The sequence below is a fragment of the Planosporangium mesophilum genome (genome assembly GCF_016863255.1).
GTDB classification, from domain to species: domain Bacteria; phylum Actinomycetota; class Actinomycetes; order Mycobacteriales; family Micromonosporaceae; genus Planosporangium; species Planosporangium mesophilum.
The window spans coordinates 1-113486 of the sequence record NZ_BOON01000027.1 but is presented as its reverse complement, the minus strand read 5'-3'; the positions used below and the strand labels follow the sequence as shown (position 1 = coordinate 113486).

113 protein-coding genes, 1 tRNA gene, 5 pseudogenes and 1 riboswitch (1 of these 120 running past the window's edge) are annotated in these 113486 nt (G+C 70.2%); of the genes and pseudogenes, 49 read left to right on the top strand and 70 right to left on the bottom strand.

The window, feature by feature from the left end; all coding sequences use genetic code 11:
• Positions 1 to 542, top strand: partial view of a hypothetical protein gene (locus tag Pme01_RS14185; protein WP_168116745.1) — the 3' portion only. Its footprint begins 166 nt before the window's first position; only the last 542 of its 708 coding nucleotides appear in the window; its start codon lies beyond the left edge, outside the window; the stop codon is at positions 540 to 542.
• A gap of 245 nt (positions 543 to 787) precedes the next feature.
• A complete protein-coding gene (locus tag Pme01_RS14180) occupies positions 788 to 1150 on the top strand; it encodes a hypothetical protein (RefSeq protein ID WP_168116746.1) in 363 nt (120 codons plus the stop codon).
• A gap of 172 nt (positions 1151 to 1322) precedes the next feature.
• Here the strand turns inward: Pme01_RS14180 and Pme01_RS14175 are convergent, their stop codons facing one another.
• The 8 genes from Pme01_RS14175 to Pme01_RS14140 all read right to left on the bottom strand — a co-directional run bounded on the left by Pme01_RS14175 (position 1323) and on the right by Pme01_RS14140 (position 7368).
• A complete protein-coding gene (locus tag Pme01_RS14175; RefSeq protein WP_168116747.1) occupies positions 1323 to 2285 on the bottom strand; it encodes a threonine ammonia-lyase in 963 nt (320 codons plus the stop codon).
• Between the two features lie 226 nt (positions 2286 to 2511).
• Positions 2512 to 2871: a hypothetical protein gene (locus Pme01_RS14170; protein ID WP_168116748.1), complete on the bottom strand. Its 360-nt coding sequence runs from the start codon at positions 2869 to 2871 to the stop codon at positions 2512 to 2514.
• An 84-nt stretch (positions 2872 to 2955) separates the two neighbouring features.
• A complete protein-coding gene (locus Pme01_RS14165; RefSeq protein ID WP_168116749.1) occupies positions 2956 to 3102 on the bottom strand; it encodes a hypothetical protein in 147 nt (48 codons plus the stop codon).
• A 554-nt stretch (positions 3103 to 3656) separates the two neighbouring features.
• The gene (locus tag Pme01_RS14160; RefSeq protein ID WP_203935618.1) at positions 3657 to 4397 is read right to left on the bottom strand and encodes a CbtA family protein; all 741 of its coding nucleotides are present in this window, start codon (positions 4395 to 4397) and stop codon (positions 3657 to 3659) included.
• A 17-nt stretch (positions 4398 to 4414) separates the two neighbouring features.
• On the bottom strand, positions 4415 to 4636 hold the full coding sequence (locus Pme01_RS14155; protein ID WP_168116751.1) for a CbtB domain-containing protein: 222 nt from the start codon (positions 4634 to 4636) through the stop codon (positions 4415 to 4417).
• A gap of 32 nt (positions 4637 to 4668) precedes the next feature.
• A riboswitch (cobalamin riboswitch) is annotated at positions 4669 to 4790 on the bottom strand.
• A gap of 76 nt (positions 4791 to 4866) precedes the next feature.
• The gene (locus Pme01_RS14150) at positions 4867 to 5919 is read right to left on the bottom strand and encodes a HupE/UreJ family protein (RefSeq protein WP_168116752.1); all 1053 of its coding nucleotides are present in this window, start codon (positions 5917 to 5919) and stop codon (positions 4867 to 4869) included.
• Between the two features lie 208 nt (positions 5920 to 6127).
• Positions 6128 to 6823, bottom strand: coding sequence for a DUF1775 domain-containing protein (locus Pme01_RS14145; protein ID WP_168116753.1), 696 nt, complete (start codon positions 6821 to 6823; stop codon positions 6128 to 6130).
• Between the two features lie 188 nt (positions 6824 to 7011).
• Positions 7012 to 7368: an ArsR/SmtB family transcription factor gene (locus Pme01_RS14140; RefSeq protein ID WP_168116754.1), complete on the bottom strand. Its 357-nt coding sequence runs from the start codon at positions 7366 to 7368 to the stop codon at positions 7012 to 7014.
• Positions 7369 to 7447: 79 nt separating this feature from the next.
• On the opposite strand from Pme01_RS14140, the gene Pme01_RS14135 reads away from it, so the two are divergent.
• The gene (locus Pme01_RS14135; protein WP_308441054.1) at positions 7448 to 8587 is read left to right on the top strand and encodes a cation diffusion facilitator family transporter; all 1140 of its coding nucleotides are present in this window, start codon (positions 7448 to 7450) and stop codon (positions 8585 to 8587) included.
• Here Pme01_RS14135 and Pme01_RS14130 read toward each other — a convergent pair.
• The 3 genes from Pme01_RS14130 to Pme01_RS14120 all read right to left on the bottom strand — a co-directional run bounded on the left by Pme01_RS14130 (position 8562) and on the right by Pme01_RS14120 (position 11643).
• Positions 8562 to 8852 (bottom strand): hypothetical protein, encoded by a 291-nt coding sequence (locus tag Pme01_RS14130; protein WP_203935617.1) that lies wholly within the window; start codon positions 8850 to 8852, stop codon positions 8562 to 8564. The genes Pme01_RS14135 and Pme01_RS14130 overlap by 26 nt on opposite strands.
• A gap of 428 nt (positions 8853 to 9280) precedes the next feature.
• Positions 9281 to 9667, bottom strand: a complete 387-nt coding sequence (locus Pme01_RS14125; protein WP_444544227.1) for a (2Fe-2S) ferredoxin domain-containing protein — start codon at positions 9665 to 9667, stop codon at positions 9281 to 9283.
• Positions 9664 to 11643 carry a heavy metal translocating P-type ATPase gene (locus Pme01_RS14120; protein WP_203935627.1) on the bottom strand — a complete coding sequence of 660 codons (1980 nt, stop codon included), beginning with the start codon at positions 11641 to 11643 and terminating at the stop codon, positions 9664 to 9666. The genes Pme01_RS14125 and Pme01_RS14120 overlap by 4 nt, the downstream gene beginning before the upstream one ends.
• Before the next feature lie 104 nt (positions 11644 to 11747).
• Here Pme01_RS14120 and Pme01_RS14115 point away from each other — a divergent pair, with 104 nt between their 5' ends.
• From Pme01_RS14115 to Pme01_RS14105, 3 genes are all read left to right on the top strand, one after another.
• A complete protein-coding gene (locus tag Pme01_RS14115) occupies positions 11748 to 12134 on the top strand; it encodes an ArsR/SmtB family transcription factor (protein ID WP_168116756.1) in 387 nt (128 codons plus the stop codon).
• A 407-nt stretch (positions 12135 to 12541) separates the two neighbouring features.
• On the top strand, positions 12542 to 13282 hold the full coding sequence (locus tag Pme01_RS14110; RefSeq protein ID WP_168116757.1) for an SDR family oxidoreductase: 741 nt from the start codon (positions 12542 to 12544) through the stop codon (positions 13280 to 13282).
• A 461-nt stretch (positions 13283 to 13743) separates the two neighbouring features.
• Positions 13744 to 13926 (top strand): hypothetical protein, encoded by a 183-nt coding sequence (locus Pme01_RS14105; RefSeq protein WP_168116758.1) that lies wholly within the window; start codon positions 13744 to 13746, stop codon positions 13924 to 13926.
• Positions 13927 to 13946: 20 nt separating this feature from the next.
• Here the strand turns inward: Pme01_RS14105 and Pme01_RS14100 are convergent, their stop codons facing one another.
• Positions 13947 to 14132 carry a hypothetical protein gene (locus Pme01_RS14100; protein WP_168116759.1) on the bottom strand — a complete coding sequence of 62 codons (186 nt, stop codon included), beginning with the start codon at positions 14130 to 14132 and terminating at the stop codon, positions 13947 to 13949.
• A 51-nt stretch (positions 14133 to 14183) separates the two neighbouring features.
• Here Pme01_RS14100 and Pme01_RS30960 point away from each other — a divergent pair.
• The 5 genes and pseudogenes from Pme01_RS30960 to Pme01_RS14080 form a co-directional block, all read left to right on the top strand.
• Positions 14184 to 14840 (top strand): annotated as a pseudogene (locus tag Pme01_RS30960) (FAD-dependent oxidoreductase); the annotation flags it as partial.
• Positions 14744 to 15607, top strand: a complete 864-nt coding sequence (locus Pme01_RS31780) for an oxidoreductase dimerization domain-containing protein (protein WP_338090172.1) — start codon at positions 14744 to 14746, stop codon at positions 15605 to 15607. The pseudogene Pme01_RS30960 and the gene Pme01_RS31780, both read left to right, overlap by 97 nt.
• Before the next feature lie 183 nt (positions 15608 to 15790).
• Positions 15791 to 15931 (top strand): hypothetical protein, encoded by a 141-nt coding sequence (locus Pme01_RS14090; RefSeq protein WP_203935616.1) that lies wholly within the window; start codon positions 15791 to 15793, stop codon positions 15929 to 15931.
• 194 nt (positions 15932 to 16125) lie between these two features.
• Positions 16126 to 16560: a tautomerase family protein gene (locus Pme01_RS14085; protein ID WP_168116760.1), complete on the top strand. Its 435-nt coding sequence runs from the start codon at positions 16126 to 16128 to the stop codon at positions 16558 to 16560.
• 146 nt (positions 16561 to 16706) lie between these two features.
• Positions 16707 to 17717: an NAD(P)H-dependent flavin oxidoreductase gene (locus Pme01_RS14080; protein ID WP_168116761.1), complete on the top strand. Its 1011-nt coding sequence runs from the start codon at positions 16707 to 16709 to the stop codon at positions 17715 to 17717.
• A gap of 235 nt (positions 17718 to 17952) precedes the next feature.
• Here Pme01_RS14080 and Pme01_RS14075 read toward each other — a convergent pair whose 3' ends face one another.
• Positions 17953 to 18648 (bottom strand): type 1 glutamine amidotransferase domain-containing protein, encoded by a 696-nt coding sequence (locus Pme01_RS14075; RefSeq protein ID WP_168116762.1) that lies wholly within the window; start codon positions 18646 to 18648, stop codon positions 17953 to 17955.
• Positions 18649 to 19192: 544 nt separating this feature from the next.
• Between Pme01_RS14075 and Pme01_RS14070 the strand changes: the two genes are divergently transcribed.
• The 4 genes from Pme01_RS14070 to Pme01_RS14055 all read left to right on the top strand — a co-directional run bounded on the left by Pme01_RS14070 (position 19193) and on the right by Pme01_RS14055 (position 22860).
• Positions 19193 to 20167, top strand: coding sequence for an ATP-binding protein (locus tag Pme01_RS14070; protein ID WP_168116763.1), 975 nt, complete (start codon positions 19193 to 19195; stop codon positions 20165 to 20167).
• Positions 20168 to 20195: 28 nt separating this feature from the next.
• Entirely contained in the window at positions 20196 to 20588 is a 393-nt protein-coding gene (locus Pme01_RS14065; RefSeq protein ID WP_168116764.1) for an SCO5389 family protein, read from the top strand.
• An 809-nt stretch (positions 20589 to 21397) separates the two neighbouring features.
• A complete protein-coding gene (locus Pme01_RS14060) occupies positions 21398 to 22336 on the top strand; it encodes an NAD(P)H-binding protein (RefSeq protein ID WP_168116765.1) in 939 nt (312 codons plus the stop codon).
• Positions 22333 to 22860 carry a DUF302 domain-containing protein gene (locus Pme01_RS14055; protein ID WP_168116766.1) on the top strand — a complete coding sequence of 176 codons (528 nt, stop codon included), beginning with the start codon at positions 22333 to 22335 and terminating at the stop codon, positions 22858 to 22860. The genes Pme01_RS14060 and Pme01_RS14055 overlap by 4 nt, the downstream gene beginning before the upstream one ends.
• An 85-nt stretch (positions 22861 to 22945) precedes the next feature.
• On the opposite strand, the gene Pme01_RS31480 is transcribed toward Pme01_RS14055, so the two are convergent.
• Positions 22946 to 23077: a hypothetical protein gene (locus Pme01_RS31480; RefSeq protein ID WP_275408525.1), complete on the bottom strand. Its 132-nt coding sequence runs from the start codon at positions 23075 to 23077 to the stop codon at positions 22946 to 22948.
• 311 nt (positions 23078 to 23388) lie between these two features.
• On the opposite strand from Pme01_RS31480, the gene Pme01_RS14050 reads away from it, so the two are divergent.
• Positions 23389 to 24357 (top strand): SLAC1 family transporter, encoded by a 969-nt coding sequence (locus Pme01_RS14050; protein WP_168116767.1) that lies wholly within the window; start codon positions 23389 to 23391, stop codon positions 24355 to 24357.
• 48 nt (positions 24358 to 24405) lie between these two features.
• Here Pme01_RS14050 and Pme01_RS14045 read toward each other — a convergent pair whose 3' ends face one another.
• Complete coding sequence (locus Pme01_RS14045; protein ID WP_168116768.1) at positions 24406 to 24747, bottom strand: hypothetical protein; 342 nt, start codon at positions 24745 to 24747, stop codon at positions 24406 to 24408.
• 353 nt (positions 24748 to 25100) lie between these two features.
• On the opposite strand from Pme01_RS14045, the gene Pme01_RS14040 reads away from it, so the two are divergent.
• Entirely contained in the window at positions 25101 to 25859 is a 759-nt protein-coding gene (locus tag Pme01_RS14040; RefSeq protein ID WP_168116769.1) for an SDR family NAD(P)-dependent oxidoreductase, read from the top strand.
• Positions 25860 to 26328: 469 nt separating this feature from the next.
• Here Pme01_RS14040 and Pme01_RS14035 read toward each other — a convergent pair whose 3' ends face one another.
• Positions 26329 to 27621, bottom strand: coding sequence for a cytochrome P450 (locus tag Pme01_RS14035; RefSeq protein WP_168116770.1), 1293 nt, complete (start codon positions 27619 to 27621; stop codon positions 26329 to 26331).
• 37 nt (positions 27622 to 27658) lie between these two features.
• Positions 27659 to 29356, bottom strand: coding sequence for an FAD-dependent oxidoreductase (locus tag Pme01_RS14030; protein WP_168116771.1), 1698 nt, complete (start codon positions 29354 to 29356; stop codon positions 27659 to 27661).
• Between the two features lie 310 nt (positions 29357 to 29666).
• Between Pme01_RS14030 and Pme01_RS14025 the strand changes: the two genes are divergently transcribed.
• Entirely contained in the window at positions 29667 to 30293 is a 627-nt protein-coding gene (locus Pme01_RS14025; protein ID WP_168116772.1) for an isochorismatase family protein, read from the top strand.
• A gap of 660 nt (positions 30294 to 30953) precedes the next feature.
• On the opposite strand, the gene Pme01_RS14020 is transcribed toward Pme01_RS14025, so the two are convergent.
• The 11 genes from Pme01_RS14020 to Pme01_RS13970 all read right to left on the bottom strand — a co-directional run bounded on the left by Pme01_RS14020 (position 30954) and on the right by Pme01_RS13970 (position 43811).
• The gene (locus Pme01_RS14020) at positions 30954 to 32585 is read right to left on the bottom strand and encodes a methyl-accepting chemotaxis protein (protein ID WP_239088223.1); all 1632 of its coding nucleotides are present in this window, start codon (positions 32583 to 32585) and stop codon (positions 30954 to 30956) included.
• 294 nt (positions 32586 to 32879) lie between these two features.
• Positions 32880 to 33860, bottom strand: a complete 981-nt coding sequence (locus Pme01_RS14015) for a threonine ammonia-lyase (protein WP_168116774.1) — start codon at positions 33858 to 33860, stop codon at positions 32880 to 32882.
• A 238-nt stretch (positions 33861 to 34098) separates the two neighbouring features.
• Positions 34099 to 35562, bottom strand: a complete 1464-nt coding sequence (locus tag Pme01_RS14010) for a benzaldehyde dehydrogenase (RefSeq protein WP_168116775.1) — start codon at positions 35560 to 35562, stop codon at positions 34099 to 34101.
• A gap of 26 nt (positions 35563 to 35588) precedes the next feature.
• Entirely contained in the window at positions 35589 to 36704 is a 1116-nt protein-coding gene (locus tag Pme01_RS14005) for an NAD(P)-dependent alcohol dehydrogenase (RefSeq protein ID WP_168116776.1), read from the bottom strand.
• Positions 36701 to 38086 (bottom strand): amidase, encoded by a 1386-nt coding sequence (locus Pme01_RS14000; protein WP_168116777.1) that lies wholly within the window; start codon positions 38084 to 38086, stop codon positions 36701 to 36703. The genes Pme01_RS14005 and Pme01_RS14000 overlap by 4 nt, the downstream gene beginning before the upstream one ends.
• On the bottom strand, positions 38070 to 39110 hold the full coding sequence (locus tag Pme01_RS13995) for a branched-chain amino acid ABC transporter permease (RefSeq protein ID WP_168116778.1): 1041 nt from the start codon (positions 39108 to 39110) through the stop codon (positions 38070 to 38072). Before Pme01_RS13995 ends, Pme01_RS14000 begins: the two co-directional genes overlap by 17 nt.
• A complete protein-coding gene (locus Pme01_RS13990; protein ID WP_168116779.1) occupies positions 39107 to 39973 on the bottom strand; it encodes a branched-chain amino acid ABC transporter permease in 867 nt (288 codons plus the stop codon). The genes Pme01_RS13995 and Pme01_RS13990 overlap by 4 nt, the downstream gene beginning before the upstream one ends.
• Before the next feature lies 1 nt (position 39974).
• Positions 39975 to 40715: an ABC transporter ATP-binding protein gene (locus Pme01_RS13985; protein ID WP_168116780.1), complete on the bottom strand. Its 741-nt coding sequence runs from the start codon at positions 40713 to 40715 to the stop codon at positions 39975 to 39977.
• Positions 40712 to 41464, bottom strand: a complete 753-nt coding sequence (locus Pme01_RS13980) for an ABC transporter ATP-binding protein (RefSeq protein WP_168116781.1) — start codon at positions 41462 to 41464, stop codon at positions 40712 to 40714. The genes Pme01_RS13985 and Pme01_RS13980 overlap by 4 nt, the downstream gene beginning before the upstream one ends.
• The gene (locus tag Pme01_RS13975; protein WP_168116782.1) at positions 41464 to 42771 is read right to left on the bottom strand and encodes an ABC transporter substrate-binding protein; all 1308 of its coding nucleotides are present in this window, start codon (positions 42769 to 42771) and stop codon (positions 41464 to 41466) included. The genes Pme01_RS13980 and Pme01_RS13975 overlap by 1 nt, the downstream gene beginning before the upstream one ends.
• A gap of 200 nt (positions 42772 to 42971) precedes the next feature.
• Positions 42972 to 43811 (bottom strand): IclR family transcriptional regulator, encoded by an 840-nt coding sequence (locus Pme01_RS13970; protein ID WP_168116783.1) that lies wholly within the window; start codon positions 43809 to 43811, stop codon positions 42972 to 42974.
• Positions 43812 to 43963: 152 nt separating this feature from the next.
• Between Pme01_RS13970 and Pme01_RS13965 the strand changes: the two genes are divergently transcribed.
• Positions 43964 to 45457 carry an aldehyde dehydrogenase family protein gene (locus tag Pme01_RS13965; RefSeq protein WP_168116784.1) on the top strand — a complete coding sequence of 498 codons (1494 nt, stop codon included), beginning with the start codon at positions 43964 to 43966 and terminating at the stop codon, positions 45455 to 45457.
• A gap of 86 nt (positions 45458 to 45543) precedes the next feature.
• Here the strand turns inward: Pme01_RS13965 and Pme01_RS31775 are convergent.
• From Pme01_RS31775 to Pme01_RS13920, 9 genes and pseudogenes are all read right to left on the bottom strand, one after another.
• Positions 45544 to 45831, bottom strand: a pseudogene (locus Pme01_RS31775) (histidine phosphatase family protein); the annotation flags it as partial.
• Positions 45832 to 45862: 31 nt separating this feature from the next.
• Positions 45863 to 46165, bottom strand: coding sequence for an RHS repeat domain-containing protein (locus tag Pme01_RS13955; protein ID WP_168116785.1), 303 nt, complete (start codon positions 46163 to 46165; stop codon positions 45863 to 45865).
• Positions 46166 to 47093: 928 nt separating this feature from the next.
• On the bottom strand, positions 47094 to 47372 hold the full coding sequence (locus tag Pme01_RS13950) for a hypothetical protein (protein ID WP_168116786.1): 279 nt from the start codon (positions 47370 to 47372) through the stop codon (positions 47094 to 47096).
• Positions 47369 to 47707, bottom strand: coding sequence for a nitroreductase family protein (locus Pme01_RS13945; protein ID WP_203935614.1), 339 nt, complete (start codon positions 47705 to 47707; stop codon positions 47369 to 47371). The genes Pme01_RS13950 and Pme01_RS13945 overlap by 4 nt, the downstream gene beginning before the upstream one ends.
• Positions 47701 to 47874, bottom strand: a complete 174-nt coding sequence (locus Pme01_RS13940) for a nitroreductase family protein (RefSeq protein WP_203935613.1) — start codon at positions 47872 to 47874, stop codon at positions 47701 to 47703. Before Pme01_RS13940 ends, Pme01_RS13945 begins: the two co-directional genes overlap by 7 nt.
• 13 nt (positions 47875 to 47887) lie before the next feature.
• Positions 47888 to 49036, bottom strand: coding sequence for an LLM class flavin-dependent oxidoreductase (locus Pme01_RS13935; protein WP_168116787.1), 1149 nt, complete (start codon positions 49034 to 49036; stop codon positions 47888 to 47890).
• A gap of 10 nt (positions 49037 to 49046) precedes the next feature.
• Positions 49047 to 50120, bottom strand: a complete 1074-nt coding sequence (locus Pme01_RS13930; RefSeq protein ID WP_168116788.1) for an LLM class flavin-dependent oxidoreductase — start codon at positions 50118 to 50120, stop codon at positions 49047 to 49049.
• Entirely contained in the window at positions 50117 to 51466 is a 1350-nt protein-coding gene (locus Pme01_RS13925; protein ID WP_168116789.1) for an NtaA/DmoA family FMN-dependent monooxygenase, read from the bottom strand. Before Pme01_RS13925 ends, Pme01_RS13930 begins: the two co-directional genes overlap by 4 nt.
• Positions 51463 to 52671, bottom strand: coding sequence for an LLM class flavin-dependent oxidoreductase (locus Pme01_RS13920; protein WP_168116790.1), 1209 nt, complete (start codon positions 52669 to 52671; stop codon positions 51463 to 51465). Before Pme01_RS13920 ends, Pme01_RS13925 begins: the two co-directional genes overlap by 4 nt.
• Positions 52672 to 52937: 266 nt before the next feature.
• Here Pme01_RS13920 and Pme01_RS31770 point away from each other — a divergent pair, with 266 nt between their 5' ends.
• From Pme01_RS31770 to Pme01_RS13880, 9 genes are all read left to right on the top strand, one after another.
• Positions 52938 to 53027, top strand: coding sequence for a putative leader peptide (locus Pme01_RS31770; protein WP_373315489.1), 90 nt, complete (start codon positions 52938 to 52940; stop codon positions 53025 to 53027).
• 102 nt (positions 53028 to 53129) lie between these two features.
• Positions 53130 to 54731 carry an ABC transporter substrate-binding protein gene (locus Pme01_RS13915; RefSeq protein ID WP_168116791.1) on the top strand — a complete coding sequence of 534 codons (1602 nt, stop codon included), beginning with the start codon at positions 53130 to 53132 and terminating at the stop codon, positions 54729 to 54731.
• A 28-nt stretch (positions 54732 to 54759) separates the two neighbouring features.
• Positions 54760 to 55713, top strand: coding sequence for an ABC transporter permease (locus Pme01_RS13910; RefSeq protein WP_168116792.1), 954 nt, complete (start codon positions 54760 to 54762; stop codon positions 55711 to 55713).
• Positions 55710 to 56621, top strand: coding sequence for an ABC transporter permease (locus tag Pme01_RS13905; protein WP_203935612.1), 912 nt, complete (start codon positions 55710 to 55712; stop codon positions 56619 to 56621). The genes Pme01_RS13910 and Pme01_RS13905 overlap by 4 nt, the downstream gene beginning before the upstream one ends.
• Entirely contained in the window at positions 56618 to 58234 is a 1617-nt protein-coding gene (locus Pme01_RS13900; RefSeq protein WP_239088222.1) for a dipeptide ABC transporter ATP-binding protein, read from the top strand. Before Pme01_RS13905 ends, Pme01_RS13900 begins: the two co-directional genes overlap by 4 nt.
• Positions 58235 to 58253: 19 nt before the next feature.
• A complete protein-coding gene (locus Pme01_RS13895) occupies positions 58254 to 59078 on the top strand; it encodes a DUF1684 domain-containing protein (protein WP_168116794.1) in 825 nt (274 codons plus the stop codon).
• A 90-nt stretch (positions 59079 to 59168) separates the two neighbouring features.
• The gene (locus Pme01_RS13890; protein WP_168116795.1) at positions 59169 to 60314 is read left to right on the top strand and encodes an NADH:flavin oxidoreductase; all 1146 of its coding nucleotides are present in this window, start codon (positions 59169 to 59171) and stop codon (positions 60312 to 60314) included.
• Between the two features lie 279 nt (positions 60315 to 60593).
• Positions 60594 to 61049: an RrF2 family transcriptional regulator gene (locus Pme01_RS13885; RefSeq protein WP_168116796.1), complete on the top strand. Its 456-nt coding sequence runs from the start codon at positions 60594 to 60596 to the stop codon at positions 61047 to 61049.
• Positions 61050 to 61053: 4 nt separating this feature from the next.
• Positions 61054 to 62073: an LLM class flavin-dependent oxidoreductase gene (locus Pme01_RS13880; RefSeq protein WP_168116797.1), complete on the top strand. Its 1020-nt coding sequence runs from the start codon at positions 61054 to 61056 to the stop codon at positions 62071 to 62073.
• Positions 62074 to 62101: 28 nt separating this feature from the next.
• Here the strand turns inward: Pme01_RS13880 and Pme01_RS13875 are convergent, their stop codons facing one another.
• Genes Pme01_RS13875 through metX form a run of 3 tightly spaced genes read right to left on the bottom strand, consistent with a single transcriptional unit; the run spans position 62102 to position 65157 of the window.
• Positions 62102 to 62584 (bottom strand): CoA-binding protein, encoded by a 483-nt coding sequence (locus Pme01_RS13875; RefSeq protein ID WP_168116798.1) that lies wholly within the window; start codon positions 62582 to 62584, stop codon positions 62102 to 62104.
• Positions 62585 to 62588: 4 nt separating this feature from the next.
• Positions 62589 to 63914 carry an O-acetylhomoserine aminocarboxypropyltransferase/cysteine synthase family protein gene (locus Pme01_RS13870; RefSeq protein ID WP_168116842.1) on the bottom strand — a complete coding sequence of 442 codons (1326 nt, stop codon included), beginning with the start codon at positions 63912 to 63914 and terminating at the stop codon, positions 62589 to 62591.
• Entirely contained in the window at positions 63907 to 65157 is a 1251-nt protein-coding gene (gene metX, locus Pme01_RS13865) for a homoserine O-acetyltransferase MetX (protein WP_168116799.1), read from the bottom strand. Before metX ends, Pme01_RS13870 begins: the two co-directional genes overlap by 8 nt.
• Before the next feature lie 81 nt (positions 65158 to 65238).
• Between metX and Pme01_RS13860 the strand changes: the two genes are divergently transcribed.
• Positions 65239 to 65787 (top strand): OsmC family protein, encoded by a 549-nt coding sequence (locus Pme01_RS13860; protein WP_168116800.1) that lies wholly within the window; start codon positions 65239 to 65241, stop codon positions 65785 to 65787.
• On the top strand, positions 65765 to 67045 hold the full coding sequence (locus tag Pme01_RS13855; RefSeq protein WP_168116801.1) for an NAD(P)-binding domain-containing protein: 1281 nt from the start codon (positions 65765 to 65767) through the stop codon (positions 67043 to 67045). The genes Pme01_RS13860 and Pme01_RS13855 overlap by 23 nt, the downstream gene beginning before the upstream one ends.
• Positions 67046 to 68016: 971 nt before the next feature.
• Here Pme01_RS13855 and Pme01_RS13845 read toward each other — a convergent pair.
• The gene (locus Pme01_RS13845; protein ID WP_203935610.1) at positions 68017 to 68328 is read right to left on the bottom strand and encodes a hypothetical protein; all 312 of its coding nucleotides are present in this window, start codon (positions 68326 to 68328) and stop codon (positions 68017 to 68019) included.
• 210 nt (positions 68329 to 68538) lie between these two features.
• Here Pme01_RS13845 and Pme01_RS13840 point away from each other — a divergent pair, with 210 nt between their 5' ends.
• Positions 68539 to 68709, top strand: coding sequence for a hypothetical protein (locus Pme01_RS13840; protein ID WP_168116803.1), 171 nt, complete (start codon positions 68539 to 68541; stop codon positions 68707 to 68709).
• 238 nt (positions 68710 to 68947) lie between these two features.
• Here Pme01_RS13840 and Pme01_RS13835 read toward each other — a convergent pair whose 3' ends face one another.
• Positions 68948 to 70069 carry a UDP-N-acetylmuramate dehydrogenase gene (locus Pme01_RS13835; RefSeq protein WP_168116843.1) on the bottom strand — a complete coding sequence of 374 codons (1122 nt, stop codon included), beginning with the start codon at positions 70067 to 70069 and terminating at the stop codon, positions 68948 to 68950.
• A 776-nt stretch (positions 70070 to 70845) separates the two neighbouring features.
• On the opposite strand from Pme01_RS13835, the gene Pme01_RS13830 reads away from it, so the two are divergent.
• Entirely contained in the window at positions 70846 to 71352 is a 507-nt protein-coding gene (locus tag Pme01_RS13830) for a GNAT family N-acetyltransferase (RefSeq protein ID WP_168116804.1), read from the top strand.
• Between the two features lie 190 nt (positions 71353 to 71542).
• Here the strand turns inward: Pme01_RS13830 and Pme01_RS13825 are convergent, their stop codons facing one another.
• Positions 71543 to 71896: a signal peptidase I gene (locus Pme01_RS13825; protein WP_168116805.1), complete on the bottom strand. Its 354-nt coding sequence runs from the start codon at positions 71894 to 71896 to the stop codon at positions 71543 to 71545.
• 12 nt (positions 71897 to 71908) lie between these two features.
• Complete coding sequence (locus Pme01_RS13820) at positions 71909 to 73357, bottom strand: hypothetical protein (protein WP_203935609.1); 1449 nt, start codon at positions 73355 to 73357, stop codon at positions 71909 to 71911.
• A 356-nt stretch (positions 73358 to 73713) separates the two neighbouring features.
• Here Pme01_RS13820 and Pme01_RS13815 point away from each other — a divergent pair, with 356 nt between their 5' ends.
• The 14 genes from Pme01_RS13815 (at position 73714) to Pme01_RS13750 (ending at position 82177) form a co-directional block, all read left to right on the top strand.
• Entirely contained in the window at positions 73714 to 74028 is a 315-nt protein-coding gene (locus Pme01_RS13815) for a hypothetical protein (RefSeq protein WP_168116807.1), read from the top strand.
• A gap of 51 nt (positions 74029 to 74079) precedes the next feature.
• Positions 74080 to 74328, top strand: coding sequence for a hypothetical protein (locus Pme01_RS13810; protein ID WP_168116808.1), 249 nt, complete (start codon positions 74080 to 74082; stop codon positions 74326 to 74328).
• Between the two features lie 159 nt (positions 74329 to 74487).
• A complete protein-coding gene (locus Pme01_RS13805) occupies positions 74488 to 75474 on the top strand; it encodes a hypothetical protein (protein ID WP_168116809.1) in 987 nt (328 codons plus the stop codon).
• A 74-nt stretch (positions 75475 to 75548) separates the two neighbouring features.
• Positions 75549 to 76421, top strand: a complete 873-nt coding sequence (locus tag Pme01_RS13800) for an FtsK/SpoIIIE domain-containing protein (RefSeq protein ID WP_168116810.1) — start codon at positions 75549 to 75551, stop codon at positions 76419 to 76421.
• 88 nt (positions 76422 to 76509) lie between these two features.
• On the top strand, positions 76510 to 76926 hold the full coding sequence (locus Pme01_RS13795) for a DUF6197 family protein (protein WP_203935608.1): 417 nt from the start codon (positions 76510 to 76512) through the stop codon (positions 76924 to 76926).
• Positions 76923 to 77219 carry a hypothetical protein gene (locus Pme01_RS13790; protein ID WP_168116812.1) on the top strand — a complete coding sequence of 99 codons (297 nt, stop codon included), beginning with the start codon at positions 76923 to 76925 and terminating at the stop codon, positions 77217 to 77219. The genes Pme01_RS13795 and Pme01_RS13790 overlap by 4 nt, the downstream gene beginning before the upstream one ends.
• Positions 77216 to 77434 (top strand): hypothetical protein, encoded by a 219-nt coding sequence (locus Pme01_RS13785; protein ID WP_168116813.1) that lies wholly within the window; start codon positions 77216 to 77218, stop codon positions 77432 to 77434. Before Pme01_RS13790 ends, Pme01_RS13785 begins: the two co-directional genes overlap by 4 nt.
• Positions 77434 to 77835: an RRQRL motif-containing zinc-binding protein gene (locus Pme01_RS13780; RefSeq protein WP_168116814.1), complete on the top strand. Its 402-nt coding sequence runs from the start codon at positions 77434 to 77436 to the stop codon at positions 77833 to 77835. The genes Pme01_RS13785 and Pme01_RS13780 overlap by 1 nt, the downstream gene beginning before the upstream one ends.
• The gene (locus Pme01_RS13775; protein WP_168116815.1) at positions 77832 to 78134 is read left to right on the top strand and encodes a hypothetical protein; all 303 of its coding nucleotides are present in this window, start codon (positions 77832 to 77834) and stop codon (positions 78132 to 78134) included. Before Pme01_RS13780 ends, Pme01_RS13775 begins: the two co-directional genes overlap by 4 nt.
• Positions 78131 to 78403, top strand: a complete 273-nt coding sequence (locus Pme01_RS13770) for a hypothetical protein (protein WP_168116816.1) — start codon at positions 78131 to 78133, stop codon at positions 78401 to 78403. Before Pme01_RS13775 ends, Pme01_RS13770 begins: the two co-directional genes overlap by 4 nt.
• Complete coding sequence (locus tag Pme01_RS13765; protein WP_168116817.1) at positions 78400 to 79128, top strand: DUF2637 domain-containing protein; 729 nt, start codon at positions 78400 to 78402, stop codon at positions 79126 to 79128. The genes Pme01_RS13770 and Pme01_RS13765 overlap by 4 nt, the downstream gene beginning before the upstream one ends.
• Positions 79125 to 80684 (top strand): replication initiator, encoded by a 1560-nt coding sequence (locus Pme01_RS13760; RefSeq protein ID WP_168116818.1) that lies wholly within the window; start codon positions 79125 to 79127, stop codon positions 80682 to 80684. Before Pme01_RS13765 ends, Pme01_RS13760 begins: the two co-directional genes overlap by 4 nt.
• A gap of 135 nt (positions 80685 to 80819) precedes the next feature.
• The gene (locus Pme01_RS13755; protein WP_168116819.1) at positions 80820 to 81035 is read left to right on the top strand and encodes a helix-turn-helix domain-containing protein; all 216 of its coding nucleotides are present in this window, start codon (positions 80820 to 80822) and stop codon (positions 81033 to 81035) included.
• Complete coding sequence (locus Pme01_RS13750) at positions 81035 to 82177, top strand: site-specific integrase (RefSeq protein WP_168116820.1); 1143 nt, start codon at positions 81035 to 81037, stop codon at positions 82175 to 82177. Before Pme01_RS13755 ends, Pme01_RS13750 begins: the two co-directional genes overlap by 1 nt.
• Before the next feature lie 69 nt (positions 82178 to 82246).
• On the opposite strand, the gene Pme01_RS13745 is transcribed toward Pme01_RS13750, so the two are convergent.
• Positions 82247 to 82320 (bottom strand) — tRNA-Pro (locus Pme01_RS13745).
• A 132-nt stretch (positions 82321 to 82452) separates the two neighbouring features.
• On the opposite strand from Pme01_RS13745, the gene Pme01_RS13740 reads away from it, so the two are divergent.
• The gene (locus Pme01_RS13740; protein ID WP_168116821.1) at positions 82453 to 83355 is read left to right on the top strand and encodes a hypothetical protein; all 903 of its coding nucleotides are present in this window, start codon (positions 82453 to 82455) and stop codon (positions 83353 to 83355) included.
• Here Pme01_RS13740 and Pme01_RS13735 read toward each other — a convergent pair.
• The 23 genes and pseudogenes from Pme01_RS13735 to Pme01_RS13630 form a co-directional block, all read right to left on the bottom strand.
• Entirely contained in the window at positions 83333 to 85159 is a 1827-nt protein-coding gene (locus Pme01_RS13735) for an anthranilate synthase family protein (protein ID WP_168116822.1), read from the bottom strand. The genes Pme01_RS13740 and Pme01_RS13735 overlap by 23 nt on opposite strands.
• Positions 85160 to 85347: 188 nt before the next feature.
• Positions 85348 to 86817: a ribosome biogenesis GTPase Der gene (gene der / locus Pme01_RS13730; RefSeq protein ID WP_239088220.1), complete on the bottom strand. Its 1470-nt coding sequence runs from the start codon at positions 86815 to 86817 to the stop codon at positions 85348 to 85350.
• Positions 86814 to 87482 carry a (d)CMP kinase gene (gene cmk, locus Pme01_RS13725; RefSeq protein WP_239088219.1) on the bottom strand — a complete coding sequence of 223 codons (669 nt, stop codon included), beginning with the start codon at positions 87480 to 87482 and terminating at the stop codon, positions 86814 to 86816. Before cmk ends, der begins: the two co-directional genes overlap by 4 nt.
• A gap of 71 nt (positions 87483 to 87553) precedes the next feature.
• On the bottom strand, positions 87554 to 88294 hold the full coding sequence (locus Pme01_RS13720; RefSeq protein ID WP_168116823.1) for a pseudouridine synthase: 741 nt from the start codon (positions 88292 to 88294) through the stop codon (positions 87554 to 87556).
• Positions 88281 to 89228, bottom strand: a complete 948-nt coding sequence (gene scpB, locus Pme01_RS13715; protein ID WP_168116824.1) for an SMC-Scp complex subunit ScpB — start codon at positions 89226 to 89228, stop codon at positions 88281 to 88283. The genes Pme01_RS13720 and scpB overlap by 14 nt, the downstream gene beginning before the upstream one ends.
• A complete protein-coding gene (locus Pme01_RS13710) occupies positions 89225 to 90163 on the bottom strand; it encodes a segregation and condensation protein A (RefSeq protein WP_168116825.1) in 939 nt (312 codons plus the stop codon). Before Pme01_RS13710 ends, scpB begins: the two co-directional genes overlap by 4 nt.
• A 67-nt stretch (positions 90164 to 90230) precedes the next feature.
• On the bottom strand, positions 90231 to 91169 hold the full coding sequence (locus Pme01_RS13705) for a ParA family protein (RefSeq protein ID WP_168116826.1): 939 nt from the start codon (positions 91167 to 91169) through the stop codon (positions 90231 to 90233).
• A gap of 230 nt (positions 91170 to 91399) precedes the next feature.
• Complete coding sequence (gene xerD, locus Pme01_RS13700) at positions 91400 to 92362, bottom strand: site-specific tyrosine recombinase XerD (RefSeq protein WP_168116846.1); 963 nt, start codon at positions 92360 to 92362, stop codon at positions 91400 to 91402.
• Positions 92359 to 93474, bottom strand: a complete 1116-nt coding sequence (gene ald, locus Pme01_RS13695) for an alanine dehydrogenase (RefSeq protein WP_168116827.1) — start codon at positions 93472 to 93474, stop codon at positions 92359 to 92361. Before ald ends, xerD begins: the two co-directional genes overlap by 4 nt.
• A 141-nt stretch (positions 93475 to 93615) precedes the next feature.
• Entirely contained in the window at positions 93616 to 94182 is a 567-nt protein-coding gene (locus Pme01_RS13690; protein ID WP_168116847.1) for an NUDIX domain-containing protein, read from the bottom strand.
• A gap of 134 nt (positions 94183 to 94316) precedes the next feature.
• Positions 94317 to 96050, bottom strand: a pseudogene (pyrG, locus tag Pme01_RS13685) (CTP synthase); the annotation flags it as partial.
• Positions 96051 to 96220: 170 nt separating this feature from the next.
• Positions 96221 to 98491 carry a hypothetical protein gene (locus Pme01_RS13680; RefSeq protein ID WP_168116829.1) on the bottom strand — a complete coding sequence of 757 codons (2271 nt, stop codon included), beginning with the start codon at positions 98489 to 98491 and terminating at the stop codon, positions 96221 to 96223.
• Complete coding sequence (locus Pme01_RS13675) at positions 98488 to 99618, bottom strand: glycosyltransferase family 4 protein (protein ID WP_168116830.1); 1131 nt, start codon at positions 99616 to 99618, stop codon at positions 98488 to 98490. The genes Pme01_RS13680 and Pme01_RS13675 overlap by 4 nt, the downstream gene beginning before the upstream one ends.
• The gene (gene murJ, locus Pme01_RS13670; protein ID WP_168116831.1) at positions 99615 to 101288 is read right to left on the bottom strand and encodes a murein biosynthesis integral membrane protein MurJ; all 1674 of its coding nucleotides are present in this window, start codon (positions 101286 to 101288) and stop codon (positions 99615 to 99617) included. Before murJ ends, Pme01_RS13675 begins: the two co-directional genes overlap by 4 nt.
• A gap of 28 nt (positions 101289 to 101316) precedes the next feature.
• Positions 101317 to 101724: pseudogene (locus Pme01_RS31765) on the bottom strand (hypothetical protein); the annotation flags it as partial.
• Positions 101725 to 101811: 87 nt separating this feature from the next.
• Positions 101812 to 102216, bottom strand: a pseudogene (locus tag Pme01_RS31760) (hypothetical protein); the annotation flags it as partial.
• A 7-nt stretch (positions 102217 to 102223) separates the two neighbouring features.
• Positions 102224 to 103177 carry a copper transporter gene (locus Pme01_RS13660; protein WP_168116832.1) on the bottom strand — a complete coding sequence of 318 codons (954 nt, stop codon included), beginning with the start codon at positions 103175 to 103177 and terminating at the stop codon, positions 102224 to 102226.
• Between the two features lie 18 nt (positions 103178 to 103195).
• The gene (steA, locus tag Pme01_RS13655; protein ID WP_168116833.1) at positions 103196 to 104368 is read right to left on the bottom strand and encodes a putative cytokinetic ring protein SteA; all 1173 of its coding nucleotides are present in this window, start codon (positions 104366 to 104368) and stop codon (positions 103196 to 103198) included.
• A 113-nt stretch (positions 104369 to 104481) separates the two neighbouring features.
• Positions 104482 to 106242: a DNA repair protein RecN gene (gene recN / locus Pme01_RS13650; RefSeq protein WP_168116834.1), complete on the bottom strand. Its 1761-nt coding sequence runs from the start codon at positions 106240 to 106242 to the stop codon at positions 104482 to 104484.
• A gap of 53 nt (positions 106243 to 106295) precedes the next feature.
• On the bottom strand, positions 106296 to 107207 hold the full coding sequence (locus Pme01_RS13645) for an NAD kinase (protein ID WP_168116835.1): 912 nt from the start codon (positions 107205 to 107207) through the stop codon (positions 106296 to 106298).
• Positions 107197 to 108012 carry a TlyA family RNA methyltransferase gene (locus tag Pme01_RS13640; protein ID WP_168116836.1) on the bottom strand — a complete coding sequence of 272 codons (816 nt, stop codon included), beginning with the start codon at positions 108010 to 108012 and terminating at the stop codon, positions 107197 to 107199. Before Pme01_RS13640 ends, Pme01_RS13645 begins: the two co-directional genes overlap by 11 nt.
• 17 nt (positions 108013 to 108029) lie before the next feature.
• Positions 108030 to 108323 carry a hypothetical protein gene (locus tag Pme01_RS13635; RefSeq protein WP_203935631.1) on the bottom strand — a complete coding sequence of 98 codons (294 nt, stop codon included), beginning with the start codon at positions 108321 to 108323 and terminating at the stop codon, positions 108030 to 108032.
• The gene (locus Pme01_RS13630; RefSeq protein WP_203935607.1) at positions 108320 to 109285 is read right to left on the bottom strand and encodes a hypothetical protein; all 966 of its coding nucleotides are present in this window, start codon (positions 109283 to 109285) and stop codon (positions 108320 to 108322) included. The genes Pme01_RS13635 and Pme01_RS13630 overlap by 4 nt, the downstream gene beginning before the upstream one ends.
• Positions 109286 to 109428: 143 nt before the next feature.
• Here Pme01_RS13630 and Pme01_RS13625 point away from each other — a divergent pair, with 143 nt between their 5' ends.
• Both Pme01_RS13625 and Pme01_RS13620 read left to right on the top strand, forming a co-directional pair.
• Positions 109429 to 109767 (top strand): SCP2 sterol-binding domain-containing protein, encoded by a 339-nt coding sequence (locus Pme01_RS13625; protein ID WP_168116837.1) that lies wholly within the window; start codon positions 109429 to 109431, stop codon positions 109765 to 109767.
• A 108-nt stretch (positions 109768 to 109875) separates the two neighbouring features.
• Entirely contained in the window at positions 109876 to 110874 is a 999-nt protein-coding gene (locus Pme01_RS13620) for a zinc-binding alcohol dehydrogenase family protein (RefSeq protein ID WP_168116838.1), read from the top strand.
• On the opposite strand, the gene Pme01_RS13615 is transcribed toward Pme01_RS13620, so the two are convergent.
• Both Pme01_RS13615 and Pme01_RS31645 read right to left on the bottom strand, forming a co-directional pair.
• Positions 110864 to 111844: an HAD-IIA family hydrolase gene (locus tag Pme01_RS13615; RefSeq protein WP_168116839.1), complete on the bottom strand. Its 981-nt coding sequence runs from the start codon at positions 111842 to 111844 to the stop codon at positions 110864 to 110866. The two genes, Pme01_RS13620 and Pme01_RS13615, sit on opposite strands and share 11 nt — an antisense overlap.
• Positions 111841 to 113486 (bottom strand): tetratricopeptide repeat protein (locus Pme01_RS31645; protein ID WP_308441053.1); only part of this gene is annotated, 1646 nt, incomplete at its 5' end. The genes Pme01_RS31645 and Pme01_RS13615, both read right to left, overlap by 4 nt.

The following is a 113486-nucleotide window of genomic DNA, read 5'->3' as shown; positions in this document are numbered from 1 at the left end:
CCGCTGTCGACTGGGGTGCCCGGCTCCCCGGCGGCGCGCGCCGGGGAGTCAGCGTCACGGTCTCCGGCGTCGTGCGCGGGAGGCGAGTCAGCATCGGGGAATACACCGTGACGGACACCCAGGTCACCACGGTCCCCGACGGGGCGGGCGGCACGAGTACCTCGACGACGTCCAACACGCACCACTACACCGTGGCCGTGGCCCTGCTCACCCGGCCCATGCCGGACACCGCAGTCGAGCAGCGGGGCGGCCTATCCCGGCTGACCCGGGCCGTCATGGGCCCGGGTGACTGCGCCACCGGCAACCCCGCCTTCGACCGGGCGTTCCGCATCCGCACAGAGAGCCCGCCGTCCATCCGGACGTGGTGCTCACCAGGGATACTCGACGCCCACCTGCGCGGTCACGTCCCGACGTGGAGCGTCCATGGGATCGAGCTTCTCACCTACCGCCCAGGGCGCCTCGACCCGGCTGCCATCGTCCCGCAAGCCGAGCAGGTGACCTACCTGGCCGCGCTCCTCGACCCTCTTCCGCGTCCTTCGTAGCGGATCCCTGGTAGCCGCCCGAGCGCTGCTGCACCTGGTTGCTGCACCGATCCCTGTCCGACCGGCGGACAGGGCCTTTGACCTGCGTCGGGACGGCCGGATTTGAACCGACGACCCCTTGATCCCCAGCAGCCAGCACGCCTCTTTGACCTGCACATGTACGGGCGTTGACCTGCTAGAACAGTCCTCCAACGTCCGTGGATGTCCGCCGCTGTCCGTGCCCGTCGTCACTCAGTTTGTCACTCATGCCGGACGACACCACTACGCCGGCGCATGACCGCCTCGGCCTGGTCGCCCAGGTAGCAGCTGACCTCGTGTGCGAGTACGGCTACGCCGAGATCCATCATGTCCCCGGCGACCAGCAAGCAGCCTTGCGGAAGGCCATCCGTGCGCTCGTTCGCAAGCAGAGCGGTCACGGCAGCACGACGACGATTCACAACGCCTCAGTTCACGTTTCTTGCGACGCCATGTATGAGCAACGGCGTGACGAGGATGTCCGTGCCGCTGCGGAGATAGTCAGCCAAGTGCTCCTCGGCGACGGTGAGCCCCAACCGGCCCCGAAGCCCGAGTGGCGCATCTCTTGGGACATCTGGGCGTCGGGACAGTAAGGCACGACCGACACGCCACGGGCACATCGGCATCTTCCGTGTCAAAGAATGATCGTGGGCGGGCTGCCAGGGCGGTCATGGCCGGTTAGCACGAGAAACAGTACGCCACTGTCCGCCAATGTCCGTACCGGTTGTCACTCAGTTCGTCACCCGCTACTTCAGTTGCCAGGACTCACCAGCCGACCCAACGGCGGTAGGCGTCCAGGTCTACGTTGCCACCACAGATGATCGTGACCACGTGGCGACCGGCAAAGCGATCAGGGTCTTCGAGAATGGCGGCGATACCCAAAGCTGCCGAGGGTTCGACGACCAAACCCGCGTGCTCCAGGAGCAACCGCATCCCGGTGACGATCGACGCCTCACGCACGAGAACCGCGTCGTCGATCACCTGGAGGAGATCGTCCAGGACCACAGGGATCGGATACCGGCCGGCCACACCGTCGGCAATGGTGTGGGTCGAGTCGGTGGTGACGACCCTGCGCTCCCGCCAGGACAGCGTCATGGCAGGTGCGCCAACCGGCTGCACGCAGACCACCTCGACCCCTGGCGCAAGCGCTTTGAGGACATGGCCGACGCCGGTGGCCATGGCACCGCCACCAAGGGCGACCAGGACGGCGTCGCCGGCGGACACCCCGCTGACCAACTCCAGGCCGATGGTCGCCGCACCCTCGCAGGTCTCAATGTCCAAGCTGTCCTCGACCAGCCGAACGCCGCGCTGTTGCGCGATGGTCACCGCCCGCTCGCGGGCCATCTCGAAGTCGCCATCCACCAGCTCCAGGTGCGCCCCGACGGAACGGATCCGGTCGAGCTTGACCGTCGGCGCAAAGCACGACGCCGCTACGGTCACGTCCAGGCCTCGGCGCCGACCCGACCAACCCAGTGCCTGACCGAGGTTACCGGCGCTGGCGCACACCACCGCCGCCACGCCCTGGTCGGCCAGGCGGCTCGTGGCCAGTTCAGTACCCCGCGCCTTGAAGCTGCGCACCGGGTTCGCTGTTTCCAGCTTGATGCTCACCGTGCAGCCAAGCTGGCCTCCCAGGGCATCACACCGGTACAGCGGCGTGGCCAGAAAGACCGGGTCGATCGCATCGCGGGACGCGCGGATTCGGTCGAGATCGAGACGGGTCTGGAGCACGGTCAGTCAATGTACCCGGCAGCCCGGTCACCTGAACCGCTTCGCCGATCGCCGGTCGACCTCTTGGGTGTGAACTACGGGCAACCCGGTCTCGTGCGGTCCGATAGGAGGTCAGCCGGGTTGTTGCGGTCCTTCGTGGTCTGGTTCAGTGCGATCGGTTGCTGTACTTCGCTGCTGTACGGCCGGTGCGAGCCGACTTTCTTCAGTTCGGCTGGGTCGCTGCTGGTCATACATTCCGGGCACCGGCACGGAAGAGCGTTGCAGCCATCCAGACAGCGCCAGCGGTGATGAGCACCGCGGTCAGAGACAGGAGGATAGTGCGGGACAACCAGGTCAAGAGCAGGAAGGGTTGCAGCCCCAGAATCAATGCTCCGGTACCGAAGAGAACCTGTGCCAGGCCGAGGCGCCGAGCGCTGCCCTGCCCGGTCTGCTTGGCGAGTGAACTCCCGTTGCTTAACGGTCGGCCACGTATCGCACTGAACGTCCCCAGCAGCAGTACGCCCAACGCGGCGCAGACCACCACCGCCGCCAGGGCGTCGATGATCCCCCCGTGGGCGAACTTGTCAGGCCCCGCGATACCGATCACCGTTTGTCCTCCATGCCTCCCTGAGCGGCCACGAAGCAGTCAATCAACCGCAGTGGGCGACTACTGTCGTCCGAGCGGCTGTCATCACGGTTCAATCAGCTTGGGAATCGCATTGATCTGCACGTTGGGTAGCCAGAATCGAGGATGAAGGAGGATGAAGGTAGACGGAACGTAGCCGTACATGCCGCCGAAGGCGTGGTGTTCCCCCTTGTTGACCGCCACGTCGGGCACGCCACGGGCACGACCTTTTCTAGGACTGTTGGCCCTTCACAAGGAACGGTGCCGAGACTCCGAATGACACCTGGACGACCTCGATCACAACCAGGTCCAGAAGGTGACTCGGTGCCATCCCGCCCCCAGTCGCAGCGCAACAGACGAATGGCGCGACGATCATGGCGAGGGCCAGGCACAGGCGAAACACGGCCTTGCCAGCACGTCTTTGCAGGTGGAGAAGGGAAATCCGCGTGCCCCGGGTGGGGCGGCAGTCGAGTGGGCATCCGGTTGCGGTTCGTCGGCGGTGGTGCCGGTGATCACCTCGGTCAGCATCTCGACGGCCTCGGCTGGTTGACCGGCACGACCGGCACCTGACCATCACCAGCCGCAGCCACCTCGCCGACGGCGCCCACGTCGTCACCGTCGACCCGGCCACCCACCGCAGCTACTACCCAGTCCCCCACGGCGTTCATGGCGGACCGGCCCTGCTCAGCTACCAGTCCAGCCGCTGATCGTCACGACCGCCGCTGGCGCCCGCGCTCGCAGGTGGCGGCGTCGGTCGGCGGCCGGGTTCACCCCACCGCGGCGGCCTGCGGGGTCTTGTCGGCCTGACGGCGCAGGCTACGCTCGGTCAACGCGCCAAACAGCAGCCCGAACGTGGTCCACAGCACCAGCTGGGTACCCAGCGAGGCCAGCCGGAAGCGCCACAGCAGGGTTGCCGAGAAGTCGCCGGGCACCTCGTCGACCGCCGGGAGCACGAGCCCGGCGAGAGCGACGACCGCCACGAACACGGCTACCGCGACCAGGCTCGCGGTCCAGGTGTCGAGCCGCCTGTTCAGTGACCTGCCGACCAGTGTCGCCACGATCGCGACCGCCACCGAGACGACGATCATCAGGAAGTACAGGGCGGTGCGTCGGCCGATGGTGTCCGGGTTGCCGACCGCGGGCGGGCTGGCCGGGTACTTGACGAACGGCGCCGCGTAGACCGCGACGAACCCGACCGCGGCGACCAGCAACGCGGTGGGCCGGGCGCCGAGCCGGCCGAGGCGGCCGTAGGCGAACGCGAACGCCAGCCCGAAGACCCCGCCCAGGGCGGCGCCGTAGACGAGTACCGCGACGGCCAGCCCGACGGTGGCCTGCAGGGTACGGCTGACCAGTTCGTGCTCGTGGTCGCCGGGCGGGGTGTGTGCGGCCTCGTAGGCGATGGCGTTGTTGATCTGCGGTTCGCCGAACAGCGACGAGAAAGCGACGGCGAGCAGCCCGGCGACCACGCCGACGAGCATGCCGCGCACCAGCAGGGTGCGTGCGGTCATCATGGGGCCTGCCGCGCTCAGTGGCAGGGGAAGCCGAGGATGTGCCGGCCGTCGTGGGTGACCTCGTGCACCCAGTGGCCGGACACCAGCGAGGTGGCGCCCTGTTCGGCGCCAACGAAGTAGACGGCCACGAGCACCAGCAGCAGGCCGAAAACGGCCCAGGGCAACAGGTCTCGCAGCGGAATCGCGACCGGCGCCGGGGCGGAGTGCGGGGTGGACAGAGCCGACACCTGTGCCATGGCGGACCTCCTCGGGATCACGCGTCCCGCTCGGTGGTGCATTGACGACGGCGTGAGGTCTGGCTCCCGGGCCGCCCATGCAGGCGACCGGTCACAGTGGCGCGACCGCGCCGGATTCCAACCGGCTTCCCACACCGTCCTTACAGACGACAGTGACGCCAGGGGCCCCGGGCCGGCAGTGCCGTCAACGCAGACCTTGTCACACCGCCGCCATGACCACCACCGGTCGGCTACTCCGTCGGACGCGACGAACGCGGGTCGGTCAACCAGTCATCGGCGAAGTGCTTGATCCCGTCGAGGTCGAGCTCGCCGCACACCAGCGTGTTGTCGGCGTTGACGGCCTTGACGACGTCGGCCTGTCCCCGCGCCGGAGCGCCAATCACCCTTCCGGCATTGGGGCCGGTGACGTATGCGCGCAGCTCGCCGACCTGCTCGGTGGACAGGCTCGCCTGGTAGTGCACCATCACGTACCCGTCGCCCAACAGGTGACCGAAGCCCTTGTCCGGCACCGCGTCGGCCGGCTCGAAGAAGGACTTGCTCGGGTGGCCGCCACCGGCGGGGTAGGTCTCGGTGCGCTTGCGGACCTCGCAGCCGCCGAACGCCGACGCGCTGGCACCGGTGTCGGTCGGCCACACCACCGTCAGTGCGGCCCGCCGCGCGTGCGACCAGGTGATGTAGTGGCCCAGCACGTCGCCGAGCACGAACATCCCCACCACGGCCATCAGCTGCCCGAACTCGACGCCGACGTTGAAGGCGATCACCCGGGCCAGCACACCGTCTTCGGGGCGGAGCAGGTCCTGCAGCCGCGTCGACAGCCCGAGCCCGTGCACCAGCCCGAAGCCCAACACCGCCGTGGCGAACCACCGCCAGTCCTTCGGCCGGCCGAACCAGCCCACCACACCAACGAACACCAGGCTGAGCACGATCACGATGTCGACCAGGGTCGCGTTCACCCGCCAGTGAGCCAGGGTGGCCACGATCAGCGTGATGCTGTGGCCCAGAGCGAACAGCGAGATCAGCTTCGCCGCCCGCTTCGCCTTGCCCGCCAGCAGCACCACGCCCGCGACGAACAGCAGATGGTCCCAGCCAGCCAGCATGTGCTTGAACCCCAGCCACACGAACCCCGACGCGGTCTCACTCGTGCCCCCGATGCCGTGGGCGAACGCCGCGCCGGGCAGGCCGAGCAGCACCGCCGCGGCGATCGCGCCGATCACGGCGCACCGGCGTAGCACCGCCGGCCGGGCGCAGGGGCCCGCCGGTGTCATGGTCGGTCCGTCTGTCACGTCATGCTCGTTTCGTCAGGCACCCCTGCCGGGCATCGCTGGCGATCAGGAGTCGGTTGGGTAGTCGCTGATGGCGCCCGGCCGGTTCCCGGCACGGCCGCCGCCGTCAGCGGCGCGGAGATCTTCTACTGAGGCCCCGGCGTATTCGATGCCGGTCACTGCAGCGGCGGTCGTCGCTGCGGGACGGTCAGCGTCGCACTCTGACGAATCATGCTTGTGGAGTGGCCGGGCCGCGCCGGCGGCGCAGTGCGGCCACCGTGACGATGACCGCTACCGCGAGCAGGAGACCGGCGATGCCGATGACCGGCCAGGATGGCCCGGACTGCTTGGCTGCCGGGTCGGCCGCTGCCGGTGTGTTGGGCCCAGCCGCAGTGGCGGTCGGTGTCGCCGGCAGGGTCGTCGGAGCGGCCGAGGTTACCGACGCAGGTTGCAGGGTCAGGACCGGGGCGGGCGCGTCCGGCTCGGCCTGACCGGGGGTGGGAATCTCGATCCACCGGTCGATGTGGCCGTCGCTGTAGGTCTGCAACGTCCGAAACGGCAGGCTGGTCGCGCCGGCGGGCAGTTGGGCGATCTTCACCGCGTACTTGGCGTCCTCGCCGGCAGGAAGCGCCGGCCCGGCCACCGTGTAGCCGTCCGCGCCCGGGGTCAGCGTCCAGCCGGTCGGTCCGGACACCCACGCCACCTGGTCGGGGCGGATCCCATCGGGCAGCACCACCCTCAGGCTCGCGATCCCCGCGGTCTTGGATTCCGACTCGGCGGAGAAGCTGACGGTGACGTTCGCAGCGCCAGCCTGCGCCTGGTCGGCCGTGACCTCCACGTGCGCGAAGCCCGGCGTGGGCAGCGCCAGCACGGCGGCGCTCACCGCCGCCAGCACGGCGGCCCGACGTATCCAGCGACCAACCATCCGCTTCCTCCAGCCGTCCAACCTGGTTCGGGTACCGCCGGGATACCGGTCGGCGTCGGGCGGCCCACCATCGCGGGCCGCCCATCTAACAGTCGTCACGCCGGGCCGGATAGTTCCCGCGTGCCATGTACGCGTTGCGACGCCCACCCCGCCACCCGGCCAGTCATCCGCACGTACCGGCGTCGGTGCTAGTCGTGCTCGGGTACGCCGCTGACCTGGTGGTCGGCGGCGTGCAGCGCCTCGGCGACCAGCCTGCGCACATGTCCGCCGCGCGCGGTGTACAGCGCCCGGCGTCCCTGTCGTCGCGTCGTGACCAGCCCGGCCAGTCGGAGCTTGCCCAGGTGCTGCGACACCGCCGGCCGGGCCACCTGCAGCGCTGCGGCCAGTGACCCCACGTCGTACTCCCCCGTGCTTAGCAGCCACATCAGCCGCAGCCGGGTCGGGTCGGCGAGCATCCGCAACGCTGTCACCGCCACCTCGACCTGCTCGCCAGAAGGCAGTTGTTGCAGGTCGCCGGCAGTTGCCGCGTTGTCGCGTGCGTACATGAGCACATATCTTGGCACGAGGACCGGCGCAGCGGCCACACCGTCCGGTCCCGACCACGACGATCCGACGGGAGTACCGGTGAGCGGCGACCACTCGCACGACCACGGCCGTCACTACGGCACGAGTGGTCACAGCCACGAGCGTGACCACCACGGCCACGGACATGACCACGCGCAAGGCGACCGGCACGCCGGTGCGGGTGGCTGGTGGCATCGGCTGCGCCCCCGGCTGACTCCGCACACCCACGACAGCGCCGACAAGGTCGACGCCGCTCTGGAAACGAGCCGCGCCGGCATCCGCGCGCTGTGGATCTCCTTGGCCGTGCTGGGTGTCACCGCCGCCGTCCAGTCCGTCATCGTGGCCTGGTCGGGGTCGGTGGCCCTGCTCGGCGACACCCTGCACAACATCGCCGACGCACTTACCGCCGTGCCGCTCGGCATCGCCTTCGTACTCGGCCGCCGCGCCGCCACCCGCCGCTACACCTACGGCTTCGGCCGCGCCGAAGACCTCGCTGGCGTCCTCATCGTCGTGGTGATCGCCGCCTCCTCAGCCGCCGCCGGCTACGAGGCCATCCGCCGACTACTGCACCCGGCCGGCGTGTCACACCTGTGGGCGGTGGCCGCCGCCGGCCTGGTCGGCTTCGTCGGCAACGAACTCGTCGCCCGCTACCGCATCACCGTCGGCCGCCGGATCGGATCAGCCGCCCTGATCGCCGATGGACTGCACGCCCGCACCGACGGCTTCACCTCCCTGGCGGTGCTGCTGGGCGCCGGCGGGGTGGCGCTGGGCTGGCAGTGGGCCGACCCGGCCGTCGGCCTGCTGATCACCGTCGCCATCCTGCTTGTTCTCAAAGACGCCGCCCGCGAGGTCTACCGCCGGCTCATGGACGCCGTCGACCCCGCCCTCGTCGACACCGTCGAACAGACCCTGCGTGACACCCCCGGCGTCCTCGGCGTCGGCGCCGTGCGCCTGCGCTGGATCGGCCACCAGCTACGTGCCGAATGCGAGATCAGCGTCGACCCGACCGCCCCCGTCGTGGCGGCCCACGCGATCGCCGTCGACGCCGAACACCGCCTCATCCACGCCGTACCCCGCCTGACCGCCGCGCACGTGCACGCCGACCCGCACGCACCCGACGGCACCGACCACCACCACGGCCTCGACCACCACCGCGCCGCCACTATTACTGTCGCTACGGCGGGTCGCGTCGCGTCGTAGACCTACGGCCCGGCATCAACAAGGAACGCGCCTGCGACGGCCAGCTCCGCAGGTGCCGGCCGGCCGGCACCTGCGTCGACACCCTGCCGGCCAGCACCGCCCGGTCGGCCCAGTCCACCCGCGGCCGAGCGACCTGACGCCGCAGCACCGCCACCTCGTGACGCAGCACCAGAAGCTCGACGTCTTTGGCCGCCGAGTCTCGGGTCAACAACACCGCCCACTGCATCAGCCGCGAGAACATCAGGTAGACCAGTCGCAGTGCCACACACTGATCATCCCGGCAAGTACCAGCCCACGAAACCCCAGCTCAGCTGCGACGGACGACTTTCTGGCACCCGCACCCTCTGCGGCACCTGCGGCGCTGGCGCATTTGAACCGCCCCAAAGTTTGTTTGCCGCCCCGCGAGCAACGGCTGCAAGACAAGAAGCGACGCCTGTGGCGACGTGTCCGAAGCGTTAGTCGTCGTCCGACTCGGCGGCGCCTCGTAGGGGACTCCCGCTGTGGCTGGCAGATCATTTGCTCCCACTTGCAGACCGGGCTTCGCCGTCGATGAACAACGCCAGACCCGGCTGGGCCACGGTTCAGAGCTGTCATCGCATCTCGCGAGTGATCGTGACGCCCTCTGCCAGGGGCCTCGCTGTGCCCCGCCACGAGGGCCGGGCGCGGCCTGCAGCATACGCGGGCAACGGTGGATCAGCGTTCGGCGGCCCGGGCTGCCCGGCGGGGTGGTGTGAACGCATACAGGTCGACGGTGACGGGCGGGTCGGCGAGGCCCGGTCCGCCGGAGCCCACCCAGGCGGCGATGTCGTCGACGGCGCCGTCGTCGAGAACGAAGCCCAGCCACACCGGTCGCGCCCCGGCCTTCCGGCCGGCCGGCGATGGACTGACGACCACCACGTTGGAGTGCTCGCAGACGTCCAGGCAGTCACTGACCCGGACCTGCGCGACGCCTACGAGAGCACCGCGCAACCGGGCCAGCTGTCCGGCGTGGTCGACGTCGGGGTGTTTGGCGGTGGTGCCGCAGCAGCAGCCGCGGCAGACCGTCACCGTGCATCCGGCCCCGGCGCGTGTGCGTTTCACCGGTTGACCGTAGCGGGGCGCCAGGCCCGGGCGCGCAGCAGACGCAGGCCGTTGAGGCCGACGATGACGGTGGAGCCTTCGTGGCCGGCCACGCCGAGCGGCAGGGGCAGGTGGCCGAAGAGGTCCCAGGCGACTAGCACGGTGATGAACGTCGCCGCGATGGCCAGGTTGGCCACGACCAGCCGGCGCGCTCGCCGCGCCAGTGCGATCACGGCCGGCAGGGTGGATAGCTCGTCGCGGACGATGACCGCGTCGGCGGTCTGCAACGCCAGGTCCGAGCCGTGGCTGCCCATCGCGACGCCGAGGTCGGCGGCGGCCAGCGCGGGGGCATCGTTGACACCGTCGCCGACGAGCAGCACCCGCCGACCGTCGCCTTGCAGAGCATGGACGCGGGCAACCTTGTCGGTAGGCAGCAGCCCGGCGTGTACCTCGGTGATGCCGACCTCGTCGGCCAGCCGCCGGGCGGCGCCGGGGTTGTCGCCGGTGACCAGGACCGGCGCGGTGCCGGTGAGCGCGGTCAGCGCGGTGACGGTCGACGCGGCGTAGGGGCGCAACTGATCCGCGAGGGCCAGGACTCCTGCGGGAATGTTGTCGACGATGACCACGACGGCGGTGCGGCCGCCGGCCTCGGCGGTGTCGACCGCGGCGGTCATCTGCGCCGGCGCGCCGGTGTCGGTCAGCGTCGGCGTGAGGTCGGCCAGCAGCGCCGGGCTGCCCACCCACACCAGCCGTCCTTGCACGGTGGCGGACACGCCCCGGCCGGGGGTGGAGGCGAAGGTGTCCGCCGCCGGGATGGCCAGACCCCGCTGGCGGGCGGCGGCCAGCACCGCCGCGGCCAGGGGATGTTCGCTGGGGTGCTCGGCGCCGGCAGCTAAGCGCAGCAGTTCGCCGTCGCTGAACCCGCCGCCAAGGGTGGGGTGGATTTCGGCGATGCGGGGGGTTCCTTCGGTCAGGGTGCCGGTCTTGTCGAACGCCACCACCTGCGTGTCGCCGAGCCGTTCCATGACCACGGCGGATTTGACCAGTACGCCGTGGCGGCCGGCGTTGGCGATCGCCGACAGCAGCGGCGGCATCGTCGCCAACACCACCGCGCACGGCGAGGCGACGATCATGAACGTCATCGCACGCAGCAGGGTCGGCTGCAGCGCCGCGCCGAACGCCAGTGGAATCGCGAACAGCGCCAGGGTGGCTACCACGACGCCGATCGAGTACCGCTGTTCGACCTTCTCGATGAACAGCTGCGTCTTGGCCTTGGTCGCCGACGCCTCCTCGACCAACGCGACGATGCGCGCGATCACCGACTCGCCCGCCGCTCGGTGCACCCGGGCGGTGAATGAACCGGTGCCGTTGAGGGTTCCGGCGAACACCTCATCGCCGGGGTACTTGGCCACCGGCAACGGCTCGCCGGTGATCGATGCCTGGTCGACCTCGCTGACCCCGTCCACCACAACGGCGTCCGCGCCGATGCGCTCGCCCGGACGCACCCGCACCACGTCCCCCACCTCGAGGGTGGCGGCGTCGACGAACTCCTCACCACCGTCGGGGCGCACCCGGGTGGCCTTCTCCGGGGTCAGGTCAAGCAGGGCGCGTACCGAGTCGGCGGTGCGGGCGGTGGCGAACGCCTCCAGCGCGCCGGAGGTGGCGAAGATGACGATCAGCAACGCGCCGTCGAACACCTGCCCGATGGCGGCGGCGCCCAGGGCGGCGACGATCATCAGCAGGTCCACGTCGAGAGTCTTGTCGCGCAGCGCCCGCAGGCCAGCGAGGGCTGGTTCCCAGCCGCCGGTGGCGTAGCAGGCCAGGTACAGCGCCCACCACACCGGCTTCGGCGCCCCAGCCAGCTGCGCGGTGCCACCGAGGGCGAAAAGCAGGGTGGCGATGGCCGCCCAGCGCACCTCGGGCAGGGCCCACAGCCGGCCGCCCAGCCTGCGGGGTGCCGGCTGCCGGGCGGCCAGTTCGGCAGTGGGCGTGGAGATGCCTTGAAGGGTGGCTGTCACGTCGAGCCACAGTACATGCGTACTCACGCAGGTAGCCAAGCAGCTAGGCAGACGGATAGAGAGGTCCGCGTTAGGCTGGGCGCGTGCACACGTCGCTGCCGGACTTCCGGATGCCCAATGACGAGCAGGTTCACCTCGCTGCCGAAGGCTTCCGGCTGCTCGCCGACCCGACCCGCATCAAGATCCTGTGGGCGCTGTTGCAGGGCGAGTCGTCGGTGGCGTGCCTGGCCGACCTGGTCGGTGCCGCCCCCACCGCGGTCAGCCAACACCTGGCCAAGCTGCGCCTGGCCGGCCTGGTCCGGGGTCGCCGCGAGGGCACGTTCGTGTACTACTCCGCCGCCGACGTCCACGTCCGTGCACTCCTGGCCGAGGCGCTGTTCCACGCCGATCACACTGACCGGGACCTGCCCGACCACGCCAGCGGTGACCTCGCCACCCACACCGGCACCCCGGCCCCGGTCGCCGGCTGAGCGCCAGATTCCGGCGCCCGTAATCGCCGCCTGTCAGCTGGCTAGCGCCCGGGGTCTCCAGCCGCTCGAGTAGAGCGGCGGCGAGGTCGAGCTCGGACTCACTGAAGACCGGAATGCCGCTGCGTTGCAGCAACTCGGCCGCCAAGCCACGGCCGGGAATCCGCCGGCCGGTGAACGAGCCGTCATAGATGTTGCTGGTTCCACATGGGAGGCTGCCGTCGACGAGACGGCCATCGCGACGCCGCTACCCGGGCGCGGTTCACGGCTTGTTGTGCGGCCATTCTGATGGAAGTGAATACGCAGTGCCGTCTTCCCCTCGTATGACGGGACAACCGAGCTTGTGACGCCCCACTTGGCGTGATTGCACGCCCCGGATTGAGTCACTGGCTACTGGGAAGGTGTGAACCGTGAAGCTCACCGTCATCGGCGGTACCGGCCTGATCGGCTCGCAGGTGGTCCGGAAGCTGACCACAGCCGGGCACGAGGCCGTCCCGGCGGCACTGTCCACCGGCGTCGACCTGATCACAGGCAAGGGCCTGGACCAGGCGCTGGAGGGCGCCGAGGTCGTCGTCAACGTGGCGAACTCGCCGACATTCGACGAGGCGTCCCTTGACTTCTTCGGCACCTCCATGGACAACCTGCTGGCCGCCGGGGAACGCGCCGGTGTCCGGCACCAGGTGATCCTGTCGATCGTCGGCGTGGACCAGGTACCCCAGCTGGCCTACTACCGGGCCAAAACCCTGCAGGAACACCTGCTCCGCCAAGGGCCCGCGCCGTACTCCATCGTGCGCGCCACCCAGTTCTTCGAGTTCATGCACGCTGTCTTGTCCTGGACCTCCGACGACACCACCGTCCGCCTGCCCGCCACCCGCATTCAGCCGATAGCCGCCGCGGACGTCGCCGATGCGGTCGCCGGCGTCGCCACCGGAGCTCCATTGCTGGGCATCCGGAACGTTGCCGGCCCGGATGTCTTCCCCCTCGACGAACTCGGCAGGGTCACTCTGGCGGCACAGCACGACGGCCGGACCGTCATCACCGACGACACGGCCGGCATGTTCGCGGGCATCACCGGTGATGTGCTCATCGCCGGCCCGGACGCACACCTGGCACCCACGCGCTACCAGGACTGGCTCCAGACCGTCCGGTAACTATGGGCCGACGGAATGCCGCGTTTCATGAGCGGCTGGACGGGTCCCGCTGAGCGCCGGGCACATACTCGACACCGCCCGTAGTAGGCAATCTCGGCTGGGTGCCGACCAGGCCGGCTGGCTAGCCGACGAATGACGGAAGGGAGCACCCTACGCCTTCATGGCCCTCGGCCTTACCCACCTGGCGCAGAACCGGTTCGACGAGGCCCAGGGGCGTCTGGAGCAGGCCGGGCTGAACGCTCGCGCCGGCTCCCCGCAGGAGATCGACGAACTCCGCTGGCTTGCTGAGGCCAGCCCCCGCCGGGGCGACCACCAGCACGCCGCTGCACCAGTGCCTGGAACGTCACTAGCGCAAGGGCGACACCCCGGGCGAGATACCCATCAGGTGGAGCCTCGGCTAGCTCTACCGGGTCGCCGGCGACCTCGACCAGGCAGCCCGCTGTTTCCAGCACCCCTCGCCCATGGACGACACCGTAGCCAGCCAGATTGTCCATAGCCGGGCGCTGCGCAGCCTGGGCGCGGTCTGCCACGGCCGCGGCGAGGCCGGTGCGGCGCGCGCCGCGTGGGACCGCGCACGGACCCTGTTCGAGCAGATGGACGCCGAACGGGAACTACGCGCACTCCAGGAGTTGCAGGACGGCTGATCACGGCGTAGCCCCCGTCGCTACCGCGTCACCGTCACCGTCACCGTCACCGTCACCGTCACCGTCACCGTCACCGTCACCGGATGACGATGCGCGCTCGCCGGCCGGGCATGCGGACCGTCCGACTCGCCGCCGGCACGGCCCTTGAGGACCAACGCCCGGAAAAATCCCCTCTGTAGGTTGGAGATCACCCGTTCAATCGCCACCCTGGCGGGGAGGTCACCTGGTGACGTGACCTTCAGTGCCGGAGGGCTGTCATGGCGGACAAGGACGACGCCTTCGACGTGATCGTGATCGGTGCGGGACCGGTCGGGATGACCGTGGCCGGGCGCGCCGTACGGGGTGGCCTGACCACGGCCGTCGTCGAGAAGCGCCTGGCCGGCGGCGAGTGCGAGTACTACGCGTGCATCCCGAGCAAGGCGCTGCTGTGGCCGATGGAGCTGGCCGCCGAAGTGAGCCGGATGCCGGGCCTGGAGCTGCGCGGACCGATCGACGCCGCGGCGGTGCTGGCCCGCCGCGACGAAACCGTGTCCCGCCTCGACGACCGCCACCAGGTGACCTGGGTCGACAACCTCCCGGCGACATTCGTGCGTGGCCACGGACGCCTCGCCGGGCCCTTGCGGGTCGAGGTGAGCACACCGGACGGTGGGCCACGGCCGCTGCAGGCCCGGCACGCCGTCGTCGTCGCCACCGGCAGCGACCCCGCGATTCCCGGCGTGCCCGGCCTGCGGGAGGCACAGCCGTGGACCAACCGGGAGGCCACCGAGGTCCAGCAGGTGCCCAAGCGCCTGGCCGTGATCGGCGCCGGGCCGGTGGCCTGCGAGATGGCCCAGGCGCTGCACTCCCTCGGCGCTCAGGAGACGACGGTGCTCGTGCGCCGCGACCGCCTGCTCGAGCGGGCCGAGCCGTTCGCCGGCGAGATGGTGGCGGCGTCGTTCCAGAAGTCGGGTATCGACGTGCGCTTCGGCGCACGGCGACCAGCGTTGAGCGGGCGGTTCCGGGTGGCCCGGTCACCGTTCACACCGACGATGGCGCGCAGGTCGACGCCGACGAACTCCTCCTCGGCACCGGCCGCCGACCGGCGATCGACGACCTCGGCCTGGAGACCATCGGCCTGCAAACACACGACCCGATCGAGGTCGACAGCAGCATGCGGGCCACCGCGATGCCCGACGGCTGGCTCTACGCCGTCGGCGACGTCAACGGCCGCAACCTGCTCACCCACGTGGGCAAGTACCAGGCCCGCATCTGCGGCGACGTGATCGCGGCCCGAGCCCAGGGTCTGCCCGACGACACGCCGGGACTGCGCGACACCGCCGACGACCGGGGCGCACCCCAGATCGTGTTCACCGAGCCGCAGGTCTGCATGGTCGGCAAAACCGAGTCCCAGGCGCGCGCCGACGGCTACCCCGTTCGGACCGTGGAGTACGACATCGGCGCGGTTGCCGGCGCCGAAGTCCGCGGCGTCGGCTACACCGGCCGGGCGAAGCTCGTCGTCGATGAGGACCGGCGGGTACTCCTCGATGCCAGCTTCGTCGCCCCGGACATCGACGACCTACTGCACTCGGCCACCGTCGCGGTCAACGCCGAGGTCCCCCTCGACCAGCTGTGGCACGCCGTCCCGCCGTTCCCGACCGTCACCGAGATCTGGCTGCGCCTGCTCGAGCAGTACGGACCGTGACGCTTGCGGGCCGTTCACGGCAGCACGCCGACCAGCCAGTCCACGTCCCCGCCGATCCTCGTCCACGACAGGGGCTGCGGGGCGGTCACCCCCGGCAGCCATGCCGCGTTTGTGGTGCGCTCGGTTCGGGCAGCGCGGCCCGTGTCGATGGTGTTCGGATCCCCGCACGACCTGTGGTGAGTCGTGGCCAAGACCCTGCTGCTTTACGCCACCGCCGTGATCTGCTTCCGCGTCGGTGAACGCCGCACCCTGGCCGAGATGTCGGCGTTCGACTTCGTCGCGGCCGTAGCCGTCGGAGCCATTGTCGGCCGGTTTCCCAGATGATTGAGTTCTAAATCTTTGCTGGTCGTCCCATACGCGTTCAAGCAGCTCACAGCAGCCTGTCGGGGCCCGCGACTGCGGAGGACACCGCCGCGACAACGGAGACTCAGCCATGGCATCAATGCGCTTTACCCAGCGTCGCCTTGAGCAAATGACTCCGCCGTTGACGCGTGAAACAGTCAGGGAAAGGAGTCATCATGCCGATGTGGCACGTTTATCATCCGGAGGGAACGTACACCGCCAAGGAAAGACAGGAATTTGCCGCACAGGTTACGGCGCTCTACGCTGACCTTGTCGAAATACCGAGGTTCTATGTGAGCGTGGCGTTCCATGAATTCTCGGCCGAGGAGTTCTTCGTGGGCGGCGAGCCTAACGACAGGTACGTGAGGATTTGGATCGATCACATCGCTCGCCGCACACCTGATCCAAGCAGGCGCCGATGGTGGATGGACACCATAAACCAAACGCTAGCGCCCTTCCTCAAGGACCGAAGGCTCCACTGGGAGATCCACATCGACGAGACACCGTTCGAGTTCTGGACTATCGACGGATATTTCCCTCCGGCCCCTGGATCGGCGGACGAGCGGCGATGGGCCGCGCAGAACAGGCCATCTCCACTGATCGGCGATTGATGGCGCCGGCAAGCGCGTCGCCACGTGTCCAGTCGCGCTCCAGATGTCGAAAGACTGACGTCTGCGTCGTCATGACAGTTCAGGTTCGACGGTCATGCCGGCCTGGGCGAGGAAGCCGGCGATGAGGTCGGAGATTGGGAAGTGAAATGCCGATTTCAACGAGACTGACCAGGGAGTACGGGATACGTCACCCACTGGTCAGCGCGGGCATGGGATTCGTCTCGTACGAAGGTCTCGCGGCCGCGGTGTCGAGCGCGGGTGGCCTGGGTGTGCTGGGCGCATCGCCCGATCCGGTGCCGAGCTTGCAGTCCATGGTCGGCCGGATCCGCGATCTCACCGACAAGCCGTGGGGCGTTGGCCTTATCTGCGCGGAGACCGCATTCGGCCCGGCCAGCACGCCGGAGCACGTCGCCGCCTGCGTGGAGCTTCGAGTCCCGTTGGTCGTATTCCACCACGACGTTCCGCCTGCAGAGTGGATCTCGCGGCTTCGCTCTGCCGGGATCAAGGTGTGGATGCAGGTGTCCTCCGTCGACCTCGCCGCCCAGGCAATGGCGGCCGGCGTCGACGGCCTGATTGCGCAGGGGCGCGAGGCGGGTGGGCACGTGCGGGCGGTTTCGTCTCGCGCGCAGTTGCTGAGCGCGATCCGGCAACGTTTTCCGGAAGCGTTGCTGCTCGGGGCGGGCGGCATCAGTACCGGCGAGAACGTGGCCGCCACCCTTAACGAGGGAGCCGACGGCGTCTGGGTCGGCACCCGCTTCGTCGCGTCCGTCGAGGCGTACGCGAACGAGGAGTACAAGCAGCGGCTCGTCCGGTCGGACGGTGCGACGATCGTCACGAAGGTGTTCGGACCGGAATGGCCGGACCAGTCGTACCGTGTGCTGGCCACCCCGTTCGCCGTCGAGGCGGATGCGAACCCGCCGGCTGAGTTCACCCAGGGCGCCCCAATCGGGCATACCACGCTGTTTCCGCATTCGGCGAAGTTGCCGTACGACATGCCACGGTATTCCAACCTGCCGCCAAGCGTCGACACCACCGGGGATTGGGACCTGATGGTTTACCCGGCCGGCACCGGGGTCGGCGCCATCACCTCAATCGATCCTGCAGCGAGAATCGTCGATGAGATGATGGGGCAGGCGGAGAACCTGCTGGACTCTTGACAGCCAGGCCAGCAGGCGCGCACCGAACCTTTTGGGAACAGCCGGCCCGTACCAGGTACACGATCGCGGCCAGCGCCGCCCGGTCGTCGGCCCACCGCTTGCCACCGCCCTGGGAACCCTGGCCGGTACCGGGATCAGCGGCTGTGCCATCTCCCAGAACTCGTCCGGCGTCCAGGTTCGGATCATGCCCCCGATCACGGGACAGAGATCCTGCCTCAGCCCAGCGTTGCTGTGGTTAGGTGAGGACCTTCAAAGGTTCCTTGGCCAGCGGTCCGGCGGACGCGGGGTTCTGTCCGGTGTACAGGTTGCGATCCACTACGATGTACGGCTGCCAGATCGGGCCGCGGGAGAACTCCACGCCGAGCTTCTTGACCTCGTCCTCCATCAGCCACTTCGCCTTGGACGCCAAGCCCACTGCCTCCTCCTCGTCATTGGTGAAGCCGGTTATCCGATAGCCGGCGAACGGCGACGTGCCGTCCGCGTCCCGGGTGGCCAGCAGCGCCGCCGGCGCGTGGCACACCACGGCCAGCGGCTTGCCCGACGCCAGCGCGTCCACCAGCAGCTTTCCCGAGTCGGCGTCGAACGCCAGGTCTTCCATCGGCCCGTGGCCGCCGGGGTAGTACACCGCGTCATAGTCGTCCAGACGGGCATCCTTCAGCGCGATCGGCCACCGCAGCTCGTCGGCACGCTCGATGACGTCCTCCTCCTCCCGCACCGTCTGCGCACCGCCGGCCATGTCCGGCCGCAGGCTCATCATGTCCACGGTGGGCACCACCGCACCCGGCGTAGCCACGGTGACCTCATGGCCGGCCTCGACGAAAGCGCTGTACGGGGCCACGAACTCCTCGGCCCAGTAGCCAGTGGGATGCCGGTGACCATCCTTCAGCGTCCAGTAACTCGCCCCGGTCAGAACGAACAGGATCTTGCCCACCGACAATCGCCCCCTCGATCCGGTCCGGCGGTCGCCAAGCGCCACCGGCGCTCTGACATCCCCCGCACTACCCCTACGGGTGCCCACTACTCAGCCATCCCCTATGTGACCTGGGCGGACTTGTGCAGGAAGCCATCGATCTGGTCTCGGGGCATGACCTTGGTGCCGCATCGGCCGGGTCCGGAAGCACGCGGAGCGGGTCAAGGGACGCCCTGGACTCTCGGTCCGTCAGAACGGCTCTAGTCCCCGGCGTTGCTGCATGAGCCACTGCCCGGCCAGGCAGGGCTTGATCGATGAAGGTCTCGATTCGGCGGCCGCCAGCGGTCATGGTGACGGCAAGGACTCCGGCTGCGCCTGCCAGCCAGGCGATTCGGTACCGAAAGCGCAGGAATCGGCAACGCAGCGACACGTCGAGGGCTCCGAGGTGAGATCCAGCAGTCACCGGGACGCTAATTGAAAATCATATTCATTATCAAATTCGCTCGTGTGCATAGTGAGGCCCACAGCTTGCGAACCTTGTTGAAAACGGATATCAGTACCAGTTGTGAAGATAGCCTTCGTCGGGAAGGGCGGTAGCGGCAAGACCACGCTGGCCGCCCTGTTCGCCCGCCATCTCGCCGCGTCGACGCCCGCCGCACCACTACTGGCCTTCGACGCCGACATCAACCAGCACCTGGCGGCGGCCCTGGGCATGCCGGAAGACGAGGCGGTGCTACTGCCCGCGCTCGGCGAACACCTCACCGAGATCAAGGAGTACCTGCGTGGGAGCAACCCGCGGATCTCCTCTGCCGCGGCCATGGTCAAGACGACCCCGCCGGGCCGGGGCTCGCGACTGTTGCGGGTCGCCGAGTCGAACCCTCTCTACGACCGACTGGTGCGCGACGTCGGCGGGGTCCGACTAGCGGTCACCGGCGCATTCGCCGTCGAGGATCTCGGAGTGGCCTGCTACCACTCCAAGGTCGGCACGGTCGAACTGCTGCTGAACCATTTCGTCGACGAGCCGGGCGAGTACGTGGTCGTCGACATGACCGCCGGCGCGGACGCGTTCGCCTCCGGCCTTTTCACCCGCTTCGACCTCACCGTGCTGGTCTGCGAGCCGACCCTTCGCAGCACCAGGGTGTACCGGCAGTACGTGGACTACGCCCGCGACTTCGACGTCCGGCTGGCGGTGGTCGGCAACAAGGTCGACGACGACGCCGACGTGACGTTCCTGCGCGAGCAGGTCGGCGATGACCTGCTGACCTGGATCGGCCGGTCGGCCTTCATCAAAGCCGCCGAACGCGGCCGGATCCTGCCCATCACGGACCTGGAGCCCGCCAACGCCGCCGCATTGTGCGCCGTCCGGACCGCCCTGGACGCCTCCGTCAAAAACTGGGGACGCTACACCGCACAGGCCGTGGAGTTCCACCTACGCAACGCGATCGCGTGGGCCAATGACCGCGCCGGCGAAGACCTCGCCGACCAGATCGATCCTGAGTTCGTGCTCGGCCCGGCGACGCCAACCCTGTCCGTCCGCTGAGGAAACCCCGCCGACCCAAGGAGAAACGATGTCTCTCGACGTACCCACCGCCCTGCAGGAACGCGCCGAAGCCGGACCCGTCGACGATGCGGAATTCGTCGCCTGCGTACGCGACTCGCTACCCTACGCCTGGGCGGTCATCAACGAGGTCGCCGCCGACCTGCACCGCGACGGCGGCGAGTTCGCCGACCACACGGTTCCCCCACCCAGCGAGACCCAACGCGGCCAGCTCCTGCGGGCCCTGGCCAGCGACGCCATCCGCGGCGGATTGGAACGCCACTTCGGCGTGAAGCTGGCGTTCCAGAACTGCCACCGCGTCGCCGCGTTCGCAACCACCGCCGTGAACGGGGCGGCCTATCGCGACTTCGTATCGCCACGCGGACAGCTACTCAACCAGTCACCGGAGCTTCGTGACTGCTGACCGCACAATCACCCGCCCGGCGGGTCCGGTCCACCCCGTGGACCGGACCGCGCCGGGCGGCATGACCGCGCCCCGCACACTCGGGTCGACCTGTTCCTGCTCGCCGGGCGGTTCCCCGACTCCGACCCCGCGTAGACCCTGCGCGACGCCGCGACACGAACTCGCCATCGATGCCCCGCCGGTTACGCGGCGGGGTGGCATTCGCCGAATCACCCGAACGATCTGACCCGAGACTGGACGCGGGTTCCAACACGTCCGTCGATTCAACAATGCAACGGCGCCCTCGGTAATCCCCTCCGCCGCTGCCGGACGCGCCGCCCGACTGATCTCCAACTAAGGCATCACACACCCAGACCGAACCCGACCCTCCGGGTCCACCCAGCCAGACGATATCGATCGACGCGAGTTGCTGTGTGGTGGCCGCCCTGCGGGAATATCCGGCGTCGGCGCACAGGCCATTCGGTACAGGTAGACATCGACGAGGAGTGCGGCGAGCCCGGCCGGCAGAACACGCGTGTTACCCGGCGCGGCGGGCTCGCCTGCGAGCGGCCTCGCCCGAGGGTGATGGCGGCTACCGCGATGGCGAACACCCGGAGCCGAGCCGGCGCATGACCCCGCCTGGTCACGTCCCATGGTCGATTTGGAGCGAGCGGCGTGGTTTGCGGTGGTCGCGGCCCGGCTACTTTCGCCGTACCCGCGTCGGCTCGTTGACGTGGTGCGACGCGGGGTTGACCTGCCTAAGAGCCGGGTAGCACCCGCCTGATCGGGCAGGCAACACACCAGCGCAAAACCAGCGGAGGGACGTGCCGATGCCGAATGGGTCACCCGTTCTCGTAACCGGTGCAGCCGGAGGTGTGGGAGCGGTCGGCCGGACCACCGTGGAACTCCTGCGCAACCGGGACGTACCGGTCCGCGCGTTCGTGCACCGCGAGGACGAACGTGCCGAGGCCCTGCGCGCGACCGGTGCCGAGGTCGTGGTCGGGGATCTCACCGACGCGCGCGACGTCATTGACGCGATGGCCGGGTGCCGTCGCATGTACTTCGGCATGAGCGTGTCGTCCCGGTACCTGGAGGCGACGGTGACGGTGGCGGCCGCCGCGCGTGAGTACGGAAACCTGGCAGCGCTGGTCAATATCTCGCAGCTGACCGTGTCCCAGATGACGCTCACGAGCACGACGGAGTCGGCGCAACAGCGCCAGCATTGGCTTGGCGAGCAGGTGCTCAACTGGTCCGGCCTTCCGGTCGTAGACATACGGCCGACCGTGTTCCTCGAAAACCCCATCTTCATGACGATCGCCGCCTCGTCGATCGCCGGCAACGACACAATACGGTTGCCGTTCGGCTCCGCACGCACCTCACCGATCGCAGCCGGAGACGTCGCCGAGGTGATCGCCACCGTGCTCGTCGACCCGACGTCGCACATCGGCAAGACCTACGAGCTCACCGGGCCACGATCGCAAGACATGACCGCGATGGCGGCCGAGTACTTCGCGGCGCTGGGCCGGCCCATCACCTACGTCGACGTTCCGCTCCAGCAGTGGATCGACCAGGAACTGAACCCACTCGGCCTGCCCGAGCACCTGCGCGAGCACCTGGCCACCATGGCGCGCCTGCACCGCGAGAACCGCTACGACCGGCTGACCCACGACGTCGAGGCCGTCACCGGACGGCAACCCACCAGCGTCCGCGACTGGGTCACCGATCACGTCACGCTCTTCGCACGGCCAACCGTCGGGAAGACGCCATGACCCAACCGCAGATCACCGCGGTGGACTGGGCAGCCCGCCGCTTGGCAATCGAGGTCGACGGCTCGTTCGACGACGCCGTCGCACGATATGAGGCCGCCGTGCCCACGTACCCGGCCGCGCGCTTCGACCAACTCGTAGCCGACACCGTCGGCTGGCAAACCGTGCTCGATCTGACCGACGAACTCGCCGAGCACGGATTTCTGATCTACTGGAGACTGGCCGCCGATCCCCTGATGGGCCTCGCCGGAAACACGGCGCGCTGCACCGCCTATCTCATGGGCAACCACACGATCGCCGAGCGGATGTTCCGCCACGACCCGGCCGCCATGCTGTACGCCCCGCTGCGCACCGTCATCTCGCAACCTCCCGGCGGCCCGACACTGTTTGCGACCGAACAACCCAGCCGGCAGTTCTCGTCGCTGGGAAACCCGGACATCACCGCGGTCGGCACCGAACTCGACCACAAGCTCGCCGGCCTGCTCGACGCGCTGCACTGGCCGGTTCCCCCGTGTCTCACCACGTGAGCAACGACTGCTGGCCAGCCAGGCGGGCGACCGCTTCTACCCGGGCGGGCAGGAACGCGTCGGCTGCAGGACCGTGGGAACGGGCTCAGCGGTCTGCGGGGAAGACGTCACCGAACACGGGCAGTCCGCGAGCGGCGTTCTCGCGCGTGACCTCGTCTTCGACGATGTCGCAGTGCTCGCGGAGCTGGCCGTCCTCCATGCGTACGAAGTCGGCCACGATCCACGTCGCGGCTGCCCGTAGCCGGTGTAACGTCCCCGGACCATAACCATGCCGCACTCCGACATGGCGAGGCCGACTCCGTGGGCCGGCTCGTCCGGCAGCGACCTGACGAGGTTGAACAAGCCTTCACGCCCGGATGGGATGTGTGCGCTGTGCTGGACGGGCGAATGCATGCGCGGCGAATAACGCCCCGGATTGCCGGGTAGGCGTCCGTCCGGCGGCCGGGGCCACAATATCGCCGATCCGCCACCGGTCGGCGAATCCGTGGGAGGGCACCTTGACCGCCGGTATTCGCTTGGGGGACGCGGATGACCACGCGGACGGCCCGGCCTCAGGTCGGGATCACGCCGAACATGTTCGGGATCGCCTACGGAATGGCCGGCCTGGCCGTCTGCTGGGGGTACGCGGCCATGCTGGGGCTGGCGCCCGCGGTCGTGGCCGACGTCCTGTTCATCCTCACCGCCGTGGTCTGGCTGGCCCTCGTGGTCGGCTACCTCTCGCAGGTACCGCGCCGGCGCGGCGGCTGGCGCGCCGAACTGACCGATCCGGTGCTGGGACCGTTCGTGTCGCTGATCCCGATCGTCGGCATGCTCCTGGCGATCGGCCTGCTGCCACATGCCTCCGCCGCCGGCCGGTGGCTGTTCGCGATCTTCGCCGCCGCCACCACCGTTCTGGCGGGATGGATGACCGGCCAGTGGATCGTCGAAGACCTCGACCTGGACACGCTGCACTCCGGCTACGTCCTGCCCGCCGTGGCCGGCGGGCTCATCGCCTCCATCGGCGCGGCGCTGGCCGGCTGGACCGGCCTCGCCCACGCGTTCATGGGCCTCGGCGTCCTGTCGTGGCTGCTCATCGGGTCGGTCATCATGGCCCGGCTAATGTTCCGCGCACCACTGCCACGACCACTGAAGCCAACCCTGGCCATCGAGGTCGCACCACCCGCCCTCGCCGGCCTCGCGTACCTGGCCATCACCCACGGCAGGGTCGACCTCGTCGCCCTGGCGCTCGGCGGCTTCACCGCCCTCGCCGTCATCGTCCAACTCCGGCTCATCCCGGTCTATCGCCGGCTGGCCTTCGGCCCCGCGTTCTGGTCGTTCGCGTTCCCGTACGCCGCCGTCGCCACCTTCGCCCTGCACTGGATCAACTACGGAAGACCCGTCGGGTACAAGATCTGGGCCTGGGTCGTCCTCCTCGCGATCACCGCCTTCATCGCCGCCCTCGCCGCCGAGACCACGGCCGCCCTCGCCCGCCGCAGGTTCCTGCCCCAACTCCGGTAACCGCAAGCACCGCCGTCACGGCATACCCGCCGGTTCGTGGATCGCAAGTCATTCGCGTACCGGCGCCTCGGCGCCCTGCACCACCCCGCTGGTGTTCTCCCTGCACGTGATGAGCAACCTCGATGACCACGACCTGGCGCTGACCGACGAGTTCGCCCGAGACGGCGAGGTCGTGCTGTTCAGCAGCCCCGGCCTCACCTCTACCGGTTGCACCCCGACACCACCGAGGCGGCCGCCCACGATGCCGCGTCCTTCCTCGACGCGGTGCCCGACCATCATCGACTCGCTCGTTGACTTCGTCAGCGGCCGATTGCCCAGCACGGGGAGCCGGACCGGCTGGATCTGGTGCGACGCCTGATCGTCGTAGGCGGCGGGCCGCGCGGTGGGCATCGCATCGGAAACTTGTCCCCGAGACCACAGCCCTGCAACCCCAGGTTCCGCGCACCAGACAGCGGAAACGGCAACGGAGGCGGGGGTATGCACCACCAACCGAAGCGACCAACCGGCCAGTCACCCACACCGGCTTGTATCACCGTTGGCACGGAAGCGACCGCGTCACGGCGCTGGGCAACCGTGCTCTGATCAGGGGATTACGCGGGTTCGCGCTGGCCGCTGTGGGTAGTTGTCGGATGCGGTTGGTCAACCTGGGCTTGCTGATCGTTCATCGTCGGGTCGAGCACGTTGTGGACCGCCCCGTGTGCAGCTCGGCCCGACACGAGATCCAGCGGTGGAAGGTCAATGAGATGACGAGAGCTGAGCAGGGCAAGGGCGCGGTGATCGTCACCGGCGCCAGCCGGGGTATCGGCGCCGCGATCGCCGAGAAGCTGGCCGAGGACGGGTACGGCGTGGTCGTCAACTACGCCGCGGACGCCGACGGCGCCGAGTCGGTGGTCTCCACCATCCGCGCCCGGGGCGGCCGGGCGGTGGCCGTGCGCGCGGACGTGACGGCATCAGACGACGTCGCGGACCTGTTCGACCGGGCGCAGCGCGAGCTGGGGCCGCTGGCCGCGCTGGTCAACAACGCCGGAACGACCGGCGCGCGTGCCCGCATCGACGAGCAGGACACGGACAAGCTCGCCCGCCTGATGCAGATCAACGTCGTGGGGCCCATGGTCTGCGCCAAGCACGCCGTGCAGGCGATGTCCACCGCGCACGGCGGCTCCGGTGGCTCGATCGTCAACATCGCCTCGATCGGCGCCCAGGCGCCCCCCGGCATAGCAGGATTCGTGCCGTACGAGGCCACCAAGGGCGCCGTGGTGACGTTCAGCCGTGGCCTGTCCAACGAGGTCGCCCCCGAAGGGATCCGCGTCAACAGCGTCTCGCCGGGCGTCATCGACACGGAGATGGCAGCGGCGACCCCAGGAGCGAAGGAGGCCGCCACGAGCAGCCCGATCGGTCGCGTGGGCCGGCCCAACGAGATCGCCGACGCCGTGTCGTGGCTGATCTCCCCGGCGGCGTCGTACGTCACCGGCAGCGACATCACCGTCTCCGGCGGCCTCTGACCGGGCGCACACCGACCACGGCAAACGACGCCCGCGTTGCCGTTTCGCGGCCCTGGCCGGGGGCTGCTCGGTCGCCTGGCTCGGTATACCCCGCTGCCCGACGGCGGCCGGCGGTCGCGCCGGTACCCGGCTGGGGCAGGCGCCGATCCCGGACATCGCTGGGTGCATCCAGGCCGCGGTGCCACCACGAGTGAAGGGATGCGGTCATGGCATCAGCCTCCGTCGCCCGGTACAGGCCGATCGGCGTCAGAATCGTCGGCCTGAGCGCTGGCGGCGGCTGGGCAGCAACCGCCCACGTGCCCGCCCTGGCCGGACTGGACGGCTATGAACTGCGGGCACTCTTCGGCAACCCCGAGGACCTGGCGCGTTGTGACGATGTCGACCTCGTGGCCGTGACCGTTAAGGTGCCCCCACCATGGCGAGCTCATCCGTCCGGCTCCGTTGTTCGCGGGACTGGGCGGGCGGCGTTCTATCCGTGTGCCGGTCGCAGCACGCGTTCGCGTGGCTGTACCCCGACCGCTGCCTCGGCCACCGGGGCGACGGCGTCGTAGTCGACCAGGAGGTGGCGGGGACCGCGCAGGGTCGGGTTGGGCCGGTACGGCGGCGGGTCGGCCACCAGCCGGGGGTTCACCAGCCGGCTGGCGAGCACAGCCAGCGCGACCTGCGCCTCGACCCGCGCGAGCGGGGCGCCGAAGCAGTAGTGGATGCCGCTGCCGAAGCCGAGGTGGACGTTGTCCGTGCGGTCGGGGTCGAAGCGGTCCGGGTCGGGGAAGCGGTCGGGGTCGCGGTCACCGGCGGCGAGCACCAGCGCGATCGGCGAGCCCTGAGGGATGGTGGTGCCGGCGATGTCGATGTCGGCCAGCGCGCTGCGGCTGGTCAGGAGATGTACTGGTGGTTCGTAGCGCAGCAGCTCCTCGACCAGCGGGATGATCAGGTCGGGTTCGTGGCGCAGCCGGTCGAGGACGTCGGGGTGGCGCAGCAGGGTGAGCATGCCGCCCGCGATGAGGTTGACGGTGGTCTCGTGGCCGGCGACCAGCAGCAGCGCGGCGGTGCTCAGCAGGTCGCCCAGGGACATCGGTGCGTGCGGGCCGGTGTCGGTGAGTAGCCCGGAGATCAGGTCGTCGCCGGGCCGGCGGGCGTGGGCGTCGGCGAGCCCGTTGAGGTACGCGCCGAGTTCAGCCGTGATCTGGTTTCGTCTGCGCTGGCGCTCGGCGAACGTGCCGGTGGTCGGGTCGGCGGTCTCGACTTGCGCGTCGGCCCAGTGGTGAAAACGCGGCTGGTCCTCGCGGGGGACGCCGAGCAGCCGGCAGATCGCGGTCACCGGCAGCGGGTAGGCGAAGTCGTCGACGAGGTCGACACGGTGCTTGCCGGCGAAGTCGTCGATCAGGCCGTTCGCGAGTTCGGTCAGCCAGGGCCGCATGCCATCGACGCGGCCGGGGGTGCAGGGCGGCCCGAACGGCCGGGTGGCCAGCTCCCGCAGCCGGTCATGGGTGGGCGGGTCGAGGTTGATGAAGGCCAGTGGCAAGTCAGCCGGTCCCCCCTCCGCTCCGGGCGGGGCGCCGGCCAGTTCGGGGTGGTTGCGGGGGTCCGAGCTGACCCGTGGGTCGTGCAGCAGCGCGGCGATCTCACGGTAGGTGCTGACCACGTAGGTGCCGTCGGCCTCACGGGCCACCGGGGTCTGGCGCAGCTCGGCGTAGAGCGGATACGGGTTGGCCCGGTTGGCGGGGTCGAGGATCTGCTCGTAGATGCTGGGCTGTGTCATGACAATGCCTTCTCCTGGATGCCCCCGGCACGCGCGGTCAGTGGTGGTAGATCAGCTCCGCGCGGCGCTCGCTCGGGTCGTGGCCGGTCATCACCACGGTGGCGTGCCGGTCGCGGATCTTCCGGTCGGGTAGCTGGGCCGGTACGGGCTGCCCGTCGACGGGTTGGTCGACGTGGCGGAAGTCGGGCGGGAACGGCGCGGCCGCCTCGATCAGGCCTTGGTAGAACTCCAGCCACTTGCCCTGGTTGAATCCGAGCGCGGCGGTGATGCGCCCCTGGTAGCCGTAGGCGGCCATGAACCGGCGCTCGGCCACCGAACCCTGGACGATGGTGACCTGGTCGGCGTAGGTCGGCACCCCGACCGACTTGATGTTCGTGCCGAACTGCGCCGACCAGAACACCGGACTGGCCAGGTGCGGCCACCGGTCGGCCGGGGCGCTGATCATGTTGTGGGCGGCGATCTGGGCCTGGGTCACGGCGTTGCCCCAGTGTTCGAGGGCAAGGAACTGGTAGTCGTACAGCGGGTGCGGAAAGCGCGCCACGTCCCCGGCGACGAAGACGTCGTCGGAGACCACGCCGTTGACGTCGAACGCCCGGCAGCCGGCGTCGCAGCCCACACCCCAGTCGCCGACGGCCAACCCGGAGCCGTACAGCCATTCGGTGTTGCGGATCGCGCCCAGCGCCACCACGGCAACCTCAGCGTCGACGGTGCTGCCGTCGGACAGGTGGGCGCGACGCAGCCGGCCGGCACCGTCGCCTTCCAGAGCGGCGACGGTGACGCCACACCGCAGGTCGACGCCGTGCTCGCGCTGCAGGTCGGCGGCGACCGCGCCGATCACCCCGCCCAGCGCACCGACCAGCGGCGCCGGGCCCCGCTCGACCACCGTCACCGCCAGACCCCGCTCCCGGCAGGTGGAGGCGACCTCGGAGCCGGTGAACCCGCCGCCGATGACCAGTACCCGGCGGGGCCGCTCGGCCAGCCGCCGGTACAGGCCGGTGGCGTCGTCGCGGCTGCGCAGTCCGAACACCCCGTCGAGGGCGGCCTCGCCCGCGTTGAACCAGGGCCGGGCCCGGGTACCGGTGGCGATGAGTACCCGGTCGTAGCCGACCGTGCCGCCGTCGGCGAGGATTACCCGCTTGCCGGCCAGGTCCAGCCCGGTCGCGGGCACGCCGAGCAGCCACCGCGCGTTGACCTCATCGCGCAGCGGCAGCCCGGTGTGATCCGCGGGTACCCATCCGTCGAGGACCTGTTTTGACAGGGGCGGTCGGTCGTAGGGCCGGTACGGCTCGTCCCCGATGATGGTCAGCGAGCCGGTGAAGCCCTCCCGGCGCAGGGTCGCCGCCGCGGCCAGACCGGCCAGCGACGCGCCCGCGATCACGACCCGCCCGCTCCGGCGCAACGCCTCGACCGCGGCGTCGCGCAACCCCGACGCCGGCGCGGATACCTGGTTCGGCGCGGCCCGCCCGGCTGCCCGCTGCATCGGAACCGACCGGGAGGCCACCGCGGACGCCGCCGTCCGCGCCGCCGCGGTGGCTTCCCGGTCAGTGACGTGATCGACCAGGATGGCCTGCACCGGGCAGGCCGCCGCGGCCCGCAGCACCTGCTCACGCTGCGCGCCGTCGGGCTGCGGGTCGTACAGCAGCGCCTCGTTGCCGCGCATGCGGAACACGTCGGGGGCGAGAAAGGCGCACTGCGCGTACGCCTGGCAGCGCGTGAGGTTCACGACAACCCTCATGATCCGCACCTTCCCGGCTCAGGCGGCACTTATGCATTCCCGGTTGGACGTCGGCGAACCTTCGGGCGATCGGGCGGCCCACGCGGCCGAACAAGTAGCCAAGGCACTGGACATCGACGCACAGCGGCGATCAACAACGCCACGGCCAGCCAGCGTTCACGCTGCGAGCCGCGAGGTGAACTCCCTGCCGGCTACTCGACCTAAACTGGCAGTTGACGACGATTTGTCAGTAACAGCGACTGTGCGCTGATGCTCTGCCGGAGCGCCGTGCTACCGGATTCCCGGCCCTGGCGAACCGGGGAGGACCCCGATGCCCGCGAACAAGTTCACCGAGCGGTTGACCCGCGACAACGCCGCCGTGGTGATCATCGACCACCAGATCGGCCTGTACAGCGGCGTGCGCGACATCCCCACCGGGGAGCTGAAGCACAACGTGGTGGCCCTAACCAAGGCCGCCCAGGTGCTGAGCCTGCCGTTGGTGATCACCACCACCGCGGCGGACAGCATGTGGGGACCGGTCATCCCGGAGTTGGCCGCGGTGCTGCCCGACGACCTCGACATCATCGACCGCTCGACCGTGAACGCCTGGGACGACCACCGCGTCAACGCCGCGATCCGGGCGACCGGCCGGAACAAGCTGATCATCACTGGCATCTCCACCGAGGTGTGCCTCGCGTTCCCCGCCATCAGCGCGACGGCAGAGGGTTTCGACGCGTACGCCGTGATCGACGCCTCTGGCACCTTCTGGCAGACCAAGCGCGAAGCGGGACTGCTGCGCATGCAGCAGGCCGGCGTGGTGCCGATCGACTACTCCAGCGCCATGGTCGAGATCCTCGCCGACAACGCCGACCCCCTCGCCAACGCCGTCTACGCCGCGCTCGACATGCCGTTCGCGGTGCTCGTCGGCCAGATCGCCTCGGCACTCACGAAGAACTGACCCACACCAAGCCAGACCGCAAGGAACGCGACCGCGCGGCAGCCACGAGCCGCGAAGATCACGGCCGCCCAAGCGGTAACGCCCTTCCCACCGCTCCCCGCACCACCGCCGTGGCGCACGCCAACGACCCATACGTCATGAGCCGGCGCAACACCGACACCTCCTGCCGCAACACCAACAGCTCGACGTCCTTCGCGGCCGCATCCCGGGCCAGCAACACCAACCACTGCATCAACTGCGAGAACACCAGGTAGAGCAGTCGCAATACCACTCGCCGAGCCTCCCCAGCAGGCACCGGCCCACGAAACCCCAGTTCAACCGCAACGGACGACTTTCTGGCACCCACCGGCAGCCCAGGGAACGACCGGACCGATCGCTACCAACCGGATCCCCAGGGCTTCATTGCATCGAGCGCCGACAAGATCGAGGAAGCCTGACCGGTGAAGTCATCAACCCGGCCTCGCTCCTGGCTTCCTTCGGAATGCCCGTACGGCGGTTGCGCCGTCGCGGAGCAACCGGCACCTACGACCGATTGCTCCGCGACGGCGCCGTCTTCGCTGTCGCCGCCGGTGGAATCCGACACCGGCGGTCGGACAGCCGGAAAACTCGGCTAGCCCACTCCGCCCGTTCCGCTGCCGGCTCCGTGCCGCGCGAGCGGGTTCAGATGGTGAAGCGCCGGACGAGTTGCTGAAGCTCGCCGCTCATGCGGGCCAGTTCGTCGGCCGTACGGCGGGCGTCGTTGACACCCTCACTGGTCGTATGCGCCGCACTGGCCACGCCGGTGATGTTCGAGGCGATGTCGGTCGCGCCGGTCGCCGCCTCGGCGACGCTGCGGCTCATCTCGTTGGTGGTGACGGTCTGCTCCTCGACCGCCGAGGCGATCGTGGCCTGGAAACCGTTGATCTCCCTGATGACCTCGGCGATGTGGGCGATCGCCTCCACCGCGGCGGTCGAGTCCGCCTGGATCGCCTGGACGCGCCGCGAGATGTCCTCGGTCGCCTTCGCCGTCTCCTCTGCCAGATCCTTGACCTCGGTGGCCACCACCGCGAACCCCTTACCCGCTTCGCCCGCCCGAGCGGCCTCGATCGTGGCGTTGAGCGCCAGCAGGTTCGTCTGCTCGGCGATCGACGTGATCACCTTGACCACGTTGCCGATCTCCACCGACGACTCGCCCAGGCGCGCCACCGTCGCGGTCGCGGTCTCCGCGCCGCTCACGGCGCCCGCGGCCACCCGAGCCGCCTCGGTCGCGTTGTGGGCGATCTCGCGGATCGACGCCCCCATCTCCTCGGCGCTGGTCGCCACCGTACTCACGTTGCCCGAGACCTGCCCGGCCGCGGCCGACACCAGTCCTGCCTGCGTGCTGCTCTCCTCCGCCGACGCCGCGATCCGCGCCGAGACACCCGACATGTCCTCACTCGAGGAGGCCAGCCGCTGGGAGTTGGCCGCGACAGTACCGATCGCCTCGCGCAGGTTGTTCGTCGCCGCGTCCAACGACCGGGCCATCTGGCCGAGCTCGTCACGGTCATCGACATCGGACGACCGGGTCAGGTCACCGGCGGCAAGGCCCTCGGCAACATAGGACACCTTGCGCACCGTACCCACGATGAGCCGGGCCACGTACAACGCCAGGGCGAAGCACAGCCCCAGACCCAACACGAGCACCGTTGCCAGCGTGGTGAGGGCACTGGTGTAGGCTGCCTTCGCCTCTGCGTGCCGCACGCCGGCCAGATTCTTCTCGATGGCGCCCAGTGCGTCCAGATCGTCCGCGATCGCCTTGTTAGCCGCGGCGAACGTCGTGCTCCACACGTCCCTCGCCTTCCCGGCGTCGCCGGCGCGGAGGCTGGGAATGACCTGCTGATCGCGGATCTGGCGGTACGAGACCAGGTCAGCCTTGAACTTCGCGACGGCCTGTTCGCGGCCGGTCGTGACACCCGAGGTGTACTTGGCCAGTGCCTGGTCGACGGCGGCGTCGCCGGCCTGCAGCCCAGCGACCGTGGCGTCGAACTCCTTGCTGCCGGGCGCCGGCGTCCAGATGTTGGTCACGTCCGCGCCGAGCTGCGAATACGATTGGCGAATCTCGCCGACCCGAGCGGTCTGTGCCACGCCCGTGTTGTAGAGGTCGGAGGCCGCCCCGCTCAAATTCGCCATAGACGTGACGATGACGCCGCACGACGGGAGAGCCACGACCGCCAGCGTCACGAAGAGAGAAATGATCTTCGTTCGTACCGTCCGGTCGGCGAACCACCTGGAAACCACGTTGCGCCTGCCGGCGCCATCACCCGTACCCGACATCGTCATCCTCCCCAGTTCGAAGTCGCCTCGCCCACGCGACAGCCACTCGATGCCCTACTGCCTGCGCATTCCACAGGCCGGTCCCGGTCACCCGAGTCATCAGGACCGAGATCGGTCGAGCACGGTCAGTTCGTAGAAAACCGAGGGGCCTGGTGTTGCAGGTCTCTCAACGACGCCGAGAGCCCGCTCGCGCCGGCACTCGGCTGTCGACAGCCGGGCCGAATGCCCAAGATCGGCTAGGTTGTCGGCGCGCGTCTCCTCGTCGACTGCCAGCGCTCGACCTTGGAGCAATTGTCAAGACTTGTGGATGGGAGCCGCACCGACCCAGCGGCGATAGGCGTCTACGTCGACGTTGCTGCCGCACACGATGGTGACTACGTGTCGGCTGGCGAAGCGGTCACGGTCTTCGAGGATCGCCGCGATGCCGAGCGCGGCTGACGGTTCGACGACGAGGCCAGCGTGGTCGAGGAGCATCCGCATACCGGCGATGATCGACGCCTCCTGGACCAGGACGGCGTCGTCAGCGACCAGGAGGAGGTCGTCCAGGACGGCCGGGATGGGATGCCGGCCGGCGACGCCGTCAGCGATGGTGTCGGTCGAGTCGGTGGTGACGACGCGCCGTCGGCGCCACGAGTGTGTCATCGCCGGTGCGCCCAGCGGCTGGATGCAGATCATTTCGACTTCGGGCGCCCAGGCCTTCACCACGTGACCCACCCCGGTGGCCAGCGCCCCGCCGCCGAGAGCAATCAGGACGGCGTCGAACGACGGCACGGTGTCCACCAGTTCCAGGCCGATGGTCGCCGCGCCCTCGCAGGTCTCGATGTCCAGGCTGTCTTCGACCAACCGGTTGCCGTCGTACCGCGCGACGGCAACCGCCCGTTCGCGAGCCATGTCGAAGTCGCCGTCCACCAGCTCAAACCTGGCGTCCAATGCGCGGATGCGGTCAAGCTTGGCCGCAGGCGCAAACCGGGATGCCACGACGGTGACGTCGAGCCCCCGGCCGCGACCGGACCAAGCGAGGGCTTGGCCAAGGTTGCCCGCGCTGGCACACACCACGGCTCGCGAGCCATTGTCGGCGAGCAGGCTCGCGACTACCTCGGTGCCGCGGGCCTTGAAGCTGCGGACCGGGTTCGCCGTTTCGAGCTTGATGCTCACCGTGCACCCGAGGGCGGGCTCCAGCGCCTCGCAGCGGTACAGCGGAGTGTCGAGAAAAACCGGGTCGATTACCCGGCGAGCCGCCCGGATCCGCGCCGTGTCGAGACGCGTCTCCTGCACGAAGCAGCAGCGTAGCACCGCCGGCGGCCCCGCCCGAGAGTCTGGAGGGGATCAGCCGCATCCATGATCTGATCGCTATGCGCAAGCCGCGTCCCGACCGACGCGCCAACGACTGCCTTCAGTCGAGACCTCACCGATCACCGGGAAGGTCCGCCCTTCCCGACCCGATCCACAGATTTCAAGCACTTCTCGTTCTGCCTGCCCGGCGGATGGTGCCGGGCAGGCAGAACGAGGCGCTTTAGAAGGGATACCTGGCGGGCTCACCTCGCATGGTGATCCATCGGGTCTCGGTGAAGGCCTCGATGTTGGCCGGGGCGCCGCCGAACCGTGACCCGGTGCCGGAGGCTCGCACGCCACCGAACGGCGCGTTGGCCTCGTCGTTGACGGTCTGGTCGTTGATGTGCACGATCCCGGTGGGAATCTGCTCGGCGACGGCGAGTCCGCGCATCACGTCACGGGTGACGATGCCCAGAGAGAGTCCGTACTCGCTGGCTGCGGCCAACGCTACCGCCTCCTCCACAGAGGACACCCGGGTGACCGGCGCGACCGGGCCGAACACCTCATCGGCGAACACCGGGGCGGTGAGCGGTACGTCGGCCAGCACCGTGGGCCGGTAGAACAGCTCCTCGTACGAGCCGCCGGCCGTGAGCGTGGCGCCCTGGTCGACGCTGGCCGTGACCATGCGGTGGATCTTGTCGCGCTGCCCGGCGTCGATGATCGGGCCGAGCGCGACCTCCTCGGTGGCCGGGTTGCCGACGGGAAGCTTGCCCGCCTTGTCCGCGAGCCGCTCCACGAACTCGTCGTACACCCGGTCGGAGACGAGGTGGCGGCCGGTGGTCATGCAGATCTGGCCCTGGTGGAAGAACGAGCCCCACGCGGCCAGGTTGACCGCCGCGTCCACGTCCGCGTCGTCGAGTACCAGCAGCGCGGAGTTGCCGCCGAGCTCGAGGTGTGCCCGCTTCAGATGCTTGCCGGCGAGCTCGCCGATTCGGCGGCCGACCGGGGTGGAGCCGGTGAACGAGATGACCCGGATGCTCGGGTCGGTGACCACCGCCTCGCCGACGTCAGCGCCGCCGGGCAGCATCTGCAGCACGCCCGGGGGCAGCCCGGCCTCCTCGAAGATGCGCGCCATGAGCGTGCCACCGGTGACCGCGGTGCGCGGGTCCGGCTTGAGAATCACCGCGTTGCCAAGCGCGAGCGCGGGAGCCACGGACCGGATGCCCAGGATGATCGGCACGTTGAACGGCGAGATCACGCTGACCACGCCGGCCGGCATGCGGCGCGCCATCGACAGCCGGGGCTGCTCGGACGGCAGCACCTCCCCGAGCGCCCGACCGGGCAGCGAGGACGCCTCGTAGCACTCCTCCGCAGCGACGTGCAGGGCGAACCCGGCCATCCCGGGGACCGCGCCCACCTCGCGGATGTTCCAGCCGCTGATCTCCGCGGCGTGCTGCTGCCACAGGTCGCCTGCCTTGCGCAGCACCGCGGCCCGAGCGGTGTGGGGCAGGGCCGCCCACTCCTTCTGGGCCTCGGCCGCGCGGACGCCGGCCTCGGCGACATCCTCCGGTGTCGCCAGACCCATCCGGCCGAGCTCGGCGCCGGTGGCGGGTTCGACGACCGGGTAGTCGCCTCCCCTGCCGGCGGTCCACTCGCCGTTCTTGAAGATATTTCCCTGCCAATCGACGCCGGCGAGCAGTCCCACAGCGTGCTTCCTTCCTCGTGTCCTTGTCAGTGGTTCATCCGCAGAACGGGCTTGAGCACGCTGCCCCGGTGGCTGTCCTCGAGCGCCTTGTCGATGTCTGCGAGGTCGTAGAACCGCACCAGCCGGTCGAACGGGAACCGGCCCTGCCGGTGCAGCTCGACCAGGGTGCCGATCAGTGTCTCGCTGCGGCCGCTGCCGCCCAGGGTGCCGACGATGCGCTTGCCCCACAGCGTGGTCAGGTGGTCGACGCTGAACTCCGCGCCGGCGGGTGCGCCGCCGATCAGCACGCAGGTGCCGAGCATGCCGACGCTGTCGACGGCCTGACGCACGACGGAGATCACGCCGGTGCATTCCAGGGAGAAGTGCGCCGGACCGCCACAGATGCGGTGTACCTCGGCCACCGGGTCGACCTCGGCGGCGTTCACGGTGTCAGTGGCACCGAGCTCTTCGGCCAGCCTCAGGCGCTCGGGGTGCCGGTCCACGGCGATGATCCGGGTGGCAGGAGAGAGCCCGGCCGCCATCACCGCGGCCAGACCCACCGCGCCGACGCCGTACACCACCAGGCTGGTGCCGGGCCCGGGTCGCAGCGTGTTCATGACGGCTCCCGCCCCCGTGGAGATCCCGCAGGCCAGCGGGCCGAGGATCTCCAACGGAGCGTCATCGGGTACGACGACGAGGGCGTCAGCCCAGGTCAGGGCGTACGTGGAGAAGGACGACTGCCCGAAGAAGTGACTGTGCACGGTTGACCCGTCCGGGCGGCGCAGCGCGCTCTCGCCGGTGCGCGGACCGAGCAGACGACCGCCACCGCAGAGCGCCTCGCCGAGGCGGGCACAGTAACGCGGCTCGCCGTCACGGCAGTTGCGGCACTGTCCGCAGTACGGCCACCCGATCACCACGTGGTCGCCCGGTCGTACCGCCGTAACGCCCTCGCCGACGGCGACCACCTCGCCGGCGCCCTCGTGGCCGAGCACGCTGGGGAACGGCATCGGGAGGTCACCGTGCCTGGTGATCGAGTCGGTGTGGCAGATACCGGACGCGACGATCTTCACCAGGGCTTCGCCCGGGCCGGGCTCGTCGAGGTCGAGTTCCTCCACCCGGAATGGGCCGTCGAGCTCGTTGACGACGGCGGCGGTCACCTTCACCGGGATCCTCCCTGGCTGATGGGTTCGGCACCGGCGGGCCGGGGCAGCGGGGGACACACCTGCTCCACCACCCGGGCCGCCTCGAGTACGACCGCGTCGCCGAGCGCCGGGCCGGCCACCTGCAACCCGACCGGCAGCCCCCCGGACAGCGCCACCGGCAGGGACAGCGCGGGCAGCCCGGCGGCGTTGAACGGTGAGGTCAGCCGCGTCAGGACGAACTCGATCGGCCAGTCCCGACCCGCCACGGACAGCGTGTGCGCGCCGATCGGGGGTGCGGTCACCGGTACGGTGGCGCTGGCCAGCACGTCGTACGAGCGCAGCGCCTCCAGCAGGGCGGCGACCAGCCGGCTCAGGGCCGCCTCGTTCCGGTCGACCTGCTCCGCACGGGGCGCCGGCAGCCGCATGAGCTCCGCGATGTCCGCCCCGAACAGAGTCGGGTCCTGTTCGAAAGCGGCACGGTGGAAGGCGCCGGCCTCGCCGACGATCCGGGCGAGCAGCGCCTCCGGCATCAGCGGCTCGTCGGGAATCGTGACGTCGTCGACGTGCAGGCCCTCGTTCTCGAGGAGGGCCCGGGTCGTGGCAAGGGCGGCCCGCACCTCGGGGGCGAGGACCGCGTCGTACCAGCCGCCGAGCCAGCCGATCCGCAGCGGCCTTCCCGGCTCTCGCCGCGCCGCTGGGGATGTAGGGGTGGCGAGCCCATCCATGAGCAGGGCGGCGTCGTCGACCGTTCGCGCCAGTACACCGAGGTGGTCCAGCGACGGCGCCAGCGGCAACACCCCGTCGAGCGGGATCCTGCCCCGGCTGGGTTTGAAGCCGACGCAGCCGCTCAGCGCGGCGGGGATCCGCACACTGCCGGCGGTGTCGGAGCCGAGCGCCCCGAGGGAACTGCCGGCGACGACGGAGGCCGCCGAGCCGCCGGAGGAACCGCCGGGGATGTGGCCGTGCCGGTACGGGTTGTGGGTCGGCCCGAAGAAGGCGCTGTCCGTGCGGCCGCCCCACGCGAGTTCGTGGGTGGTGTGCTTGCCCAGGATCACCACGCCCGCCTCGCGTAGCCGCGAGACGGCAGCGGCGTCGGAATCCGGAATGTGCCCGGTGAAGCGGGGCGAGCCGTAGCTCGTCGCGATGCCGGCGGTGTCGATCAGGTCCTTGATCCCCACCGGGATGCCGTGCAGCCGGCTGCGGGTGCGGCCCTGCGACAGCTCCTCGGTGAGCTGTTCTGCCTGCTTGCGGGCCATGTCGGCGGTGACGGTGGCGTACGCGTGCAGCGACGGCTCGGTGGCCGCGACGCGTTCGAGCAGGAGCTCGGTCAACTCGACCGGTGTCAGCTCACCACTCGCGATCGCCGCCGCGGCCGCCGTCGCGGTGTCAGTGGGAGTCGACATCGGCGGCCCGGGTCCGGACGAAGTACCCGACGGGGAACAGGCTCAGGCCGGTGCGGTCGCGTACCACGCCCCACAGGCCGCGTGGGAGCCAGAGCGCGGCCGCCATGCCGACGGCGCCCAGCAGCACCAGGTACCACGACCCGTAGTCGGAAAGGAGCTGCTGCAGTGCGAAGAAGACCACCGCACCCAGCAGCGGGCCCTCGATGAAGCCGATGCCGCCGATGACGACGATGAAGATCATGTACGCCGACCACTGGACACTGAAGATGGCGTCGGGGTTCACGCTGAGCGAGCTCACGGTGATCACGCCGCCGGCCGCGCCGCAGCCGGCCGCGGAGACCAGGTACACCAGTCGCTTGGCCCGGCGCACGTCGATCCCGACGGAGCTGGCCGCGGTCTCCTCGTCACGGACGGCCATCAGCGACAGGCCGAGCCGACCCCGCAGCAGCAGGTAACCGGCCGCGACCGAGGCAAGGGCGAGCCCGAGCGCGATCCAGTACGTCAACGCACCGCGCAGCGTCTGGTCGATGCCGGACAGGCCGGAGAGGCTCTTGCCGCTGGCGCCGCCGAGGCTGTCGACGCGTACCACGAGCAGCCGGTAGACCTCCGCGATCACCCAGGTGCCCACGGCGAAGTAGTCGCCACGCAGGCGGAAGGCCAGCCACGACGTGGGAACCGCGAAGACCGCGCAGGTCACCGCGGCGAGGAGCACCGCGAGGTAGGGCTGGACGCCCTGATCGGCGAACGCGATCACGCTGTAGGCGCCGATCCCGATGTAGGCCTGCTGACCGACCGAGACCAGGCCGCCGAAGCCGGCGAGCAGGTTCCACATGCTCGCCAGCGCGATCAGCACGAACAGGTTCACCAGCGTGTCGGTCACCTTGGCGAACACCAGGAACGGCAGCGCGCCCAGGGTCACGGCAGCGGCCAGCATCACCAACGCCGACAACTTCGACGACCGCGCGGCTCGGCTCACGTCGACCGCGGCGGCGGCCCGTGAGGTCAGCGTCTCGGAGAGGGTCATGCTTTCCGTCCTGCGATGAGGCCCTGCGGCCGGAAGGCCAGCACAGCGAGGAAGATCAGGTGGCCCGCGAGCAGCGTCAGCGCCGGATCGATCTGGGCACCGACCGACTGGGTGACGCCGAGGACTATGCCGCCCAGCAGGGTGCCCCACAGCGACCCGAGGCCGCCGATGACGACCGCCTCGAACGCGAAGATCAGCCGGGACGGGCCGATCGAGGGATCGAACGACGAACGCATCGCGAACATCAGGCCGGCGATCGCGACGGTCGCGAACGCGATGGCCGTGGCGATGCCGTAGATGTGCCGGCTGTCACCGCCGACCAGGTTGGCGGTCTCGCGGTCGTCGGAGGACGCCCGGAGCATCCGGCCCAGACCCGTGCGGGACAGGAACAGTTGGATCCCGGTCAGCACTCCGACGGCGAGCACGAACGTGGCCAGCGACAGGTACCCGATGGAGATGGAGTCGGTGAGCTTGAACGAGCCGGTCGCGAACGAGCCGCCGTCTAGGGTACGGGTGTCGGCGGAGAAGACCTCCAGCAGTACGTTCTGCAGCACGATCGACAAGCCGAAGGTGACCAGCAGCGTGGCCAGCGGGCCGGACTTGAGACTCTTCTGCAGCAGCACCCGCTGGGTCAGGTAGCCCAGCAGCGCGAACAGCGGGACCGTCACCACCAGCACGAACCACAGGGGTAGGCCGGTGCCGCTGATCAGCGCCAGAGCCAGGAACGAGGCGACCACGGCGAGGTCGCCGTGGGCCAGGTTGACGATCCGCATGACGCCGAACATCAACGACAGACCGGTGGCGAACAGCGCGTAGAGACCGCCAATGAGCAGTCCCTGGACGAGGGCGTTGAGAAAGTCCATGTCAGTGTTGTCCCTCTCGTGCGCCCCCGGCGGGGAGCGCCTGTCCAATGCCGAAGTAGGCGTGCTCCACCTGCTCAGGGGTCAGATCCTGCGGCCGTCCCTCGAGCACCGACCGACCTTCCAGGAGGCAGTGCACCCGGTCCGCGACGCGCATCGCCTGGGAGACGTCCTGCTCCACGATCAACGCCGTCGTCCCGCTGCCCACGATGCCGGGCAGCACCTCGTAGATGCGGCGCACGATCACCGGTGCGAGGCCCAGGGACAACTCGTCGATCAGCAGCAGGTCGGGGTTCGACAGCAGGGCGCGGCCGATCGCCACGGACTGCTGCTCGCCACCGGATAGCTGAGAGGCGTTCTGCTTGCGTCGCTCGGCCATCCAGGGGAACAGCTCATAGACGCGCGCGAGCGTCCACGGGCCCGGACGCTGACGGTAGGCGCCGGTCAGCAGGTTCTCTTCGACCGTCAACGAGCGGAAGAGCCGCCGTCCCTCCGGTACGAGCGCGACACCGGCGGACACCCGCTTGTGGGCCGGCAGCCTGGTGATGTCACGGTCGCCGAGGCGGATGCTCCCCGACGTGGGCGGGTTGAGCCCGGCCAGGGCACGCAGCAGTGTCGACTTGCCGGCCCCGTTCGCCCCGATGACGGCCAGCACCTCGCCCTTTTCGAGCTCCAGGCTGAGTCCGTCCACGGCGCACAGTTGCCCGTGGTGGACGGTGAGGTCGCGGATCGAGAGCAGGGTCATGACGCCGCCTCCTCGGGCAGGTCGGTTTCCGGCCCCCCACCGAGATACAGCTCGCGTACCTTGGGGTCGGCGAGCACCTGGGTCGGATCGCCGTTGGCGACCACGTCTCCACCGGCGAGACAGACCATCCGGCCGACGGTCTTCACCAGCGCGTGCACGACATGCTCGATCCAGACGATGCCCAGACCTTCGGCGTGCAACTGCTTGACCATCGTCACCAACTCGAGCACTTCGGGCTCGGTCAGACCACCGGCCACCTCGTCGAGCAGCAGCAGCCGCGGATTGGTTCCCACGGCCCGCGCCACCTCGAGGCGCTTGCGCTGCAGCAGTCCGAGCCGGCCTGCCGGGGTGTTGGCGAGGTCGGCCAGGCCGGTGCGTTCGAGCACACCCATGGTGTGCTGCCAGGCCTCCTTGCCTTTCAGCGCGGCGCCCTGGTAGCCGCACACCAGCACGTTCTCGAACACCGTGAGGTGCTCGAACGGGCGGGGCACCTGGTAGGTGCGGCCGATGCCGGCGCGGGTGCGGGCGTGGGGCGGGACGTCGGTGACGTCCCGCCCCTCGAACCACACCGCGCCGCTGTCCGGGCGAAGGTCACCGGAGATCATCGCGAACAGGCTGGATTTGCCGGCTCCGTTCGGGCCCACGATGCCGAGCGCCTCGCCCGGGGAGACGGAGAGCGTCAGGTCCTTCGCGACGGTCACCCGGCCGAAGCTCTTGGTGACGTCTTCGAGGTGCAGCAGCTGGTTCATCAGGCGTTGGTCGGGAGGAGGTCGCCGCCGATCGGGACGGCCTTGTTCGGTGTGTTGTCGACGATGACGACGTCCCACGGGAACTTGCTGCCCTTGCGCCACTGGCCGCCCACCGGGTGCTGGATGGCGATGCCCGGCTCCGGTCCAGCGGTGAAGTCCAGGTCACCGCTCATGCAGTTGATCTTCATGTTGCGCAGCTTGGACGCGACCTCCTCGCGGTCCTTCGGGTCGCCGGCGTCCTTGAACGCCTGGATCGCGATCTCGAACAGCGAGTACACCGAACCGAGCGCCTGGGTCCACTGCTTGCCCGTCGACGTGGCGAAGTCGTCGGCTAGCTGCTTGGCGCTGCGCCCGTCGAGGGTGGACTTGTACGGGTGCGCCGGGCTCCACCAGAAATCGGTGGCGATGTTGTTGGCGAGCGGGCCGAGCGCCTCGGCCTCCGACGGGAACAGCATCACCTTGGCGACGGTGGCGAGCTTCGGCCGGAACCCCTGCTGCTGGGCCTGCTTCCAGAAGGTCTGGAAGTCCGGCGGGATCGGCGTGCAGGTGAACAGTTCGGCGCCGGAATTCTTGAACTTCGCGATCTGCGACGTGAAGTCGGTCGCCACGTCCTGGTACGCGCCGCCGTCGACCGGGGTGTAGCCCGCCTTGCTCATCATCGGAGCCAGTCCCTGCCGGAACGCGTTGGCGTCGGTGTCGTTCGGCCACAGCGCCGCCACGTTCTTGTTGGAGACGCCGATCCGGTTCCACATGGGGAAGAAACAGTCGGCGAACTCCTGCATACCGAAGAAGAACAGCGTCGTGTACTTGAATCCCTGGCCGGACTTTCCGTTGCGTCCGTGGAACCAGGCCTCCCAGGGCGCGATCGTGGTGACGTTCGGGATGCCGTTGGCCTCGCACTGGTCAGCTACCGGGTTGGTGGTGTCCGGCGTGGACGAGCCGACGATCAGGTCCACCTTGTCGCTGTTGATCAGCTGCCGGGTGACCTCGGTGGCACGGTTCGGGTTGGACTGGGTGTCCTTGACGACGATCTCGATCTTGCGCTTCTTGCCGCCCGCGGTGAAGCCGTTCTTGACGGCCTCCTGGATCTGCTTCACCACGAAGTTGTCAGCGGTCGCGAATCCCGCGAGGGGGCCCGTCTGCGGGCTGACGTAACCGATCTTGAGTACGTCGGACGAGGAACTGCCCGCACCCTTGAGCCCGCCGCAGGCACTCAACAGGGGGGTGCTGCCGACGGCGGCGGCACCCAGGCCCACCGCCTTGAGGAGGGAACGACGGTTGATGCCGCCCATGGAGGTGTCGCTCACGCCCGACTCCTTTTATCGACCCGGGCAGGCCAGGTCTGTCGCATGACCTGCCCGGGGTGTGGATGAAGTGGTCCGAGACCGCGCGTCGCCCTTCGCAGCGAGCAACTGGGCGCTGGCGCGCGAGGAATGTAAAAGGCTCAGTGTGACGCGGGCAACAGAGCGTTCGGCTTGCCGGAACGGAAGTTCAACAGTCCGAACGATCACTCCGTGCTTCGGTATCCGAGCCTGCGCGAGATCTCCCGTGCGGTCCGCCTGAGGTGGGGCTCTATCCGGGCGGCGAGCGACTCGATCGAGCTCGGCGCCGCGCTCAGGTGAACCGCCACATTCAGGGCGGCGACCACCTCACCGGTCCTGTCCCACACCGGTGCGGCGAACGAGCGCAAACCGGGGGCGAGTTCCTCATCATTGACCGCCACACCGCTCTGCCGGACCTTGGCCAGCACTGTCATGAGCTGTTCGCGGTTCGTGATGGTATTCGGACCGCGGCGGGCCAGGTCCGAACGCTCGAGGATCTGCCGGAGGGTCTGGGGGTCCTTGTGGGCGAGGATCGCCTTGCCCATCGCCGTGCAGTAGGCCGGCAGTCGTGACCCGACCTGCAGATTGAGGTCCATGGCGAGGGCGTTTCGGCGCCCACTGCGCCGCCGGTCGACGTACACCACGTCCGGTCCATCGCAGATGGCCATGCTCACGGTGAAGCCGGTCTGGTCGGCGAGGCTCTGCAGCAGCGGAGCCGAGACCCGTGTGAGGTCCATGGACTCGATGGCGGAGAAACCCAGGTCAACCACCCGTGGACCGAGGAAGTACTTCTTCGTCTCGGTGTCCTGCTGCAGGTAGCCCAGTTTCGTCATAGTAGTGACATATCGGTGCGTAGTGCTCTTCGTGAGGTCAACCGCCCGAGCGAGCTCGGCGATGCCCAGCACAGACCGGCTGCCGTTGAACACGGACAGGATCTTCAGGCCGCGCTCCAGCGAGACCGAGAAGTCCCCGGACTTCGCCGCTTCCCCTCCCGGCTCACGTACGGGGTTGCTCTGGTCAACCATCGGTCCAGAATAGAGGGACGCGTTCGAATAGATGGAACGACACGTTGACCATGCGGAGGATAGCGGGAACTCTTCTTTCGCTCCTGGCAGTCTGTCGCAGGGCGGCGGCCCACTGCGGTCGACGCACCGGTACCGATCAGAAAGCGAGTGTCATGGCGGAGGAGAAGGCGGTCCACGCGTTCGCCGGAGTACGGCGACCCGTGCGTCACTTCATCGGCGGGTCCTGGGTCGAGGCCGTCTCGGGGCGTACCTATGACAACCGCTCGCCGTGGTCCGGAGATGTGCTGAGCCAGGTGGCAGCGGGCGACGGGGAAGACGCCCGCCGTGCGATCGAGGAAGCGCAGTCCGCGTTTGCCGGGTGGGCACAGACCGGACCGGCACGGCGCCAGGCGGTTTTCCTGAGGGCTGCCGACGTCCTGGAGGCCGAGCGAGGGCGTGTCGTGGAGGCACTCGCGCTGGAAACCGGCTGCGCGACACACTTCGCACACGTCCAAATCGACTTCGCCGCTAACTTGCTTCGCCAGGCAGCTCAGCTCGCCTATCGGCCGACCGGCGAACTCCTGCCTTCAGACATGACGGGGACTCACGCAATGGCGGTCCGTCGTCCCGTCGGGGTCGTCGGTGCCATCGCCCCGTGGAACGCCTCCCTCACGTTGAGCGGTCGTGCGATCGTCGGGCCGCTGGCGCTCGGCAACACCGTGGTCCTGAAGCCCTCGGAGGAGTCCCCCTACACGGGCGGTGCACTGTGGGCCGAGATCCTTCAGGAGGCGGGCCTGCCCGCGGGTGCGCTGAACGTGGTGACCCACGCCCCCGGTGAGGCCGGTCTGATCGCCGACGCGATGCTCGCCAGCCGCCTGGTCAAGCGCCTCAACTTCACCGGTTCAACCCCCACCGGCAGGCGTCTCGCCGAGAAGGCCGGCACACACCTGAAACGTGTCGTGCTGCAATTGAGCGGTCAGAACCCACTGATCGTCGCCGAGGACGCCGATCTGAACTACGCCGTCGACGCCGCCGCCTATGGCGCCTTCCTGCACCAGGGTCAGATCTGTATGTGCGCCCGGCGCATCTACGTGGCCCGGTCCATCGCCGAGCCGTTCCTCGAAAAGTTCGCCGCCAAGGTGGCAGCTCTGCCCATCGGAGACCCGGCTGACCCGAAAACGGTGGTGGGCCCAGTGATCAACGAATGGGCGCTGGCGCTGCTCGAGCGCCGCGTCAAGGAAGCGGTTGACGCTGGAGCCAAGATCCTCGCGGGCGGACAAGCCACGCCGCCGTGCTATCCCGCGACCGTGCTCATTGACGTGCCGGCCGACGCGGAGATCGTGCAGGGGGAGACCTTCGGCCCCGTTGTCACCGTCGAAGTTGTCGAGTCTGCCGAGGCGGCGGTTGATCGCGCGAACCGATCGGATCTGGGGCTGGCCGCGTCCATCATCTCCCGGGATGTTCGGCAGGCCCTGCATCTGGCAGCACGTCTCGAGGTGGGCATCGTCCACGTCAACGACCAACCGGTCAACGACGAGCCGCACATGCCGTTCGGAGGCGTGAAAGACACCGGCTGGGGACGGTTCGGTGTGGGCTTCGCCGCGGAGGAGTTCTGCGAGCTCCAGTGGATCTCTGTTCGTGAGCAGAGCCGGAGCTTCCATTTCTGACGGCATGTAGCCGAATTGTCGGCCACATCGGCTCCCCTTGATGGGATGAACGAGCGGGGCCTCGCTCCCCGCCCGCGCCCCTCGGCGGAACCGGGGTCAGGTACCCGAAGTCCCGGCCGCTCCTGCGGGTCGACGCCGAGGGCCTTGCCGACGATCTGCGCGGTTTCCCATGCCCGCAGCGTGGTACTGGCATAGATGGTCGTAATCCTGCCTTGCTCGGCGAGTCTTTGCGCTAGCGCGGCGACTTGCGCCCTGCCTAGCTCAGTCAGTCCGGTGCACGACGGTCCGGCGATGATGCGGGCAACGTTGGCGTGCGCCTGGCCGTGGCGGGCAATCAGCACTTCCCGTACCGGCTCCGCTGGCCGCTCCCCCATCATGCCAACGCTTCCGATTGCAGCGCTTAGGTCAGCATGGCGACACGGACCGGCGTAGCGGGTAGTGCGTCGATGCGAGCTTGCGTGCGGTCAATGGTCCACTGGAACGCGTGGCCGGCTCGATCCGGGATTCGGGCAGGTTCCAACTGTTGTACGTGCTGAGGAACGGGTTGCCGCGGCCGTCGGTGAAGCGGGTGCGGTTACCGGCGGCGTCGTAGCCGAACGACGTGGTGATCGACGACGTGGTGGTGACCGGCTGGACCTCGCCGGTGAGCAGACCGGTGGCGTCGTAGGTGAACGTGGTGGTGGCGCCCCGGGCGTCGGTCGACCTCACGTGTAGGTCGATATTGGGCGAATTGAGCCATTACTTCGTGTGAGCGATCTTCACATGCAGGTACGCGCTGACACCAACACCATTCACGCGCCGCCCCCTGAAGACGCTCTACTGGCCGCTACCCCGCGCCCGCACCCAATGCCTGATGGCCCCGCCCACCGGAACGACACACCCAGCGACCACACTCGCCGGCAGGTCAGAACGTCCTTCAACAAGGCCACACCGGTGCCCCATGGGCGGGCGACGTCGTCCATGCGCCGCATCGTCCGCACCCGACGTTGAGTCCTTGACGCGAAGTCAAGGGCGTCTCGTGTCAGTCTGTCCAGACAGCCGAACAAAGCCGCAGCTCAGAGCCTTGCCAGCTGGCGATACCGAGCCTGCGATCTGCGGGATTCGACTCATACAATGGATCTCTGTGACCACGCCGTGACCACGAATCAGACAAAAAAACCAGCAAAGATATCTATCTTTGCTGGTCATAGCGTCGGGACGGCCGGATTTGAACCGACGACCCCTTGACCCCCAGCTATATAACGATTCTGTTATGCCATGTTGGACAGTGCTAATAGGTACGCAGAAGCGGACAGAACGACGGCGTTCAACTCTTCAATCCCGCCACATGCCATCGCGTCCGCCACTTGTAGATCTTCACTGTTGCCACGCCTGTGACCACGATCGGTCAAGTGCGGTGCCTGTCAACGTGTCTGGATCGCTTCTCGAGCAACCCCTGCGCCCATCCGGGATCGCCGCTATCACTCGGCCAGGACTACTCGACACCGGATACCAAGTCCAGCCCAACTACCAGATGGACACCTACGCCTGCCGAAAATGCCATCCGTACAGGTGGCGGGCCTGCCTGGCTCCTCATGGCCAAGGCGTGGCCGCGCTGTCAAAGCGGCAGCAGAGCATGGCAGGATGATCTCTGGTGCTACTGCGGCTGGCCTATCTGACTGTCACGAATGCGTTGCTGCGGCTGTTGCCGGCGGGAGACCGGGACAAGGACGCAGAGATTCTGGCTCTGCGGCATCAGATCACCGTCCTGGAGCGGCAACTCGGCGCTGACCGGGTGAAGTTCGCACCCGAGGACCGGGGCTTCCTCGCCGCCGTGCTCGCGCCTCTGCCCCGCCAGGTGCTGCGCCGGCTGCGGTTGTTGGTGCGACCGGACACCGTCCTGCACTGGCACCGTGACCTGATGAATCAGCGTCACGCGCGCACCTCGCGCTCGTACCGCAGGTGCAGTGTCGTCCAGGACGTGCCCAGGCCACGGGCGCGCAGGGCGAGGGCGAAGCTCCACGCGGCGGCCAGCAAGGAGCCCCACAGGCCGGCCTGGTTACCCGGCGCGAAGTCCTCCTCGCCCGTGTCGATGGCGCCGATGACGAGCACCGGGACGCGTCCCATCACCTCGCGCAGGTAGTCCGAACTCGACGCGATACGTTCCTGGGCTGCGTCGAGCGGCGCAGCGCCGGCCCCCGGTACGCCCGATGGGACCTGGCGTAGTGGGCGGTCGGTGACCTGAGCCTTCAGTTCGGGATCGGTCAGCACGATCCAGTGCCAGTGCTGGCGGTTGCCGCCCGACGGGCCTGCAGCGCGACCTCCAGCGCCTCGCGGATGACGTCCAGCGGCACCGGGCGGTCCAGGTAGAGCCGCTTGCGTACGGCCCGCGTCGTGGTCAGCAGTTCGTCCGGCGTCAAGGGCAGCAGCGTACTCATCTCGTGCCTCTTGTCAGCGGCGTTGCCATTCGCGGGCCAGCAGCTCATACGAGCGGACCCGGTCGGCGTGGTCGTGGGTGATCGTGGTGATGATCAGCTCGTCGGCGCCCGTCGCGTCGCGCAGCAGCTCCAACTGGTCGGCGACCTGGCCGGGCGTACCCACGAACTGCGTCTCGACGCGGTCGGCGACCAGCTCGCGGTCGGCGTCGGTCCACGCGTGGCGGCGCGCCTCTTCCGGTGTGGGGAACGGGATCGCGCCCTCGGCGGTGCGGATGCTGCGCACCCACGGGGCGTACCCGGCCGCCAGTTCCCGGGCCGTCGCCTCCTCGGGCGCCACGACCACGTCGGCCGAGACGCTCACGTACGGCCGGTCCAGCCCGGCCGACGGCGTGAAAGCCGCCCGGTATCCCTCCACCGCCTCCAGTACCGTTGCCGGGCTGACGTGGTAGTTGGCCGCGAACCGCAGCCCGCGGGAGCCTGCGACCTGCGCGCTCTCCCCCGCGCTGCTGCCGAGGATCCACACCTGCACGTCGGCGCCCTCCCCGGGCACCACGCGCGCCGGTTCGCCGTCGGCCGACCGGTACGTGCCGGCGAGCAGGGCAAGGATGTCGCCGACCTGCTCGTCGTAATCGGGCGGCTGGGCACCGGGCAGCGACAGCAGCGACTTCTGCAGCGCGAAGCGCGGCGACGAGAGCAGGTGCGCGACCGAGAACGGGCGCGGAATGCGCAGCCCATTGGACGCCCGGCCGTCGACCACCGCGGCGGCGCCACCGACGAGCGCGGCCGACCGGTCCTCGGCGGCGCGGTCGCCCGCCGGCGGGCGGCCACCCGAGCGCCCAAGACCAAGATCGAGCCGCCCCGGGTGCAGGGCGTCGATGAGGCCGAATTCCTCCACTGTGGACAGCGCGGTACGGTGGCCGAGGAGCACCGCGCCGGAACCGATCCGGATTGTCGAGGTCGCCTGCGCGGTCAGGGCGAGCAGCACGGCGGGCGAGGTGCCCGCCACCCCCGGGTTGAGGTGGTGCTCGGCGAACCAGTACCGGGCGTAGCCGAACCGTTCGGTCTGGCGGGCCAGGTCGATGCTGTTGCGCAGCGCCTGGGTCGCGGTCGAGCCCGACGGGATCGGCACGAGGTCGAGCACGGTGAGTGGGGTGTTGGCCATCGACGTCTCCTCAGGCGGCCAGCGGTACGGCGGTCACCGGGGCCCACGGCCACGGCGGGTCGGGAATATCGCGGCGCAGCACCGGCGCGATCTCCGACTGGAACAGCTCCAGCGCAGCACGGTGCTGCGCCGGCGTGAGGCCGCCCGCGTCGGCGTGCAGGTGCAGCACGCTGTGCCCGAACTGCTCGTGGTAGCGGTGCACCTTGTCGATGATCTGCTGCGGGCTGCCGATGAGCGCCGAGCTGCGCTCGATGAAGTCCTCCAGCGTGCGAAACACCGGCGTGAGGCCGAGCTGCTTCTGGAACGCCAGCTGCCCCTCGAACACTGGCCGGTACGCCTCGACGGCGTCCTGCGAGCGGCGGGCCGCGAAGTACCCGGCGGTGCCGGCGCCGACGGTTGCCAGCGCCGGGTCGTGCCCGTACGCCGCCCAGCGTTCGCGGTAATAGCGGATCAGCTCCGCGTACGGCTCGATGGGGTTGGTGACGTTGGTGGAGAACAGCGGGTCGCCGTAGCGGGCGGCGAGGTCCACCGACGCCTGACTGGTGGCGCTGCCGTGCCAGACGCGGATCGGCTCCTGCAGCGGGCGTGGCCACACCTCGGCGTCGCTCAGCGCGGGCCGGAAGCGCGGCTGGGCGCTCACCCTGTCGTGGCGCCAGATCTCGCGGAACAGCTCGTAGCTTTCGGCGTTGCGGTCCCACTGGTCGTCGGGGGTGACGTGGAACAGTTCGCGCTGGGCGGCCCCGTTGCCTTTGCCGATGATGAGCTCCAGCCGCCCGTTGGACAGGTGGTCCAGCGTCGCATAGTCCTCGTACGCCCGGACCGGGTCGAGCAGACTCAGCGTCGTCACGGCCGTGAAGAGCCGGATGCGGGAGGTCAGGGCGGCGACGTGGCTGAGCACCACGGGTGGCGAGGAGGAGATGAACGGCCGCTCGTGCCGCTCCCCCACGCCGAACCCGTCGAAGCCCAGCTCCTCGGCGAGCACCGCGTTACCCAGTACCTCCTGGAACCGCTCGTGGGTGGACGGCTTCACGCCGGTCACGGGATGCGGCGCGTGCACGATCAGGGTGATGAGCAGGAACTTCATGACGCGGCCCGGGGCTGGCTGAGGCCGAGATGATCGCGCAGCGTCGTGCCGGCGTAGTCGGCGCGGAACACGCCGCGCTCCTGCAGCAGCGGCACCACCCGGTCCACGAAGGGATCCAGCCCGCCCGGCGTGATGTGCGGAACGAGGATGAAGCCGTCGCTCGCGTCGGCCTGCACCAGATCGTTGATCGACTCCGCGACCGTGGCCGGGGAGCCGACGAACGTCTGTCGCCCGGTCACCTCGATGATCAGCTCCCGGAGTGAGAGCTTCTTCTGCGCCGCCCGCTCGCGCCACTCGCGCGCGGTCGCGAGCGGGTCGCGGTACATGCGGACGCTGGCCCGCCCCCGGGCTATCGTGTTCTCGCCGACCAGCGGATCGATCTCGGGCAGCGGGCCGTCCGGGTCATAGCCCGACAGGTCGCGGTTCCACAGCTGCTCGGCGAACTTGATCGCGGTCTGCCCGCTGACCTGCTGCCGACGCACGTGGTGCGCCAGCTCGGCGGCCTCGGCGTCGGTGTCGGCGAGGACGAACGTCGCGGCGGGCAGGATGAGCAGCTCGTCGCGCGTACGGCCGTAACGGGCCAGCCGCCCCTTCACGTCGGCGTAGAACGCCCGCCCCTCGGCGAGGGTGGCGTACCGGCTGAAGATGGCGTCGGCCGACGAGGCCGCGAACTCGCGTCCCTCCTCCGAGTCGCCGGCCTGGAAGATCACGGGTCGCCCCTGCGGCGGACGCGGCACGTTGAACCGGCCGGCGATGTCGAAGTGCTCGTCCTGGCGGGCGAACGTACCGGCGTGCGGGTCGCGCAGGAAGACGCCGGTCTCCTTGTCCGCCACGATCTCGTCGCCGCGCCACGAGTCGAACAGCTCCCACGTCGCCTCGAGGAAGTTGCGCGCCCGCAGATACCGCTCGTCCTGCGGCAGGTAACCACCCCGCCGGAAGTTCTCACCCGTGAACGCGTCCCAGGAGGTCACCACGTTCCAGGCGGACCGTCCGTCGGAGAGGTGGTCGAGGCTCGCGAACTGCCGGGCCACCTCGTACGGCTCGTTGAACGTGGAATTGATCGTGCCGGTCAGGCCGAGCCGCTCGGTGACCGCCGCGAGGGCGGCGAGCACCGTGAACGTGTCCGGCCGACCCACGACGTCGAGGTCGTAGATGAGTCCGTTCTGTTCGCGTAGCCGCAGGCCCTCGGCCAGGAAGAGGAAGTCGAACTTGCCGCGCTCGGCCGTACGCGCGAAGTGCGCGAACGAGCTGAACTCGATGTGGCTGCCGGCCGCGGGGTCGCTCCACACTGTCGTATTGTTCACGCCCGGGAAGTGCGCGGCCAGGTGGATCTGCTTGCGGCTCATGACGAAACCTCCGCGTAGCGGTTGGCCGGCCGCGGCAGGCCGAGCAGGCCGCGCAGCGTGCTGGACTCGTAGGCGGCGCGAAACAGCCCGCGGCGGCGCAGTTCGGGCACGAGACCGTGGGTGATCTGCCGAAGGTCGTGTGGCAGCGCGGCCGGACGCAGCCGGAAGCCGGCCAACCCGGCGGCGCGCCAGGATTCCAGCAGATCGGCGAGCTCGGTCGGCGTACCCACGAAGACGTGGGCGTCGCTGGTGAAGGCCGCTCCCGCCCTCTCGTCGAGGCGGTTCTTGCGGGCCTGAGCGGCGGCGGCCGTGTCGTCGAGGAACACCACGAGGTCGGCGAACACACCGACGTACCCGTCGCCGCGACCGGCGCCCGCCTGCTCCGCGCGGACCGCCGCGACGATGTCCGCGGCCTCGCGCTCGTCGAACGGCGTTACGAAGCCGAGGTCGGCGGCGCGCCCGACGAGCCGGAACGGGATCGGCGCGTGGGCCAGCGCGGCGACGACGGGCTGTCCCTGTGGCGGGCGCGGGGTGATCGACGGACCCTTGACGCTGAACCAGCGGCCGGCGAAATCGATGTAGTGCAACTTGTCGCGATCGACGAAACGACCGGTGGCGGCGTCGCGGATCTCGGCGTCGTCCTCCCAGCTGTCCCACAGCCGCCGCACGACTTCGACGTAGTCGCCGGCCTCGTCAAACAGGTCCTCGTAGAGCTGGCGCAGCGGGCCGTCGAGATCCTCAATCCGCAGCGGGGGGAAGCTGCGCCGCCCGAAGTGGGCCGCCTCATCGGGGCGGGCCGCGACCCGCACCTGCACGCCGGCCCGGCCGACCGACGCGTAGTCGAGCGTGGCGATGGCCTTGGCGATGTGGAACGGCTCGGTGTGCGTGGCGATGACGACCGGCACGAGACCGATGTGCCTGGTGAGGGGCGCGATCCGGGCGGCGGTGAGCACCGCGTCGAGCCGGCCGCGCACCTGGTCGGTGCGTTCGTCCGGCCCGCCGGGGAGGCTGGACTGGGGGCCCAGGGAGTCCTCGAGCGTGACGAAGTCCAGCAGGCCGCGCTCGGCCTCGGCGACCTGATCGTGCCAGTAGCGGGCGGTCAGTAGTTCGGCGGGCCTGGCGTCCGGCTCGCGCCAGGCCGCCGGGTGCCAGCCGGCGCCGTCGAGGGCGACCGCCAGATGCAGTGATGACGAGGGGTCGGGCATGACGGGGTTCCCCTTCGTGTCGCGGAGGTGCCTCCCGACCGGGACCGTACCTCGCCCCCCGTGAACTGTCTAATCTCTATGGGAAAAGTGGACTTTCCATCGCCATGAGCAGGATGCCATGGCGATGGAAAAATACCTACCTGAACCATAGGGATTGACCGATCAGCCTGACGTGGCTAGCCTGAGGGCCTGAGATCGTTATTACCGATCCCGCAGGTCGGCCCTTACCGACGCGGGACGCCGCGATCCCGTCGGAGGGAGGCGACATGTCGCACACGCGCCGTCGCCACCCCGCACTGTTCTCCCGGCGCCACATCGATCTGCAGCGCGTGACCAGCGCGGTCTGTCCTCGGTAGACAGTTTCTCCCGCATACCACCGGGGAGCCCGCCACGGCGGGCGGTCCGACGCTGCGCCGCGCCTTGCTCGCGATACCCCTGCCGACAGGAGAAGTCCCTCTATGCGTCCACGATGGAGTCCCGGCGCCGCTGCCGCAGCGCTCGCCACCGCCGCCCTGGCGCTGTCCGCCTGCGGCTCGAGCGGCGACACCGGCGCGACCGGCGGCCCGAGGTCGGGCGGCACACTCACCTTCGCGGTCGGCTCCGACGCCGGTTGCCTGGACCCGCAACAGGTGGGCAGCAACGACACCATCTACTCGCTACGCCAGGTCGTCGACTCGCTCACCGACCAGGACCCCGCGACCGGCACGATCGTGCCCTGGCTCGCGGAGAAATGGGAGATCAGCGCCGACGCCAGGACGTTCACGTTCCACCTGCGCTCCGGCGCCACATTCTCCGACGGCACGCCGGTCAACGCACAGGCCGTCAAGGACACCTTCGACGCCGCGACGAAGCTCGGCCCGAAGGCCGCCCTCGCCGTCGGATACCTGAGCGGGTACGCCGGCACGAAGGTGGTCGACGACTCGACGGCCGAGGTGTCCTTCATCCAGTCCAACGCGCAGTTCCTGCAGGCCAGCTCCACGTTCTCGCTGGGCCTGGTGTCCAGCGCGAGCGCTAACAAGGCACCCGACCAGCGCTGCACCGAGGGCATCGTCGGCTCGGGACCGTTCATGCTCGACAAGTACGTGCCGAACCAGTCGATCACGCTGAGCCGGCGGTCGGGGTACCGCTGGGGTTCGTCGTTGTGGAAGAAGAGCGGCGAAGCGTACCTGGACAAGCTGGTCTTCACCGTCATCGCCGAGGCCGGCGTGCGCAGCGGCAGCCTGCAGTCCGGTCAGGTCGACGCGATCGGCGCGGTCGGGCTCGCCGACGAGAGCGCGCTCAAGGCCGGCGGCATGCGCCTGCAGACGCGCGCGAACCCGGGCGTGGTGTTCAACCTCGGCCTCAACAACTCGCGCCCGCTGTTCAAGGACGCCGCGGTACGCCGGGCCCTGCAGGTGGCCATCGACCGCCAGCAGATCGTGGAGACCATATTCCCGACGGGCAGCAAGCCGGCCACCAGCGTGCTCGCGCACACCACGCCCTCCTACTCCGACCTGTACGCGACGCTCGCGTTCGACGCCGCCAAGGCGAAGTCGCTGCTGGACGCCGCCGGGTGGGTGCCGGGCGCCGACGGCATCCGAGCCAAGGGCGGTACGCGGCTGTCGTTCGCGATCACCTGGTTCGCCAACGCCGCCACCAACCAACCCACGCTGGAACTCATCCAGCAGCAGCTCAAGGCCGTCGGTGTCGAGGTCACCCTCAAGCAGCTGCAGATCGCGCAGATCACCCAGGTACAACAGTCCGGCGACTTCGACGCCCTCTGGGGCAACCTGACCCGCGCCGATCCGGACATCCTGCGCACCCTGTACTCCACCCAGCTGGCCAACCCGTACCGGCTCGCGCCCAGCGACCTGGACCGCGTGCTCACCGACCAGGCGGCCACGACCGACGCCACCAAGCGCCAGGAGCTGGTCAAGCAGGCGCAGGACCTCATCGTCAGCAACGCGTACGTCGTCCCGGTCGTCGAGCTCACCACCGAACTCGGCGTCAGGCGCAACGTGCACGACCTCACCTTCGAGGCGTCGAGCCGCATCCAGCTGCACGACACCTGGAAGAGCTGACCGGGTACCGGGCAGGAAGGAGAGCACCATGCGTCGCTATGTCCTCCGGCGACTCGCCCAGGCGGTGGCGGTCCTGTGGGCCGCGTACACCGTGTCGTTCCTGGTGCTCGATCTCCTGCCCGGCGACCCCGTCTCCGCCATGGCCGGCGGGGGGCTGGACCAGGCACCGCTCGACCCGGCCGTGCTGGCCCGGATGCGCCACGAGTACGGGTTCGACCAGCCGGTCTGGCTGCAGTACCTGGAGTACCTCGGCCGGGCCGCGCGCGGGGACTTCGGCCACTCGGTCGCCACCGGACGGCCGGTCACCACGGTGATCGCCGAGGCCCTGCCGCCGACATTGGCGCTCACGGCCGCCGCTCTTCTGCTGGCCGTCGTGTTCGGTGCCGGCCTGGCGAGCTACGCCACGTACACGCCGCGGCGGTGGCTGCGCCAGGCGCTGCTGTCGCTGCCCGGCCTCGGCGTCTCCCTGCCGACGTTCTGGGTCGGCCTCATCCTCGTGCAGCTGCTGTCGTTCCGGCTGCGGCTGCTGCCCGCGTTCGGCAACGACGGGCTTCGCGGGCTGGTCCTGCCCGCGCTGACCCTCGCCGTCCCGACCAGCGCGCTGATCGCGCAGGTGCTGGCGAAGAGCCTGCTCACCGCCCTGGACGAGCCGTACGTCGAGACGGCGCGGGCCAAGGGCGCCGGTCCGGCGCGCATCCACCTGCGTCACGCGTTGCGCAATGCCGCGCTGCCCGCGCTCACCGTCGTCGGCCTGGTCGTGGGCAACCTGCTGGCCGGGTCCGTGGTCGTCGAGTCGGTGTTCTCCCGCAACGGCCTGGGCCGCGCGACCGTGAACGCGGTGACGGTGCAGGACATCCCCCTCGTGCAGGGCGTCGTCGTGTTCGGCGCCGCCGCGTTCGTCCTGGTGAACCTGGCCGTTGACCTGATCTATCCGCTGCTGGACCCACGGATCGTGGCGGCCGGCCGGAGGAGTCCCGCATGACGCAGCTGATCGCCGGCCCGCTGGAGCGTGACCCGGCCGCGGAGCACCTCTCCCGGCCCGACGGCCACGCGGACCGTGCCCCACGGGCGCGCCTGATCCGCTTCCTGGTCCGCCGGCCCGGACTCGTCCTGTCCGTACTCGTGGTGGTTCTGGTTTTTTTGGCGGCGTTCTGGCCGCACCTGTTCACGGGGCGCGACCCGCTGCTCGGGGTGCCGGCCGAGCGCTTCCGCGCGCCGGGCGGCGCACACCCGTTCGGCACCGACGAGCTGGGTCGTGACGTGCTCGCCCGCGTCGTGCACGGCGCGGCGCTGTCGCTGAAGGCGACGCTGATCGCGGTGGCCGTGGCGTTCGCCGTCGGCGGCGCGGTCGGCCTGGTCGCCGGTTTCGTGGGACGCTGGGTCGAGGACGCACTCATGCGCCTGGTCGACGTGCTGCTGGCGATCCCGGCCCTGTTCCTGTCGTTGGCGCTGGTCACCGCGCTCGGTTACGGCACGGTGAAGGTGGCCGTGGCGGTCGGCATCGCGAGCGTGGCGAGCTTCGCCCGCGTCATGCGCGCCGAGGTGCTGCGGGTACGGCAGGCCGTCTACGTGGAGGCGGCGCGCTTGTCGGGCGCCCGCTGGTACGCGGTCCTGCTGCGGCACGTGCTGCCCAACGCGATCGGCCCGGTGGCGGTGCTCGCCGCGCTGGACGTCGGCACAGCCGTGCTGGCGGTGTCGTCGCTGAGCTTCCTGGGCTACGGCGCAGCGCCGCCCGCCCCCGAATGGGGGACACTGATCTCCAGCGGCCGCAACTACCTCGCCAACGCGTGGTGGCTGTCCACGCTGCCGGGCCTCACGGTGGCCGCCACGGTGCTGGCCACCAACCGGATCGCCCGGGCGCTGGACGGCGAGTGGGCGAGGCACCGGTGAGCGAACTCCTGGACATCCGCGGCCTGCGCGTCAGTTACGGCACGCGGGGCGGCGCCATCACGGCGGTCGACAACCTAGATCTTGCGGTACGTCCCGGCGAGGTCGTCGCCGTGGTCGGCGAGTCGGGGTCGGGCAAGAGTACGACCGCCCACGCCGTCATCGGCCTGCTGCCGCCCAACGCCCGAGTGGACGGCGGGTCGATCCGGTTCGAGGGACGTGAACTGGCCGGCGCCTCCGACCGGGAGCTGCGCGCGGTACGCGGCGCCCGCATCGGATTGGTGCCGCAGGACCCAACGGTGTCGCTGAACCCGGTCACACGCATCGGCGACCAGGTGGCCGAGGCGCTGCGCGTGCACGGGCTGGCCGACCGGCGCTCCGCCACGGTCGAGGCGGTGGAGTTGCTGGAGCGGGCCGGGCTGCCCGACCCCGCCGTGCGGGCCCGGCAGTACCCGTACGAGCTGTCGGGCGGTATGCGCCAGCGGGCGCTCATCGCGGTGGCGATCGCCGCGCGGCCCCGGCTGATCATCGCGGACGAGCCGACGAGCGCGCTGGACGTGACCGTGCAGCGGCGCATCCTCGACCACCTCGACGCCCTGGTACGCGAGTCCGGCGCCGCCATGCTGCTCATCACGCACGACCTCGGCATCGCCGCCGATCGCGCGCACCGGGTGGTCGTCATGTCCCAGGGCCGCGCCGTCGAGGCCGGACCGACCCGCACGGTGCTCGACGTGCCCCGCCACCCGTACACGCGCGGGCTGCTCGCGGCGGCGCCCAGCCTGTCCGTCACGGACCGGGTCGCGCCGAAGCACCTACCCGACGGCGCGGCGTTGGTGACCGTCGAGGGCGTGTCGAAGGAGTTCCCGCTGCCCCGCGTCAACGGCGGGTCCCGCACCGTACGCGCTGTGGACGAGGTGAGCTTCGACATCCGCCGCGGCGAGACGTTCGCGCTGGTCGGCGAGTCCGGCTCCGGCAAGTCGACGACCGCGAGGCTCGTGCTGCGGCTCACGGAGCCGACCGCCGGACGCATCACCTTCGCCGGCGCGGACGTGACCCATGCGCGCGGCCCGGCCCTGCGGGCGCTGCGTCGGCGGGCGCAGCTCATCTATCAGAACCCGTACGCCTCGCTGGACCCGCGGTTCACCGTCGCGAAGATCGTCACCGAGCCGCTGCGCGCGTTCGGCGTCGGGGACCGGGCGTCGCGGCTCGCCCGCGCACGCGACCTCGTCGACCGGGTGGCGCTGCCGTCGTCGGCGCTCGACCGGCGCCCGGCGCAGCTGTCGGGCGGGCAGCGCCAACGGGTGGCGATCGCGCGTTCCCTGGCGCTGAGCCCCGACCTCGTCGTGTGCGACGAGCCGGTGTCCGCGCTGGACGTGTCGGTGCAGGACCAGGTGCTGCGGCTGCTCGCGCAACTGCAGGCGGACACCGGCGTGGCGTACCTGTTCATCTCTCACGACCTCGCCGTGGTGCGCCAGATCGCCGACCGGGTCGCCGTCATGAAGGACGGCCGGATCGTCGAGACCGCCACCGCCGCACAGCTGTTCGACAGCCCGCGCCACGAGTACACCCGAGAGCTGCTCGACGCCATTCCGGGGCGTCGGGCCACACCGCTGTGACGTCGCGAAGGAGACGGTCATGACCATCCAGGAGACCACCATTAACCAGGACACGTTCCGGGCCGACTGGGACGCCTGGCACGAGGCACACGAGAAGGCCCGCGCCGACAGGCACGGCTTCCTCGCGATCAGCGGCCTGCACTGGCTGACCGGGGAGCCGCAGCGCTTCCCCGACGCCCCCGGCGCCTGGTCGACCGGCCCCGACGGCGTCGTCGTGGACCTTGACGAGGGCGAGGAGCTGACGATCGACGGCCACACCGTACGTGGCCGGCACTCGTTCGGCCCGCTGGCCGAGCGTACCGACGTGAAGGCGGGCTGGGGCGACGCGGTCATCGAGGTCGCCAAGCGCGGCGGCTTCGACATCGTGCGACCCCGCCACCCCGACCACCCCGTGCGGGTCAACTACGCGGGCACCCCCGCGTATCCGGCCGACCCCCACTGGGCGGTCACGGGTCGGTACGTGCCGTTCGACAAGCCCGTACCCACCACCGTCGGCGCCGTCGCCGAGGGCATTGAGCATGTGTACGACGCACCCGGCCGGATCGAGTTCGAGGTGGACGGCACCGCGCTGAGCCTGACCGCGTTCAACGGGCACACGCCGGGCACCCTGAACGTCCTGTTCACGGACGCCACGTCGGGCGTGACGACCTACCCGGCCAACCGGTCGCTCCAGGTCTCCGCGCCCGCCCCGGACGGTACCGTGACGCTGGACTTCAACCGGGCGGTGAACCTGCCGTGCGCGTACACCGAGTTCGCCACCTGCCCGCTCCCGCCGGCCGAGAACCGGCTGCCCGTGGCGATCGAGGCCGGCGAACAAACGCCTGTCGCGCGCCCTGAGCACTGACGAACGCGATGCGCGCGGGGCGAGCTGGGCGGCGACCGCCCCGCACGCGCCGAACCCGGACAGCGCGTCCCCAGATCGGATAGGACAGGAATGCCGACCAGGACAAACGACACCCCCGTGGATGGCGCCAGCCTCAGCGCGGACACGGATCCGGCACCACTGTTCAGCCCGTACCCGCTGGGTGGCGGCGAGCTGTCCAACCGCTTCGTGATGGCGCCGATGACCCGCCAGTTCTCGCCCGGCGGGGTGCCCAGCGCGGACGTCGCCGCCTACTACGCGCGGAGGGCCGCACACGTCGGGCTCATCATTACCGAGGGGACCTACATCGACCACCCGTCGGCCGGGTCCAGCGACCGGGTCCCGCGCTTCTTCGGTGCGGACGCGCTCGCCGGCTGGAGCGCCGTCGCTCGGGCGGTACACGCCGCGGGCGGACATATCGTGCCGCAGTTGTGGCACCTCGGCGCCACCCGTACCGCCGGTACGCCGCCGTACCCGCACGCGCCGGTGCTCAGCCCGTCGGGAGTACGCGCCGACGGCACGAGCGTGGGCGAGCCCGCGTCGGCAGCCGACCTCGACGCGGTCGTGGCGTCGTTCGTCCGCGCCGCCCGTGACGCGCGGCTCGCCGGCTTCGACGGCGTGGAACTGCACGGGGCCCATGGGTACCTGTTGGACCAGTTCTTCTGGCCGCGCACGAACCGCCGTACCGACGATTACGGCGGCAGCCCGGCCAGCCGGGCCCGCCTGGGCGCCGAGGTGGTGGCCGCGATCCGCGCGGAGGTGGGAGCCGAGTTCCCCGTGCTCTACCGGTACTCACAGTGGAAGGGCGGCCAGTTCGACGCCCGCGTCGCGGACACGCCCGGCGGACTGGAGCAACTACTCACCCCGCTGGTCGACGCCGGCGTCTCGGTCGTCCACGTCTCGACCCGCCGGTACTGGCTGCCGGCCTTCGACGGCTCGCCACTGACCCTGGCCGGCTGGACGAAGAAGCTCACCGGGCTGCCGGTCATCGCGATCGGCTCCGTCGGCGTCGCGCAGGCCTTCCGCGGGGAAGGTGAGCAACCGGCGCCGACGCCCAGCCTCGCGCCCTTGCTGGAACTGTTCGACCGGGGCGAGTTCGACCTCGTCGGCCTGGGCCGCGCCCTGCTCTCCGAACCAGCCTGGCCCACCAAAGTGCGCGACGGACGGCTGACCGAGATCCGGCCGTACGACAAGGCCGACGAAACCCGCCTCACCTAGCGCCTGTCTCGAAGTCGGTTACAGCCATTCGTTGACAGCGGTGATGTGGAGGCTGCCTCGTATCGGACGGCGAGCTTGTCGTACCTGGTGGCCTTGATCCCGCGGCGACGCAGGTAGGCCTGGTTGGCCTTGGACGTGTACGCCTTGCCGGCGATGACCCGGTCGGGCGTGGCGACCCGATCGACGATACCCTGCTTGACATATAGGTTTAATGGGTAGATCCTCCTGAGGTCGCCTCGCCGAGGCCGTTCCCATGACAACGCTGTCAGGAGGATGCCGATGCACGTAACAGCACGGGGCGACTACGCGCTACGCGCCGCCGTCGCGCTCACCGCCACCTACCCGAACACCACGTCCGCGCAGGCCCTGGCGGACCAGCAGGAGCTGCCGCGGAAGTTCCTCGAGACCATCCTGGCCGAACTGCGCCGGGCCGGCCTGATACAGGCGGTACGCGGCCGCGACGGCGGGTACCGACTGGCGCGTGACCCGGCGCAGATGTCGGTCGCCGCGGTCCTGCGTGCCGTGGACGGTCCCCTCGCCGAGGTGCGCGGCAAGCGCCCGGAAGAGGTCAGCTACGGCGGCAACGCCGCGCACCTGCAACAACTGTGGATCGCGGTGCGCTCCGCGATGCGTGACCTGCTCGACGAGGTCACCATCGCCCAGGTCGCCACCGGCCAACTCCCCGTCCGGGTGCGGCATCTGGCCTCCGCCCCCGGCGCCTGGCAACCCCGCTGACGCCGTGCCGTCACCCGGGCGACCCCTGCGGAAGTTGGGCTTCCTCACCATCGGCCTGTTCGACCCGGCCGCGCCGCTCGAGGGGCACAAGTCCACCCTCGACATCATCCAATTCGGCGAGCAACTCGGCTTCGACAGCGCCTGGGTTCGGCACCGCCACCTGCAGTACGGCATCTCCTCACCGGTCGCCGTCCTGGCGGCCGCGTCGCAGCGCACCAGCCGCATCGAGCTGGGCACCGCGGTCATCCCACTGGGCTGGGAGAACCCGCTGCGGCTGGCCGAAGACCTGGCCACTGTGGACATCCTGTCCGGCGGCCGGCTCAATCCCGGGGTCAGCGTCGGGCCGCCGATGCGGTACGAGCAGGTCAAACAGGCTCTGTATCCGGACACCGCGGACCGCGAGGACTTTAGCTACGACCGGGTACGGCGGCTGCTCGAGTTCGTCCGCGGCATCCCCGCCACGGAGTTCCAGGGCACGGAAGGCTTCGAGGAGTTTTCGCGCCGGGTCGAGCCGCACTCCCCCGGCCTGGCGCAGCGGATGTGGTACGGCGGCGCAAGCCTCGCCTCCGCCCGCTGGGCCGGTGCGCACGGCATGAACTTCCTGACCAGCAGCGTGGTCAAGGCCGAGGAGTCGCAAGACTTCGAGCAGATCCAGCTGTCGCATGTCCGGGCTTTCCGCGCGCACCACCCGGACGGCGACCGCGCCCGGGTCTCCCAAGGGCTCGTGGTGATCCCCACCGACAGCGCCACCGCCGCGCAGCACACGAAGTACGCCGATTACGCGCGCATGCGCACACCGCGGACCGCCACGCCGCAGGGACCCGCCCGGATGATGTTCTCACCGGACCTCGTCGGCCCCGCCGAGGAGATCGCCGAGCGACTTCACGCGCACGCCGCGTTCCGCGAGATCGACGAGGTCGCGTTCGCGCTGCCGTTCACATTCGCGCGCGAGGACTACGTCCAGATCCTCACCGACATCGCGACGAAGCTCGGGCCGGCCCTCGGCTGGCATCCAGCGAATTAGTAGGTTGCGTCACCACGCCGTTGGTCAGCTACTGGAGCCCGGAACGGACCGACGTAATGCGCTGGGTGTTGAAGCCGAGCCAGTGCATTCGGCCCACGTATCGGGCATGTTCGATCTTGAGGCACCGGTCCATGACCACTGTCAGGCCGCCGACCTCAGCGATCCGTGCGCCCTCTTCGTTGATCACACCGAACTGGCACCAGAGGGTGCCGGCGTGGATCTCCACCGCTTCCCGCGCGATGCCCGGCAGCGCGTCCGGCGCACGGAACACGTTCACAACGTCCACCGGTACCGGCACGTCCAGAAGGCTCCGGTAGGACCTCTCGCCGAGGATGTCGGTCTCGCGTGGATTGACCGGGATCACCTGGTAGCCGTGCCGCTTCAGGTAGTACCCGACGAAGTAGCTCGCTCGCAGCGGGTTGTTCGAAAGGCCGACGATCGCGATTGTCTTCGCGGTGTGGAGCACGCGCTGGATCGTCGATGGGTCCTGGTACTGCCCGACATCGGTCATGCGGTCACGACCTCTTTCCCGCGGTCGACGCTACGTTTGCGAAAGCCCGCTCCAGATCCCAGATCAGATCCTCGACCGACTCGGTGCCGACCGACAACCGCACGGTCCCGGGCGCGACGCCGGCCGCGCGGAGTTCGCCGTCGCTGAGCTGGCGGTGTGTCGTGCTGGCCGGGTGGATGATCAGACTCTTCGCGTCGCCGACGTTGGCCAGGTGGGACCAGAGGGTCACGGCACGGATCAGGTCCTGCCCGCCGGCCCGGCCACCCGCGCAGTCGAACGAGAACACCGCCCCTGCCCCACGGGGCAGGTACTTGTCCACCAGCGGCCGGTACCTGCTGCTCGGCAGGCTGGCGTAGGTCACGTTCGATGCCAGCGGGTGCGACTCGAGGAACGCCGCGACCGCAAGCGCATTGGCGACGTGGCGTTCCATCCGCAGCGACAGCGTTTCGAGCCCCTGCAGAAACAGGAACGCGTTGAGTGGGGCCAGCGCGCCGCCCAGATCGCGCAGGGTCTCGGCGCGCAGCTTCATCAGGTAGCCGTAGGTCCCGAACGTCTCGTGGAACTGCAGGCCGTGGTAGGCCGGTGAGGGATCGGCGACCACGGGAAAGCGCCCGTTGGACCAGTTGAACGTGCCGGCCTCGACGACAACACCGCCGATGCTGGTGCCGTGACCACCGATGAACTTGGTCGCCGAGTGGATCACGATGTCGGCGCCCCACTCGATCGGGCGGCACAGGTACGGCGTGGCGAACGTGTTGTCCACGATGAGCGGCAGCTCATGTTCGTGCGCGATGGCCGCCACGGTCTCGATGTCCAGCACGTTGCCGGCAGGGTTGCCGATCGTCTCGGCGAAGAACGCCTTCGTGTCGGCGCGGACCGCCTTCCGCCACGCGCCCGGATCATCTGGATCGACCCAGGTCAGCTCGACGTTCAGCTTGCGCAGCAGGTGCTTGAGCTGGTTGACCGTCCCGCCGTAGAGCGCCGCGGACGCGACGACGTGGTCACCCGGCTGCAGCAGGGTGAAGAGCGCGGCCGCTTGCGCCGCGATCCCGCTGGCGAAGGCCACCGCGCCGCAGCCGCCTTCGAGGTTGGCCACGCGCTCCTCGAACACGGCGACTGTCGGGTTCATGATGCGCGAGTACGTGTTGCCGTACTCCTGCAGGTTGAAGTACGCCGCGGCCGATTCGGGATCTTCGAACACGTAGCTCGTCGTCTGGAAGATCGGCACCGCACGCGCCCCCGTGTTCGGATCGGGTCGTTGCCCGGCGTGGAGCTGGCGTGTCTCGAACCCGAACGCGCGGGGTTCCTCGGCGCGCGGCTTGTCAGTCACAAAGGCCTCTCTGTTCGAGGTCGCTCGCCGCACTACCGTCGGCAAGGAATCGGCGGACGATGGGGATCTGCTGCGCTTCCTCCAGCAGGAAGCAGTCGTGGCCGTACGGCGCATCGATGAGGTGGAACTCGACCGGTTTGCTGAGCGCGCGAAGCGCGTCGGTGATCTCCTGCGATGCGGACGCGGGGTACAGCCAGTCAGAACTGAACGCGATCAGCAGTGTCCGCGCTGAAACGCCTTCCAGCGCCCGTACGAGCGACCCGCTGCCGTGCTGCCGCGCGAGGTCGAAGTACGTCAGTGCGCGCGACAGGTACAGGTACGTGTTGGCGTCGAAGCGCCTGACGAACGAGCCGGCCTGGTGGCGCAGGTAACTTTCGACCTCGAACTCCGGTTCGCCGATCGTGTACCGGATATCGCGGGCGTTCTGCAGCCGCCGGCCGAACTTCTCCGTCAACGCGGGCGCGGACAGGTAGGTGATGTGGCCAACCATCCTTGCCACACCCACGCCGGCATCCGGCGCCCGGCCCGTGTCGTAGTAGTGGCCGCCTTGCCAGGCAGGATCGCGGGTGATCGCCTCCCGCGCGATCGCGTTCCAGGCGACGCCCTGCGGATGGAGAGCGTGCGTGGTGGCGATCGCAACAACAGCATCAACCTGGTCAGGAAACAGGACCGCCCACTCCAGCGCCTGCATCCCACCGAGCGAGCCACCAGCCACGGCCGCGAGCCGCTCGATGCCGAGCACGTCCAGGAACGCCCGCTGGCAGCGCACCATGTCCGCCACGGTGACGACGGGAAAGTTCGACCCGTACGGCTTGCCGGTGGCCGGGTCGATCGAGGACGGCCCGGTCGTCCCGCGACAGCCGCCGAGCACGTTCGTGGATATGACGAAGAAGCGGTCGGTGTCGAAGGCCTTGCCGGGCCCGATCATCCCGTCCCACCAGCCGAGCCCCTTGCCGGCCGAGCCGTCTCGGCGCTCGGCCGCGAACCCGTCGCGAGTGCTCGCCTCCGGCGACGTCGGCGACACGCCCGCCGCGTGGGCGTCGCCGCTGAGCGCATGGCAGACCAGGACGACGTTGTCGCGCTCGGGCGAGAGAGTGCCATAGGTCTCGTACGCCACGCGGACCGACGGCAACTCGCGTCCGCAGTCGAGCCTCACCGGCGCCGGCAGGTCGACGTACTGCGTCTCGACACTGCCGACCGAGCCGGCCGGCAGTGTCGAAGTTGGCGGTATGGGCGCGAGCATAGCTAGTCCTGGATCCCCCGTCACGGTATTGTCGATCTATCCGGTAGGATATACAGAAATTCGCACGAAGGGAACCGTGGCATGTCCACCATCAACAACGGCGTCAACGTCCAGGCACTGCTGGACGCTCGCGAGGTACTCAAGGGCGCGCCCGAGGCCGCCCAGTTCACCTGGCGGGCATCCTCCACGTGGCAGAACGGCGTCCACAGCACGGTCACCATCCAGAAGTTCTTCGGCCTCGGCCAGGAGCAGGCCCACAAGACCGAGACCGTGTTCTCCGCCGACCACCCCGAGGTCTTCGCGGCAGAGGACAACGGCGTCACGCCGATCGAGTACCTCCTCGTCGGTCTGGCCAGCTGCCTCACGGCAGGTGTGGCGTCGGTGGCGCAGAATCGCGGCATCCAGTTGCGGTCGGTCGAGTCGACGGTCGAGGGCAACCACGACATCCGCGGCATCCTCGGCGTCGACAGCGACGTCCGTAACGGCTACAACGACGTCAAGGTGACCTTCAACATCGACGCGGACGCGTCGAAGGAGGAGATCGAAGCGCTGGTGGCTCAGTCGCAGAAGCGTTCCGCCGTGTACGACGCTCTCACGAATCCCACGAATGTCACGGTCGAGGTCGCCTGAGGGGGGCCGAGCCATCGAGCACACCACCACGGTTGTCGTCGGTGGGGGGCACGCGGGCATAGCCGCAAGTCATTTCCTCAGCAACCGGTCGATCGACCATATCGTGCTCGAGCGCGGCGAGGTGGCCAACTCCTGGCGCCACGAACGCTGGGACTCCCTGCGGCTGCTGACGCCCAACTGGCTGAGCCGGCTGCCGGGCCATCGCTACGATGGCCCGGACCCGGACGGGTACATGACGAGGGGCGAAGTGGTCGAGTTCATCGAGCGCTTCGCCGCCGTCTCGGATGCCCCCGTACGGACCGACACGGCCGTCACGTCGGTGCGGCCGACCGACGGCGGGTACCACGTGACGACCAGCCAGGGCGACATTCGTTGCCGGGCGGTCGTCCTCGCCAGCGGAGCCTGCAACCTGCCGACGGTGCCGCAGTTCGCCGACGCCGTGCCGGCGTCCGTCGAGCAACTGACGCCGTTCGACTACCGCTCGCCCGACCAGCTTCCCGCCGGTGGGGTGCTGGTCGTCGGCGCGTCGGCGACCGGGGTGCAGTTGGCGGCCGAGCTGAGGCGGTCAGGCCGGCACGTGATCCTCTCGGTAGGAGAGCACGTGCGGTTGCCGCGCAGGTACCGCGGGCGTGACGTGCTGTGGTGGATGTACGCCTCAGGCGTGTGGGACCAGCGGCACGACGAGGTCGACGATCTCACGCGGGCCCGGCGGCTACCGTCGCCGCAGCTCGTTGGGACTTCCGAGCGCACAACGCTCGATCTCAACGCGCTCACCGCGATGGACGTCGAGCTGGTGGGCCGTTTTGCGGCTGTCCGCGACGGCTGCGCGTTGTTCTCCGGCGGGCTGCGCAACGTCTGCTCGCTCGCGGACCTCAAGATGAAACGCCTGCTGGCCACGTTCGACGAGTGGGCGCGGACGTACGGTCGCGATGCCGAGGTCGATCCTGCCGAGCAATTCGCACCGACGCGGGTGCCCGATTCGACGCGGCTGCAGCTCGACCTGCGAAGCGGCGAGATCCGCACGATCGTGTGGGCGACCGGTTTCCGCCCGGACTACCGGTGGCTCGACGTGCCGGTGGTCGACGAGAAAGGCCGCCTGCGCCACGAGGGCGGCGTCGTCGACAGCCCCGGACTGTACGCGCTGGGGCTGCCGCTGCTACGGCGGCGCAAGTCGACCTTCATCCACGGCATCGAGGACGACGCCCGCGAAGTGGTCGATCACCTGGCGCGGCACCTGGCCGTGGGTCGGTCATCCTGACCCGACGCCGGGCGAGACGGCCGGGGGTCGGCAGTGACCCCCGGCCGCCGCTCGTACTCAGCTGCGCAGGCTCCATTGCTGGTTGCTCTGGCCGTGGCAGCTCGACAGAATGATCTTCGTTCCGTTGGCCTGTGGGGCTCGAATACTCGGTTCGGCCGTCCTGAAGTGCAGTTCTGTGCGAGCTCGAGCCCTGCGCAGCCGTCATGCTCGTGGCCATGAGCGCATCCTCAGCGAGTACACCCGCCACTACAACGGCCACCGTCCACATCGCTCACTGGGACAACGGCCACCGGACCCACCAACGAGAGTCGTAGGCCTGAACGCCGCCCGCGTTCAACGGCGGCCGATCCTGAGGGGGCTGATCAACGAGTACTCGCAGGCCGCGTAGCCCGAACCGGCTTTGCGAGCCCCACACGTTCCCGCGCCGCCCCCTGAAGACGCTCTACTGGCCGCTACCCCGCACCCGCACCCAATGCCTGGTGGCCCCGCCCACCGGAACGACCCGACCCACCCAGCGACCACACTCGCCGGCAGGTCAGAGCGTCCTTCAACAAGGCCACACCGGTGTCCCATGGGCGGGCGACGTCATCCATGCCCGGCATCGTCAACACCGGATGGCGAGTCCTTGACGCGAAGTCAAGGGCGTCTCGTGTCAGTCTGTCCGGACAGCCGAACAAAGCCGCAGCTCAGAGCCTTGCCAGCTGGCGATACCCAGCCTGCGATCTGCGGAATTCGACTCGTACAACGGATCTCTGTGACCACGCCGTGACCACGAATCAGACAAAAGACCAGCAAAGATATCTATCTTTGCTGGTCACAGCGTCGGGACGGCCGGATTTGAACCGACGACCCCTTGACCCCCAGGCAACCTACATCTGGTTCTGACCTCGCACTTTGTTGCAGGTGAGCTGCTGCAAGCGTCCCCTGGCGTCCGTGCTTGTCCGCCAGCGTGCGCTCCGATCGTCACTCAGTTAGTCACTCAGCCAGATTTTCGTCGGCGCCTGGTCGTTGTCCTTGGAGGCGGTCCTGCTCGCTACGAACTCTTCTCCCAGTTCGCTGCACAGCCGGCCGCGTGCCTCGTCAAGCCCCTGGCCGTAGTCGCGGGCGAAGATGAACGGCTCTTTGCCGAGGGTTCCGCTGATGCGGTGAAGCGCGGACCAGACAGCGGGGTCTTCGTCGACGATGCTGTCGAACGACCTCGTGCCCATAACCGTGTCAAGCCAGTGCGAGAGCACAAGGGCCTGGTCTCGACTGAGCGTGATCGTCACTTGATCGTCCGACATGCCGGCCAGGCTAGCTGGTGTCGCTGGTGTCGCTGGTCTACGCCGACCGCTTCGGTGTGAACTACGGGCAACCTGGTCGCTTACGGTCCTGTAGGAGGTCAGCCGGGCTGCTGTGGTCTCGCGTGGTCCGATTCGGTGCGGTCGGTTGCTGTACTTCGCTGCCGTACCTAACCTCACGTCATGCTTGCATGGCTCGTTGATCTCTTACCTATGACGCTGTGGCGGCCTGGCAACCTCTACGCCGGTGGCCACCTGCACTTCTGCGTGGGGTGGAGCGACGAGCGAACCGTCGAGTGGCAGGGCCACCAGATCATCGCAGGTAAGCCGGGAGGTGCTGCACGGATCAACGAGCGCTACTTCGAGTCCGGGGAAGGTCACTAGCGTCGCGGTGCCCGTAGGGAACGTGCACCCTCAGCTTGGGAATCAGATTGATCTGCACGCAGTGTGACGGATTCTCGGCGGGTATCTCTACGAAACGTAGAGCCCTCAGTTGCAATGCATCCGTTGCTTACCGCCGTTAACCGCCACATCGGGCACGGATCGGGCACGCTTCTCCGACAGCGATGCGATCTCTACGTTCTCGGGTGGTCTGGGCCAGAAACCCTGGCCCAGACGCTGTTCAGATCGCGCAGTTCGCCAACACTGGCTCGGCATGCAGCACAACTCCGAACCGCTCCGCGACGCCGTCACGGATCTTGCGAGCCAGCGCGAGCAGCTCGCTGGTAGAGCCAGTGCCGCGGTTGGTCAGGGCCAGCGTGTGCTTGGTGGAGATCGCCACGCCGGTGCCGGGGCAGGTGTACCCCTTGGGAAAGCCGGCACGCTCGATCAGCCAGGCCGCGCTGACTTTGGTCCGACCGTCGGCGCCCGGCCAGGCGGCCGGCTCGCCCACGTTCGCGCCGATGGCAATTTTGCGTAGCCGGGCATATGCGACCGGGTCGATTACCGGGTTGATGAAAAACGAACCCGCCGAATAGGTGTCCGGATCGGAAGCATCAAGCACCATTCCCTTGCCCGTCCGCAGGGACAGCACCGCTGCCCGGACGGCCTCCAGCGGAGCGCGTGCGCCGAGCTGGACCCCAAGGGCACGCGCGAGCTCGGCGTAGCGGATCGGACTCGACAACGGGGAGAGCGGCAATGAGAAGTCCACGGTGAGCACCGCGAACCGGTCGTTCTGCCGAAAGACGCTGGTGCGGTAGCCGAAGCCGCACTGCTGTGGGGTGAGTGACACGATGCGGTCGGTTGTGCGGTCGTACGCTCGCACCTCCACGATCGTCTCGGCCACTCCGTGGCCGTAGGCGTCGACGTTCTGGATGGGCGTCGCGCCGGCCGAGCCCGGAATGCCGGACAGGCTCTCGACCCCGGACCAGCCCGCTTCCACTGCAGCCTGCACGACCTGGTCCCACGGCTCACCTGCCGCCACCCGCAACCGGACCCGGTCGCCGTCGCAACGGACCGCTATGCCCCGGGAACGTAGCAGGACGACCCGACCGGGGAAGCCGTCGTCACTGACCACCACATTGCTGCCGCCGGCCAATAGCAGCACCGGTTCGTCGGTGCGCAACGCCGCGATGATCTCCTGCTCATCGCTGGCCACCATCAAGCCGGCTGCTGGACCCCCCAGACGTAGCGTGGTGTAGCTCGCAAGCCGTTCAATGAGCGGGGGCCGCTCGGACGGCTGCTCAACCTTCGTTGATCTAGGACTGGCCACTCCGGCAACGCTACATCCCGACACCGATTTCATCGCCACGGGTCGCTGCCGCGCCGGCCGGCGCGAGCCTCGCCACCCCGATCATCGTCTGCACATCGACCGACCACCGCGAGTCGGGTACGGACCTCGCCCACCCGGCTCGCCGCTCCGCCCCCGTCCCCCGGATAGGTGCCACGATCCTCGACGCCCGGCCGGGGTCCAGGGTGGCCGTAGGCCATCGGCGTAGCCGACGCGCAGCGCCCTGGACGCCGGACGGGCGGCGTGGACAATCAGGCACCGGGGGACGCCCACACCGACCACCGCCGTCCGCGGACCGTGGCCCGCGCTACGGCGCGACGTGGCCGCCACGCCGCGCGCCAGCTCACCTTCGGCCGACTGCCGCCTCACCCGGATCAGGTTCCCTCGGTGCTGTCCGTGCTTCGGCGGCCCCGAGGGCTTCTCGCTGTCCGCGCCAGCCGATGGGCGTGGGCCTGGTCGCCGCCGAGCGACAGCGGCAGGGGCGGCCAGGCGCCCGATCGGGGGCGCGTGCGGCCCGTTTCGGGCCGCCTTGAAGACGTATAGAAAGTTCTCACGGGGATGATGTTGATGGTGGCTGTCCTCCGTCGGCTGATGTGCGACAGTCCTCCGCCAACTGATCTGCGACGCCCGCGTGGATGGCGGCAGAAGAGTGCGTTGGGAGTATTTCGCATAAACAGGTGGCCGCTTTGGAACAGCGACCGGCAGCATGAGGGGATGCAGTCCACATCCGCATACCGCGCTCGTCGCCGTCGGGACTTCTGGCAGCGGTGCGTCCTGCGGCGTCGTCCGTCATGATCCGTGAAGCCCGCGAAGCCGACTGGCCGCAGATCTGGCCCATCATCTGTGACGTCGTCACAGAACAGCAGACCTTTGCCTATGACCCCGCCATGAGCGAGCACGACGCCAAGGGGATCTGGCTGTTGGGCGCACCGGCCCGAGTGGTTGTCGCTGTCGACGACGACCGGGTTCTCGGTACCGCGAACATGTATCCCAACCGGCCCGGGCCAGGAAGCCACGTCGCCTCCGGCAGCCTGATGGTCGCCAGGCAGGCACGGGGCAAATGCGTGGGCCGAGCCCTCACCACCGACATGATCACGTGGGCGCGGCGAAACGGATTCGCGGCGATCCAGTTCAACGCCGTCGTCGACACGAACACGGCTGCGGTCCGTCTCTACGAGAGCCTCGGGTTCGTCACCCTCGGCACAGCCCCTGGAGCATTCCGCCACCCCACGCTGGGGACCGTCGGCCTCCGCATCATGTGGTTGGACCTGCAAAATCCGACCGACACCGCGAGCTGACGCGCCACACCACTCCACCGCAATGCGCCCGCAGCGCGCCCTGTCATCGGCAGATCCGTGCGTTCAGTCTCCGCCGACCTGCCTCAAGTTCTAGGCCACCTGTCGCACATATCTGGCGGAGATGTGTCGCGGATCAGTTGGCGGATCACATGATGTTGATGGTGGCCCCGGCGGCGGGTTCTGACCCGAGCTAGCTGAGGATCGACGGCCAGCGGACCGTCACGACCACTGAGTCCTCTTCTGCCTGCCATGAGTGGTCAATGCCCGGTCCCCAGACGACGTAGTCGCCCTGGCGTTCGAGCACGACGCTTCCGACGGAGAGGTCAAGACGGAACCGACCACTGATCAGCAGGAGCATCGTGGTCCTCTGCTCGTCGGTGTACCACGCGTCGCGTTGCTGTCCAGCGGGATGGGTGCCCCACTTGACTTCAACCGCAGACGTTGCACGTACGCCGTCGGCCGGCTCAATGAAGTGCCCCAGGATCCAGCCCCGATGGGCCTGGCCGTCATCGGCGGCGTTCCCGGTGTACCAGTTGTCGGCCATCGTGTCTCCGTCTCACTCCAGCGGTGAGCGTACACGATCTTCGTTGATCTCGGAGAGACGGCGAATACCCTGGGCGAAGGCGAACAGACCTTCGTTACTCCAAGATGGATCATGGATCAAACTGTCGAGCCCGTCCCGGTCGAGGCTTGAGTAGCGTCTTAGACCTTCGGATTCCCAGTTAGCTTCTACTCGGCCCCCAAATCTGGCCCACCAGTCCTCGTCGTCTATGACGATGAGGGAAGCAAACTCGAAATTTCCGCTGACGAGGTTGAATCCGAAACTCGTGCACTCCATACGCCACTGGTCCGTGTTGGCGTTGTCCATCAGCCAACGCATCGGTCCTGACAGCCGGTTGAGATTAAGGGGGTCTGCGTTTCGCCGTTTGCCCTCAGTGGAGTCGACGTCGGTTCGTCCGAAGAGTTCTTCTTCTAGCTCACGTTCGAGCGTGGCGGATATCTGGGCATCGTCACTGAAATCCACCAGCGGCTCGTGGAACGACTTTGGAATTACTGCTAAGCGTCGAGTGGCGTTCAAGACTCGGCCTGATCGCTCCTGAACCAGCAGCACGTAATCTGGGGTGCTACGTCGTCTATCCCTGGGTCGCGCGGCGGCAAACAGCGCTAGCGGTCCGCCGGCGCAGAGTCGATTGCTGACGTCGATTACAGCGTCGATCGAGGCTAGGTACCGTTCACGCAGCGGTAACGAGTCCGATGTTATTGGTGCGCCACTGGCGATGGCGTCGAGCAGCTCGCGTTCAAGCAGGTCCATGGTCAATGCGTAGCTACTGAAGTGAGTAAGGCCGAGACTGCCCTTTATGCACTGAGGACCGATCTCTACTTCTAGAAGCTGGTACAGGGGTCGATTGACAAGACGGGTATCCGTGGCGAGGACCTCTGCGATGCGGACGGCGGCCGCCTGGGCCGCCTTGGCGTCGAGCGAGCCAATGCTTGGGCCTGTGTTGGACCGGAGCGAAAGGTCATCGCGACCTTGCCCCATCACGAGCCGAAGATCGAGCCACTCCGGGCGGGTGAGGATGCTCGTCTCAATTCGACTTCCCGCCCAATAGAGCTCGTAGTCAGACGAATCAAGGCTGTAGAAGCCGGCGAGGGCTTCCGCGATCGCGCTTCGGCTTACTCGACTGCGTCGACGTGAGGCATCCTTGACGGCTCGAATGTCGATCTTTTTCGTCAGGTCCGACACTTGTTTGCGCGCTTCGCCATTTGACCACTCTGCATGCTCGTCGAGCCAGTCAAGCACATCGTTCACGTCGGGATCGTGATCCAGGCGTAGCTCAATGCTGGCCGCAAATGGGTTGCGGGAAACCTGCGTGCCTTCGACGTCGAGCGCGTCAGACGCCTGAGTCGCCCGCTGATCCGGTGCCAACAAAAGTGAGAACCGCTTCTTCTCATCAGGCGAAGCCCGCATCAGCGCAGTGTCCAAAGCGCGTTGCATCTCAGACACCGGAACAAGATCAGGCTCTGCGTTCCATTTTGCGACCGCCCGCACGGAGGTGCCTAGCGCTTCGGCGAAACCCTCGTTGGTAAGACGGAGAGCACTCCGCAACGCGCACGCGTGACGTCCAGTCCAAATGTCGACGACCTCCACCGTGAACGGCCTCCGTCTCGAGTGACACCGAGCAACTCGTTCAAGAGTATCAATGGGATGCGACAGGAGTGCACTGCCGATGCACTGCCAGTACATCCCCGTTTCGCACTTGTGCGACTTCCATTGAAGTCACATCGGCGGCCCCATCGAAGTGGGCCATACGCCGAGAGCGACAGTCCATAGGGGACGCGCTCAGTGACAGGAGGTATGTCGTGAAGCTGTTGATCGACACGAGCAAGGTGCAGTTCTCGGTGACCCGTAACCCCGAGGCTCGCAACGACCAGAACGGCAAGCAGCGGTTCAGCAAGGACGGGGCGCCCATGTGGCAGACCCAGCTCCAGGCCCTCGACGAGACCGGAGGCGAGATTCTGATGGTGACCGTGGCTGGTGAGAAGCCGAACGTCACTGTTCAGCAGCTCGTGTCTCCGGTCGGTCTGGAGGCGATCCCGTGGAACACCAACGGTAAGCACGGTGTGGCCTACCGCGCCGAGCAGCTCAAGCCGGTTGCCGTTACGGCCGGCAAGTAGCCGACAAGGGTCGTACCGCATTCGGTGACCGCACCCGGATCGAGGTGTGTCATGACCAAGCAGCAGACCAACGGCCGCACGCCCGCGCAGTTGTGGGTGGACTACGAACAACTGGTGGTTGCCACCGACGCCGCGTGGCACGCCTACGAGAAAGCGTCGGCTACTGCCGACGTCAAGTACACCGAGTACCAGGCCGCCGCCATCCAGCGTGGTGAGGCGTATCTGGCCTGGGACAAGGCGAACCAGACCCGCAACGAGGTCTATGACGCCTACTGGGCGACCTACGACCAGGTCGTCTGACGGTAGATCGGTCGGGGGCGGTTCGACTCCTAACGTCCCCGACCACCGCCGCCTGACACGTACGTGTCCAAAGACGGCGCAGGGCCGGCATCGACTCCTACATCACTACCGGCCCCGCACTTTCCGAACTCATCCAGCCCTGAAAAGGGAGGACTCGTCATGCCCAAGTCTAGGTCCAACCTGCCCGACCGCATCACCCGCCGCGGCCGGGCGGGAAACGTTCCCATCATCGAAATCGCCGAGCAGCGGCACAACGTGCGCATCGCCAAGCTCACCTTCTGGGTCGTCGGCCTGGTCGGCTGGCCCACCATCGCCGTCATCACCTACGGGGTGCTCGGTCCGCACGGCATCGCCCACGCGCTGCTGGCCGCGTCCGTCGGCTTCCTTGCCGCGCTCGCCCTCGCCGTGACGGCCAGCCTGGTCGTGCTGGCCTGGCCTGTGGTCCGGGTGCTGTGGCACTGGGCCGCCGAGATCACCCTCGGCGCCGTTCTGCTCGCCGGCTACCTGGCCCTGGTCCAGGTCGTGTCGTTCTGGCTGGCCCTGGCCATCCTGGCCGCCTGCACGGTGGCGCCAATGGTGCTGCCGTTCACCCGCCACGCCGTCACGCCGGTCGTGTGGTGCGCCGTCTGGCGCCACCGGCTGCGGCTGTCGTTCGACGCCTTCATCAAGTCCAACCGCTACGGCTCCGTGCCGTTCATCCTGACCGCCCGCCCGACCCCCGCCGGGGGCCGCATCTGGGTGTGGCTGCGCCCCGGGCTGTCGCTGGCCGACCTGGAAGCCCGTCTGGACAAACTCGCCGTCGCCTGCTGGGCCAAAGAGATCAAGATCGCCCCGGCCTCCAACCGGCACGCCGCCCTGATCCGGGTGGACGTCACTGCCCGCGACCCGCTCACGGCCAAGGTGCTCTCGCCGCTGACGCGGCTCATCCCGTTGCACCGCAACGCATCCGACGACGCGCCGGTCTCCCCGGCCCTCGCCCCGACCGCCCTCGACCTGACCGACGTGCCCGAGGACGACTTCAGTGCCCCGGCCGACGCTCCGGCCACCGAGCGCAAACCGCTCAAGCCCGTGCGCACCACCACGCCGGCCACCGCGCCGGCCCCCGCCGCCACGTCCAGCGGCGACGACCTCTCCGACTGGATCTGACCTGTCCGCACCCGGCGCGGGCCCTGCCCTGCGGGGCATCCCGCGCCACCCAATCCCTTGTGAAGGAGAACGCCATGCCCGCCACCCGCGCGGCACCCGCCACCGGACCGGACACCGTGCCGGTCGGCCCCGTCCTGTCCGCCTTCGACCCCGTTTACCTGGGCATCGACGAATTCGGCGCGCCCGTGTCCGTGCCGCTGATCTACCGCAACATGCTCATGGGCGGCGAACCCGGCGCCGGGAAATCCTCCCTGCTCAACACCGCTCTCGGCCACGTCGCCCTGTGCACCGACACCCGGCTGTGCCTGCTGGACGGCAAGCAGGTCGAACTCGGCCTGTGGCGTGAGGCCGCCGACGTGTTCGTCGGCCCTGACCTGACCCGCGCCAACCGCACTCTGATGCGCCTGCAGCGCGTGATGGACAACCGCTACGCCTACCTGCTGTTCCACAAACGACGCAAGATCAGCCGCGCCGACGGGATGAACGTCATCGTCTGCGCCATCGACGAGATCGCCTACTTCTCCGCCACCGCCGGCGACAAACCCGACCGGGAACTGTTCTCCGCCCTGCTACGCGACATCGTCGCCCGGGGCCGCGCCGTCGGCATCATCGTCATCGCCGCCACCCAACGTCCCTCGGCCGACATCATCCCCCCGTCGCTGCGCGACCTGTTTGCCTGGCGGTTTGCCGGCCGCACCACCAACGACGTGTCCTCCGACATCATCCTCGGCCACGGCTGGGCCGCCCGCGGCTTCACCGCCAACACCATCGCCACCGACAACCCCGGCGCCGGCCTGCTCATCGCCGAAGGCGGCATCCCTTACCTGATCAAAGGCGCCTACCTGTCGGACGCCGACATCATCGCCCTGGCCGACTACGCCGCCTGGATCCGCCGCCCCGGCCACCTCGCCACCGTGCCTACCTCGCACCTCGTGGCGGCCGCCTGACCTACGAAAAGCGCTCGGGACCCGCACTCAGCTTGCCGGCAGACGCGGGCCCCGAACCATCCACCACCCAGGAAAGGACGTGGACATCATGCACCCTACCGACCATCAGCCCGCCGTGACCGGCGTCGAGCAGACGCCGGCCCAGACGCTGCGCGGCGCCGCGCTCTATCTGGAGCGCCATGGCTGGATCCAGGGCGACTACTACCGCCCCGACGCCACCGGCCCGTTCCCGCCCGCCTGCGCCGTGGGCGCGATCCGCATGGCCGCCTTCGGCAGCCGGATCACCGACGACGACTGCATCGCCGCCGAGATGCGCGACCACGCCCGCGCGATCGACGTCCTGGTCGACTTCCTCGACCTGACCGACCCGCCGCCGTGGGACACATACGGCGATCCATCTCCCTTCACCTGGAACGACGTTCCCGGCCGCACCGCCGACGAGGTCACCGCCACCATGCGGGGCGCCGCCGACGACTGGGACCGCATGCACCGAGGTGCCGAATGAGCGCCCCGGCCGTCAAGACAGCCTTGACACCCGACCGCCCCCGGCGCGTCGTCGAGAACGACGCCTACGCCGCGTTCATCCGCCGGGCCTTGCGCGCCTACGGCCGCCGCGTCGCCACCGGCGACGTCGAAGCCCTCCGCGACCTCGTCGCCCTGTCCACGGAGGTCGACCACGCCATGTCGACTGCCGTCGTCGGCCTCCGGGCCTTCGGCTACTCCTGGGCCGAAATCGCCAACCGCCTCGGCATCAGCCGCCAGGCCGCCCACGAACGCTGGGGCGGCGACCGGCCATGACCAGCTTCGACCGCGAACAATCCGACTACTGGTTCAACGACGCCTGCCGCAAAGGCGAACTGCTCGGCCGCATCGATTTCTGGGTTGATGCCCCGCTGGATACGCCCGACTACGCGACCCCGGTCAGCGCCGATCAGGCGCTTGCCCAGATCCGCCGCCTGCTCGCGGAGTACAGCGCCGAACGCGCCGGCCAGACCACCGGCGGGGGTGCCTGATGCCGCCCAACGCCTACCTGGACACCCTGGTCGCGCTCGGCCGCTACATCGAGTTTTACGACCCTGACGGCACCCGCTTCGGGCTGCCGACCTTCCCCTACCGGCACGCCCCCGACGGGTACGCCACCCGCCGCCAACTACGCGCCCGTGGGCTACGCCCCGCCGGCCAACCGATCGCCGGCCAGATCCTGTGGCGGCACAAGAAGCAATGCCGGGTGGCCTACCTCTACCCGCTTGCCGGGGCCAAACCCAAGCGCACCGCCACGGCCGCCCAGCTCGCCGCCGTCGCCAAGGCGCTGAGCGCCCGACGGACCTGCCCGACCTGCGGCCAGGTCAAGGGCTACTACATCCCCCGCCGTTACGGCGAATGCCTCGACTGCCACCCCGGAGGTCCGCGATGACCACCAGCACCCCGCCCCGTCACGAACGCCTCTACAACCGGCTCGCCGTGGAAGCGGCGTGTGCCCGGATGAACCCCGATCCCGACAAGCTCGCCGCTGCCATCGACGCCTTCACCAAGCGGGCCGCCACCGCCGGCTACTGGCCCCTGGTGGTCGACACCACCGCCACGGCCATCAACACCATCCACCTCGTGCACGCCACCGAATGCCGTACTCCCGGCTGCGGCACCTGCGCCGCGATCTCCCTGGCGGTCACCGCCACCGCCGCGCACTACACCGTCACCCGGAGCCGGTCATGACCACCAAACCGCTCGGTGACTGCCCAATCTGCCTGGGCGTCATGGCCCCGGCCGGCATCCACCCCGTCCTCGGCCCGGTCTACCGCATCTGCCCGGCCTGCTACGCGCCCTGCCGCACCTGCAACGGCGACGCCGTCTGGCCCGCCCAACTCGGCGCCTTCGAATACCTCACCGACGCCCTCTACGCCCTCGGCTTCGCCATCGACCTGTGCCGGGGCTGCCTCGGCGTCCTCGACATCCACCCCGCCACCACGGAGGTGACCCGATGACCACTGCGACCCAACTCCACCGCATCCGCTGGGCCGTACGCGCCACCCTCGCCCTCGGCGTGGCCGCATCCGTGGCCGCCAACATCCTGCACGCCAACCACAACCCCATCAGCCAGACCATCGCCGCCTGGCCCCCACTGGCGCTGCTGCTGACCGTCGAACTGATCTCCCGCATCCCCGTCCACCGCGCCGGCCTATCCGTGGTCCGGATCTCGGCCACCGCGATCATCGCTGGCATCGCCGCCTGGGTCTCCTACTGGCACATGGTCGGCGTCTGCATCCGCTACGGCGAAACCACCGTGTCGGCCCACCTGATGCCGTTGTCCGTCGACGGCCTCATCGCCGTCGCCTCCATCAGCCTCGTCGAGCTCGCCGGCCGCATCCGCGCCACTGACCGGGCCGACGCCCACACCACCCCGACCATCGGCACCGAACCCCCGGCCGCGCCCACCAGCATCGCGCCAGCCGCCGACCCCGGCACACCCATCACCGACGTCGAACCACGCCCGGACACCGTCCCGGCCGCGCTGCTACCCGGCGCCCGCATCATCGCCGCATCCCACCGGCAGGCCACCGGCCAGCCCATCACCCCACTCCTGCTGGCCGAACGCATGAACCTGCCGGCCGACACCGCCGACCGCATCCTCACCGCCCTCGGTGAACACACCGGCGGGTCGGCCCTGACTGTCGCCCACAACGGCCACCCGCACGGAGCTGGCCGGTGAGCGTCTCGACGCTGACCGTCGCACCCGGAACCCCCGCGGCCCCGGGTGCGGCCCCGCGCGCCGAGCCGACCGCCACCATCTACCGCCTGCCTATCCCCGGCACCCGGCCACCGGCCGGCACCCCGGCCCACGAACTCGCCTTCCAACGCGCCGCCACCGACCCCGACGTATTCGCCTGGCTCGACCACATCCGCCCCGCCGCCGGCTGCACCCACCCCATCCGCCTCGCCGGCACCGTGGCCACCGTCGACACCTCGACGGATCAGGTGCTGTCGGCTGTGGACACCGCTGACATGCCCGACGGCGTCATCTACAAGCCCTGCGGTAACCGCCGCGCCACCGTCTGCCCCTCCTGCGCCGACACCTACCGCCGCGACGCCTACCAGCTCATCCGCGCCGGCCTCGTCGGCGGCAAAGGCATCCCCGCCACCGTCGCCGCCCACCCGGCCGTGTTCCCCACCCTCACCGCCCCGAGCTTCGGCCACGTCCACACCCGCCGGGCCAGCAAGACCGGCCGCCAGTTGCGCTGTCGGCCGCGCCGCCACCCCGTCCTGTGCCCGCACGGTGTCGACCTGCGCTGCGACCGTATCCACGCCGCCGACGAACGCGCCCTCGGCCAGCCGCTGTGTCTGGAGTGCTACGACCACGACGCCGAAGTCATCTGGAACTACGAAGCCCCGGAACTGTGGCGGCGCACCACCATCGCCATCACCCGCGCGATCCGCCGCCGCGCCAAAACCCTCGGCATCCCGGCCAAGCGGGTGCGGCTGTCGTTCGGCAAGGTGGCCGAGATGCAACGCCGGGGCGTGGTGCACTACCACGCCATCGTCCGCCTCGACGGCGCCGACCCCGACCACCCCGACGCGCTCCTCCCACCCCCACCCGGCCTCACCGTCGACGACCTCGTCGACGCCGTCGACCACGCCGCCCGCACCACCGGCTTCACCACCGACCCGCACCCGGCCAACCCGGCCGGCTGGCCCATCGCCTGGGGCGAGCAGGTCGACATCCGGCCCGTACGCGTGCACGGCGACGGCGCCATCACCGACGGCATGGTCGCCGGCTACCTGGCCAAGTACGCCACCAAGTCCACCGAAGCCACCGGCCACACCTCCCGGCGGCTGACCGATGAGACCATCGACCTGCACGCCGACCCCGACGGCTCCCACACCGAGCGCCTCGTCGACGCGTGCTGGACACTCGGCCGACCGCGCGACTGGCGGGGCCTGCGCCGCTGGGCACACATGCTCGGCTTCGGCGGCCACTTCCTCACCAAATCCCGCCGCTACTCGGTCACCTTCCGCCTCCTGCGCGACCGGCGCATCATCTGGCGCCGCACCGAATCCGGCGACCTCGCCGCCCACCACACCCAGCAGACCACCGCCATCGTCGGCCTACTCGCCTACGCCGGCGCCGGCTGGCGCACCCCCGGCGACGCCCTCCTGGCAAACACCTCCGCCGCCCTGGCCCGCGAGCGACAACAGGCCGCCCGCGACGCCCTCACCGACCAGATCAACACCTCGCCCTACGCGACACCCCAACCGCTCGCCGCCTGACCGAATCAGCGTCAAGGCGTCCTTGACACGAAAGGCCCGACCGTGGACACCACCACACCGCTCGACCAGTCGCCCCGTCCGGGGCGTCGTCAGCGTGCTCATCGGTCGCGGCCTGACCCACGCATGAGAGGACCGATGACCCCCGCCCCGACGACCCCCGACACCAAGGACCTCTACCGCATCCCGGAGGCCATGCGACGGCTCAGCCTCAGCCGATCCGTCATCTACGAGCAGATCCGCACCGGCCGGCTGCGCACCGTCAAGCAGGGCCGCACCCGGCTGGTACCCGCATCCGCCGTCGCCGACTACATCGCCCTGCTCGAACGCGAGACCCTGAAGGGAGCCGCCTGATGACCAAACGCCGTGGCCGCGGCGAGGGTGGTCTGCACTGGGACGAAGCCCGCCAGCGGTGGATCGCCTCAGTCACCGCCGGCTACACCCCCGCCGGCAAACGCATCGTCCGCAAGGGCAGCGGCAAGACCAAGACCGAGGCACGGGCGAAGCTGCGCGAGAAGATCCGCGAGTACGAAGACGGCCTCGCCATCGCCACCAACAGCCTCACCGTCGCCGACGCGGTCACCGACTGGCTGACCTACGGCCTGACCGGGACCGTCGACAACACCCGCGACAACTACGCCGTCCTCGCGCGCACGCACATCATTTCCGGCCTCGGCGCCCGCAAGCTGCGCGACCTGAGCGCCACCGACGTCGACCGGTGGCTGGCCGACAAGGCCAGGAGTCTGAGCACTCGCACGCTGCGGCTGCTGCACTCGATCCTCAACCGCGCGATCATCCGGGCCATGGCCCGCGACAAGGTCAAACGTAACGTCGTGGCCCTGTGCCATGTCCCCCAGGGTCAGCAGGGTCGCCCGTCGAAGTCACTCACCCTCGACCAGGCCAAGGCGCTGCTCGCGGCCGCCGCCGACAGCCCGATGCACGCCTACATCGTGGTCTCCCTGCTCACCGGCGCCCGCACCGAGGAGCTTCGCGCGCTCACCTGGGACCGCGTCGACCTCGACGGCAAGCCCGACGCCCAGCCGCCGATCCCACCGTCGATCGAGGTCTGGCACTCCGTCCGGGTCGGTGGTGACACCAAGACCCGGAAGTCCCGGCGGACCCTCGCCCTGCCCGTGCGCTGCGTCGCCGCGCTCCGCCATCACCGCGAGCGCCAGGGCGCCGGCCTCGACGGACGGCTCGTGTTCGCCAGCGCCGCCGGCACCGAGCTGGACCGCCACAATGTGCTGCGCGCCTTCCGCCCGGTCGTCAAGCAGGCTGGTTTGCACCCCGACCAGTGGACTCCTCGCGAGCTGCGGCACAGCTTCGTGTCCCTGCTGTCCGACAGCGGCATGCGCGTCGAGGACATCGCGGACCTGTGCGGGCACTCGGGTACGACCGTCACCGAGACCGTCTACCGCCACCAGCTCCGGCCGGTGCTGCTTCAGGGCGCCGTGGCCATGGATGAGATCTTCGGGGTGGACCACCGTGAGGGTTAGTCACCCAGATAGTCACCCAGAGACGACGAGAGGGCATATCCATCAATGGAATATGCCCTCTGAGCTGTGTCGGGACGGCCGGATTTGAACCGACGACCCCTTGACCCCCAGTCAAGTGCGCTACCAAACTGCGCCACGTCCCGTTGCCACCACAGCCATGCCCTGGCAGCCGGTACAGCGTAGCGCACCGCTACACCGATGTGCGCGGGGCATTCCCCCCGGAGCGGCGAAGACCCACGAGACCTACGAAGACCCGACCTACGATGGAAGAGACCATGCGGGCACGCAACCGGGTCCTCGCCACCGTCGCCGTGACGGCGACCGGGCTGGCCGCGCTCACCACCATGACGGCCACGCGCCCCAGCGCAGACAACCCGCCTACAGGATGGCGGTTCGAGAGTTCCCTGGGCGCCCAGGTCGCGGTACCGGCCTACTGGGAGGTCAACGACAGCGGCTGCGGGATGACCGCCAGGCCCAGCGTCGTACGCGGCAAGGGCTTGCAGACGCTGTGTTACACCCGCGAGCCCGCCACCAAGGAGCTGGCGATCATCCGGGAGGCCCCGGAACAGAGCTCCCCGAAGCAGGGCTCCCCCACCACGATCGACGGCGTACCGGCCCAGCGCGACGAGATGCGCCTGGCGGACGGCCGGTACGCCGGGTGGATCTCGGTACCCTCCCGCCACGTCACGCTCGACGTACGGACTCGCAACCCACAGACGACGGACTGGATTCTGCACAGCTTCAGGCTCGTGGACGTCGACCATCTGGGCTGCCCCACCCGGCCCCCGAACACGACCGGTCCCCCGCCCCGGGCCGGCTTCGTCCCGGCCGATCCTGCCAGGATCAGCGTCTGCTACTACGCCGGTACCGACCGGCTCCAGGCGTCGGCCGAGATCACCGGCGACGAGGCCCACCGGCTGGTCGGGATGATCAACGCGGCCCCGCCCGGCCGCAATCCTGACCGGCCGGCCCGCAGCTGCGACGCCCGCACCGACCGGCCCGACCCCGACGCCATGCTGCGGGTGACCACCACGACCGTACGGATCCGCTTCAGCTCCTGTACGCGGCGTGGCCTGGACAACGGCGCCGCCACCGCCCAGGTCACGAACGACCTGGTCCGGACGATGATGGCGCCGGTCCACGCCGGCTACAGCCTCAGCGGCGACCTTCCGGGCTGAGCGCCATCAGCGGCGTCACGAGTTCCCGCAGCAGGTCGACCCCGTGCTCGGTCAGTACCGACTCAGGGTGGAACTGGACGCCGGCGAACGACGACCCCCGCAGCGCGTGGACCTCACCGGAGTCCGGGTCACGACTGACGTCCAGGCCGGAAGCGGCACCACGACACACAGCCGTGTACGTCGAGTAGAAGGCCACCCGCTCCGGCCGGCCGAAGAAGTCGATCTCGCGCTGCATCCCCTGGTACGGCGCGTCCTTCCGATCCAGCGGCAGGCCCAGCACCGCCGAGAGCACCTGATGGCCCAGGCAGATCGCCAGCATCGGCTGCCGCTCCGCCAGCAGGTCGCGCACCAGCCGGTGCAGCGTGGCCATCTTCGGATCGCTGAGATCGGCCGGATCGCCCGGCCCCGGTCCGACCACGACCAGGTCGAAACCCTCACGATCAAAGTCTTCACGGTACGAGCGGAGCGTCACCGCGAAGCCCAGGGCCCTCAGCTGGTGGGCGAGCATGCCGGTGAACGTGTCCTCGGCGTCCACGACGAGCACCCGCCGGCCGGCGAACACCGGCGAGGCGATCACCCGCTCCTGGAGCCAGAACCGGGCCAGCGTCTCGTTCCGCCGCGCCAGCTCCGCCCGTACCAGATCATCGGCGGCGAACAGGGCCGGTGAAGAACCGTCGGTGCTCCCCCGCAGGCCCAGGGCTGCCATGACGCCTGCCGCCTTGGCGTACGTCTCGGCCACCTCGTGCGCGGGGGTGGAGTGCCGTACCAGGGTCGCCCCGACGGGCACCCGAAGCGAACCGTCAGCGGAGATGACGGCGGTACGGATCAGGATCGGCGCGTCGAGCGTCTGCCTGCCGGTGTCGTCCCGGCCGATCAGGGCGAGTACGCCGCCGTAGTATCCGCGTCCGCGCCGCTCGTGGCGGGCCACCACCCGGCAGGCGTTCTCGATCGGGCTGCCGACGACGGTCGGCGCGAACATGGTCTCCCGCAGCACCTCGCGGACGTCCTTCGAGCCGCGCCCGACGAGCAGGTACTCGGTGTGGGTGAGGTGGGACATCTGCTTGAGGTACGGCCCGACGACCTGCCCACCCCGGTCCGCGACGGTCGCCATCATCTTGAGCTCCTCGTCGAGCACCATGTACAGCTCGTCGCGCTCCTTGCCGTCGGCGAGGAACGCCAGCAGCCCGTCGCGGTCGGGGCCACCGGCCGGGTGCCGGTACGTGCCGCTGATCGGGTTCATCATGACCAGGCCGTCGTCGACGCTGACGTGCCGCTCGGGGCTCGCGCCGACGAATGTCAGGGAACCGGTGTGGACCAGGAACGTCCAGTACGCGCCGCGCTCGTCGCGCAGCAGCCGGGCGAACGCGGCCAGCGCGGCGGTCAGCGGATCACCGTCGACGCTCGCCTGGTACACCCGGTGGATCACGAAGTTGGAGCCCTCGCCCCGGCCGATCTCGTCGCGGAGCACGGTACCGACGATGTCCGCGTAGGTGGCGTCGTCCACGTCGAAGCGGCCACCGGTCACGCGCGGCGGGTCGGATGGCAGCGCCGCCAGGACCTCGTCGACGGGCAGTTCACGGTGCTGGGCGATGCGCAGGTACTGAAGCGGCGCGCCGTCGTCGACCGCCTCGAAGCCGCGTTCGCGCACCTGTTGATACGGCACCAGCAGGAGTACGTCGAGAGCGGTGTCGCGCAGCGGTACGTCGGCCAGGCGCTCGGCCGTCTCGACGGGGCCGGTGAGGATCTCGACGTGGTCGCGGCCCTCACGGCGCAGCAGCGCGAACGGGCCGGTGGGGATCTCCATGGGGCGTTCCTTTCGGCTTAATAGCCTCTCGGTGACGCCGCCTGCCCCGGGGCGGAATGACCGCGGAAACGCCGACGGCCGCCTCGGAAAAGGCGGCCGCGGATGACTGTGTCGCGCGCGGGTCTGGGTGGGCCGCCGATCAGGCGGGCCACCAACTGTTCAGGCGCGCGGACATGCCGGACAGCGTATCAGCCCCGTCCGCGCCCGTGGTTCTGCTTCTTGCGCGGGCGCACCGACACGTGGATCGGCGTACCGGCGAAGTCGAACTCCTCGCGCAGTCGGCGCTCCACGAACCGGACGTACCCGGGATCCAGCGCCCCGGTGGTGAACAGCACGAACCGCGGCGGGCTCGTACCGGCCTGGGTGGCGAACAGGATGCGGGGCGACTTCCCACCGCGTACGGGGTGCGGGGTGGCCTGTACCAGCGCGGTGAGGAACTGGTTGAGCCGGCCGGTGGAGATCCGCCGTGACCAGTTGTCCAGCGCGGTACGCAGGGCCGGGGCGAGCTTGTCGACGGCGCGGCCGGTCTTGGCGGAGATGTTCAGCCGCAGCGCCCACGGCACCCGGCGCAGCTCGCGCTCGACCTCGCGGCCCAACTGGTAGCGCCGGTCCTCGTCGACGAGGTCCCACTTGTTGAACGCGATGATCAGCGCGCGGCCCGCCTCGGCGACCATCGTGATGATGCGCTGGTCCTGCTCGCTGATCGGCTCGTGGGCGTCGAGCAGGACGACGGCGACCTCGGCCGCCTCGATCGCGGCGGACGTGCGCAGGCTGGCGTAGTACTCGGTACCGCTGGCGAAACCGACCCGCTTGCGCAGGCCTGCCGTGTCGACGAGGTTCCAGATCTCGCCGCCGATGCTGACCAGGCTGTCCACCGGGTCGACGGTCGTACCGGCGACCGAGTCGACGACCGCCCGCTCCTCCCTGGCCAGCCGGTTGAGCAGGCTGGACTTGCCGACGTTGGGGCGGCCCACGAGCGCCACCCGGCGGGGACCGCGCGGGCGGACCATGCCGGTCGGATGCTCGGGAATCGCGTCCAGGACGGCGTCGAGCAGGTCGCCCGAGCCTCGACCGTGCAGCGCCGACACCGGGTGCGGCTCGCCCAGGCCCAGCGACCACAGCAGGGTCGCCTCGGCCTCCAGTCGGGCGTTGTCGACCTTGTTGGCGACCAGGACCACCGGCTTGCCGCCGCGGCGCAGCATGCGTACGGCCGCCTCGTCGTCGTCGGTCGGGCCGACCGTCGCGTCGACCACGAACAGCACCACGTCCGAGGTCTGCACCGCGGCCTCGGCCTGCGCCGCGATCGCCTTGGCCCGGTCGCGGGCGTCGGGCTCCCAGCCGCCGGTGTCGACGATCGTGAAGCGGCGCCCGGACCACAGCGCGTCGTAGGCGACCCGGTCGCGGGTCACGCCGGGGACATCCTCCACGACCGCCTGCCGCCGGCCGATGATCCGGTTGACCAGGGTGGACTTGCCGACGTTCGGCCGCCCGACGACCGCGACGACGGGTACCGGCCCCTCGTCGACGTCCTCGATGTCACCCTCGGCGGCCTCGGCTTCCTCGAAGTCGCTCTCGTCGAACTCGCCCTCGTCGAAGTCGACCTCGACGTCGACGTCGGCCTCGTCCAGTCCCGTCCAGCCCGGCTCGTTGCTCGTCACCGTCGCGTCGCCCCGTCCACCAGTGTTGTCAAGTAGGCCACGACCTCGTCGATACCCATGTCCGTGCTGTCGAGCACCACCGCGTCGTCGGCCTGGCGCAGCGGGTCGGCCTTACGGCTGGAGTCGAACTTGTCGCGGCGGGCCAGGTCTGCCACTGTCGCCGCCAGGTCGGTGGCGGTCTCGGCGCTGCGCCGGCGGCCCCGCTCCGCCTCCGACGCGGTCAGGTAGACCTTCAGGTCGGCATCGGGCGCCACGACGGTGCCGATGTCCCGGCCCTCGACGACGATGCGCCCCGCGGCGACGATGATCTCGCGCTGCTGGGCGACCAACTTCGCGCGTACCGCCGGGACCGCCGCGACCGGCGACACGGCCGCGGTGACCTCGGACCCGCGGATCGGCCCGTCGACGGGGGTGCCGTCCACGCTGATGTGCGGGGCCTCAGGATCGGTACCGACCGAGAGGAGCACGCTGTCGGCGACCTTGGTGACCGCGTCGGCGTCTGCCGGGTCGATCCCGTCGCGCAGCACCGCCCAGGTCACGGCCCGGTACATCGCGCCGGTGTCCAGGTACCGGGCGCCGAGCGCGACGGCGAGACGGCGCGAGACGGTGGACTTGCCGGACCCCGAGGGGCCGTCCACGGCCACCACACAACGCTGTTCGCTCACCTTGTCCGCCTCCGATACGCTCCGACGACCCCCTCAATAATGCCGGTCGTCGCCCGAGCGCCTTCGGCCGGCTACCCTCCGACCGACTTGAACAGGGCGGCGACCTCCGCGTTGGTGAGCCGGCGGGTACGGCCCGGCTTGAGATCACCGAGCCGGATCGGCCCGATCGCGGTACGGATCAGCCGGCTCACCGGGTGGCCGACCTCGTCGAACATGCGGCGGACGATGTGCTTGCGGCCCTCGTGCAGGACGATCTCGATCAGGGCGGTGCGCCCGAAGGCATCCACCAGCTTGAACGCGTCGGCCTTGGCCGGCCCGTCCTCGAGCTCGACGCCCTTGAGCAACTGCCGGCCGACCGCCCGGGGCACCGGGCCGGCGACCTCGGCGCGGTACGTCTTGGGCACCTCGTACGAGGGGTGCATGAGCCGGTGCGCGAGGGTGCCGTCGTTGGTGAGCAGCAGCAGCCCCTCGCTGTCGGCGTCGAGCCGCCCGACGTGGTACACCCGCTGGTTGACGTCGCCCACGTAGTCCGCGAGGGCTTCCCGGCCGCGCTCGTCGGCCATGGTCGACACCACGCCGCGCGGCTTGTTCATCGCGATGTACACCAGCTTGGTGTTGGTGACCACCCGCTGGCCGTCGACGTGGATCTCGGCGGTCTCGGGGTCGACCTTGTCCCCCAGGCTCGCTCTCTGGCCATCGACGGTGACCCGGCCGGCGGCGATCAGCACCTCGCAGGCGCGGCGTGAACCGACCCCGGCGGAGGCGAGGACCTTCTGCAGCCGTTCGGCATTCTCGGACTCAACCTTGGGCATTGGCTATCTCATCCACATCGTCGGGCAGGAACGGGGCCAGCGGGGGCAGGTCCTCGACGCTGTTGATACCCAGCTTCTCGAGGAACAGTGGCGTCGTCCGGTACAGGAACGCGCCGCTGTCGGGTTCGCTCCCGCAGTCCTCGATCAGGCCGCGGGACAGCAGGGTACGCACGACGCCGTCGCAGTTGACGCCACGGATGGCCGAGATACGCGAGCGGGTGACCGGCTGCTTGTACGCGATCACGGCGAGGGTCTCGAGCGCCGCCTGGGTCAGGCGTACCTGCTGGCCGTCGAGGACGAAGCGCTCCACGTACGCGGCGTAGTCGGCCCGGGTGTACAGCCGCCAGCCCCCGGCCGCGCGCCGCAGTTCGAAGCCGCGCCGCTGTGCGGTGTAGTCGCCGACCAGGTCGACGAGTACGGCCAGGATGCGGTCGGTGGGCTGATCGAGTACCTGGGCGAGGGTGATCTCGGAGACCGGCTCGTCGATGACGAGGAGGATCGACTCGACCGCCCCGCGCAGTTCGGTGGGGTCGTCGAGGATCGCGGGGTCGGGGGCGGGGGGCGGCTCGGGCGCATCGACCAGCTCCGACTCGGACTCCTCGACCGGCTCCGGCTCGGGTTCCGGCGTGAGCGACTCGGGCTCCGGCTCGGGGGCCTCCATGGGCTCGGCGGGCTGCCTCGGCGCGGGCGCCGCCACGGGCGCCTCGGCCGGCGCGGCCACCTCGGGCGCAGCCTCGGCCAGCACGACCGGCTCGGACTCGGACTCCTCAGCCAGCACGACCTCGGGCGCCTCGGCCGGCTCGACCTCGGGCGCCTCGGAAGCAGGCTCAGCAGCCGGCTCGGCGACCGGCTCGGGAGCGGGCTTGCGCTCCCACGGCGGTACCCAGGCCGCCGCCTGCTCCGCAAGCGACCGGGCCTCGTCCTCGCCACTCACTCCGACTCACCTTCCTGACCGCCGAGCTCCGGATCATCAGGTTCCTGACCACCGGAACGCTCACCCTCAGTGTCGTCCTCGCCGTACTCGTCGATGTCGAGACCGTCGGCGCTCGCGTCGTCGGAGCCGCTCCAGCGTACGGTCAACTCCCCCAGCGCCTCCACCTGTTCGAAGCCGACCAGCCCCTCCCGGTACAGCTCCAGCAGGGCCAGGAACCGGGCCACCACCTCGAGGGTGCTCTGGCAGTCGGTGCACAGGGTACGGAAGGAGGCCGTCCGGATCCGGATCAGCTGCTCCCGCAGTATCTCGGCATGCTCGCGGACGCTGACGCGCACCATGTGGATGTGGTCGATCGAGACGACCGGCGGCGCCTTCGGTGTGAACGCCTTCATCGCCAGCTCCGCCAGCCGCTCCGGGCCGAAGCCGAGCACCAGGTCGGGCAGGGCCTCGGCGTACCGGGGCTCGAGCTGGACCGAGCGGGGCCACCGGCGCGCCGCCACCGCCTCCATCGCGGAGATGGCGGACGCCGCCTCCTTGAACGCCTTGTACTGGAGCAGCCGCGCGAACAGCAGGTCCCGCGCCTCGAGCAGGGCGAGGTCCTCCTCGTCCTCGACGGCGGCCGCGGGCAGCAGCCGGGCCGCCTTCAGGTCGAGCAGGGTCGCGGCGATCAGGAGGAACTCGCTGGCCTCGTCGAGATCCCACTCGTCGCCCAGGGCCCGGATGTAGGCGATGAACTCGTCGGTGACCTGGTGCAGCGCCACCTCGGTCACGTCCAGCTTGTGCTTGCCGATCAGCTGCAGCAGCAGGTCGAACGGGCCGGTGAAGTTGGCCAGCCGTACGGTGAACCCGGCGGTCGACTCGTCGACGGACGACGCAGCAGTGGGGACGACGGGATCGTCGACTGGTACAGCTGGTTCGTCGACGGTCGCGGTCACCCGAAGACGGTAGCTCACGCCGGTGCCCCGCTCGGCGGAGCACCGGAGAATTCACACAGGGGGAAAGCTACCTGCCGTCCCGCTCGGCGTGCGCCGCGATGAGCTCGCGGGCGAGCTGCCGGTAGTTGCGCGCCCCCGAGGAGGCCGGGTCGAGCGTGGTGATCGGTGCGCCGGCGACGGTGGACTCGGGGAACTTCACGGTCTTGGTGACCACCGTCTGGTACACCTTGTCGCCGAAGGCCTCGACCACCCGCTGGAGCACCTGGCGGCAGTGGGTGGTGCGGCTGTCGTACATGGTGGCGAGGATGCCTTCGAGATCGAGGTCGAAGTTGAGCCGCTCGCGGACCTTGTCGATGGTGTCGAGCAGCAGCGCCACGCCGCGCAGGCTGAAGAACTCGCACTCCAGCGGGATCAGTACGCCGTGGGCGACGGTCAGCGCGTTGATCGTGAGCAGGCCCAGCGACGGCTGGCAGTCGATCAGGATGAAGTCGTAGTCGCGCAGCACCGGCCGCAGCACCCGGGCGAGGGCCATCTCCCGGGCCACCTCGTTGACGAGCTGGATCTCGGCGGCGGACAGGTCGATGTTGGCCGGCAGCAGGTGCAGCCCGGCGACGTTAGTCTTGATCTTGATGTCGTCGATGCCGACCTCGGAGTCCATCAGCAGGTTGTAGACCGACATCTCGAGCTCGTGCGGGTTGACGCCGAGGCCGACCGAGAGCGCGCCCTGCGGGTCGAAGTCGACCAGCAGCACCCGTCGGCCGTACTCGGCCAGGGCCGCGCCCAGGTTGATGGTGCTCGTGGTCTTTCCGACGCCGCCCTTCTGGTTGGCCAGGGCGATGATGCGCGCCGGGCCGTGGCGGTCGATCGGGACCGGGTCCGGGATCGGCCGGCGCGTGGTGTACGCCGTCGGATCGGCGGGGCCGAGCTGCGCGCCGAGGTCCATTGCGGACTGCTCCGCACGAAGGGCGGAGGTCCACGCCTCTGCCTGCTGCTCGCCAATGCCCATTTGGTTCCCGCCCCTCCCGGCGGCACAAGCCCGCCGCTTCGGGTCCGCACCGGCTCGCGACACCGGGCTTACGCGGAGAATGGCCGTCGCCCGACTGTACGCCACGGCCTACCCAAATCTCCTGACAGTCGCCCGGCGTGTCGTTACCGCCGTCATCCGAATACCGTCAGTGATCATCTTATTGACGGTCCGTACACAATGGACGATGTACCACGAATGGGCGACAAACTTCAGGCGCGGGCCCGCGGATGGGCGGTCGCGTACACCTCGCGCAGCCGCTCCACCGTGACCAGCGTGTACACCTGCGTCGTCGTCACCGACGCGTGCCCGAGCAGTTCCTGCACCACCCGGATGTCGGCGCCGCCGTCGAGCAGGTGGGTGGCGTACGAGTGCCGCAGGGTGTGCGGCGAGACGCCGTGCGCACCGTCGACCGGCAGTCCGGCCGCCCCGGCCGCCCGGCGCAGGATCGCCCACGCGCTCTGACGCGACAGCCGCCCGCCCCTGGCGTTGACGAACACCGCAGAGCTCCCCCGGCCGGCGGCCAGCAGCCCCGGCCGGGCCCGTACCAGGAAGGCGTCGAGCGCCTGGCGGGCGTACCCGCCGACGGGCACCAGGCGCTGCTTGCCGCCCTTGCCGTGGAGCAGGACCGTGCCCTCGCCCAGGTCGAGGTCGTCGACGTCGCAGCCGACCGCCTCGGAGATGCGCGCGCCGGTCGCGTACAGGAACTCCAGCAGCGCCCGGTCGCGGACCGCGAGCGGATCGTCGGCGCCGACCGCCGCCAGCAGCCGCTCCACCTGGTCGACGTCCAGGGCCTTGGGCAGCCGGCGGGGCAGCGTCGGCGGCTTGACCTCGCGCGCCGGGTCGTGCTCGGTCAGGCCCTCCCGGACGGCGAAGCGGTGCAGTCCGCGCACCGCGCTGGCGGCGCGGGCCGCGGACGCCGCCGACAGCGGCGGGTGCTCGTCGTCCCCCGCGCGCAGCGTGGCCAGGTGCGCGGCGACCTCGCGCGGCCCGACCGCGGCGAGGTCGGCGACCCCCGCCGCGGCGAGCACGGCCAGGTAGCGATCAAGATCACGACGGTACGAGCTGAGCGTGTTCGCCGCCAGGCCACGCTCGACCGTCAGGTGGTCAAGATAGGTTCGCAGTACCCGCCGTAGAGCCGGTCCGGGTTCGGGCTTCGCCGCCGGGACGTTCAGCCGAGCACCTCCGCGACCGGCACGTGCGTCAGACCGTGCGCCTCGGCCACCGGCCCGTACGTGAGCTGGCCGGCGTGCGTGTTCAGGCCCTTGGCCAGGGCCGGGTCGGCGCGCAGCGCGTCGCGCCAGCCCCGGTCGGCCAGCTCCACCGCGTACGGCAGGGTCACGTTGGTCAGCGCGTACGTGGAGGTGTGCGGCACCGCGCCGGGCATGTTGGCCACGCAGTAGAACAGCGAGTTGTGCACCTGGTACGTCGGATCGGCGTGCGTGGTCGGCCGCGAGTCCTCGAAGCAGCCGCCCTGGTCGATGGCGATGTCGACGAGCACGCTGCCGGCCTTCATCCGCTTGACCAGGTCGTTGGAGACCAGCGTCGGGGCCTTGGCACCAGGTACCAGCACCGCGCCGATGACCAGGTCGGCCTCGAGCACCGCCTTCTCGATCTCGTACAGGTTGGAGGCGACCGTCTGCAGGTGTCCGCGGTAGACCCGGTCGGCCTGGCGCAGCTTCTCGATGTTCTTGTCCAGCAGCACCACCTCGGCCTGCATGCCCAGCGCGATCGTGGCGGCGTTCATGCCGGACACGCCGGCGCCGATGACGACGACCTTCGCCCCGTGCACGCCGGGCACGCCGCCCATCAGCACGCCGCGCCCGCCACCGGAGCGCATCAGGTGATACGCCCCGACCTGCGGCGCGAGCCGCCCGGCCACCTCGGACATCGGGGCGAGCAGCGGCAGCGACCGGTCCGGCAGTTCCACGGTCTCGTACGCGATGCCGGTGACGCCGCGCTCCAGCAGCGCCCGCGTGCAGTCCGCCGACGCGGCCAGGTGCAGGTACGTGAACAGCACCTGCCCGGACCGCATCCGGTGGTACTCCTCCGCGATCGGCTCCTTGACCTTGCAGACCAGCTCGGCGGTCCCCCATACGTCGTCGGCGTCCGCGAGGATGGTCGCGCCGGCGGCGCGGTACTCCTCGTCGGTGATGGACGACCCCAGCCCGGCGCCGGCCTCGATGAGGACCTCGTGACCGTGGCGGACGAACTCGTGCACGCCGGCTGGCGTGATCGCTACCCGGTACTCGTGGACCTTGATCTCGCGCGGGATTCCGACCTTCACCGTGGTGACCCCTCAATCGCTTCGTGGTGGCCCCGTTGCCACCTGCGAGGACGCGGAGCCTCGCGGAGGGAGTCTAGGGCCGGCGCGCCAGGCCGGCCCTGAGCATTGTGGAAAGTAATTCCCAGCATCGGTGACAGCATGTCAGCTGGGCAGTGCCAACTCCCGACGCTCGAACGGCGTGTCCAGCGGCCGCAGCGACGACCAGTCGCAGTCCCGGGCCCTGGCCGCGGCCAACACGCCCACCAGGCACGCCGCGTTGGCGATCTCACCGCGCAGCGCCATCGCCACCGCCTCGTCCAGGTCGAACCGGCGCACGACCATGCCGGCCTCCTCGTCGCGACGCTCGTGGCGGCGCTCCGGCGGTACCGGACTCAGGTCACGGGCCAGGAACAGCCGGATGACCTCGGTCGAGCAGCCGGGCGACGGATACATGTCGACCAGCACGTCGAGGCGGCCGGCGGTCAGGTCTGCCTCCTCCTCCAACTCTCGCACGGCGGCCCTGTCGAGGGCCTCGCCGGCGACGTCGATGAGCCCGGCCGGCAGCTCCCACAGGTGCTGCCCGACGGGGTGGCGGTACTGGCGCACCAGTACCACCCGCCCCTCGTCGTCGAGCGCGACCACGCCGACCGCACCGATGTGGACCATGTAGTCGCGCTTGGCGACGTTGCCGTCCGGCATCTGCACCTCGTCGGTGACGACGTCGAACATCGGACCGGTGAAGTGCCCGGTACGCGAACGCACCCGGTACTGGTCGGTCACGACCGTACCGACGCCCGGGTCGCCCCGTCGCGCGGCGCCTGGCGCTTGGCGTTGCGCTCCTTCACCTCGGCCTCGCCGGCCGGGACGCCGGTCTTACCGGAGGCGTCGGAGGCGTCGGAGGCCACACCGACCGCCGGCTCGGCCAGCTCGACCGGCAGCCGGTCGGCGTTGGCGTAGTCGATCGCCGCGCCGACGAACGCCGCGAACAGCGGGTGCGCCTTGGTGGGCCGGCTCTTGAGCTCCGGGTGTGCCTGGGTACCGACGAAGAACGGGTGCCGCTCGCGCCTCAGCTCGACGAACTCGACCAGCCGCCCGTCCGGGGAGGTACCCGACACCAGCATGCCGGCACGGTCGAGCGCGTCGCGGTAGGCGTTGTTCACCTCGTACCGGTGGCGGTGCCGCTCCGAGATCTCGGTCGACCCGTACGCCTCGGCCACGATCGAGCCCGGCTGCAGCTTCGCGTCGTAGGCGCCCAGCCGCATCGTGCCGCCCAGGTCGCCCCGGCCTGCGACGATGTCCTCCTGGTCGGCCATGGTCGAGATCACCGGGTCGGGCGTGGCCGGGTCGAACTCCAGCGAGTTCGCGCCGGTGACGCCGCCCTCGTGACGCAGCGTCTCGATCGCCATGCACTGCAGGCCCAGGCACAGGCCGAGGGTCGGGATGCGGTTCTCCCGGGCGTACCGGATCGCGCCGACCTTCCCCTCGATGCCCCGGACACCGAAGCCACCCGGGATCAGGACGCCGTCGACGCCCGCCAGCTCCTTGGCCGCACCGGACGGGCTGGTGCAGTCGTCACTGGGCACCCAGCGGATGTTGACGCGGGCCCGGTGGGCGAACCCGGCCGCGCGCACGGCCTCGGTGACCGACAGGTACGCGTCGGGCAGGTCGATGTACTTGCCGACGATCGCGACGGTGACCGTCTGGCGCGGGTGGCGCACCCGGTCGAGCAGGTCGTCCCAGCGGGTCCAGTCCACGTCGCGGAACGACAGGTTGAGCCGGCGCACCACGTACGCGTCGAGCCCCTCGCGGTGCAGCACCTTCGGGATCTCGTAGATGCTCGGCGCGTCCGGCGCGGAGACCACGGCCTCGCGGTCGACGTCGCAGTACAGCCCGAGCTTCTCCTTGAGCTTCTGCGGGATCTCCCGGTCCGAGCGACAGACCAGGGCGTCGGGCTGGATACCGATGTTGCGCAGCGCGGCGACCGAGTGCTGGGTCGGCTTGGTCTTGAGCTCCCCGCTCGGCGCGAGGTAGGGCACCAGCGACACGTGCAGGTAGAAGACGTTGTCGCGGCCGACGTCGTGGCGTACCTGCCGGATCGCCTCCAGGAACGGCAGCGACTCGATGTCGCCGACGGTGCCGCCCACCTCGGTGATCACCACGTCCGGGATGAGGCCGTCCTCGTCGGGCTCGGCCATCGCCCGGATCCGGTCCTTGATCTCGTTGGTGATGTGCGGGATGACCTGGACGGTGTCGCCCAGGTACTCGCCGCGCCGCTCCTTGGCGATCACCTCGGAGTAGATCTGGCCGGTGGTGACGTTGGCCTTGGCCGACAGCGGGCGGTCCAGGAAACGCTCGTAGTGTCCGACGTCCAGGTCGGTCTCGGCCCCGTCCTCGGTGACGAAAACCTCGCCGTGCTGGAACGGGTTCATGGTGCCCGGGTCGACGTTGAGGTACGGGTCGAGCTTCTGCATCACCACCCGCAGGCCGCGGGCGGTCAGCAGGTTACCCAGACTCGAGGCGGTCAAGCCCTTACCGAGTGAGGAGGCGACGCCCCCAGTGACGAAAATGTGCTTGGTCGTCCTAGCCGAAGGGGCCAAAGCCTGCTCCCGTGGTCGTTGCGAGATCTCTCGTCTAACGGTGTGGCCAGCAATTCCGACGGCCGATCCACGGGACTCCACAGTAACACCCAGGTCGGCGGCCACCCGACACCCCCGCCCAGGACTCGCCATGATCCTGCCCACGAATGATCACCACAGCGTGGACGACGTCACGGCTGTGACGCCGCGCGCTCCGCCGGCTGCTCGGCCGACAGCTCCGCGACGGTCGCGGGTCCAGCCGCCTGCTCGGTCATGACGGCGGCGCCCGTCGGGTCCACGCTCACGGCGGGCGTACGCACGTCGGCGTGGCGCAGCACCCGCAGCGCCGCGAGAACGGCCAGCGGTACCACGGTCGCCGCCGCGACGCCCGCGATGTTGAACCCCACGCCCCGCATCGGCCCCGCGACCAGGGTGGCGACCGCCGTGCCGGCCAGCCCGGCCCGTACCGCCGGGTACAGCCCGAACAGCCGCTTCAGTCCGCCCCAGGGGCGTAGCAGCGCGAAGAACAGCAGCGCGCCGACACCGATGACCAGCAGCGTGAGCGGGCTGGTCGCCATCACCACCGCGTTGTCCGCCTCGATCGGATGGATGACCAGGCGGCCGGTACCGTCGCCGAGGTGGCCGAGGAACCGACCGACGGTGCCCCGCTGGCCGGCCGGCCGATGCATGTCGAGCAGCGCGAACGCGGTGGTGACGGCGAGGCCGGCCATCAGCGCCCAGGCGACCCGCGGGAACGACAACCAGCCGCCGGTGGACATCGCCGCCGCGACGCAGACCCCGGCGGTCAGGGCCACCGCCCCCGCCGCGTCCGCCCCCAGGTACGGGCTGCCGGTCAGGACGACCGCGATCCCGCCGAGCACCGCGACCACGACCGGGCGCCACTGCCGGTGTACGTGCTGGGCCAGGCACCCGGCGGCCACGAGTACCCCGGCGGCGAACACGCCGAGCCCGACCGCCGCCAGCCCGGCGTACTGCCCGCCGGCCACGGCCGAGTACCCGACGACGCTGTTGAGCTGCAAGCGGGAGCCGGCGAGCACGTCCACGGCGACGACCACGGCGCCCAGCGCGGCCACCCCGCCGAGCGGCCCGAGTACCCACCGCGCACCCCGGGTCCAGACGATCACGGCGGTGAAGACGGCCACGACCGCGAGGGTGGCGGCGGCGAAGACCAGACCGGGCGCCGACGTCCGCCACCACGGTACGGCCCCGGCCAGCAGCGCCGCGGGTACCACCAGCGAGGCGGCGACCAGCAGCACCTCGACGCCGCGCTCGAACCACGGCGGGTTGGGCGCCGGTGTGACCGGACCGGCCGGCCGGCGGGCCCGGCGCAGCAGCGGTATCGCGGCGAGGAACAGCAGCAGCTCGCAGATCGTGAGGATGGTGAAGAACCCGGACGAGACCGACCCCTGCGCGCGTACCTCCCGGTCCGCGTCGACCAGCCGTCGCACCTCGTCGTCCAGCGACACGCGGCGGCCGGCGGTGATCGCCGGGGTGCCGGGGAACAGCTTGCTGGGCACCGACCGGCCCAGCGCGGACAGCGCGGTCGGCGCGAGGTCGATGAGCTGCACGTACCCGGGCCGCCCGGTACTGGCCGAGGTGAGCAGCCCGCCCGCGTACCCGGGGCCGTCTGCGACGGCGACGTGCAGTCGCGCGTCGGCGTCGGTGTCGGACACCCCGGCGAGCATCAGCAGCGACCGCGGCGGCCGGGCCGCCACCAACCGCGCCAGCCGCTCGTCGGCCACCTTCGCCGCGGTCCGGCGGGCGGCCCCGGAACCGTCGACCGTGCCGAGGTCCACCACCGCCAGCACGCAGCCGGCCAGCAGCTCCTTCGGGTCGTCCGGAAGCTCCGCGCGGTACCGGTCGATGCGGCCGAAGGGTCGGGCGCCCGCCAGTGCGGCGCCGGGTCCGATCGTGGTGGTGCAGCGCATCGACTCGGGGAGCGCGCCGGGCTGGGCGCCCCACGGCAGGTCCTTGTTGGCGCTGAGGATCCGGTCCTTCTCCGCACCGGACAGGAACGCACCGTCCTGGCCCTGGTGGTCGATGCCGACCGGCAGCGGCGGGCAGGCGGGTTCGGTACGCCGGTCGGAACGGGCTGTGAGGTTACCCGCGCCGAGCGTCAGCCAGCCGTCACCGGGGCAGGTCGGACGGTGCCCCGACCGGACCGCCAGCGCGCCGATCGAACCGCTGCCGGCCAGCCGCCACATCGTCGGCGTGTCGGTGGCGTTGACGTCGTCCCAGCGCAGGCCGGCCGCGCCGGCGAGGACCACGTAGTCGACGGTGTCGGACGGCGCGCCGCTGGCCGGCCCGGGCACCAGACCGACCACGGTCGCGATCGCGGCGAGCACCACGATCAGGTAGGGCGCCCGGCGCACCGACCTGGAGGCTGCACGGGGACCCCGGCGCGCCGGGGTCAGCGACGAGAGCCGACCGAAACCGCTCAACGCGCCTCCTGGCTGGCTCCACGTACCCCGTCGACGACCTCGTCGTACACCGCGCCGATCTGCGCCAGCATGTCGGCCTCGGTGGGCCAGGCGGTCGCGCGCTCACTGCCCCGGCGGCCGTACTCGGCCCGCCGGGACGGGTCGTCCAGCAGCAACCGTACCGCCTCGTCGAGCGCGTCCACGTCCCCCGGCGGCACCAGCAGCGCGGCGTCACCGACCAGCTCCGGCAGGCCGCCGACGGAGGTGGCGACCAGCGGGGTACCCGCCCGCATGGCCTCCTGGGCGAACAGTTGGCGCGCCTCCCAGACGCTGGTGACCACGGCGAGGTCGGCGGCGGCGAGCAGGTCGGGCACGTCGGTACGGTGCCCGGCGAGGATGACCGGCGCCCGCTGGAGGGAGATCTGGCCGGCCAGCCGCATGTACGCCGGTCCGCTGCCGGCGATCACCACGGCGGGGACGGGCTGCCGGGCGCGCCACCGCGAGGCGGCGGCGACCAGCACGTCGTACCCCTTCTGCGGATGCAGCCGGCCCACCGACAACACCAGCGGCCGGTCGGCGGGGACGCCCAGATCCTCACGTACCTCGGCGGCGGAGCGGGTGGCCGGGGCGAGCTCCGGGGCGGCCACGGCGCCCAGGCGGGCGTCCCGGGCGCCGAGCGCCGCGGCCCGGCCGACCAGGTCGGCGGAGGCCCCGAGCGTGACGTCGGCGGCCCGGGCCACGTACCCCTCCAGCTGCCGGTACACCCGGCCGCGCATGCCCTGGGCCATGACCTGGTTGTGCCAGGTCACCACGAGCGGGCAGCCGGTGGGCCGGGCGAGCGCGGCGACCAGGCCGGCCCGCAGGCCGTGCGCGTGCACCACGTCCGGCGCGGCGGCCCGCAGGGCCCGGCGCAGCGCGTGTACGGCGGCCGCGTCGCGCGGCTGCGGGCTCGCCGGGATCTCGACGGGGGCGAACCGCGCGCCGGCGAGGGCGAAGGCGAACCGGCGATCAGTGTCCGTAGGGCCACACACGGTGACCTCCGCGCCCTGCCCGACCAGCCCGGCGGCCAGCGACGCGACGTGCCGACCGACGCCGCCGGTACTGGACGCGAGTACGAGCGCGACGCGCCGCTGCGACTCCTCACTCACTCCCGCACCTCCCGTGTTGCTCGGCCGCGGCCGACCATCCGGGCCGCCGTGCGCACCAACCGCGCGAGCAGCGGCCGCACGTCGCGGGGGTCCAGCACGTACGCCACACCGAGAAACGCCGCGGCCACCACGGCACCGGACAGCATGCCCTGTCCGAGCGCCCCGGCGACACCGGGGGTGGCATCCCCCCAGAGCAGCCGGCGAACCCCGACACCCGCCGCGCAGGCGATCACCGCGGCGATCACCGCGGCGACCAGGGTACGGGTCAGCCCGTCGAACGCGGCCCGGCCGGCCCTCCGCGCCACCAGGATGATCAGCAGCGCGCCGAGCAGCAGCATGCCCGCTGAGTTGGCCAGCGCCAGGGCGGTCAGCCGCTGCCCGCCGGGCAGCGCGACGGCCAGCCCGACCGACACGAGCGCGACGGCGGCCCAGCCCACGACCGTCGCGGCGGCGGCGTGCCGGGTGTCTCCCCGCGCGTACAGCGCCCGGGACAGCAGCGCGAACAGGGCGTACCCGAGCAGGCCGGGCGCCAGCGCGGCGATGCCGGCGGCGACCCGGGCGGGGCTGGAGGTGGTGCTGGCCAGGGTCCAGGCCAGCGGCGGCGCGAGGGCGGCCAGCGCGGCGGCGCCGAGGCAGCCCAGCAGGACCAGGCCGCGGGTGGCGCCGGCCAGGGTGGCCGCGTACGTGTCCGGGTCGTCGCGGGCCGCGGCCTCCGCCAGGGCCGGGTACGCCGAGGTGGCGATCGGTACCGCCAGTACCGACCACGGCAGCAGGTACACCGTCTGGGCCAGGGTCAACTGCACCAGCGTGCCGGTGTCGCCGGCGTTGGCCAGCACGATCGTGAGCCCGGCGGTGAGCTGCTGGGCGGCGACGGTGACCGCGCCGGCGGCGGCGAGGCGGCGCACCGTACCGGCCGCCTGCGCGCTGAACGCGTACGTGGGGCGCAGTCGCAGCCGCAGCCGCCGCAGCGGGACCAGCAGGCACAGCGACAGCACGACCACGCCGAGGGTGGTGCCCACCGACAGCACCGCTATGCCGACGCCGCCGACGTGGGCGATGTCCGGCCGGCGGCCTGCGACGACGGCAAACCCGGCGTACGCCGTCATCACCGTGACGCTCGACAGCAGCGGGGCGAGCACCGGCCAGGCGAAGCGCCGGTGGGCCTGGAGCACGCCGGTGAGCACGATGCCGACCCCGTACAGCGGTAGCTGCGGCGCGAACACCCGCAGCATGTCGGCGCCGACGGCGACCGTCCGCGCGTCAGCGCCCGGGTCGAGCAGCCGTACGACCGGCTCGGCGGCGACGGCGACCACCACGGCGACCGGGGCGAGCAGCGTCAACACCCAGGTCAGCAGCGCGGACGTGGTGGCGGCGACCGCCGGCCGGTCGCCGCGCGCGATCGCGCCGGCGAGCATCGGCACGACCAGGCTGGCGAGGGCCCCGCCCGCCACGATCTCGAAGATGATGTTGGGGACGGTGTTGGCGCTCTGGTAGATCGCACCCAGGTCACGGTCACCGACGAGGTGGACGAAGACGAGGGTACGGGCGAAGCCGGCCAGCCGGGCCGCCACCGTGAGCACCGCGATGAGCAGGGCCGCGCCGGCCAGTTTGGCGGCGCGGCGCCCGGGCGCGGTGCCGCCCGCCGCGGCTACGTCGGTCGTTTCGGTCATGTCGATCGCGGCGAGGATACGCCCGCCGTCAGTCCGCGCGCCGGCCCAGGGCGTCCAGGTCGCGTAGTACCGGGGTCCGGCCGATGACCTGGGTGAAGCTGACCTTCTCGCTGGCCGCGGTGGCTGCTGCGATCCCGGCCAGCGCCGCGGCCCGGCCGACGGTACCGCTACGGGCGGCGAGGGCGGTGCCCAGCAGCGCACCGAGCGCGTTGGCTCCGGCGTCGCCGAGCATGATCTGCTCGTCGAGGTCGGCCGGCAGCAGGCCGCCCGCGGCGCCCACGGCGCCCGCCGCGACCCCTCCGCCCGGGCCGGTACCGGCGGCGAGCGGCGCGCCGACCAGCAGGCCGGCCTTGATCGCCCGGCCGGGGCGCAGGTCGAGCAGGTTGACCAGGTTGGCGCTGCCGGCGATCACACCGGCCGCCAGCAGCGTGTCGAACGATCTGCGCAACGTCCCCGACGTCGTGGCCTCCGGGGCCCTCCGAGACCACGACTTCCCCGACGTCGTGCCGGCCTTGCCGGCCTCCAGCAGGGCCGCGGCGGCGAGCGCACTCGCACCCACCCCGACGATCTTGACCAGTCCGCTGGTCACCCGCCCCTCGGCGAGTGCCCGCAGATGCCCACGGAAGCCCTTGGCCTGCTGCTCGGGCCGGCCGCCGACCAGGTCGTCGTACGCGCCGACGGCGCCGGCGCCGAGACCGGCCACGACCGTCGCCGCCCGCAGCGGCGCGCTGTCCGCGCCCAGCGCCGCGGCGGCGGTGGCGCCGAGCACCAGGGCCGGGCCGCCGGCGAGAGTGACCCGGCGGCCCCGGAAGTTGGTACGGGCCAGGTGGTCGGGGTGCACGCTGGTGGCCACCAGGGTCAGCGCCTGGCGGGCCGCGAGCGCGCCGAGCCCCGCGACGAGCAGTCGCCGGCCGGGGCCAGCACCCACGCCGAGGCTACGAGCCACTGGTCTTGCTCGCGGCCGGCTTGGGTACCAGCGACACCGCGCCGTCACCGATGCCGTAGTGCCCGGCTCCCCCGGCCAACTGCTCTGCCATGGCCAGCGCCGCGATGACCCGCCCCTGCGGGGTGGCGATGTTGTCCACGGTCGAGATCGTCTTGGTCAGCACCGGATCGCGGCGCACGGCCGTCACCGCGTTGCCGTCGGTGCCCACCCCGTCACTGCCGACGACGAGCCGGCCGGCGTGGGCGAACTGGTCGACCATGTTCACCACGGCCGCGTTGCGCTTGGTGGCGTCGTGGTCGACGTACGGCGCGCCGGTGAGCAGGACCACCGCCTCGGCGGGTCCGGTCACGGCACCGGTGCTGATGATCCAGCCGCCCGACACGTACGCGCTGAGCACGGTGCGGCGCTGGTCTTCCGGGATGGCCGGCTGGCCGGCGGGCCGGTCCAGCAGCACCGCCGCGAGCAGCCCCGTCGAGGTCTGCACGCCGTCGGTGTTGGGCGACGCCGGCCCGCTCACGCCGACCGGCCGGGTGATCGTGGCCAGGTCCAGCAACTGCGAGTTGTTGTCCGAGGCGGTGAACTTGTCCTGCACCTCGACCTGGCCGGTGATCTTCGCGCCGCCGAGCTGGAGCGTGTCGACCACGTCCTTGACGTACCGGCCCGCGGCCGGCAGCGCGACCACGAGGACCCGACGGTTGCGCAGCTTCTCGGCCAGGATGACCGGCGCGGCCTGGGTGGCGAACTGCTCCTGCGTGTTCGCCTCGTCCTTGAGGTGGTTGACCTGGTCACGCAGCTGCTGATTCTGCTTGCCGATCCCGGTGACCTGCTCCTGGAGGGCATCCGCGGCAGGGCCGTTGAGCGCCGCCGTGCCGACCACGAGACCGATCGCCAACGCGAGGAAGACGGCGGTCAGCGAAACCACGTGGTACCGGAAATTGATCACAGGGTCGCAAACCTTCGGTCAGGAGAAAATCGAGAACAACAGATTGTCCCACCACTCGGCGACCACCCCGAGGTAGGCCTTGCCGACGGTCGAGACCGCCACGGCGGACGCCATCGCCGCGATCGCGGACAGCACGAGCAGCAGCAGCGACGAGCCGGACATGCTCTGCCGGTACAGCCGGCTGACGCCCTTGGCGTCGACCAGCTTGCCACCGACCTTGAGCCGGGTCAGGAACGTCGACGCCATGCCGCCGCGCCCCTTGTCGAGGAACTCGACCAGCGTGGCGTGGGTACCGACGGCCACGATCAGCGACGCGCCCTTCTCGTCGGCGAGCAGCATCGCGATGTCCTCGCTGGTCGCCGCGGCGGGGAACGGGGTGGCCGGCAGGCCTAGCTGGTGCACCCGGGACAGGCCGGGCGCCCGGCCGTCCGGGTACGCGTGCACCACGATCTCGGCGCCGCAGCGCAGCACGTCGTCGGAGACGGAGTCCATGTCCCCGACGATCATGTCCGGGGTGTAGCCCGCCTCGACCAGCGCGTCGGCACCACCGTCGACGCCGATGAGGACCGGCTTGAACTCCCGGATGTAGGGGCGCAGCACTTCCAGGTCGGCCTTGTAGTCGTAGCCGCGCACCACGATCAGGCAGTGCCGGCCGGCGATGCTCGTCTGCACGTCGGGCACGCCGACACCGTCGAGCAGCAGGTCTCGCTCCTGCTTGAGGTACTCCATGGTGTTCGCGGCGAACGCCTCGAGCTGTACCGACAGCCCCTCCCGGGCGTCGGACATGGCCGCCGCGACGGTCTGGCCGTCCTGGCGGCGGCCCTGCGCCACCGGCTTGCCGTCACAGAAGACCGCGTCGCCCTCCACCCGGACCACGTCGCCCTCGCGCAGCCGGTCGAACAGCTCCTCGCCGAGGTCGTCCACCAGGGGGATACCGGCCTTGACCAGAACCTCGGGGCCGAGGTTCGGATAACGGCCGGACACCGAGGGCTTGGCGTTGAGTACCGCGGCCACGCCGGCGGCGACCAGCGAGTCGGCCGCCACCCGGTCGAGGTCGACATGGTCGATGACCGCGATCTCGCCCGGCCGTAGCCGGCCCACGAGTCGCTTGGTACGCCGATCGAGTCGCACCGCGCCGGAGACAACACCCGGCTCGGCCGGCCGGGTCCGACGCAACGTTGGCAGTCGCATCGTCACCCATCCTGGCATGCCGATACCCCCAACGCGGTCGCGACATGCGCGAGCACACACGGTAAAGGTGCACAGATCACCCGTCGTGCACCGTTTGGGCTGTCCATCCCGGCTCAGCCGCGCTTCTCGCGGGCCGCGACCGCGAGCAGCTCCTCCGCGTGCGCGATACCCAGGTCGGAGTCGGGCAGGCCGGCGAGCATCCGCGCCAGCTCGCGGGCGCGCTCGGTGTCTTCCACCTGCCGGACCCCGCTCGTGGTCACCGCACCCCCGGTGTCCTTCGCCACCACGAGGTGGCGGTCGGCGAACGCGGCGACCTGCGGCAGGTGCGTGACGACGAGCACCTGGTGCTCGCGGGCCAGCCGGGCCAGCCGGCGGCCGATCTCGACCGCGGCCCGCCCGCCGACCCCGGCGTCGACCTCGTCGAAGACCAGCGTCGGCGGCCCGCCGACGCCGGCGAAGACCACCTCGATGGCGAGCATCACCCGCGACAGCTCACCGCCGGAAGCGCCGCGCTGCAGCGGCAGCGCCGGCGCGCCGGGGTGCGCGTGCAGGCGCAGCTCGACCTCGTCGGCGCCGTCCGGGCCGACCCCGGTCTCCGCGCCCGCCACCGTCAGCGTCGGCTCCGACCGGCCGGCCGACTTCGGCGCGACGACGACCTCGACCCGGGCGTGCGGCATCGCAAGGCCGGCCAGCTCGGTCGTCACCTCGTCGGAGAACCGGGTCGCGGCCGCCCGCCGGGCCGCCGACAGCGCCCCGGCCAGCTCCGCCACCTCACCGGCCAGCCGCTGGCGCTCCCGGTCGAGCTCCTCGAGCAGCTCGTCGGAGGTGTCCAGCTCGGCCAGGCGGGCACGGGCCCGGTCGGCCCAGGCGATCACGCCGTCGACGTCTTCGGCGTACTTGCGGGTCAGGCTCTTGAGCATGGCCCGCCGCTCGTACACCGCCTGCAGCCGGGCCGGGTCTGCGTCCAGCGAGTCGAGGTAGCTCGACAGCTCGACCGCCGCGTCGCCCACCAGCGCGGCGGCCTCGGCCAGCCGGCCGGCGAGGTCGCCCAGCGACCGGTCGACGCCTGCCTGCCCTTCCAGGGTGTTGCGGGCCATCCCCAGCATGCTCACCGCGTCCGGGACGTCGTCGGTGGCGGCGTCCGGCCCGCCGGCGAGGACCTGGTGGGCCAGCTGCGCCGCGGCCCGCAGCCCCTCGACGTGCTCGAGCCGCTGCGCCTCCTCGCGCAGCGCCTCGTCCTCGCCCGGCTGCGGGTCGACCCTGGTGATCTCGTCCAGGCCCAGCCGGAGCAGGTCGGCCTCCTGGTTGCGCTCCCGGGCGTTGCGCCGCCGGTCGGCCAGGTCGTCCTCGACGTGCCGCCACCGCGCGTACAGCTGCTGGAAGCTCTCCAGCAGCTTCTCGTGCTCCGGCCCGGCGAAGCGGTCGAGCGCCGCGCGCTGCTCGGCCGGGCGCAGCAGCCGCAGCTGGTCGGACTGCCCATGGACCGCGACGACGTGCTCACCGACGTCGCCGAGCACCGCCACCGGTACGGACCGGCCGCCGATGTAGGCCCGCGACCGCCCCTCGCTGGTCACGGTGCGGCTCATCAGCAGGCTGCCGTCCTCGTCGGGCTCCGCGCCGGCGTCGGAGACCCGCGCCTGCACCGCCCTACCCGAGGCGCCGTTCAGCCGTAGCCGCCCCTCGACGACGGCACGGCCGAGGTCGGCGCGGACCCGGCCGGCGTCGGCTCGGCCGCCGAAGAGCAGGCCGAGGCTCGTGACGACCATCGTCTTGCCCGCGCCCGTCTCCCCGGTGATGACCGTCAGGCCACGACCGAGGGGAAGGGTGGCATCTTCGATGACGCCGAGTCCGGTGATGCGGAGCTCCTCCAGCACAGCACAAGACAGTAGCGGTGCCGGGTGACAGTCTCCAACGCCCCGCGCCGATCTCACCGCGCCGGCTGGTCCGGCCAGCGCTCGGCGCCGTTGCCCCGCCAGCCCTCGACGGGCAGCCCGAACTTCGCCACCAGCCGGTCGGTGAACGGCTTGGGGCGCAGCTGCACCACGCGTACCGGGAGCTGGCCGCGGTTGACCGTGATGCGGGAACCCGGCGCGAGATCGAACGAGCGACGCCCGTCACACGACAGGAAGGCGAAGGTCGTGTACGGGTCGACCGCGATCTGGATCGTCGACGTGGGCGCGGTCACCAGCGGCCGGCTGAACAGCGCGTGGGCGCTGACCGGGACCAGCAGCAGCGCCTCCAGCTCGGGCCAGACCACCGGCCCGCCGGCCGACATCGCGTACGCGGTCGAGCCGGTCGGGGTGGCCACCACCACCCCGTCGCAGCCGTACCGCGACAGCGGCCGGCCGTCGACGTCCACGCGCACCTCGAGCATCTTCTCGCGCGCGCCCTTTTCGATGCTGACCTCGTTGAGCGCCCACGACCGGGCCACCACCTCGCCGTCGCACTCGGCGACGACCTCGAGGGTGAGCCGTTCATCGACCCTGTACTCGCGCTTCACCACGTCCCGCACGGCCTGGTCGAGGTCGCTGATCTCGGCCTCGGCCAGGAAGCCCACATGACCCAGGTTGATCCCGAGCAGCGGGGCGCCGAACGGGCGGGCCAGCTCCGCCGCGCGCAGGACGGTGCCGTCACCGCCGAGCGCGAACACGATCTCGACGCCGTCGGCGGCGTACGGCCCGATCACCGCCTCGATGCCCGGCAGGTCGAGCTCGGCGGCCTCCTCGGCCGGCACCCGTACGTTGAATCCGGCCTCCAGCAGGTCACGGGTGACCGTACGGGCCGGCTCGAAGTTCGACTTCCGTCCGGTGTGCGTGATCAGTAGAGCTTCACGACTCATTCGGCACCTCCCACTCCACTACGCGACGCACCGTCTCCTGGTTCACCGGCGGAGCGTCGCGGCGGAGCCAGAGGAAGAACTCGACGTTGCCCGACGGCCCGGGCAGCGGGCTGGGCACGACACCGGCCACGCCGAGGCCCAGCCCGGCGGCGGCGTTGGCCACGTCCAGCACCGCGTCGGCGCGCACCTGCGGGTCACGTACCACGCCGCCGGCCCCGACCCGCTCGCGACCGACCTCGAACTGCGGCTTCACCATCGGTACGAGGTCGCCGTCGGGTGCGGTGCAGGCGGCGAGCGCGGGCAGCACCAGCCGCAGCGAGATGAACGACAGGTCGGCCACGGTCAGGTCGACGGTCCCGTCGATCGCCTCCGGGGTCAGCCCACGCACGTTGGTGCGCTCCAGGACGTGTACCCGCTCGTCGGTGCGCAGCGGCCAGGCCAGCTGCCCGTACCCGACGTCGACGGCGACGACCTCGGCGGCGCCGGCGCGCAGCAGCACGTCGGTGAAGCCGCCGGTGGACGCGCCGGCGTCGAGACAGCGCCGGCCGGCCACGGTCAGGCCGGCCGGGGTGAACGCCTCCAGCGCGCCCACGAGCTTGTGGCCGCCCCGGGAGACGTACTCCTGGGCCGCGTCCCCGCCGAGGACCCGTACCGGGTCGGCCGGGTCGACCTGCGCGGCGGCCTTGCGGGCCGGTGCGCCGCGCACCTCCACCCGGCCGGCCTCGATGAGGGCGGCCGCCTGTTCCCGCGACCGGGCCAGACCCCGACGGACGAGCTCGGCGTCGAGCCGGATACGACGCGCCATGATGCTGCGCAAGCTCCCTAGTTCTGCTCGATCGAGCGCAGGGTCTCCTGCAGCGTGCGGTGGACCGCCTCGTACGCGGGGATCTGCTGATCCGGCGGCAGCTGCTCGGCGCGCTCCAGCTCTGCCAGGACCGCGTCAACGTGCCGGTGCCCGGTGGGTCCGGCGCCGTCCATCGGCACGTCGGCGATCGCGCCGGGCAGTGCCGGTGCCGCCGGCCCGGGCGCGGCGGGTACCGGCACGGCGGACGCCGGTGCGGCCATCGGCCGGGCCGCCAGGTCCGCCAGCCTGCGGGGGTCGAACGGTCCGGTCATGTGGCCGCTCCGGTACCGCCACCGGCGGCCTTACGGGCCGGCGCCTTCTTGCCCGGGCCACGGTTCGTGGCCGCCCGCCGGCCGGGCGCCTTCTTCACCGGCGCCTCGGCAGCGCCAGCTGCCTTCTTCGCCGCTGCCCTCTTCGCCGCTGCCCTCTTCGCGGGCTCAGCCCTCTTGGCCGGCTCGGCCTTCGTTGCGGGCTCGGCCTTCTTCGCCGCCGCCCTCTTCGTAGGCTCAGCCTTCTTCGCCGCCGCCCTCTTGGCGGGCTCGGCCTTCTTCGCCGCCGCCCTCTTCGCGGGCTCGGCCTTCTTCGCCGCCTCAGCCCTCTTGGCAGCCTCAGCCCTCTTCGCCGCCTCAGCCCTCTTACGCGGGGCGGCCGGCTCGGCGGCACCGGGCTCGCGGGCCGCCGGCCCAGCGACGCGCGGTACGACCGGCTCGGCCACCGGTTCGACGATGATGGCGACCGGCTCCTCGATAACGGCGATCCCCTCCTCGGTGGGGATCACCGCCGCCAGTTCGGCGGCCTCGAGTTCGTCGGCGGGGACCGGTACCGCTACCGGTTCTGTGATGCTCGTCTCCACGTCGCCGCCGAACGGCTCCGCGACCGGGACCGCGACGGCCATCGGCGGCGCGGTGGCCAGCAGCTCCGCGGCCTCGGCCTGGGCGGCCGCCAGCTCGGCCTCCAGCTGGCGCACCCGGGCGGTCAGCTCGGCCACGTCGTCGCTGGTCGCCAGCCCCACCCGGCTGAGCGCGCGGTCCAGCTCGGCGCGTACGAGCTTCGTGATGGCCTCGCGGTTGGCCGCACTCGTCTTGAGCAGGTCCTCAGCGAGTTCCTGCAACTGCTCCGCGGTCGCACCACCCTTGCCCAACGCCCGCTTGACGGCCTTGGTGGCCTTCTTCCGTGACGCGTCGGTCAGGCCGAGCGCCAACTCCAGGTAGGCCCGCCATGCTTCCTGCCGCATAGTGTGCTTCCCTCCTCCACCACCGTCCAGGCAACAATGCTGCTGCAACGCTACCGGTGCCGCCGGAGCGCTACCGGGCGAGGTACGCACAGCGTGCGGTAGCGTGCCCACGGAACGCGTACAGACCTGCGGGAGATTTGGAAATGGCGAGCGTCGAAGAGTGCCGTGCGGCACTGGGGCATCTGACCGACCGCATGGCGACCCACGCCGATCGGACCAGGGAGAAGCTGGACTTCGACCGTTCGTTGAGCTGCCGGATCTCCGATCTCGGCGTCGCCTTCCATGCCAGACTCTCCGGTGGCCAGATTCTCGACGTCACCGACGGTGACGACCCGAAGGCCAAGCTGAAGCTGACTGCCGCCAGCGACGACCTCGTGGCGCTGGTACAGGGCAAGCTCAACGTGGCGTCGGCCTGGGCCAGCGGCCGCATCAAGATCGACGCCAGCCTGATGGACCTGATGAAGCTGCGCAAGCTGCTGTAGTCATGTCGCGGCGACTCAGGGCCAGGCGCGAAGCACGGTAATCGGCCGGTTCTCCGTGAGCGCCTCGATCCAATAGCCGATCTTCGAGCGGGGACGCAGACTTGATTCATGCGTGCCTGGCAGGTACACCGCCCCGGTCCGATCGGGACCGGCCCGCTTCGGATGGTCGACGTACCGGTACCGTCACCCGCCCCTGACGAACTGCTGGTACGGCTGAGCGCCTGCGGCGTCTGCCGTACCGACCTACACGTCGCCGAGGGCGACCTCCCCGTGCACAAGCCCGACGTGGTGCCGGGGCACGAGGCGGTCGGCAGCGTCGCCGCCATCGGCAACGACGTCGACGGCTTCCTCATCGGTGAACGGGTCGGCATCGCCTGGCTGCGCCACACCGACGGGGTGTGCGTGTACTGCCGGCGCGGCCTGGAGAATCTCTGCCCGCAGTCCCGCTACACCGGCTGGGACGCCGATGGCGGGTACGCCGAGTACGCCACGGTCCCGGCCGACTTCGCGTACCGGCTTCCCGACGGGTACGACGACGCCGAGGTCGCCCCGATGCTGTGCGCCGGGATCATCGGGTACCGGGCGCTGCGCCGCGCCAACCTGCCGTCCGGCGGCCGGCTGGGCGTCTACGGCTTCGGCGCGTCGGCGCACCTGGCCACGCAGGTCGCGCTCGCGCAGGGCGCGACCGTGCACGTGCTGACCCGCTCGGCGGGCGCCCAGGAGCTCGCCCTGGAACTGGGCGCCACGTCGGTCGGCGGCGCCACCGACGAGCCGCCCGAGCGCCTGGACTCCGCGATCCTGTTCGCGCCGGTCGGCACCCTGGTACCGGTGGCGCTGGCCGCCCTCGACCGCGGCGGGACCCTCGCGATCGCCGGCATCCACCTGACCGACGTACCGCCGCTGCACTACGAGCGGCACCTGTTCTACGAGCGCAACCTGCGCAGCGTCACGGCGAACACCCGCGACGACGGCCGGGAGTTCCTCGCCTTCGCGCAGACGCACCCGCTGCGGGTCCGCACAACCGCCTACCCGCTGGACGCAGCCGACCGGGCTCTGGCGGACCTCGCCGCCGACCGGGTCAACGGCGCCGCCGTGCTCACGATGTGAGGCCCAGGGCGCGGAGCGCGCGTTCGGCATCCGGTCCGTCGGCGGCCGGCGGGCCGTCGAGGGTCGACGCCCCCGCGAGTACCCGCAGAGCCGCGACCGGGTCACCGCTGCCGGAGAGCCGGCCGTCGCTGAACCGCCAGGTGCTCTCCTTCGGCGGTACCCGGACCTCGTCCGCGGGCTGGAAAAGACCGCCGAGGTCGGCGGCCAGGTACGTGGGGCGGTGCGGCGGCGGCGTGTGCAGCACGTCTTCGGCCCTGCTCACCCCGGTGAGGACGAGCAGGCTGTCCATCCCGGCCCGGTGCGCCCCCTCGATGTCGGTGTCGATGCGGTCACCGACCACGAGCGCCCGCTTGGCTCCCCGTACCTTCACGATCTGCTCGAACAGCGTCGGCTCCGGCTTGCCGACCACCACGTCCGGCCGGCGGCCGAGCGCTGTGGCGAGCGCGGCGACGAGCGAGCCGTTGCCGGGCACCGGCCCGCGCGGCGTCGGCAACGTACGGTCGGCGTTCGTCGCGACCCAGATCGCCCCGGCCGCGATCGCCACCGACGCCTCCGCCAGCTGCTCCCAACCGACCTTCGGCCCGAAGCCCTGCACGACGGCCACCGGCTCCTCGGCGGCGCGGTGTACCGGGCGCAGCCCCACGTCGGCGATCTCTTCGTGCAGCGCGGGCGCGCCCACCACCAGGACCGGGCTACCGGCCGGCAGCCGCCGCGACAGGACGGCGGCGGACGCCTGCGCCGAGGTCGTCACCTCGCCGGCCTCCGCCGGCACCCCGACCGTGGTCAGCAGCGCTGCCACGTCGGGGGCCCGGCGGGAGGCGTTGTTGGTCGCGTACGCCCTCGGCGTGCCCCGCTCGCGCAGCCGGGCGAGGGCCTCGGGCGCCCCGGGAACGGGCTGGTCGCCCAGGTACACGACCCCGTCCAGGTCGAAGATGACAAGGTCGTACCCGTCGACGAGCGCGTCACTCACCGCCTGTCGTCCTCCCGGCCCTCGGAGCCACGTTCACCCGGTTCGTCGGTCTTCTCCTCGGGTACGGTCTCGCCCCGGTCCGTCTCGCCGCTCTCTCGGTCCTCGTCCTCGTCCCGGTCCTCGTCCCGGTCCTCGTCCCGGTCCTCGTCCTCGTCTTCTTCCTTCTCGACGTCGACGTCGAGAAGATCCGTCTCGCGGTCCTCGACGAGGTCCTCCTCGAGTTCCTCGTCCTCGTCTTCGTCTTCGAAGTCCGTGTCCAGGTCCTCGAGTACCACCCCGTCGAGCTCCAGCATGCGCTCCGCGGCGTCGGTACCCAACTCGTCGTCGATGTCCGCCGCCCGGGCGAACCATTCCCGTGCTTCGTCGCGACGCCCGGCCGCCAGCAGCGACTCCGCGTACGCGTACCGCAGCCGCGCCACCCACGGCTCCCGCGTCGCCGAGGTCAGCTCACGGACCTGCAGCATCGCCACGGCCGCGTCCCGCTGACCGAGGTCCCCGCGGGCACCGGCGGCCACGATGAGCAGCTCGGTCGCCTCGTCCGCGGCCAGCTTCGACCGGTCCGCGGTGCGGTAGATGTCGATCGCCCGCTCCGGCCGGCCCAGCGCCCGCTCCGCGTCGGCGATGACCGCGAGGTGCGTCTGCCGCCCGGTCAGCCGGTGGTACGTGCGCAGCTCCGCGATCGCACTCTGCCACTCCCCGTTGCGGTACGCGGCCAGACCCAGCGCCTCGCGTACCGCCGCGATGCGAGGGGCCAGGTGACGGGCCGCCCGGGCGTGCTCGAGCGCGGCCTCCGGCTCGTCGTCGAGCAGCTCACCGGTCGCGACCAGATGACGGGCGACGCCGTCGGCAGTGGACTTGGAGAGACTGCGCAGCTCGTCGCGTACCTCCGGCGCCAGGTCATGCGGGTCGACGTCCTCCGGCGGGGCCAGGCCGACGCCGGGACCGGCCGATCTGTCTTCGTCGCGGCCGTAGCCCCGCGCCGGTCCGCGGTCACGGTCACCCCGGAATCCGCGGTCCTCACGACGGAACCCGCGCTCCTCGCGGAACCCGCGGTCACGGTCGTCACGGAAGCCGCGGTCGCGGTCGTCGCGGAACCCGCGGTCGCGGTCGTCGCGGAACCCGCGCTCCTCGGCGGGAGCGGCCGGGCCGGTCTCTAGCTTCTCGTCGCCGACGAACGCGCCACGCTCACCGACTGCGCCCGTCGCGGTGTCCTCGATACCAGTCGTCTCGATACCGGTGGCCTCGACGTCGGCACCCAGGTCCTCGGTCGCCGGGCGGGGCGTCGGCTCGGCGGTCGGCCGGTGACGCCTCTCCTCCGGGCCAGCTCCGCGGTCGCGGCGCTCGTAACCTTCCTGGCGCGGGCCGCCCTCCCGGCGGTACCCGCCCCGATCGCGGTCGCGGTCGCCCCGGAAGCCACGCTCCTCCCGGGGGCCACGGTCCCCGAAGCCCCCACGCTGATCACGATCCGGGCCGCCACGGTAACCGCCGCGCTCCCGGTCCCGATCGCCTCGGTAGCCTCGGTCTTCCCCGCGCTCCTGGGACCCGGGGCGGTAGCCACGGTCCCGATCGCCGTGCCGCGGTCGGTCGTCACGCTCGCGGTACCCGCCCTCGCGGTACCCGCCGCCCGGGCGGCCCCGGCCGG

Coding starts and splice junctions, on each gene's coding strand:
- Pme01_RS14080 (WP_168116761.1), top strand. CDS start 16,707: ATGCCGATTTCAACGAGACTGACCAGGGAGTACGGGATACGTCACCCA.
- Pme01_RS14065 (WP_168116764.1), top strand. CDS start 20,196: ATGTCTCTCGACGTACCCACCGCCCTGCAGGAACGCGCCGAAGCCGGA.
- Pme01_RS13630 (WP_203935607.1), bottom strand. CDS start 109,285: ATGCGGCAGGAAGCATGGCGGGCCTACCTGGAGTTGGCGCTCGGCCTG.
- Pme01_RS13920 (WP_168116790.1), bottom strand. CDS start 52,671: ATGCCCGACCCCTCGTCATCACTGCATCTGGCGGTCGCCCTCGACGGC.
- Pme01_RS13930 (WP_168116788.1), bottom strand. CDS start 50,120: ATGAAGTTCCTGCTCATCACCCTGATCGTGCACGCGCCGCATCCCGTG.
- Pme01_RS13765 (WP_168116817.1), top strand. CDS start 78,400: ATGACCACTGCGACCCAACTCCACCGCATCCGCTGGGCCGTACGCGCC.
- Pme01_RS13905 (WP_203935612.1), top strand. CDS start 55,710: ATGACGCAGCTGATCGCCGGCCCGCTGGAGCGTGACCCGGCCGCGGAG.
- Pme01_RS14160 (WP_203935618.1), bottom strand. CDS start 4,397: ATGACCGCACGCACCCTGCTGGTGCGCGGCATGCTCGTCGGCGTGGTC.
- Pme01_RS13640 (WP_168116836.1), bottom strand. CDS start 108,012: ATGGCGCGTCGTATCCGGCTCGACGCCGAGCTCGTCCGTCGGGGTCTG.
- Pme01_RS14025 (WP_168116772.1), top strand. CDS start 29,667: ATGCCCGCGAACAAGTTCACCGAGCGGTTGACCCGCGACAACGCCGCC.
- Pme01_RS13835 (WP_168116843.1), bottom strand. CDS start 70,069: ATGAAATCGGTGTCGGGATGTAGCGTTGCCGGAGTGGCCAGTCCTAGA.
- Pme01_RS13965 (WP_168116784.1), top strand. CDS start 43,964: ATGGCGGAGGAGAAGGCGGTCCACGCGTTCGCCGGAGTACGGCGACCC.
- metX (WP_168116799.1), bottom strand. CDS start 65,157: ATGCTCGCGCCCATACCGCCAACTTCGACACTGCCGGCCGGCTCGGTC.
- Pme01_RS13705 (WP_168116826.1), bottom strand. CDS start 91,169: ATGGGCATTGGCGAGCAGCAGGCAGAGGCGTGGACCTCCGCCCTTCGT.
- Pme01_RS14155 (WP_168116751.1), bottom strand. CDS start 4,636: ATGGCACAGGTGTCGGCTCTGTCCACCCCGCACTCCGCCCCGGCGCCG.
- Pme01_RS13875 (WP_168116798.1), bottom strand. CDS start 62,584: ATGACCGATGTCGGGCAGTACCAGGACCCATCGACGATCCAGCGCGTG.
- Pme01_RS13855 (WP_168116801.1), top strand. CDS start 65,765: ATGTCACGGTCGAGGTCGCCTGAGGGGGGCCGAGCCATCGAGCACACC.
- Pme01_RS13770 (WP_168116816.1), top strand. CDS start 78,131: ATGACCACCAAACCGCTCGGTGACTGCCCAATCTGCCTGGGCGTCATG.
- Pme01_RS13885 (WP_168116796.1), top strand. CDS start 60,594: ATGCACGTAACAGCACGGGGCGACTACGCGCTACGCGCCGCCGTCGCG.
- Pme01_RS14145 (WP_168116753.1), bottom strand. CDS start 6,823: ATGGTTGGTCGCTGGATACGTCGGGCCGCCGTGCTGGCGGCGGTGAGC.
- Pme01_RS13790 (WP_168116812.1), top strand. CDS start 76,923: ATGAGCGCCCCGGCCGTCAAGACAGCCTTGACACCCGACCGCCCCCGG.
- Pme01_RS14140 (WP_168116754.1), bottom strand. CDS start 7,368: ATGTACGCACGCGACAACGCGGCAACTGCCGGCGACCTGCAACAACTG.
- Pme01_RS13970 (WP_168116783.1), bottom strand. CDS start 43,811: ATGGTTGACCAGAGCAACCCCGTACGTGAGCCGGGAGGGGAAGCGGCG.
- Pme01_RS13925 (WP_168116789.1), bottom strand. CDS start 51,466: ATGAGCCGCAAGCAGATCCACCTGGCCGCGCACTTCCCGGGCGTGAAC.
- Pme01_RS13845 (WP_203935610.1), bottom strand. CDS start 68,328: ATGTCGGACGATCAAGTGACGATCACGCTCAGTCGAGACCAGGCCCTT.
- Pme01_RS14060 (WP_168116765.1), top strand. CDS start 21,398: ATGCCGAATGGGTCACCCGTTCTCGTAACCGGTGCAGCCGGAGGTGTG.
- Pme01_RS13995 (WP_168116778.1), bottom strand. CDS start 39,110: ATGACCCTCTCCGAGACGCTGACCTCACGGGCCGCCGCCGCGGTCGAC.
- Pme01_RS13775 (WP_168116815.1), top strand. CDS start 77,832: ATGACCACCAGCACCCCGCCCCGTCACGAACGCCTCTACAACCGGCTC.
- Pme01_RS13645 (WP_168116835.1), bottom strand. CDS start 107,207: ATGAGTCGTGAAGCTCTACTGATCACGCACACCGGACGGAAGTCGAAC.
- Pme01_RS13635 (WP_203935631.1), bottom strand. CDS start 108,323: ATGACCGGACCGTTCGACCCCCGCAGGCTGGCGGACCTGGCGGCCCGG.
- Pme01_RS13940 (WP_203935613.1), bottom strand. CDS start 47,874: ATGAGTACGCTGCTGCCCTTGACGCCGGACGAACTGCTGACCACGACG.
- murJ (WP_168116831.1), bottom strand. CDS start 101,288: ATGACCGAAACGACCGACGTAGCCGCGGCGGGCGGCACCGCGCCCGGG.
- Pme01_RS13980 (WP_168116781.1), bottom strand. CDS start 41,464: ATGAACCAGCTGCTGCACCTCGAAGACGTCACCAAGAGCTTCGGCCGG.
- Pme01_RS13895 (WP_168116794.1), top strand. CDS start 58,254: ATGACCATCCAGGAGACCACCATTAACCAGGACACGTTCCGGGCCGAC.
- Pme01_RS14040 (WP_168116769.1), top strand. CDS start 25,101: ATGACGAGAGCTGAGCAGGGCAAGGGCGCGGTGATCGTCACCGGCGCC.
- Pme01_RS13985 (WP_168116780.1), bottom strand. CDS start 40,715: ATGACCCTGCTCTCGATCCGCGACCTCACCGTCCACCACGGGCAACTG.
- Pme01_RS14085 (WP_168116760.1), top strand. CDS start 16,126: ATGCCGATGTGGCACGTTTATCATCCGGAGGGAACGTACACCGCCAAG.
- Pme01_RS13750 (WP_168116820.1), top strand. CDS start 81,035: ATGACCAAACGCCGTGGCCGCGGCGAGGGTGGTCTGCACTGGGACGAA.
- Pme01_RS13800 (WP_168116810.1), top strand. CDS start 75,549: ATGCCCGCCACCCGCGCGGCACCCGCCACCGGACCGGACACCGTGCCG.
- Pme01_RS13785 (WP_168116813.1), top strand. CDS start 77,216: ATGACCAGCTTCGACCGCGAACAATCCGACTACTGGTTCAACGACGCC.
- Pme01_RS14105 (WP_168116758.1), top strand. CDS start 13,744: ATGGACGACACCGTAGCCAGCCAGATTGTCCATAGCCGGGCGCTGCGC.
- Pme01_RS13620 (WP_168116838.1), top strand. CDS start 109,876: ATGCGTGCCTGGCAGGTACACCGCCCCGGTCCGATCGGGACCGGCCCG.
- Pme01_RS31770 (WP_373315489.1), top strand. CDS start 52,938: ATGTCGCACACGCGCCGTCGCCACCCCGCACTGTTCTCCCGGCGCCAC.
- Pme01_RS13735 (WP_168116822.1), bottom strand. CDS start 85,159: ATGGAGATCCCCACCGGCCCGTTCGCGCTGCTGCGCCGTGAGGGCCGC.
- Pme01_RS13720 (WP_168116823.1), bottom strand. CDS start 88,294: ATGCCCAAGGTTGAGTCCGAGAATGCCGAACGGCTGCAGAAGGTCCTC.
- steA (WP_168116833.1), bottom strand. CDS start 104,368: ATGCGACTGCCAACGTTGCGTCGGACCCGGCCGGCCGAGCCGGGTGTT.
- Pme01_RS13830 (WP_168116804.1), top strand. CDS start 70,846: ATGATCCGTGAAGCCCGCGAAGCCGACTGGCCGCAGATCTGGCCCATC.
- Pme01_RS13795 (WP_203935608.1), top strand. CDS start 76,510: ATGCACCCTACCGACCATCAGCCCGCCGTGACCGGCGTCGAGCAGACG.
- Pme01_RS14055 (WP_168116766.1), top strand. CDS start 22,333: ATGACCCAACCGCAGATCACCGCGGTGGACTGGGCAGCCCGCCGCTTG.
- Pme01_RS13840 (WP_168116803.1), top strand. CDS start 68,539: ATGACGCTGTGGCGGCCTGGCAACCTCTACGCCGGTGGCCACCTGCAC.
- Pme01_RS14000 (WP_168116777.1), bottom strand. CDS start 38,086: ATGTCGACTCCCACTGACACCGCGACGGCGGCCGCGGCGGCGATCGCG.
- Pme01_RS13740 (WP_168116821.1), top strand. CDS start 82,453: ATGCGGGCACGCAACCGGGTCCTCGCCACCGTCGCCGTGACGGCGACC.
- Pme01_RS14035 (WP_168116770.1), bottom strand. CDS start 27,621: ATGACACAGCCCAGCATCTACGAGCAGATCCTCGACCCCGCCAACCGG.
- Pme01_RS13755 (WP_168116819.1), top strand. CDS start 80,820: ATGACCCCCGCCCCGACGACCCCCGACACCAAGGACCTCTACCGCATC.
- Pme01_RS13935 (WP_168116787.1), bottom strand. CDS start 49,036: ATGGCCAACACCCCACTCACCGTGCTCGACCTCGTGCCGATCCCGTCG.
- Pme01_RS14045 (WP_168116768.1), bottom strand. CDS start 24,747: ATGCCCACCGCGCGGCCCGCCGCCTACGACGATCAGGCGTCGCACCAG.
- Pme01_RS13990 (WP_168116779.1), bottom strand. CDS start 39,973: ATGGACTTTCTCAACGCCCTCGTCCAGGGACTGCTCATTGGCGGTCTC.
- Pme01_RS13625 (WP_168116837.1), top strand. CDS start 109,429: ATGGCGAGCGTCGAAGAGTGCCGTGCGGCACTGGGGCATCTGACCGAC.
- Pme01_RS13890 (WP_168116795.1), top strand. CDS start 59,169: ATGCCGACCAGGACAAACGACACCCCCGTGGATGGCGCCAGCCTCAGC.
- Pme01_RS14020 (WP_239088223.1), bottom strand. CDS start 32,585: ATGTCGGGTACGGGTGATGGCGCCGGCAGGCGCAACGTGGTTTCCAGG.
- Pme01_RS13805 (WP_168116809.1), top strand. CDS start 74,488: ATGCCCAAGTCTAGGTCCAACCTGCCCGACCGCATCACCCGCCGCGGC.
- Pme01_RS13860 (WP_168116800.1), top strand. CDS start 65,239: ATGTCCACCATCAACAACGGCGTCAACGTCCAGGCACTGCTGGACGCT.
- Pme01_RS14050 (WP_168116767.1), top strand. CDS start 23,389: ATGACCACGCGGACGGCCCGGCCTCAGGTCGGGATCACGCCGAACATG.
- Pme01_RS13910 (WP_168116792.1), top strand. CDS start 54,760: ATGCGTCGCTATGTCCTCCGGCGACTCGCCCAGGCGGTGGCGGTCCTG.
- Pme01_RS13780 (WP_168116814.1), top strand. CDS start 77,434: ATGCCGCCCAACGCCTACCTGGACACCCTGGTCGCGCTCGGCCGCTAC.
- Pme01_RS14030 (WP_168116771.1), bottom strand. CDS start 29,356: ATGAGGGTTGTCGTGAACCTCACGCGCTGCCAGGCGTACGCGCAGTGC.
- Pme01_RS13825 (WP_168116805.1), bottom strand. CDS start 71,896: ATGGCCGACAACTGGTACACCGGGAACGCCGCCGATGACGGCCAGGCC.
- Pme01_RS13690 (WP_168116847.1), bottom strand. CDS start 94,182: ATGTTCGACGTCGTCACCGACGAGGTGCAGATGCCGGACGGCAACGTC.
- Pme01_RS13810 (WP_168116808.1), top strand. CDS start 74,080: ATGACCAAGCAGCAGACCAACGGCCGCACGCCCGCGCAGTTGTGGGTG.
- Pme01_RS13915 (WP_168116791.1), top strand. CDS start 53,130: ATGCGTCCACGATGGAGTCCCGGCGCCGCTGCCGCAGCGCTCGCCACC.
- Pme01_RS14180 (WP_168116746.1), top strand. CDS start 788: ATGCCGGACGACACCACTACGCCGGCGCATGACCGCCTCGGCCTGGTC.